This window comes from Lysobacter sp. 2RAF19 (assembly GCF_052115395.1).
Lineage (GTDB): Bacteria > Pseudomonadota > Gammaproteobacteria > Xanthomonadales > Xanthomonadaceae > Noviluteimonas.
Window position 1 is genome coordinate 114479 of the sequence record NZ_JBFRGO010000002.1, and the last position, 113414, is coordinate 227892.

Annotated in this window: 104 protein-coding genes and 1 tRNA gene (2 of these 105 running past the window's edge); 54 read left to right on the top strand and 51 right to left on the bottom strand. The window is 67.8% G+C overall.

Annotated elements, in window-relative coordinates:
- The 3 genes in view from ntrC to AB4059_RS07345 are tightly spaced (at most 16 nt apart) and all read left to right on the top strand, a layout consistent with a single transcriptional unit that may run on beyond the window.
- Positions 1–1214, top strand: the 3' portion of a protein-coding gene (ntrC, locus tag AB4059_RS07335; protein ID WP_498978076.1) for a nitrogen regulation protein NR(I). It extends 202 nt beyond the left edge of the window; 1214 of the gene's 1416 nt are visible here — the last part of the coding sequence; its start codon lies beyond the left edge, outside the window; its stop codon occupies positions 1212–1214.
- Positions 1215–1230: 16 nt separating this feature from the next.
- Positions 1231–1782, top strand: a complete 552-nt coding sequence (locus tag AB4059_RS07340; RefSeq protein ID WP_498978078.1) for a superoxide dismutase family protein — start codon at positions 1231–1233, stop codon at positions 1780–1782.
- A complete protein-coding gene (locus AB4059_RS07345; protein WP_498978080.1) occupies positions 1779–2276 on the top strand; it encodes a GNAT family N-acetyltransferase in 498 nt (165 codons plus the stop codon). The genes AB4059_RS07340 and AB4059_RS07345 overlap by 4 nt, the downstream gene beginning before the upstream one ends.
- 4 nt (positions 2277–2280) lie before the next feature.
- On the opposite strand, the gene AB4059_RS07350 is transcribed toward AB4059_RS07345, so the two are convergent.
- On the bottom strand, positions 2281–3168 hold the full coding sequence (locus AB4059_RS07350) for a hypothetical protein (protein ID WP_498978082.1): 888 nt from the start codon (positions 3166–3168) through the stop codon (positions 2281–2283).
- 106 nt (positions 3169–3274) lie between these two features.
- On the opposite strand from AB4059_RS07350, the gene AB4059_RS07355 reads away from it, so the two are divergent.
- Positions 3275–4552 (top strand): acetyl-CoA C-acetyltransferase, encoded by a 1278-nt coding sequence (locus AB4059_RS07355; RefSeq protein WP_498978084.1) that lies wholly within the window; start codon positions 3275–3277, stop codon positions 4550–4552.
- 9 nt (positions 4553–4561) lie between these two features.
- Here the strand turns inward: AB4059_RS07355 and AB4059_RS07360 are convergent, their stop codons facing one another.
- Positions 4562–5836 carry a TCR/Tet family MFS transporter gene (locus tag AB4059_RS07360; RefSeq protein ID WP_498978086.1) on the bottom strand — a complete coding sequence of 425 codons (1275 nt, stop codon included), beginning with the start codon at positions 5834–5836 and terminating at the stop codon, positions 4562–4564.
- A 154-nt stretch (positions 5837–5990) separates the two neighbouring features.
- Between AB4059_RS07360 and AB4059_RS07365 the strand changes: the two genes are divergently transcribed.
- From AB4059_RS07365 to AB4059_RS07375, 3 genes are read left to right on the top strand one after another with little or no spacing between them, the layout of a single operon-like run.
- Positions 5991–7694, top strand: coding sequence for a toll/interleukin-1 receptor domain-containing protein (locus tag AB4059_RS07365; RefSeq protein ID WP_498978088.1), 1704 nt, complete (start codon positions 5991–5993; stop codon positions 7692–7694).
- Positions 7691–8119: a hypothetical protein gene (locus AB4059_RS07370; RefSeq protein WP_498978090.1), complete on the top strand. Its 429-nt coding sequence runs from the start codon at positions 7691–7693 to the stop codon at positions 8117–8119. Before AB4059_RS07365 ends, AB4059_RS07370 begins: the two co-directional genes overlap by 4 nt.
- A 23-nt stretch (positions 8120–8142) precedes the next feature.
- Entirely contained in the window at positions 8143–8562 is a 420-nt protein-coding gene (locus tag AB4059_RS07375) for a hypothetical protein (protein ID WP_498978092.1), read from the top strand.
- A gap of 3 nt (positions 8563–8565) precedes the next feature.
- On the opposite strand, the gene AB4059_RS07380 is transcribed toward AB4059_RS07375, so the two are convergent.
- The 7 genes from AB4059_RS07380 to recC form a co-directional block, all read right to left on the bottom strand.
- Positions 8566–9579 (bottom strand): NAD(P)/FAD-dependent oxidoreductase, encoded by a 1014-nt coding sequence (locus AB4059_RS07380; RefSeq protein ID WP_498978094.1) that lies wholly within the window; start codon positions 9577–9579, stop codon positions 8566–8568.
- Positions 9512–10111: a GTP cyclohydrolase I FolE gene (gene folE, locus AB4059_RS07385; RefSeq protein ID WP_498978095.1), complete on the bottom strand. Its 600-nt coding sequence runs from the start codon at positions 10109–10111 to the stop codon at positions 9512–9514. Before folE ends, AB4059_RS07380 begins: the two co-directional genes overlap by 68 nt.
- A 46-nt stretch (positions 10112–10157) precedes the next feature.
- Complete coding sequence (locus tag AB4059_RS07390; RefSeq protein WP_498959290.1) at positions 10158–10628, bottom strand: hypothetical protein; 471 nt, start codon at positions 10626–10628, stop codon at positions 10158–10160.
- A 172-nt stretch (positions 10629–10800) separates the two neighbouring features.
- Entirely contained in the window at positions 10801–11262 is a 462-nt protein-coding gene (locus AB4059_RS07395) for a hypothetical protein (protein WP_498959291.1), read from the bottom strand.
- 164 nt (positions 11263–11426) lie between these two features.
- A complete protein-coding gene (gene recD, locus AB4059_RS07400; protein WP_498978097.1) occupies positions 11427–13181 on the bottom strand; it encodes an exodeoxyribonuclease V subunit alpha in 1755 nt (584 codons plus the stop codon).
- Positions 13178–16681: a UvrD-helicase domain-containing protein gene (locus AB4059_RS07405; RefSeq protein ID WP_498978099.1), complete on the bottom strand. Its 3504-nt coding sequence runs from the start codon at positions 16679–16681 to the stop codon at positions 13178–13180. The genes recD and AB4059_RS07405 overlap by 4 nt, the downstream gene beginning before the upstream one ends.
- Positions 16678–20028, bottom strand: a complete 3351-nt coding sequence (recC, locus tag AB4059_RS07410; protein WP_498978102.1) for an exodeoxyribonuclease V subunit gamma — start codon at positions 20026–20028, stop codon at positions 16678–16680. The genes AB4059_RS07405 and recC overlap by 4 nt, the downstream gene beginning before the upstream one ends.
- 218 nt (positions 20029–20246) lie before the next feature.
- On the opposite strand from recC, the gene AB4059_RS07415 reads away from it, so the two are divergent.
- Genes AB4059_RS07415 through AB4059_RS07440 form a run of 6 tightly spaced genes read left to right on the top strand, consistent with a single transcriptional unit; the run spans position 20247 to position 24396 of the window.
- Positions 20247–21008 (top strand): ABC transporter ATP-binding protein, encoded by a 762-nt coding sequence (locus AB4059_RS07415; RefSeq protein WP_498979031.1) that lies wholly within the window; start codon positions 20247–20249, stop codon positions 21006–21008.
- On the top strand, positions 21008–21760 hold the full coding sequence (locus tag AB4059_RS07420; RefSeq protein WP_498978104.1) for an MlaE family lipid ABC transporter permease subunit: 753 nt from the start codon (positions 21008–21010) through the stop codon (positions 21758–21760). Before AB4059_RS07415 ends, AB4059_RS07420 begins: the two co-directional genes overlap by 1 nt.
- A 5-nt stretch (positions 21761–21765) precedes the next feature.
- Positions 21766–22287: an outer membrane lipid asymmetry maintenance protein MlaD gene (gene mlaD, locus AB4059_RS07425; protein ID WP_498978106.1), complete on the top strand. Its 522-nt coding sequence runs from the start codon at positions 21766–21768 to the stop codon at positions 22285–22287.
- A complete protein-coding gene (locus AB4059_RS07430; RefSeq protein ID WP_498978108.1) occupies positions 22284–22988 on the top strand; it encodes an MlaC/ttg2D family ABC transporter substrate-binding protein in 705 nt (234 codons plus the stop codon). The genes mlaD and AB4059_RS07430 overlap by 4 nt, the downstream gene beginning before the upstream one ends.
- A 4-nt stretch (positions 22989–22992) precedes the next feature.
- The gene (locus AB4059_RS07435) at positions 22993–23304 is read left to right on the top strand and encodes an STAS domain-containing protein (RefSeq protein WP_498978110.1); all 312 of its coding nucleotides are present in this window, start codon (positions 22993–22995) and stop codon (positions 23302–23304) included.
- 60 nt (positions 23305–23364) lie between these two features.
- On the top strand, positions 23365–24396 hold the full coding sequence (locus tag AB4059_RS07440) for an MlaA family lipoprotein (protein WP_498978112.1): 1032 nt from the start codon (positions 23365–23367) through the stop codon (positions 24394–24396).
- Here the strand turns inward: AB4059_RS07440 and AB4059_RS07445 are convergent.
- Both AB4059_RS07445 and AB4059_RS07450 read right to left on the bottom strand, forming a co-directional pair.
- Positions 24374–25639, bottom strand: a complete 1266-nt coding sequence (locus AB4059_RS07445) for a DNA recombination protein RmuC (RefSeq protein WP_498978113.1) — start codon at positions 25637–25639, stop codon at positions 24374–24376. The genes AB4059_RS07440 and AB4059_RS07445 overlap by 23 nt on opposite strands.
- Before the next feature lie 63 nt (positions 25640–25702).
- Positions 25703–26875: a class I SAM-dependent rRNA methyltransferase gene (locus tag AB4059_RS07450; RefSeq protein ID WP_498978115.1), complete on the bottom strand. Its 1173-nt coding sequence runs from the start codon at positions 26873–26875 to the stop codon at positions 25703–25705.
- Between the two features lie 60 nt (positions 26876–26935).
- Here AB4059_RS07450 and AB4059_RS07455 point away from each other — a divergent pair, with 60 nt between their 5' ends.
- Positions 26936–27604, top strand: a complete 669-nt coding sequence (locus tag AB4059_RS07455) for a rhomboid family intramembrane serine protease (protein ID WP_498978118.1) — start codon at positions 26936–26938, stop codon at positions 27602–27604.
- Here AB4059_RS07455 and AB4059_RS07460 read toward each other — a convergent pair.
- Positions 27553–28767: a hypothetical protein gene (locus tag AB4059_RS07460; protein WP_498978120.1), complete on the bottom strand. Its 1215-nt coding sequence runs from the start codon at positions 28765–28767 to the stop codon at positions 27553–27555. The genes AB4059_RS07455 and AB4059_RS07460 overlap by 52 nt on opposite strands.
- Positions 28768–28961: 194 nt before the next feature.
- Here AB4059_RS07460 and phhA point away from each other — a divergent pair, with 194 nt between their 5' ends.
- Positions 28962–29873, top strand: a complete 912-nt coding sequence (gene phhA / locus AB4059_RS07465; protein ID WP_498978122.1) for a phenylalanine 4-monooxygenase — start codon at positions 28962–28964, stop codon at positions 29871–29873.
- Here the strand turns inward: phhA and AB4059_RS07470 are convergent.
- The 8 genes from AB4059_RS07470 to bioB form a co-directional block, all read right to left on the bottom strand.
- Complete coding sequence (locus AB4059_RS07470) at positions 29870–30550, bottom strand: helix-turn-helix transcriptional regulator (protein ID WP_498978125.1); 681 nt, start codon at positions 30548–30550, stop codon at positions 29870–29872. The genes phhA and AB4059_RS07470 overlap by 4 nt on opposite strands.
- 15 nt (positions 30551–30565) lie before the next feature.
- Positions 30566–31342: an NIPSNAP family protein gene (locus AB4059_RS07475; RefSeq protein WP_498978127.1), complete on the bottom strand. Its 777-nt coding sequence runs from the start codon at positions 31340–31342 to the stop codon at positions 30566–30568.
- Between the two features lie 69 nt (positions 31343–31411).
- Positions 31412–32278 (bottom strand): hypothetical protein, encoded by an 867-nt coding sequence (locus AB4059_RS07480; protein ID WP_498978129.1) that lies wholly within the window; start codon positions 32276–32278, stop codon positions 31412–31414.
- Between the two features lie 64 nt (positions 32279–32342).
- Complete coding sequence (gene bioC, locus AB4059_RS07485) at positions 32343–33242, bottom strand: malonyl-ACP O-methyltransferase BioC (protein WP_498978131.1); 900 nt, start codon at positions 33240–33242, stop codon at positions 32343–32345.
- Positions 33239–34000, bottom strand: coding sequence for a pimeloyl-ACP methyl ester esterase BioH (bioH, locus tag AB4059_RS07490; RefSeq protein ID WP_498979032.1), 762 nt, complete (start codon positions 33998–34000; stop codon positions 33239–33241). The genes bioC and bioH overlap by 4 nt, the downstream gene beginning before the upstream one ends.
- Before the next feature lie 2 nt (positions 34001–34002).
- On the bottom strand, positions 34003–34995 hold the full coding sequence (locus AB4059_RS07495) for a multidrug resistance efflux transporter family protein (protein WP_498978133.1): 993 nt from the start codon (positions 34993–34995) through the stop codon (positions 34003–34005).
- Complete coding sequence (bioF, locus tag AB4059_RS07500) at positions 34992–36209, bottom strand: 8-amino-7-oxononanoate synthase (protein ID WP_498978135.1); 1218 nt, start codon at positions 36207–36209, stop codon at positions 34992–34994. The genes AB4059_RS07495 and bioF overlap by 4 nt, the downstream gene beginning before the upstream one ends.
- A 3-nt stretch (positions 36210–36212) precedes the next feature.
- Positions 36213–37238 (bottom strand): biotin synthase BioB, encoded by a 1026-nt coding sequence (gene bioB, locus AB4059_RS07505; RefSeq protein WP_498978137.1) that lies wholly within the window; start codon positions 37236–37238, stop codon positions 36213–36215.
- Positions 37239–37287: 49 nt separating this feature from the next.
- Here bioB and AB4059_RS07510 point away from each other — a divergent pair, with 49 nt between their 5' ends.
- The gene (locus tag AB4059_RS07510) at positions 37288–38037 is read left to right on the top strand and encodes a ComF family protein (protein WP_498978139.1); all 750 of its coding nucleotides are present in this window, start codon (positions 37288–37290) and stop codon (positions 38035–38037) included.
- Positions 38038–38041: 4 nt separating this feature from the next.
- Here AB4059_RS07510 and ubiA read toward each other — a convergent pair whose 3' ends face one another.
- Positions 38042–38956 carry a 4-hydroxybenzoate octaprenyltransferase gene (ubiA, locus tag AB4059_RS07515; RefSeq protein ID WP_498978141.1) on the bottom strand — a complete coding sequence of 305 codons (915 nt, stop codon included), beginning with the start codon at positions 38954–38956 and terminating at the stop codon, positions 38042–38044.
- 63 nt (positions 38957–39019) lie between these two features.
- Between ubiA and AB4059_RS07520 the strand changes: the two genes are divergently transcribed.
- The 4 genes from AB4059_RS07520 (at position 39020) to zapE (ending at position 41608) form a co-directional block, all read left to right on the top strand.
- Positions 39020–39096 (top strand) — tRNA-Arg (locus AB4059_RS07520).
- Between the two features lie 115 nt (positions 39097–39211).
- Positions 39212–39727, top strand: a complete 516-nt coding sequence (locus AB4059_RS07525; RefSeq protein ID WP_498978143.1) for a c-type cytochrome — start codon at positions 39212–39214, stop codon at positions 39725–39727.
- Positions 39728–39830: 103 nt separating this feature from the next.
- Complete coding sequence (locus tag AB4059_RS07530) at positions 39831–40514, top strand: alpha/beta hydrolase (protein WP_498978145.1); 684 nt, start codon at positions 39831–39833, stop codon at positions 40512–40514.
- Positions 40511–41608 carry a cell division protein ZapE gene (gene zapE, locus AB4059_RS07535; protein ID WP_498978147.1) on the top strand — a complete coding sequence of 366 codons (1098 nt, stop codon included), beginning with the start codon at positions 40511–40513 and terminating at the stop codon, positions 41606–41608. Before AB4059_RS07530 ends, zapE begins: the two co-directional genes overlap by 4 nt.
- On the opposite strand, the gene AB4059_RS07540 is transcribed toward zapE, so the two are convergent.
- Positions 41605–42945, bottom strand: coding sequence for an APC family permease (locus AB4059_RS07540; RefSeq protein WP_498978149.1), 1341 nt, complete (start codon positions 42943–42945; stop codon positions 41605–41607). The two genes, zapE and AB4059_RS07540, sit on opposite strands and share 4 nt — an antisense overlap.
- 76 nt (positions 42946–43021) lie before the next feature.
- On the opposite strand from AB4059_RS07540, the gene queF reads away from it, so the two are divergent.
- The 4 genes from queF to AB4059_RS07560 all read left to right on the top strand — a co-directional run bounded on the left by queF (position 43022) and on the right by AB4059_RS07560 (position 47168).
- Complete coding sequence (gene queF / locus AB4059_RS07545) at positions 43022–43837, top strand: NADPH-dependent 7-cyano-7-deazaguanine reductase QueF (RefSeq protein WP_498978151.1); 816 nt, start codon at positions 43022–43024, stop codon at positions 43835–43837.
- Between the two features lie 80 nt (positions 43838–43917).
- Positions 43918–44250 (top strand): LysM peptidoglycan-binding domain-containing protein, encoded by a 333-nt coding sequence (locus AB4059_RS07550; RefSeq protein ID WP_498978153.1) that lies wholly within the window; start codon positions 43918–43920, stop codon positions 44248–44250.
- Between the two features lie 39 nt (positions 44251–44289).
- Positions 44290–44796, top strand: coding sequence for a hypothetical protein (locus AB4059_RS07555; protein ID WP_498978155.1), 507 nt, complete (start codon positions 44290–44292; stop codon positions 44794–44796).
- A gap of 143 nt (positions 44797–44939) precedes the next feature.
- The gene (locus tag AB4059_RS07560) at positions 44940–47168 is read left to right on the top strand and encodes an NADP-dependent isocitrate dehydrogenase (protein WP_498978157.1); all 2229 of its coding nucleotides are present in this window, start codon (positions 44940–44942) and stop codon (positions 47166–47168) included.
- Between the two features lie 51 nt (positions 47169–47219).
- Here AB4059_RS07560 and AB4059_RS07565 read toward each other — a convergent pair whose 3' ends face one another.
- On the bottom strand, positions 47220–47450 hold the full coding sequence (locus AB4059_RS07565) for a hypothetical protein (RefSeq protein WP_498978159.1): 231 nt from the start codon (positions 47448–47450) through the stop codon (positions 47220–47222).
- 106 nt (positions 47451–47556) lie between these two features.
- Here AB4059_RS07565 and AB4059_RS07570 point away from each other — a divergent pair, with 106 nt between their 5' ends.
- From AB4059_RS07570 to AB4059_RS07585, 4 genes are all read left to right on the top strand, one after another.
- A complete protein-coding gene (locus AB4059_RS07570; protein WP_498978161.1) occupies positions 47557–48459 on the top strand; it encodes a LysR substrate-binding domain-containing protein in 903 nt (300 codons plus the stop codon).
- Positions 48460–48546: 87 nt separating this feature from the next.
- Positions 48547–49431, top strand: coding sequence for a class I SAM-dependent methyltransferase (locus tag AB4059_RS07575; RefSeq protein WP_498979033.1), 885 nt, complete (start codon positions 48547–48549; stop codon positions 49429–49431).
- Between the two features lie 34 nt (positions 49432–49465).
- Positions 49466–50008 carry a pseudouridine synthase gene (locus tag AB4059_RS07580; protein WP_498978163.1) on the top strand — a complete coding sequence of 181 codons (543 nt, stop codon included), beginning with the start codon at positions 49466–49468 and terminating at the stop codon, positions 50006–50008.
- A 121-nt stretch (positions 50009–50129) separates the two neighbouring features.
- Entirely contained in the window at positions 50130–51245 is a 1116-nt protein-coding gene (locus AB4059_RS07585) for a hybrid sensor histidine kinase/response regulator (protein ID WP_498978165.1), read from the top strand.
- 4 nt (positions 51246–51249) lie between these two features.
- Here AB4059_RS07585 and AB4059_RS07590 read toward each other — a convergent pair whose 3' ends face one another.
- Complete coding sequence (locus AB4059_RS07590; protein WP_498978167.1) at positions 51250–51612, bottom strand: hypothetical protein; 363 nt, start codon at positions 51610–51612, stop codon at positions 51250–51252.
- 84 nt (positions 51613–51696) lie between these two features.
- Positions 51697–54186, bottom strand: a complete 2490-nt coding sequence (gene hrpB / locus AB4059_RS07595; RefSeq protein ID WP_498978169.1) for an ATP-dependent helicase HrpB — start codon at positions 54184–54186, stop codon at positions 51697–51699.
- Between the two features lie 37 nt (positions 54187–54223).
- On the opposite strand from hrpB, the gene AB4059_RS07600 reads away from it, so the two are divergent.
- Positions 54224–55018 carry a TatD family hydrolase gene (locus AB4059_RS07600; RefSeq protein WP_498978171.1) on the top strand — a complete coding sequence of 265 codons (795 nt, stop codon included), beginning with the start codon at positions 54224–54226 and terminating at the stop codon, positions 55016–55018.
- Here the strand turns inward: AB4059_RS07600 and AB4059_RS07605 are convergent.
- The gene (locus tag AB4059_RS07605; RefSeq protein WP_498978173.1) at positions 55015–55821 is read right to left on the bottom strand and encodes an ABC transporter permease; all 807 of its coding nucleotides are present in this window, start codon (positions 55819–55821) and stop codon (positions 55015–55017) included. The two genes, AB4059_RS07600 and AB4059_RS07605, sit on opposite strands and share 4 nt — an antisense overlap.
- On the bottom strand, positions 55818–56753 hold the full coding sequence (locus AB4059_RS07610) for an ABC transporter ATP-binding protein (protein ID WP_498979034.1): 936 nt from the start codon (positions 56751–56753) through the stop codon (positions 55818–55820). Before AB4059_RS07610 ends, AB4059_RS07605 begins: the two co-directional genes overlap by 4 nt.
- Before the next feature lie 139 nt (positions 56754–56892).
- Between AB4059_RS07610 and AB4059_RS07615 the strand changes: the two genes are divergently transcribed.
- The 4 genes from AB4059_RS07615 (at position 56893) to AB4059_RS07630 (ending at position 61240) form a co-directional block, all read left to right on the top strand.
- On the top strand, positions 56893–57660 hold the full coding sequence (locus tag AB4059_RS07615) for a ferredoxin--NADP reductase (RefSeq protein WP_498978175.1): 768 nt from the start codon (positions 56893–56895) through the stop codon (positions 57658–57660).
- Between the two features lie 81 nt (positions 57661–57741).
- Positions 57742–59310, top strand: a complete 1569-nt coding sequence (locus tag AB4059_RS07620) for an alpha/beta hydrolase (RefSeq protein WP_498978177.1) — start codon at positions 57742–57744, stop codon at positions 59308–59310.
- On the top strand, positions 59310–60065 hold the full coding sequence (locus AB4059_RS07625; RefSeq protein WP_498978179.1) for an ABC transporter ATP-binding protein: 756 nt from the start codon (positions 59310–59312) through the stop codon (positions 60063–60065). Before AB4059_RS07620 ends, AB4059_RS07625 begins: the two co-directional genes overlap by 1 nt.
- A complete protein-coding gene (locus tag AB4059_RS07630) occupies positions 60062–61240 on the top strand; it encodes an ABC transporter permease (protein WP_498978181.1) in 1179 nt (392 codons plus the stop codon). Before AB4059_RS07625 ends, AB4059_RS07630 begins: the two co-directional genes overlap by 4 nt.
- Before the next feature lie 93 nt (positions 61241–61333).
- Here the strand turns inward: AB4059_RS07630 and AB4059_RS07635 are convergent, their stop codons facing one another.
- The 5 genes from AB4059_RS07635 to rpmH all read right to left on the bottom strand — a co-directional run bounded on the left by AB4059_RS07635 (position 61334) and on the right by rpmH (position 66213).
- Positions 61334–62320 carry an energy transducer TonB gene (locus AB4059_RS07635; RefSeq protein ID WP_498978183.1) on the bottom strand — a complete coding sequence of 329 codons (987 nt, stop codon included), beginning with the start codon at positions 62318–62320 and terminating at the stop codon, positions 61334–61336.
- A 157-nt stretch (positions 62321–62477) separates the two neighbouring features.
- On the bottom strand, positions 62478–63818 hold the full coding sequence (mnmE, locus tag AB4059_RS07640; RefSeq protein WP_498978185.1) for a tRNA uridine-5-carboxymethylaminomethyl(34) synthesis GTPase MnmE: 1341 nt from the start codon (positions 63816–63818) through the stop codon (positions 62478–62480).
- Entirely contained in the window at positions 63815–65530 is a 1716-nt protein-coding gene (yidC, locus tag AB4059_RS07645; RefSeq protein ID WP_498978187.1) for a membrane protein insertase YidC, read from the bottom strand. The genes mnmE and yidC overlap by 4 nt, the downstream gene beginning before the upstream one ends.
- 54 nt (positions 65531–65584) lie before the next feature.
- A complete protein-coding gene (gene rnpA / locus AB4059_RS07650) occupies positions 65585–65992 on the bottom strand; it encodes a ribonuclease P protein component (RefSeq protein ID WP_498978189.1) in 408 nt (135 codons plus the stop codon).
- A gap of 80 nt (positions 65993–66072) precedes the next feature.
- On the bottom strand, positions 66073–66213 hold the full coding sequence (gene rpmH / locus AB4059_RS07655; protein ID WP_156640208.1) for a 50S ribosomal protein L34: 141 nt from the start codon (positions 66211–66213) through the stop codon (positions 66073–66075).
- A 216-nt stretch (positions 66214–66429) separates the two neighbouring features.
- Between rpmH and dnaA the strand changes: the two genes are divergently transcribed.
- The 10 genes from dnaA to AB4059_RS07705 all read left to right on the top strand — a co-directional run bounded on the left by dnaA (position 66430) and on the right by AB4059_RS07705 (position 77552).
- Entirely contained in the window at positions 66430–67752 is a 1323-nt protein-coding gene (dnaA, locus tag AB4059_RS07660) for a chromosomal replication initiator protein DnaA (protein ID WP_498978191.1), read from the top strand.
- A gap of 226 nt (positions 67753–67978) precedes the next feature.
- On the top strand, positions 67979–69079 hold the full coding sequence (gene dnaN / locus AB4059_RS07665; protein WP_498959343.1) for a DNA polymerase III subunit beta: 1101 nt from the start codon (positions 67979–67981) through the stop codon (positions 69077–69079).
- 73 nt (positions 69080–69152) lie between these two features.
- On the top strand, positions 69153–70247 hold the full coding sequence (gene recF / locus AB4059_RS07670) for a DNA replication/repair protein RecF (protein ID WP_498978193.1): 1095 nt from the start codon (positions 69153–69155) through the stop codon (positions 70245–70247).
- Between the two features lie 100 nt (positions 70248–70347).
- The gene (gene gyrB / locus AB4059_RS07675; protein WP_498978195.1) at positions 70348–72813 is read left to right on the top strand and encodes a DNA topoisomerase (ATP-hydrolyzing) subunit B; all 2466 of its coding nucleotides are present in this window, start codon (positions 70348–70350) and stop codon (positions 72811–72813) included.
- A gap of 159 nt (positions 72814–72972) precedes the next feature.
- Entirely contained in the window at positions 72973–73794 is an 822-nt protein-coding gene (locus AB4059_RS07680; protein WP_498978197.1) for a M48 family metallopeptidase, read from the top strand.
- A 115-nt stretch (positions 73795–73909) separates the two neighbouring features.
- A complete protein-coding gene (locus AB4059_RS07685; RefSeq protein WP_498978199.1) occupies positions 73910–75037 on the top strand; it encodes a tetratricopeptide repeat protein in 1128 nt (375 codons plus the stop codon).
- Between the two features lie 150 nt (positions 75038–75187).
- Positions 75188–75841 (top strand): energy transducer TonB family protein, encoded by a 654-nt coding sequence (locus tag AB4059_RS07690; protein WP_498959348.1) that lies wholly within the window; start codon positions 75188–75190, stop codon positions 75839–75841.
- A gap of 50 nt (positions 75842–75891) precedes the next feature.
- Complete coding sequence (locus tag AB4059_RS07695; RefSeq protein ID WP_498959349.1) at positions 75892–76662, top strand: MotA/TolQ/ExbB proton channel family protein; 771 nt, start codon at positions 75892–75894, stop codon at positions 76660–76662.
- A gap of 27 nt (positions 76663–76689) precedes the next feature.
- The gene (locus tag AB4059_RS07700) at positions 76690–77112 is read left to right on the top strand and encodes an ExbD/TolR family protein (protein WP_498959350.1); all 423 of its coding nucleotides are present in this window, start codon (positions 76690–76692) and stop codon (positions 77110–77112) included.
- A 20-nt stretch (positions 77113–77132) separates the two neighbouring features.
- The gene (locus tag AB4059_RS07705; RefSeq protein WP_498978201.1) at positions 77133–77552 is read left to right on the top strand and encodes an ExbD/TolR family protein; all 420 of its coding nucleotides are present in this window, start codon (positions 77133–77135) and stop codon (positions 77550–77552) included.
- An 86-nt stretch (positions 77553–77638) separates the two neighbouring features.
- Here the strand turns inward: AB4059_RS07705 and AB4059_RS07710 are convergent, their stop codons facing one another.
- The 3 genes from AB4059_RS07710 to cls are packed head-to-tail and all read right to left on the bottom strand — an operon-like array spanning position 77639 to position 80188.
- A complete protein-coding gene (locus AB4059_RS07710) occupies positions 77639–78397 on the bottom strand; it encodes a pyridoxine 5'-phosphate synthase (protein ID WP_498978203.1) in 759 nt (252 codons plus the stop codon).
- Between the two features lie 28 nt (positions 78398–78425).
- Positions 78426–78695, bottom strand: coding sequence for a hypothetical protein (locus AB4059_RS07715; protein ID WP_498978205.1), 270 nt, complete (start codon positions 78693–78695; stop codon positions 78426–78428).
- Positions 78696–78754: 59 nt separating this feature from the next.
- Positions 78755–80188 carry a cardiolipin synthase gene (gene cls, locus AB4059_RS07720; protein ID WP_498978207.1) on the bottom strand — a complete coding sequence of 478 codons (1434 nt, stop codon included), beginning with the start codon at positions 80186–80188 and terminating at the stop codon, positions 78755–78757.
- Between the two features lie 38 nt (positions 80189–80226).
- Between cls and AB4059_RS07725 the strand changes: the two genes are divergently transcribed.
- The 3 genes from AB4059_RS07725 to AB4059_RS07735 all read left to right on the top strand — a co-directional run bounded on the left by AB4059_RS07725 (position 80227) and on the right by AB4059_RS07735 (position 82596).
- On the top strand, positions 80227–81360 hold the full coding sequence (locus AB4059_RS07725; RefSeq protein WP_498979035.1) for a PA0069 family radical SAM protein: 1134 nt from the start codon (positions 80227–80229) through the stop codon (positions 81358–81360).
- 79 nt (positions 81361–81439) lie between these two features.
- A complete protein-coding gene (locus AB4059_RS07730; protein ID WP_498978211.1) occupies positions 81440–82201 on the top strand; it encodes a sensor histidine kinase in 762 nt (253 codons plus the stop codon).
- Positions 82198–82596 (top strand): response regulator, encoded by a 399-nt coding sequence (locus AB4059_RS07735; RefSeq protein ID WP_498978214.1) that lies wholly within the window; start codon positions 82198–82200, stop codon positions 82594–82596. Before AB4059_RS07730 ends, AB4059_RS07735 begins: the two co-directional genes overlap by 4 nt.
- 4 nt (positions 82597–82600) lie before the next feature.
- Here the strand turns inward: AB4059_RS07735 and AB4059_RS07740 are convergent, their stop codons facing one another.
- The 4 genes from AB4059_RS07740 to AB4059_RS07755 are packed head-to-tail and all read right to left on the bottom strand — an operon-like array spanning position 82601 to position 86585.
- Positions 82601–83644 (bottom strand): class 1 fructose-bisphosphatase, encoded by a 1044-nt coding sequence (locus AB4059_RS07740; RefSeq protein ID WP_498978216.1) that lies wholly within the window; start codon positions 83642–83644, stop codon positions 82601–82603.
- A gap of 51 nt (positions 83645–83695) precedes the next feature.
- On the bottom strand, positions 83696–85171 hold the full coding sequence (locus tag AB4059_RS07745; RefSeq protein ID WP_498978218.1) for a glycosyltransferase family 39 protein: 1476 nt from the start codon (positions 85169–85171) through the stop codon (positions 83696–83698).
- A complete protein-coding gene (locus AB4059_RS07750; protein WP_498978220.1) occupies positions 85171–85605 on the bottom strand; it encodes a ketosteroid isomerase-related protein in 435 nt (144 codons plus the stop codon). The genes AB4059_RS07745 and AB4059_RS07750 overlap by 1 nt, the downstream gene beginning before the upstream one ends.
- The gene (locus tag AB4059_RS07755) at positions 85602–86585 is read right to left on the bottom strand and encodes a threonine ammonia-lyase (protein ID WP_498978222.1); all 984 of its coding nucleotides are present in this window, start codon (positions 86583–86585) and stop codon (positions 85602–85604) included. The genes AB4059_RS07750 and AB4059_RS07755 overlap by 4 nt, the downstream gene beginning before the upstream one ends.
- A 114-nt stretch (positions 86586–86699) precedes the next feature.
- Here AB4059_RS07755 and AB4059_RS07760 point away from each other — a divergent pair, with 114 nt between their 5' ends.
- The 4 genes from AB4059_RS07760 (at position 86700) to AB4059_RS07775 (ending at position 93731) form a co-directional block, all read left to right on the top strand.
- A complete protein-coding gene (locus AB4059_RS07760) occupies positions 86700–87350 on the top strand; it encodes a hypothetical protein (protein WP_498978224.1) in 651 nt (216 codons plus the stop codon).
- Positions 87351–87789: 439 nt separating this feature from the next.
- On the top strand, positions 87790–89676 hold the full coding sequence (mnmG, locus tag AB4059_RS07765; RefSeq protein WP_498979036.1) for a tRNA uridine-5-carboxymethylaminomethyl(34) synthesis enzyme MnmG: 1887 nt from the start codon (positions 87790–87792) through the stop codon (positions 89674–89676).
- Between the two features lie 48 nt (positions 89677–89724).
- Positions 89725–91038 (top strand): hypothetical protein, encoded by a 1314-nt coding sequence (locus AB4059_RS07770; RefSeq protein ID WP_498978226.1) that lies wholly within the window; start codon positions 89725–89727, stop codon positions 91036–91038.
- A 437-nt stretch (positions 91039–91475) separates the two neighbouring features.
- On the top strand, positions 91476–93731 hold the full coding sequence (locus AB4059_RS07775; RefSeq protein ID WP_498978227.1) for a M4 family metallopeptidase: 2256 nt from the start codon (positions 91476–91478) through the stop codon (positions 93729–93731).
- 95 nt (positions 93732–93826) lie between these two features.
- Here AB4059_RS07775 and AB4059_RS07780 read toward each other — a convergent pair whose 3' ends face one another.
- The 8 genes from AB4059_RS07780 to glyQ form a co-directional block, all read right to left on the bottom strand.
- Positions 93827–94963 carry a CblD like pilus biogenesis initiator family protein gene (locus AB4059_RS07780; RefSeq protein WP_498978229.1) on the bottom strand — a complete coding sequence of 379 codons (1137 nt, stop codon included), beginning with the start codon at positions 94961–94963 and terminating at the stop codon, positions 93827–93829.
- Positions 94963–97644: a TcfC E-set like domain-containing protein gene (locus AB4059_RS07785; protein ID WP_498978231.1), complete on the bottom strand. Its 2682-nt coding sequence runs from the start codon at positions 97642–97644 to the stop codon at positions 94963–94965. The genes AB4059_RS07780 and AB4059_RS07785 overlap by 1 nt, the downstream gene beginning before the upstream one ends.
- Before the next feature lie 66 nt (positions 97645–97710).
- Positions 97711–98205, bottom strand: a complete 495-nt coding sequence (locus AB4059_RS07790; protein WP_498978233.1) for a CS1 type fimbrial major subunit — start codon at positions 98203–98205, stop codon at positions 97711–97713.
- Between the two features lie 114 nt (positions 98206–98319).
- Entirely contained in the window at positions 98320–99063 is a 744-nt protein-coding gene (locus AB4059_RS07795; protein WP_498978235.1) for a fimbrial protein, read from the bottom strand.
- Between the two features lie 130 nt (positions 99064–99193).
- Entirely contained in the window at positions 99194–103006 is a 3813-nt protein-coding gene (locus AB4059_RS07800) for a translocation/assembly module TamB domain-containing protein (protein ID WP_498978237.1), read from the bottom strand.
- A gap of 5 nt (positions 103007–103011) precedes the next feature.
- Positions 103012–104796, bottom strand: coding sequence for an autotransporter assembly complex protein TamA (locus tag AB4059_RS07805; RefSeq protein WP_498978239.1), 1785 nt, complete (start codon positions 104794–104796; stop codon positions 103012–103014).
- Between the two features lie 30 nt (positions 104797–104826).
- Complete coding sequence (glyS, locus tag AB4059_RS07810) at positions 104827–106902, bottom strand: glycine--tRNA ligase subunit beta (protein ID WP_498978241.1); 2076 nt, start codon at positions 106900–106902, stop codon at positions 104827–104829.
- Positions 106902–107837: a glycine--tRNA ligase subunit alpha gene (glyQ, locus tag AB4059_RS07815; protein ID WP_498978243.1), complete on the bottom strand. Its 936-nt coding sequence runs from the start codon at positions 107835–107837 to the stop codon at positions 106902–106904. Before glyQ ends, glyS begins: the two co-directional genes overlap by 1 nt.
- 103 nt (positions 107838–107940) lie before the next feature.
- Here glyQ and AB4059_RS07820 point away from each other — a divergent pair, with 103 nt between their 5' ends.
- Positions 107941–108669 carry a glutamine amidotransferase gene (locus tag AB4059_RS07820; RefSeq protein WP_498959375.1) on the top strand — a complete coding sequence of 243 codons (729 nt, stop codon included), beginning with the start codon at positions 107941–107943 and terminating at the stop codon, positions 108667–108669.
- 44 nt (positions 108670–108713) lie between these two features.
- Positions 108714–109625, top strand: a complete 912-nt coding sequence (locus AB4059_RS07825; RefSeq protein ID WP_498978245.1) for a BPSS1780 family membrane protein — start codon at positions 108714–108716, stop codon at positions 109623–109625.
- Between the two features lie 15 nt (positions 109626–109640).
- Here AB4059_RS07825 and tatC read toward each other — a convergent pair whose 3' ends face one another.
- The 4 genes from tatC to AB4059_RS07845 all read right to left on the bottom strand — a co-directional run bounded on the left by tatC (position 109641) and on the right by AB4059_RS07845 (position 112151).
- A complete protein-coding gene (tatC, locus tag AB4059_RS07830) occupies positions 109641–110402 on the bottom strand; it encodes a twin-arginine translocase subunit TatC (protein ID WP_498978247.1) in 762 nt (253 codons plus the stop codon).
- Positions 110389–110913 carry a Sec-independent protein translocase protein TatB gene (tatB, locus tag AB4059_RS07835; RefSeq protein ID WP_498978249.1) on the bottom strand — a complete coding sequence of 175 codons (525 nt, stop codon included), beginning with the start codon at positions 110911–110913 and terminating at the stop codon, positions 110389–110391. The genes tatC and tatB overlap by 14 nt, the downstream gene beginning before the upstream one ends.
- 8 nt (positions 110914–110921) lie before the next feature.
- On the bottom strand, positions 110922–111176 hold the full coding sequence (gene tatA / locus AB4059_RS07840; protein WP_498978252.1) for a Sec-independent protein translocase subunit TatA: 255 nt from the start codon (positions 111174–111176) through the stop codon (positions 110922–110924).
- 105 nt (positions 111177–111281) lie between these two features.
- The gene (locus AB4059_RS07845; RefSeq protein WP_498978254.1) at positions 111282–112151 is read right to left on the bottom strand and encodes a lipid-binding SYLF domain-containing protein; all 870 of its coding nucleotides are present in this window, start codon (positions 112149–112151) and stop codon (positions 111282–111284) included.
- Positions 112152–112283: 132 nt separating this feature from the next.
- Here AB4059_RS07845 and hemH point away from each other — a divergent pair, with 132 nt between their 5' ends.
- Both hemH and AB4059_RS07855 read left to right on the top strand, forming a co-directional pair.
- Positions 112284–113255, top strand: a complete 972-nt coding sequence (hemH, locus tag AB4059_RS07850) for a ferrochelatase (RefSeq protein WP_498978256.1) — start codon at positions 112284–112286, stop codon at positions 113253–113255.
- Positions 113252–113414, top strand: partial view of an alpha/beta fold hydrolase gene (locus tag AB4059_RS07855; protein WP_498978258.1) — the 5' portion only. The gene runs 713 nt beyond the window's last position; 163 of the gene's 876 nt are visible here — the first part of the coding sequence; the start codon lies at positions 113252–113254; the stop codon falls past the right edge of the window. Before hemH ends, AB4059_RS07855 begins: the two co-directional genes overlap by 4 nt.

A 113414-nucleotide genomic window follows, 5' to 3' on the forward strand; every position in this document is an offset into this window, starting at 1 on the left:
GGCTTGCACTGCTCGAGAAGTTGAAGACCGCCGCACCGCAATTGCCGGTCATCGTGATGAGCGCCTATACCGACATCGCCAGCACCGCGGGCGCCTTCCGCGGCGGCGCATACGAATTCCTGTCCAAGCCTTTCGACCTGGACGCGGCGGTGGAAATCGCGGCCCGCGCACTGCCGGCGGCGAACGTGCATGCGACGGCGCTCGCGCCCACGAGCGCGCCCAACCAGGAACTCATCGGCGACACGCCCGCGATGCGCGCGTTGTTCCGCAGCATCGGTCGCCTGGCGCAAGCGCCGTTGTCGGTGCTGATCACGGGCGAGACGGGCACGGGCAAGGAGCTCGTCGCGCGCGCGTTGCATCGCGAATCGCCGCGCGCGCATCGGCCTTTCGTTGCACTGAACACCGCTGCGATTCCGTCCGAACTGCTCGAGAGCGAACTGTTCGGCCATGAAGCCGGCGCCTTCACCGGCGCGCAGAAGCGTCATGTCGGGCGTTTCGAACAAGCCGACGGCGGCACGCTGTTCCTCGATGAAATCGGCGACATGCCGCTGCCGTTGCAGACGCGCCTGTTGCGCGTGCTCGCCGAAGGGGAGTTCTTCCGCGTGGGCGGTCGCGAATTGATCCGCGTCGACGTGCGCGTGATCGCCGCCACGCACCAGCAACTCGAACGTCTCGTCGCCGAAGGCAAGTTCCGCGCGGACCTGTTGCATCGCCTGGATGTGGTGCGCCTGCATCTGCCGCCCTTGCGCGATCGCCGCGAAGACGTACCGGCACTCGCCGAACGTTTCCTCGCCGCGGCCGCGCGCAAACTCGGCGCACCGGCCAAGCGCTTCGCGAAGCCGGCGCTCGACCGCCTGCGCAAATACGATTGGCCCGGCAACGTGCGCGAACTCGAGAATGTGTGCTGGCGCCTGGCGGCGCTCGCGCCCGGCGACACGATCGGTACGGCAGAGCTCGACATGGCCTTCGCACACGCGGTGCCGGAGACGGCGCACGACGAGGATTGGGAAGCAGCGCTCGCGCGCTGGGCACGCGAACGGCTGACATCGGGCGCGGCCGATCTGCACGCCGATGCGCGCGAACGTTTCGAGCGCATCCTGTTCGACGCCGCGCTCGAACATACCCACGGCCATCGCGGCGAGGCCGCCCAACGGCTTGGACTCGGACGTAACACGCTCACCCGCAAGCTCGGCCCCGGCCGCAAGCGGCACTGACCAAGGAGGACTTCGTATGCGCCACGCCATCGCCATCGTCGCCACGCTCACGCTCGCCGCCTGCGCGAGCGCGCCGAAACCCGCGCCGACGCCGCCGCCTTCCCTCAGTACGGCGAAGGAAGGCCGCGCCAATCTCGCCCCGGCCTCGGGCAGCCTCGTCAGCGGCCGCGTCACCCTCGTGCCCATGGGCGACGGCGTGCATCTCACCGGCACGGTCGGCGGGTTCCTGCCCAACAGCGTCCACGCGATCCACGTGCACGAGAAGGGCGATTGCACCGCGGCCGACGCAAGCTCGGCGGGCGGGCATTTCAATCCCGCGGGCCAACCGCATGGCCGCGCCAATACGCCGACGCACCACGCGGGCGACATGGACAACATCGCGGCCAATGCACAGGGCCAGGTGAATCTCGACATCCATTTGGCGGGCGTGACGCTCGGCGGTGGCGCGGCGAACGACATCGCCGATCGTGCGCTGGTCGTGCATGCGGCGGCGGACGATTACACCTCGCAACCGGCGGGCAACGCCGGCGCGCGCGTCGCGTGCGCGGTCATCAAGATCGTGCAATGACGCACGCCTTCCGGATTCGTCCCGCGCATGCGGCGGACGCCGAGCTGATCGCCGAGTGGAATGCGGCGATGGCGATGGAGACCGAAGGCAAGAAGCTCGATGCGGCGACGGTGCGCGCCGGCGTCGCCGCGGGCATCGCCGATCCGCGCAAGTCGCGGTACTTCGTCGCGATGGAAGATGCGACGTTCGCCGGTGCGGAAACCATCGGCGTTCCCGTCGGCACCCTGATGCTCACCACCGAGTGGAGCGACTGGCGCAACGGCGACTGGTGGTGGATCCAGAGCGTCTACGTGCCGACGCAACACCGCCGCAAAGGCGTGTTTTCGGCGCTGTATCGCCATGTGGAGACCCTGGCGAAGCAGACGCAGGGCGTCGTCGGGTTGCGCCTGTTCGTCGAGCGCGACAACGCCAATGCCCAGCGCACCTACGAAGCGCTGGGCATGGTGGACGAAGGCTACCGGTTGTATTTCGCGCGCACCGACGGCGGCGCGTAAGACCTCAGAGTTCTTCGTGCGCGTCGTGTTGCGCATCGCAATACACGAACGTCACCGGGATGCCGTGCGCTTGCAGGACCGCCGCGAACTGGCGCTGCCGCGCCTGGAAGAATTCGAACGCGCGCTCGAGCTTGTCGCATTGGCCTTCGGTCGCATGCGCTTCTTCCGGCGCGTAACGTTCGCGCCAGGCTTGCGGCGTGAACATCGCGATGCGCGCTTCGCGCTGCGTGTAGTGCACGACGGGCTCGGGCCCGTTGTCGAGCCATTCTTCCGCATCGGGCGCGAGCAGCGCGGCTTCGAGGATCGGCCACAGCGGTGCAAGACCCGCGTGTTCGTATTGCATCGCCATCATCGCGGCGAGGTCGTGCAGCGTGAGGTAGCGCGCATGTTCGACCTTCAGGCCGAAGGCCTCCTGTGCGAGCAACGCGGTCGCAGCGCCGGCCATGCCGCGCTCCATCAGGTCGCGTTCGAACAGATCGCCGACGCGCGTGGCGATATCCGCATCGCCTCCGAGGACGAAAGGCACCAGGCGCAGCGGGCCGCCGGCGTATTCGTCCTGCGGCGTCAGCGCGCCGGGCAGGGCGTCGGCGTGCGCACCGAAGGCGATCACGCGGCCGGCGGCGTCGCCGGGCGCGCGCGCGGCGAGCTGGTCGAGTTCGCGATGCAGGGGCCAACCGGGCCGCAGCAACTCGACCACGTCGTAGTGCGCACCCACGGTCACCAATTGCAGGGCATCGGCCCCGTCGGCGAAGCCCGACAGATCCTGCGCCATCTTCTGCGCGAGCGCGCCGGCATCGGCCTGGGCCAGCGCGCTGCGCTGCGCATCCGAGCCGGGCGCGAGTTCCAGCGCGAGGGCGCCGAGCAATTGGAGGTCGGGCGTTGCGTTGTTCATCTGTCGGCCGGGAACGTGGATTGGCCCCGCTGGTGGCGGGGTTTACACTGCAACGCATTATGCCCGGGCGGTTCTCGCGGCGGGCTGTGATCGACGAGGTCATCCGATGCTGCACGGCCGTCCCGTCGCCATCCTCGGCGGCGTCCGCATCCCCTTCTGCAAGCAGAACACGGCGTATGCCGATGTGGGCAACCTCGGCATGTCCGTGCGAACGCTCGGCGCCCTGGTCGAGAAGTTCGGCCTTCACGGACAGCAACTGGGTGAAGTCGCGCTCGGCGCGGTCATCAAGCATTCCAGCGACTGGAACCTCGGCCGCGAAGCGGCGCTGTCCTCGGGCCTCTCGCCGCTGACGCCCGGCATCACGCTGCAGCGCGCGTGCGGGACCTCGCTCGACACCATCGTGCACATCGCCAACAAGATTTCCACGGGCCAGATCGAAGTGGGCATCGGCGGCGGTTCGGATACGACCTCCGACGTGCCGATCGTCTACGGCCAGCGGCTGCGTCGCCGCCTGCTCGCCGCCGCGATGGCGAAGACGCCGAAGGAAAAGCTGGCCGCCTTCAGGGGCTTCCACTTCCGCGAGCTCAAACCCGATTTCCCCGGTGTCGCCGAACCGCGCACGGGCAAGTCGATGGGCGAGCACACCGAAGACATGGCCAAGCAGTGGAACATCTCGCGCGACTCGCAGGACGAGCTCGCGGTGGCTTCGCACCACAAGCTCGCCGCGGCCTACGAACGCGGGTTCTTTGACGACCTGGTCGTGAGTTTCCGCGGCGTGTCGCGCGACAACATCCTGCGCGCCGATACATCGATCGAAAAGCTGGCCACGCTCAAGCCCGCCTTCGACAAGACCTCCGGCCGCGGCACGCTGACCGCCGGTAATTCGACGCCGCTCACCGACGGCGCCGCCGCGTGCCTGGTCGCCAGCGACGAATGGGCCGCCGCACACAACCTCGAAGTGCTGTGCCACCTGCGCGACGCGCACGTGGCCGCGGTCGACTTCGTGCACGGCGAAGGCCTGCTGATGGCGCCGACCATCGCGGTGCCGGAGATGCTCAAGCGCAATGGCCTGACGCTGCAGGACTTCGACTTCTACGAAATCCACGAAGCCTTCGCCGCGCAGGTGCTGTGCACCTTGCGGGCGTGGGAGAGCGAAGAGTATTGCCGCACGCGCCTGGGCCTGGAAGCGCCGATGGGGCGCATCGACCCGGCGAAGATCAATCCGAACGGGTCGTCGCTTGCCGCGGGGCATCCGTTCGCGGCCACCGGCGCACGCATCGTGGCCACCGCCGCGAAGGAATTGAAGGAGCGCGGCGGCGGGCGGTGCCTGGTGTCGATCTGCACCGCCGGTGGCATGGGCGTCGTCGCGATCCTCGAACGCTGATCACGCGCGTCAGGTCGCCGCTTCGGGATTGACGTCATCGCGCGCAGTGCGCGGCGCCGCGTGCGTCTTCGCATAGCGCCACGCCACCAACCCCGCGCACGCGAGCAACACACCGGCCAGCAGGAAGGGCGCGCCCGGCAACTTCGCCGGCGCATGCGGCCCGATGAACCACGCGAACACCGAGGTGTAGATCACCGGCGCGACGATGCCCGCCAGGCTCGCCAGGCTCGTCAACGCACCCTGCACGCGCCCCTGCACTTCGGGCCCGACTTCGCGCGTCACCATCGCCTGCGTGGAAGGCATTGCCAGCGCCCACAACGACATGATCGGCAAGCCCATCAGGAACACCGCACCGGTCGGCGCGAAGCCATAGATGGAGAAGCCGACCACGCCGCACGACAGGCCGAGCAACAACGCGCGCCGCTCGCCGATCGCACCGACGACTTTCTTCACCAGCACCGCATTGACGATCACGCTCAGCACGCCGACGGCGCCGAGCACCCAACCCACGTCGCCCGAGCCCCAGCCGTACGCGAAGTCGGCGAAGAGCACGAACACGCTCGGATACACGTAGTGCGCGAAGTTGATGAGGAACACCACCATCGCAAGGCCCCAGATCCCGCGATATTGCCGCAGCAGCTTGAGCGAGCCGACGGGATTGGCGTGCGACCAGTCGATGCGCTTGGTGCGCCGCTCGACCGGCAGCGATTCGGGCAACACGAACAGGCCGTAGACGAAGTTCAACAGCGCCAGGCCCGCGGCGAACCAGAAGGGCAGGCGCACATTCACTTCGCCCAGGTGTCCGCCGATCGCCGGACCGATGATGAAACCCAGGCCGAAGGCCGCGCCGATCATGCCGTAGGCCTGCGCGCGCTTCGACGGTTCGGTGACGTCGGCGATGTACGCATTCGCGGTGGTGAAGCTTGCCGAGAACATCGCCGAGACCACGCGACCCACGAGCAACCACGGCAGCGTCTGCGCGACGGCCATGAAGATGAAATCCACGCCGAGCCCGAGGCACGAGAGCAGGATCACCGGCCGCCGGCCGAAGCGATCCGACATCGCGCCCTGCACGGGCGCGGAGACGAACTGGATCGCGGCGAACAGGAAACCGAACACGCCGACCCAGTACGCCGCATGCACGGTGTCGCCGCCGACGAAGTCCATCAACAGGTGCGGCAGCACCGGAATGATGAGGCCGAAGGCGAGGATGTCGATCAGGACGGTGACGAAGATGAAAGCGAGCGCGGCCTTGCGCGCGCCGGGAGCGTCGGTTGCGGTCACTGGGGGGTTCGCTGGCGGAACGACGACGTGCAGTCTAGCCCGACATGCCCCTGCCTGATCAGTGACCGTTTGTCGCATGGGTGTCCGGGATTCACGGGGCGGGGCGTTCCCACAACGTCCCCCAATGCGCCCCGCTTTTCGGGGCCCGGTATTCGTGCGCTACCGCGCGTTCCTCAGCTACAGCCACAACGACGCCCATTGGGCGCGTTGGCTGCTGCGTCGCCTGGAGTCGTATCGCGTGCCCGGCCGGTTGGTGGGAACGCACGGTCGAGCAGGTGCGATTCCGGCGAAATTGGGCGCGGTGTTCCGCGATCGCGACGAGTTGCCGACCGCGGGCGATCTCAGCAGTACGATCCGCGAAGCTCTGTCCGAATCCGATGCGCTGGTGGTGATCTGCTCGCCGGCGGCGGCGCGATCGCAGTGGGTGGATGCGGAAGTACGCGCATTCATGGCGCAGGAGCGGAGCGACCGCATCTTCTGTTTCATCGTCGAGGGCGATCCGGCCGTCGACAACTGTTTCCCGCCCGCCACGATCGAGGAAGGGCGCATCCCACTGGCGGCCGATGCGCGGCCCGAGGGCGATGGCAAGGATCGCGCGTTCCTCAAGCTCGTCGCGGGCATCCTGGGCGTGGGTTACGACGCGCTGGTGCAGCGCGAGGCGCAGCGGCGCAACCGTCGTTTGGCCTTCGTCACCGCCGCCGCGTTGGCCGGGATGGCGATCACTTCGGGACTGGCCATCACCGCGCACGTCGCGCGCAACGATGCACAGCGGCGGCAGGCGCAGGCCGAAGACCTGCTCGGCTTCATGCTCGGCGACCTGCGCAAGAAACTCACCACCGTCGGCCGCCTGGACCTGATGCGCACCGTCGACGACAAGGCGACGACCTACTTCGCCGAACTCGATCCGCGCGACCTCAACGATCGCGCACTCGAAGAACAGGCGCGTTCGCTCACCGGCATCGGCCAGGTGCGGCTGACGGAGGGCAACCACGTCGAAGCGATGCGCGCCTTCCGCCAGGCCTATGCGCGCACGACGGCGCTCGCCGCGCGCGACACGTCCAACGGCCAGCGCCTGTTCGACCGCGCGCAAGCCGAATACTGGATCGGCAACGTCGCCTACGTGCAGGGCAACCTCGACGAAGCGCAACGCTGGCTCACGCGTTATCGCGACAGTGCGCTGCAGTTGTCGGCGATGGATCGCAACAACTTCGCCTGGCAGAAGGAAGCCGCCTACGGCTACCACAACCTCGCCGTGCTGCTGGAGGAACGCAAGCAACACGAAGCGGCCGAGCACGCGATGAAACGCGAACTCGAGTTGTTCCGCGGCTGGGTAAAGCAGCGCCCGAACGACACGCAGACGCGTTCGGAGGAAGGGATCGTCGTGTCGTGGCTGGGCACGAATGCGGAGCAGCAGAAGCGCTACGACGAGGCCGAGACCTGGTACGCCAACCTCTTGTCGAACAGCGAAACCTTGCGCAAGCAGGAACCCGACAACGCCGCATGGCGGAAGGATTGGGTGGACGCGCAGTTGCTGCTGGCGCAGGTCCGTTTCAAGCGCGGCGATTTCGCCGGCGCACGCATGGCGACGGAAGCCGCCAATCGCGAATCCGACGCGCTGGTGAAACACGACCCGGCCAATCGCGTGTGGCTCAGCCAACAAGGCATCGGGCGTTACTGGCGCGCGCAACTGGTCGGCGTGACGCAGCCGCGCGACGCGATGCCGATCGCTTCGGAAGCCGAGCGCATGTTCGCGGCGATCGTCGCCGTCGAACCGAAGAACGAGCGCGTCGTCACCTGGCTGGACAAGACGCGCACCCTGCAGTCCCAACTCTCCAAACCGACGGTGGCAGTGCGATGAACGACAGACAGGAAGCAAGACTGGAAGTGATGCGTGGCGATCCGCCCGACGGCGACTGGCGTGCGACGACGGCGATCCACAAAGACGCGAAGGAACCCTATTCCTATCGCTTCGATGGCGGCAAGAAGGGCCGCGGGCACCTCAACGCCCAGGTGGGCGACGGGAAGCAGCTGTACTCGGTGAAGTTGAAGCAAACCGACCGCTCCCAATCCAAATCCAAATACGACATCCACAGCGTCACCTTCTCCGGCGACGACAACGCGCAGTTGAAATGGGTGAAAAAGGATAGCAGCGACAACCACGCGACCATCTCCAACGAGAACGAATACGCCATGCAGGCGTATTACCTCGTCGTGGTGCAACGCGACGACGGATTCCTGATCGATTGCGACCCGATGATTTCCAACGACCCCCGCCACGTTTGACCCCCACCCGACGGAGCAGCGACATGCCCAGCGAAAACGTGAACCTCAAGGTGCAACCCGGCAGCAACAACGGCAATGGCTGGGTCACGGTCACCGCACCGAACACGCAGATGCAGTACAGCTTCAAGTACACCGGCGGGAACCAGGACAACGGCGGCCTGAAGACGAGCGTCGGCGCCGGCACCGCGACGATCAACGTCAGCCTCAACGGCAACAACCGCTACAGCGTCAACGGCGTGACCTTCAGCGGCGACATCACGCCGCCGCAATTGAGCAGTTCCTACACGACCGACAACGCGGCGGTCACCGATCTGAACACCGCGGCATTGAACGCCGACTATTGCGTCCTGGTGCTCGACAGCACCAACGGTTCGGTCATTCCCTGCGATCCGATGATCTCCAACGATCCCCGGATGGCGGTGCCGCGCATCCAGCATTCCTGAAGTTCACGGCGACGGCAGGTCCGCTGCCGTCGCCGGTTGTGCCTCGGGGTCTTCGCGGAAGTTGGGCGGCAGGCGGTTGTGGATCGCCGTGGCCGCGATCGCGGCATGGCCGACCGCGACGCTGATCTGGTTCAACACACTGACGATGTCGCCGATGGCGTACAGGCCGTCGACGTTGGTTTGTTGCCGCTCGTCCACGTGCAATTCGCCGTTCTCGTCGACCGCTGCGCCCAGCGCGGTCGCAAGGTCGGATTGTGCTTTGGCGCCGAGGATCGGATAGACGGTGTCGAAGCGATGCACGCTGTCGTCTTCGAGGCGGAAGACACAACAGCGGCCATCGTGTTCGAGCGACTTGGCGACCGGCAGGACGGTCACGCCTGCCTCGCGTGCGCGCGCCGCACTTTCCGCGCTGGGCTCGCCGGGCTCGGAACGCACGGCAGCGACGTTGCGCGAGAACGTGCGCAGGAAAACCGCATGCGCGATCGCCGCGTCGACCGGCGCGTACACCGCGATGTGATCGTCGCTGGCTTCGTAGGCATCGCAGACCGCGCACATGCGCACGACGTTGCGCGCGATCGCATCCTCCAGCCCCGGCATCGCGGGCATCGCATCGACGATACCGGTCGCGATCAACACGTAGGTCGCGCGCCAGCGCCTGCCGTCCTGCGCGGTGGCGAGGAATCCATCGCCGTCGCGTTCGAGCCTGGCGATGCACCCATCGACGATGTCGGCGCCGTAACCGGTCGCCTGCGCGCGCAGCTTGGTCAGCAGTTCGGTGCCCGAAACCCCGAAGGGAAACCCGGGACAGTTGTGGCTCTTCGGGATCCAGCGCGCGCGGCTCTTGCCGGCATCGACCACGATCGCGCGCCGATGGAAGCGCGCGAGGTAAGTCGCCGCCACCAGGCCGGCGGGGCCGGCACCGACGATCAGGCAGTCGAGCGCCGGCGCCTCAGCGGTGGGCGCTGCTGCCGACGGAGATGAACTGGAGGAACTCGCCGCGGGTGCGTGCGTCTTCACGGAAGGTCCCGAGCATGGTCGAGGTGACCATGCTGACACCACGCTTGTGGACGCCGCGCGTGGTCATGCATTCGTGCGCGGCCTCCACCACTACGCCCACGCCCAGCGGATGCAGCGCGCGCTGGATGCAGCCGGCGATCTGCGCCGTCATCTTTTCCTGGACCTGGAAGCGGCGCGCATAGGCTTCGACCACGCGCGCGAGCTTGCTGATGCCCACGACCTTGCCCGAAGGCAGGTAGCCCACGTGCGCGCGGCCGATGATCGGCGCCATGTGGTGCTCGCAGTGGCTCTCGAACTGGATGTCGCGCAGCACGATGAGTTCGTCGTAGCCCTCGACTTCCTCGAAGGTGCGCTGCAGGTAATCGTCGGGATCCAGCGCGTAACCGCTGAACCAGTCCTCGTAGGCCTTGACCACGCGCTTGGGCGTGTCGAGCAGGCCTTCGCGCGCCGGGTCGTCGCCGGACCAGCGCAGCAGGGTGCGCACGGCCTCTTCGGCCTGCGCGCGGGAAACGGAATTGCGTTCGTCGCTCATCGGGGGGCGGCCCTGCTGTCCTGCGGGGGGGCCGCCATGGTACCGGCTAGCGGGGCGGCGGCATGTGCTCGGCCTTGCCGAGCGCTTCCTGCATCGAGCGCCATGCGTGTTCGACCGCCGGGCGCGCCTCGAGCCACGCCATGCGCGACCCGAAGTGCGCATTGGACTCCCAGGCCCCCTGCAGGATCGATTCGGATTCCTGGAAGGTCTCTTCGCCGTAGCGTTCGTAGGTTTCCAGGCCGTAGCGGTAGGCCGGCGCGTAGTCGTGCCAGGTATATCCGGCGCGGTAGTACGGCATCGACTGGTAGATCTGTTCGAAGTGGCCCAGGTTCTCGCGCCGGTCGCGCGCCTCGGCGATGCGGTCGCCCGCGGTGGCGCCCAGGGCCACGCCGACGATGCCGCCGACCGCCATGCCCGGCGGGCCCGCGACCACGGCGCCCAGCGCCGCGCCCGCCGCACCGCCCGCGAGGGCTGCGCCGGAGGTACCGACCACGTGGTCCTTTCGGAGAATGCTCATGGGCGCGCTCCATGTGTCGAGCTTCGAAAACTAGGCGCGGATGCGTTCAAGGCCGGTGAAGTCATCCAAAAAGCAAAGGCCGCACGTGGCGGCCTTTGCGTCCGGGTTCCCCCGGCTCGTCTTGCGGCGCGTTCGCACCGCGAGTCCTTGCTAGCGAGAATGCTGCAAGCGATCAGCGACCGTCGCGGTCGGCGTCGCCCGGCATGGCGCGTTCGACGTAATGCCAACCGTCGCGCACCGCACCCTTCGCTTCAGCCCAAGCCAGGCGCGAATTCGCCTTGCCCGATTCCCAGCCGCGCTGCAGGTCGGGTTCGACGTCGTCGAACTTCTGCCCGCGGTACTGGCCGTAGGTATCGTAGCCGTACTTGTAAGCCGGCTCGTAATCGGACCAGTCGCCGCTCTTGTTGTAGTAAGCGGTGTCGCGGTACGAGGTCTTCCAATGGTCGTTGTAAGCGGTCGGGTTGACGGCTTCGGCGATCGAACCGCCGGCCTTCGCACCGAGCACGCCACCGGCGATCGCGCCGACCACGGTACCGACCGGGCCAGCTGCCGAACCCACGGCCGCACCCGTGACGGCGCCCGTCACTGCACCCGTGCCTTCACCGATGCTGTGGTCCTTTTTGATGTCGCTCATTGTGCTTTTGCTCCTGACTCGTGGGGGACGCTCGCGCTTTGATCGCGAGGTGCGCAAGTTAGGAACTGCGTGGTGCAGCGACAGTGAAGGCAATGGCGTTTTTGTTGAACGCAAGGCAACGCACGCGCGCTGGCGTGTTCAGAAATTCGTGCGCAACGAAATCGTCACGCCTCGCGCAATCGCCGCGCCAATCCCGACACGCGTTGCGCGCGCACCGACAGCGCTTCGCGCAGGACGGTTTCCGAAGCGCACAGGTGCAGCGCGTCGCGCGCACGCGTGATCGCGGTGTAAACGAGTTCGCGCGACAGCGTGCGTGCGAACTGGCGCGGCAGTTGCAACCAGACCGTGTCGAACTCCGAGCCCTGCGCCTTGTGCACGGTCATCGCGAACGCACCGGCATGCGCGGGCAGCGCCGCCGGATGGAACGGCCGCAAGCCTGCCGCAGTGCGGAACCACACGACGCTCCCGTCTTCGCCGCGCAGGCACAGGCCCAGGTCGCCGTTGAACAGGCCATGCCGATAACTGTTTTCCGTCACCGCCACCAGGCGCCCGTGGAAATACGGATCGCGCTGCGCGCCGGCCAGCGCTTCTTCGATGCGTGCATTCAGCGCGATCGCACCCTGCGCACCGTTGCGCAAGGCCGTGAGCAAGCGCGCACGCTGGGCGATGTCGAGCGCATGTTCGATCTGATCCGGTGCGTCCGCATCGACGGCGCCGAGCGCACGCCACGGTGCGAGCAAGGTGTCGCGCAACTGCGGCGCGAGCGGGTCGATCGCCGCTTCGTGGAAGTGGACGTTGCGCAAGGTGCCACCGCGCAGCAATGCGAGGGTTTGCTCCGCATCGCCCTCGCGTACGGCGGCGGCGAGCGGTGCGAGGTCGAACGCATCGACCTGGCGATAGGTGCGCTGCAACGCGACGCGCAAGCCCTGGAAGTGGCGCGGCGTGGCAATCGGCGCGGCCAGTGCTTCGAGCGTGGTGTCGCTTGCGGCCTCGACGGTGGTCGCGGCATCGGCGATGGCGGCGAGCACGTCGCCGGCTTCCACCGACGGCAACTGATCGCGATCGCCGAGCAGCACAAGGCGGGCGCCTTCGGGCACGGCTTCGACGAGTTTGCACATCAGCGGCAGATCGACCATCGAGGCTTCGTCGACGACGATGATCTCGTGCGGCAACGGCAGGTCGCGGCCATGACGGAACTGCGGGCGGTCGGGAATCGCGCCGAGCAGGCGATGCAGCGTCGAAGCGTCGGCGGGCAGCGCATCGCACAGCGCGGGGTCGAGGCCGGCTTCGCGCAAGGCATCGACGGCGAAGCGAAGGCTCTGCGCCATGCGGTCGGCGGCGCGGCCGGTTGGCGCAGCCAATGCGATGCGCAACGTGCGGCCCTCGCGCTGCGCCTGCGCGACGGCGAGCAACAGCATGCGCGCGATCGTGGTCGTCTTGCCCGTGCCCGGGCCACCGGTGACGAGCAGCAAGGGATGGCGCAATGCGAGTGCGGCCGCGCGGGCCTGGTGTGCGTCGCGTGCATCTGCGGGGAACAAGCGTTCGAAGACCGGCGCGAGCGCAGCGATGTCGTCGGCGTCGATCGTCGCCGCGGCGATGCGGCGCAATCCATCGGCGAGCCGGCGTTCGTATTCGCGGTAACGGCGCAGGTAAAGCAGATCGCCTTCGAGCACGAGCGGCAGGCCCGGATCGGCCACCGCATCGGCGGCGGGACGTGCGACCCAACGCGACACGGAGAGCGCATCGCGCAGGCCCGCATCGCCTTCCAGATCGAGCGCAGCGTGCCCCTGCGCGATCGCGAATGCAGCGCGCGCGGCGGCATCGATCACGCGCGGATCGGCGTCGGGCTCGCGGCGCGCCAACGTCTGCGCGAAGGCGAGGTCGAAGGCGCGCGGCAGGTCGTCGCGTTGCGCGCTCATGCGGTGCCTCCGAGCAAATCGTCGACGGCGTGGATCAGCGCGGGCGACAAGTCGGGAACCGCGATGCCGCGTTGCGGATCGGCCGCATCGAGCCCGCGACAGAACAGATAGCGCACGCCACCGAAGGCCGCCGTCGCCGCTTCACGACTGCCCAGGCGCATGCGCAACCAGCGATGCACGGCCACGGCATAGAGCAGGGCCTGCAGATCGTATTCGCTCGAAGCCATGGCTTGCGCCAGCGTTGCTGCGTCCCATCCCGGCAGGCGATTGGATTTGTAGTCGATGACATACACAAGGCCATCGACGCGATAGGTCAAGTCGATCTTGCCGGTCATCAGGCCGCTGAGTTTCGGCCACGCGCCGAAATCGCGACGCCCCACGGCGATTCCGTGTTGCTGCAACAAGGAGAGCAATGCAGGCGCGTCCGCGTCGGCGAGGGTGAAATGGAATTCGAGCTCCGCGATGCGCGCGCTGGCCGGCACGTCGCACAAGCGCACGCCCTCGGGCAACGGCGCGGTGAGCGTGCGCGCGATCAGCGGCGCGAGCTCGCGCACACCGGCGTCGAAATCGCTCTCCGGGTAATCCTGGGAACGCAGGGCATCGCACAGGAATGCGCGTTGCTCGGCGGGCATCGCCTCCGGATCGCTCCACGCGGCGAAGTCCACGTGCTCGAGCGCGTGGTGCAAGGCGTTGCCGAAGCGCGTGCCGGAGAAACGCAGCAGGGCGGGGTCGACGGTCTCGAAGACGGCGAGCGGGCGTTCGTCGTCGGCCGGCGATTCCTCGGCGAGCGCCTGCGCGCCGTGTGCGTGCTGGCGATGCAATTGGGAGAAGCTGTGGATCCACCAGTCGCGGCGCAGGCGGCGATGCGGCGTGCGCGGCGCGGGGATGGCGTCGGGCACGGCGGGGCGCAGGCGCGTATCGTCGGTCGTGTCTTCCGGCGCGCGCACGTCGATGTTGCCGTCGATCAGATCGGCGCGGGGCAGCACGCCGCCGAACAGGCGATGCAGCGAGGATTGCGCATTGGACGCGAGCGGCCCGGTCGTGAGCCACATCGCATCGCGTGCGCGCGTCAGGCCGACGTACAACAGGCGCATGTCCTCGGCGGCGTCTTCGCGCTTCGCGGCCTGGTTCGCGTCGTCCCACGACGGTGCGCCGGAATGACGTTCGCGGGTCTTCCACTGGCGCACGCGTTGGCCGCTGTCATCGTGATATTGCACGACGCGCGCCTTCCCGCCATTGACGCGACCGATGCCGGCGAAGGGCAGGAAGACCAGCGGGAATTCCAGGCCCTTGCTCTTGTGCAGCGTGAGGATCTGCACGCGGCTGGCGTCGGACTCCAGGTTGGGCCACTGCGTTTCGTCCTCGCGGTCGGCATGCGCGATGGCGGCGCGCAACCAATCGACCTGGCCTTGCGGGCCGAGGCGATGCGCGCGGACTTCCTGCAATTGCTCGGACAGCTGCAACAGATGCGTGATGCGCCGTTCGCCATCGGCGAAGGCGAGCATGCGTGCCGCCTCACGCGCGACGACATCGGCCAGCATCGGCTGCGGGCCATGCGATTCCCAGCGCAGGCGCCAGTCGGCGAGATCCTGCTGCCAACGACGACGCGCGTCGCCATCGGCCTCGCGCGCTTGCAATGCAGCGGCGTCGTAACCGAACAGTGGCGTGGCAAGCACGGCGCGCAGGCGCCGCTCGTCGCCGGGCGTCGACAAGGCAAGCAGCAACGCGAGCAACTGTTGCGCCTCCTCGGTTTCGTAAAGGCTGCCGCGGCCGGCGCTGACGGCGGGCACGCCGAGATGCGTCAATGCATCGCGGATCGCGATGCCTTCGCGATGGCTGCGCACGAGGACGGCGCAATCGCGCGGTTCGATCGGCCGCTGTGCATCCCCATCGCGCCGTGTGGCGCGGCCTTCGCGGGCGCGCACGAGCAGGTCGCGGATCGCGCGGGCGCAACTGCGCGCGGCGCCGTCGATCGATTCCTGCGCAGTCCACTTGCCGCCGACCTTCGCGGGAAGTTCCTGCACGATGATCGCCGGCGCGGGCGCACCATCGACAAGGAAGTCGGAGTCGGAGGCGCGACCGCCGGCTTGCGTCGGCGCGAAGGCGATGCCGTCGCCGAGCAAATCGGCCGGCGCGGCATCGAACACCGCGTTCACCGCTTCGAGCACGCAGGGCCGCGAACGGAAATTGCGATCGAGCGGCGCGGCGAGCGCTGCGGTCGAGCGCGCGTCCAGGTAGGTTTGCACATCGCCGCCGCGGAAGCGGTAGATCGCCTGCTTCGGATCGCCGACGAGCAGCAGGCCGCCTTCGCCGAACAGGCGCGAGAAGATCGTCCACTGGCGCGCGTCGGTGTCCTGGAATTCGTCGACGAGCACGAGCGGGAACTGCGCGCGCAGGGCCTCGACCAAGGCCGCTGCGACGTCCGGGGTTTCCAAAGCGGCGAACACCGCATCGACGAGGTCGTCGAAGTCGCGCACGTTCGCGTCGCGCTTGATCGCCTGGTCCTGGCGACGCGCATCGGCGCGCAGGGCGTGCAGCAGGAACAGATCCACGCCTTCGCTCGCGCAGACGAAGGCTTGCACCGCATCGCCGATGGACAGCTGCGGCGCCATCGCCTGCTTGGTCGGCGGGCAGCACTTCACCAGGCCCGTCGGCGTGAGCGAGGCGAGGTCTTCGTGCGGGTGCGGCGCGGCGTCGGATTGCGCGGCGAACCATTGCCAGATCGCTTCGAACGGCAAGGCTTCCTTGCCCGACTTGAGGATGCGCTTGGTCGCGGCCAGGCGCAGGGCTTCGAGGTCCTGGTCGCCGTGCAAGCGGAATTGTTCGCGCAGGTGGCGCCATGCGGCGTCGCGGCGCGCGATCGCATCGCCCGACGGCGGCGGCGGAAGCAGCGGCTCCAGCGGCAACAGATCGCGCAATGCCTTGGCCAGATCGTCGACATCTCCGAAAGTGCGCTGCAGGAAGTCGGCGCCTTCGGCGCTGCGCGAGTGCGTGCGCCAGAGCACGACGGCCAGGCGATCGCGTTGCGCGGCGTTGCCCGGCTCGATGTCGGTGCGCAATAGCGGTTGGCCGGCCAGCAGCGCGTGTTCGGCGAGCAGGCGTTGGCAGAAACCGTGGATGGTGGTGATCGCGGCGAGGTCGAGATCGCGTACGGCGCGCTGCAGGCGCAAGCGAAGCGCGGGCAGCGGTTCGTCGCGCAAGGCATCGCGCAACAGTTGGCGCAGGAGTCGGGTTTCTGCGTCGTCGCTTGCGGTATCGGCCTCGTCGCGCCATTCGAGGGCGAGTTGCGCGGCGCGCTGCAGGCGCAGGCGCACGCGTTCGTGCAATTCCTGCGTCGCGGCGACGGTGTAGGTGACCGCGAGGATCTGCGGCACCTGCAGGCGCTGCGCAATCACCGCGCGCGCGAACAGCCCCGCGAGCGCATACGTCTTGCCGGTGCCCGCGCTGGCTTCGACCAGGCTGCGCGCATCCAGCGGCGTGTCGAAGACGGTGGCGCTCATGCGTACGCCTCCGGGTCGAGCGGCGTTGCATCGGCCAATGCACTGAACAGCGAGACGGACAGCAACTTGAAACGGGTCAGCGACTGTTCGTCTTCATCGAAGAACGGGTCGCGACCGCGCAAGGCCACGCGCGTGGCGGGGGAGGCTTCCGCGCGGCCGGCGCCATCGAACTGCGTGCCGGTCCAGGTTTCGCGTGCGGACTTGGTCGCGGCCGCGATCGCCGCGTCGTCGTATCGGCCATCGAGTTTGCGCACGAAGCAGTGGCCGCTTTTCGGCAGGAACACTTGCGGGGCGCGCAACGCGGCGTCGTGCCAGCCGAAGAACGAGTCGAGCGCGGCGGCGGCGCGTTTGGGCGTCGGCGGCTTGCGCTCGACCCAGGCCGGCGGCGATTCCTTGTTCTCGCGCGCCAGTTCGAAGAACTTGATGCCGGCGACCGCGGCGCACAGGCGCTCCAGCCCGTGCCGCACGGCGTGTCCCCCATGCAGGCCGTCGGGCCGCAACACCACGCGCAACACGCCCGGCCGATGCACGCCGTCGAAGGTTCCGCGCAAGGCGCCGGCGCTGGATTCATGCGCGAAGGGCACGCGCGTCGCGCGATCGCCGAAGCCCTTGTCGAGCGCCATCTGCGCGAAGGGCGCGATCTCCTCGAGCAGATCGGCCACTTGCCCGCGACCGTCCGCACCGGGCGCGATCAGCGCGCGCGCAAGCAGGCGCGCGTGCAGGGCGTGCGCGTCGGGCCGGCCGCTCGCGCGCATCCAGGCATCAAACACCGCATGCCGCAGCGCGTATTGGCCGAGCGCATCGGGCGCGCCAAGCGGCTCGTGCTCCGCCAGCGGCGCTTCGTCTTCCGGGAGGCGCAGCTGCAAGCCTTCCTGCAGGTACACCGCGTGCGGCCGCATCATCGAACGGCGCAGGCGATCGAGCGACAGCGCGCCGCGCTCGTTCTCCGATGGCGGCAACCACAGGGTGGGCGGCGCGAACACGGGCGTGTCGTCGACGCCTGCGGTTTCTTCGGAGGCCGCGCGCCAGCGTGCGTCGTAGCTGAAACGGCGCGGTTCCACCGTCCCGCCCGCGTGCGCGGCGCCGAAAGCCGCGGGTGCGAATGGTTGCAACGCATGGCGAACGACGAGGGATTCGCGCACGTGTTCGGCATCGCCTGCGTGGTACGCGGCCGCGGCATCGAGCAGTTCGGCGACGAGCGTCGAAGGTTCGCGCCGGCTGTTGTCGCGCGGGTCCATGCCGCACCAGCTGAGCGACAACACGCGACCGGCCGATGCGAACAGCTGCAGGAACAGATAGCGGTCGGCATCGCGCCGCGAGGGGTCGCCCTTGCGGCGATCGGCCGTGCCGAGCGCGTTGGCGATGCGATTGATCGGGTCGCGGCCTTCGCGCGCGGGGAAGGCCTCCGCATCCATGCCGAGCAGGCAGGTGACGCGGAAGGGGATCAGGCGCATCGGCACCATGCGGCCGAAGCAGATTCCGCCGGAAAGGAAGGGCGCACGCGCATCGGCCTGGCCGAGTTCGTCGCGCAATTGTTCGAGGACCACGACGTGTTCGACCGGCGTGTCGTAGTGCGCACGCGCCGCGCCGTCGGCGAAGCGCCCGATGGCGTCACGCAGGCGACGCAGGATGGCTGCATCGCTGCTGTCGCGCGCTGGCGCGAAGGCCTCGTCGAGCAAGCGGTGCAGCACCGTCGCCCAGGCCGCGGGCGGATGCGGGCCGGCGAGACGGCTGCGCATCTCACGCAGCATCGCGACGCAGCGCAGCAGCGCATCGAGTGCTTCGGCGGCCTGGCCTTCGAGCTCCGGCCATGGCGCGACGCCTGCGATGTCTTCGTCCTCGCCGCTCGCATAGCCCAACAGCAAGCGGTCGATCGCGAATTCGATGGTGAACGCGTCGCCGTCGGCGCCGTGGCGCGCGCGATCGGCAGCGTCGAGGCCCCAGCGCGCGCCGGCATTTTCGAGCCAATCCTGCACGCGCATGCGGTCGGCATCTTCCAGGCCGAAGCGCGCGGCGATCGCGGGCACGGCGAGCAGGTCGAGCAGATCGGCGAGCGAGGGCGCGTGCAGCGGCAGTTCCAGCAATCGCAGGAAGGCTTCGGCCACGGGCGCGGTCGCCAGCGGACTGGTGTCGGCAATCGTGTACGGCAACTCGCGCGGCGTGCCGAGTGCGCCGCCGAACACCGCTTCGATATGTGGCGCGTACGCATCGACATCCGGCGCGAGCACGGCGATGTCGCGCGGCTGCAGGTCCGGTTGTTCTTCGAGCAGCGCGCGCAGTTGATCGTGCAGCACCTGCACTTCGCGCAGGCGCGTATGGCAGGCGTGGAATTGGAGGCTCGCGTCGCGCACGTCGACGCGCGGCCGCGGCCATGCGGCCTCGTCGCTGTCGTGCAGCGGCGCGCGGTTGTCGAGCAGGTCGGCCTGCATGCGGCCGAGCAGCGTGTCGCGCGGGGGTTCGACGAAAGGCGCGAGATCGAACGATGGCGTGGCGATCTCGCCGCCGACGAGCATCGCGACGAAATCGCGCCCCGCTTGTCCCCACGCGGCGAGCAACGGATTGGGCGGCGTGTCGTTCGCGCCGAGGTAGGCCTCGTCGGTGGTCGGCGTGTACGCGGACCAGCGCTGGAGGTCGCCCCAGAATCCGCGGGCGGGCGAATGGAGGAAGAAATGTTGCGTGCCCGCGCGCGCCTGGCTGGCGATCACCTGCAACACATCAGGCGAAACGTTCTGGCACGCGAAGACGAACAGGCGCGGCGGAAGGCCTTGCGGCGCTTCGGGGCCCTCGGGGCCGAAACGCGCGAGGAAGTCGCCGATGCGCCGCGCGCGATGCGCCTTGTCGCGGGCGATCGCGCGCCACAGCGTCGCTTCCCAATCGTCCTTCGGCGCGCGGCGCTCCCAGGCGAGCAGCCAGTCGCGGCGCCAGGCCTGGTACTTCTCGAAGGTTTCGGCGAGCGCGTTGGCCAGCGACCAGGTCTTGCGCGGGTCGGCGTGCGCGAGGAAGCGTTCCAGGGCCGGCGGCGGATGGCGTTGCAGTTCGCGCAAGGCGTGCCAGCGCAGGGCGTCGGGCTCGAGGCGGTCGGCATCGGGCGCGGGACCGAGGTTGGCGTCCAGCGCGAGGTCGACGTATTCGCCGGGGGTGAGGAAGCGCAGGTTCGCGCAGATCCCGGTCTGTTCGGCCAGCGCCTGCTGCAACCAGCGGCGCATGGAAAATTGCGGGACCAGGACGATGTCCGGCCGCAGCCAGTCGCCGTCGGCGGGCACGCGCGCGACTTCCACGGCGAGCACCCCGGCGAGCACGTCGAGCGCGTTGCCGTGGTAGAGGCGGAAGTCGGGGCGTCCTTGCATGAGGCGCCATGATGCCGGAGGGCGTCGCAATCTCCGAGATTGCACGATCGGCACTGCCGCCCGGCGCCAGCTTTGACACAATGCGCGGCCGTGCCCGATGCATGCGCACGCCCGCTGGGCCGCCATTCAGCGCCCGGTAGCGAAGCTGCGCCGCCTTTCGCCTATTTAGAAAGACACCCACCCGCGTGAACACGACCCCAGACCAGCCCGCCGTGCGCATGTCCGGCCTCCGCCTCGAACGCGGCGGGCGGGTGGTGCTGCGCGAGATCGACCTCGCGGTGCCGCGCGGCAGCGTCACGGCCGTGCTCGGGCCGTCGGGCAGCGGCAAGTCCACGCTGCTGGCCGCGCTCACCGGTGAACTCGTGCCGGCCGCCGGCCACGTCGAGGTGTTCGGCGAAGAAGTCCCGCGTGCGCAGAAGGCCCTGCTGACGATGCGCAAGCGCGTCGGCGTGTTGTTGCAGGGCAATGGCCTGCTGACCGATCTGACGGTCGCCGAAAACGTCGCACTGCCGCTGCGCACGCACACCGACCTGCCCGATGCGGTGATCCGCCGCCTGGTCGAGATGAAGCTGCATGGCGTGGGCCTGCGCGCCGCGGCCGACCTGTTCCCGCGCGAACTCTCCGGCGGCATGGCGCGTCGCGTGGCCCTGGCCCGCGCGCTCGCGCTGGATCCGCCGCTGATGGTCTACGACGAACCGCTGACGGGCCTGGATCCCATCGCGAGCGGCGTGGTCATGAGCCTGGTCCGTCGCCTGAACGACACGCTCGGCCTGACCAGCATCGTCGTCACGCACCACGTCCACGAGACGATGCCCATCGCCGACCACGCGATCGTGATCGCCAACGGCGGCATCGTGTTTTCGGGGACGCCGGCCGAACTGGCCGACTCGCGCGATCCGCTCGTGCGCCAGTTCCTGGAAGGGCAGCCCGACGGCCCCATTCCCTTCGACACCACGGCGCGCGCGCCGGAGGCCGCCTGATGCCCTTCGTCGCCGCCACGCGCGCCCTCGGCGCCGCGGGCCTGTTTTCCCTGTCGGTCCTGCGCGCGTCGAAGCCGACCCGCGATTTCTTCGCCGAGCTCACGAAAGAGATTTACAAGATCGGCGCGCGCTCCCTGCCGATCGTGGCCGCCGGCGGTGCGTTCGTGGGCCTGTCGGTGACGCTGCTCGGCTATCGCGCGCTGGAAACCTACGGCGCCACCGGCCAGGTGAGCGCGCTGTTGGGGTTGGGCCTGTATCGTGAATTGGGCCCGGTGCTGACGGCATTGCTGTTCGTCGGGCGCGCGGGTTCGTCGATCGCCGCCGAACTGGGCCTGATGCGCGCGACCGACCAGATCACCGCGCTGGGCCTGATGGCGATCGATCCGGTGGCCAAGACCGTCGCCCCGCGCTTCTGGGCCGCGGTGCTGTGCGTGCCGCTGCTCACCGGCTTCTTCATCAGCCTGGCGATCGCGGCCGGTTACTTCGAAGCCGTGCACGTGATCGGCATCGACGGCGGCACGTTCTGGCAGACGATGAAGGACAGCGTGGATTTCCACGACGACTTCCTCGTCGCTTTCATCAAGGCCGCGATCTTCGGCGGCGTGTCCGCGCTCGTGGCCTCGTACGTGGGCTTCCACGCCGAGCCGACCATCGAAGGCACGTCGGTGGCCACCACGCGCGCGGTGGTCAACGCCTCGCTGCTGGTGCTGATGTTCAATTTCGTCCTTTCCGCCCTGCTGTTCAGGAGTTGAAGACCATGCGTGGTCCCCGTCTCGAATTCGCGGTCGGCGCGTTCCTGCTGCTTGCCCTCGCGAGCCTGCTGGTCCTCGCGATCGCCTCGACCAACAACAAGTGGGGCTTCGGCGGGGATACCTACCCGCTCAAGGCGCGCTTCGCCACGATCGGCCAGTTGCGCGTCGCAGCGCCGGTGAAGATCGGCGGCGTGGTCGTCGGCTCGGTGTCGGACATCGGGCTGGATCCGCAGCGTTTCGATTCGGTCGTGACGCTGTCGATCGACGGCCGCTACAAGGACCTGCCGGCCGATACGTCCGCGGGCATTTTCACCAGCGGCCTGCTGGGCGAGGCCTACGTCGGCCTGTCGCCCGGCGGCGATGTCGAAACCCTGAAGCCCGGGGACGAGATCGCCTTGACGCAGTCGGCCGTCGACCTCATGCAGTTGGTCGGCAAGTACATGTTCTCCGGCGGCGACAAGCCCGCCGGTGCCGCGGCCCCCGCCGCTGCATCCACTTCCGCCACCCCCACGGAAACCACCCCATGAAGCGAACCCAGACTGCCGTCCGCGTGTCCCAGCGCGGCCTGCTCCGCCAAGCGCTCGCCGCCTCCGCCCTCGCTGTCGCGCTCGCCGCCGCGGGGCCGTCGATCGTGCACGCGCAAGCCGCCGCCAAGCCGGCCGCCGCGCCCACCACGCAGGGCCAGCCGAGCCAACTGGTGCTCACCAATGCCACGCGCATCGTCGCCACGTTGGAAAAGCGCCGCGACGAGTTCATGAAGGATCGCGCCGCGCTCGACAAGTTCGTCAGCACCGAATTCACCCAGATGTTCGATCGCGATTACGCCGGTCGCCTGGTGCTCGGCCGCCACGGCCGCGGTGCGTCGGATGCCGACGTCAAGCTGTTCTCCGACGCGCTGTCCGACAGCCTGATGGCGCGCTACGGCTCGGCGCTGCTGGCCTTCGACAAGGGCCTGAAGATCCGCGTGAAGAGCGAAACCCCGTTGCGCGGCGGCGCGATGGTGCGCGTGTCCAGCGAGTTCGTCCGTGCCAACGGCCAGGCCACGCCCGTCGATTACCTGATGCACAAGAACGGCGCGAACTGGCAGGTCTTCGACGTGATGGTCGAAGGCGTGTCCTTCGTGCAGACCTTCCGCACGCAGTTCGACGGCCCGCTGCAGACCAAGGGCATCAAGCAGGTCGCCGCCGACCTGCGCGCCGGCAAGCTGCAGGCGCAGGCGTCGCAGTAAGCCGATGAACGACGCCCGCCGCGATCCCGCATCCCCGCTCGCCGTCGCCCGCGACGGCGACGCGCTCGTCTTCACCGGCGCGCTGGTCCGCGCTTCGGTGGCGGCGGCGTGGTCGCAGGTCCACAAGGCGATCGCGGGCGTGCGCCGCATCGACCTGCGCGGCGTGACCCTGGTCGACAGCGCCGGCGTGGCGCTGCTCGCCGAGCTCGCCGCGCGCGCGGGCACCGGCGTGGCCATCGAAGGCAGCCCGCCGGGCCTGGGCGAGCTCCGCGCCGCCTACCGGCTGGATGGGTCGCTGGGCTTCGCCAGCGCCTGATCCGCATTCAGGACGCATCGTCCCGAACGCCACGCACTTTCCCCATTTACACTTTCCGGCATGGATCGCCCCCTCGTTTCGATTTCCGCGCTGCTCGCCGGCGCCCTGCTCGCGCTCGGTGCGCCGGTGGCGTTCGCGCAGGATGCCGTTCTCCCGGCACCGGTTGAGACCCGCGCCGCACCGGTCGATGTCCCCATGCCGGCGACGACGGCTGCGCCAATCGCCGTCGAGGTCCCCGCGGCATCGACCTCCGCCGCACCCGTCGCAGTCGACGTGCCCGCCGCATCGACGAGCGCCGAACCGCAATCCACCGAAGCCCCGACGGCCGCCGAAGAAGACTTCGTGTCGATCTACGGCGACGGCGCGCTGCCCACCGCCGCGGAACTCCCGAAGGCCTACGACCCGTGGGAGCCCTTCAACCGCAAGATGCACACCTTCAACAACGCGATCGACCGCGTCATCGCGAAGCCGTTGGCGAAGGCGTACGTGAAAGTCATTCCGCGCCCGGTGCGCCTGGGCGTCAGCAACTTCTTCTCCAATCTCTACCAGCCGCTCAGCGCGCTCAACAGCCTGCTGCAAGGCAAGCCGAAACAGGCGGGCCAGGCGATCGGCCGCTTCGCGCTGAACGTCACGCTGGGCCTGGGCGGCATTTTCGACCCGGCCTCGGACGCGAAACTCCCGCGCATCAGCGAGGACTTCGGCCAGACGCTCGGCGTGTGGGGATGGAAGCAATCGCGTTATGTCGAGCTGCCCCTGTTCGGGCCGCGTACGGTGCGCGACATCTTCGGCATGGCGGGCGATGCACCGTTCGGCCTGCTGCACGGCGTGGAAGACGACAAGCTCCGCATCTTCGTGCAGGGGCTGCAGCTGGTGGACGTGCGTACGCAGTTGCTCGCGGTGGATGCGATGCGCGAAGGCGCCGCGGATGATTACGCGCTCGTGCGCGACGCCTGGCTGCAACGCCGCGATTACCAGATCTTCGGCGACCGCAACATCGACGAAGACAGCTCGCTGCCCGATTACCTGCGCGAGGACAACAACCCGACCGTGCCGATGGACGCCATCCCGGTCACGCCGATGGGTGGCGGCTGAGGGCTGCGTCTTCGAGGTCCTCCGGCTCCAGGTCGGCCGGTAGTTTCTTCTTTCCCTTGACGCCCATTTCCGCGAGCCGGCGCGCGCGCGGAATCACGGCCTGCGGCGATTCCTCGAGGCGGTTGCGCGCGGCGCGATAGGCCTTCTGCGCGTTTTCCAGTTCGGCGCCCACCGAGGTGAAGTCGGCCAGGAAGGCGATCACCGAATCCAGCAGGTGCCCGCCGGTCTCGCTGATCTTCATCGCCTGCTTCTGCAGCTTGTCGCGCGTCCACAGGCGGTCGGCGACGCGGAGCATCGCCATCAGCGTGTTGGGCGAGGCGAACACGACGCCTTTTTCGAAGGCATCGGTCTGCAGGCGGTCGTCGAAGCCCAGCGCGGCGGAAAGTGCGCCTTCGATCGGCACGAATGCGATGGTGACGGCCAGCGCCGTGTCGCCCACCGCCGCCGGATAGTTGCGCTCGGCCAGGTCGCGCACGTGCTGGCGCAGCGCGGTGGCGTGGCGACGCATCGCCTCGGCCTGCACTTCCGGCACGTCGGCGTTGACCGCTTCCTGCCACGCGACCAGGTTGACCTTGCTGTCGACGACGATGCGGCGGTCGTCGGGCAGGCGCACGATCACGTCGGGGCGCAGGCGGCGGCCCTCGGCGTCGGTGCTCGATTGCTGGCGATCGAAGTGCACGCCTTCTTCCAGGCCGGAGGAACGCAGCACGTTTTCGAGCATGAGCTCGCCCCAGTCGCCGCGGATCTTCGAATTGCCCTTCAGCGCGCGGGTGAGCGAATCGGCCTTCGCGGCCATGTCCTGGTTGAGCGTCTTGAGTTCCTGCACGGCGCCGAGAAGCGACGCGCGCTCCTTCGCTTCGTCGCCGTAGACGGTGTCCACGCGCTTGCGGAACTCGCCCAGTTGGTCGGCGAAGGGCTTGAGCAGCAACTCGATGTCCGACTTCGACTGGCCGGTGGCCTGGCGCACGTTGTGTTCGAACTGCTGGCCGCGTTCCTGGAAGGCCTTGCCGGCCAGTTCGGTGAAGCGCGCGGAGAGTTGTTCCTGCGCGGCGCGCACGAAGCCTTCGGTTTCCGCGCGTGCACGGCGGGCTTCATCGGCCTCGGCGCGGGCGCGCTCGACGGCGATCGCGTCCTCGCGGCTGCGTTCGCGGAAGGCGTCGATTTCCTTCCGGCGCAACGCGAATCCGATCGACAGCCCCGCCGCCAGCGCCAGGACGCAGCTCAGGATCAGGGTGGCGGACATGGGCGTTCTCCGGTCGGGCGTGTGCAGTGTATGCGCTGCTTGTTTCTCAGCACCTGCGACGACTCAATCCAGCACGCGGCAAAAGACGGCCTTCAAATAGCGCGATTCCTGCGCCTGCGCAAGGAACGGATGGTCGGGACCCGCGCCGGAAACCTTCAACACCTGCACCGTGCGCCCGGCGTAGAACGCCGCGCGGCGCAGCATGTCGAGGAACTGCTCTTCGCTCACCAGGCCCGTGCACGAGAAGGTGGCGAACAACCCGCCCGGCTTCACCACGCCGAGCGCGAGCTTGTTCATGTCGAGGTATTTCTTGAGCGCGGGGATCACCTGCTCGCGATCGCGCGTCATCTTGGCCGGATCCAGGATCACCACGTCGTAGCGCTCGCCGTTGTTGGAGGCATCGCGCAGCCACGGGAAGATGTCGGCCTGCACGAAGCGCGGGCGCACGTTGTTCAGTTTCGCGTTGCCCTTGGCGATTTCGATGACGTCGTTGTCGATGTCGATGCCGACCACTTCGGCCGCGCCGCGCGCCGCCGCGTACACCGCGAAGCCGCCGGTGTTGCAGCACAAATCGAGCACGCGCTGGCCTTCGCACAGATGCGAGAGCCACTCGCGGTTGTCGCGCTGGTCGGCGAAGAAACCGGTCTTGTGCGCGCCCGCGGGGTCGGCGCGGAACTTGATGCCGTACTCGGTGATGATCGCCGGCTTGGCAGGTTCGGTGCCACGGAAGTCGAAGGACTCCTGCTTTTGCACGTGTTCGTCGGCGAAGGCGTGGAAGCGGCAACCGGGGAAATGTTCGCGCAGCGCGTCGTAGATCCACTCGCGATGGCGGTACATGCCGGCGCTGAAGAATTCGACGACGAGCAGGTCGGCGTAACGGTCGACGACCAGTCCGCTCAGGCCGTCGCCTTCCGAATGCACCACGCGCCAGGCGTCGCTCACCTTGTCGAGCTGCAGGACCTCGCGGCGCAGATGCACGGCCTGCCCGATCTTGCGCGCGAACCAGCCCGCGTCGACTTCGACGGACGGGTCGGACTCGAGAATGCGCACCGCGATGCGCGAGTGGCCGTTGTAGAAGCCGCGGCCGATCCAGTCGCCTTCCACGCCGACCACGTCGACGATGCTGCCCGGCTTGGGCCGGACCGCGGGTTTTTCGACGAGTTTCTGGAAAATCCAGGGATGCGAGGACCGCCAGGCATTGCGCAGGCGGACGGTAGTGGGGGCGAGTGCGTCCATCCGCCGCATTTTACGCGCCACGCCCTTGTCCCGGCTGGATTCGACGCCATCCCTCGTTCCATGCACCTGCCCACCGACGCGCTGCCCGACGATCTTCACGCCCAACGGCTGCGCGACAAGCGCCGCATCCAGCGCGCGGTGCAGTGGACGCTGGCCGCCGCCTTCGCACTGTGCGTGATCTATGCCTTCCAAGGGTTCCTGCCCGTCGATGCGCTCGCGGTGACGCCGGGCACCGCGGCCGGCTGGCTCGGCGTGCTCACCGCGCCCCTGCTGCATGGTTCGCCCGATCACCTGCTGTCGAACGTGGCCGCGCTGCTGCTCCTGGGCGCGCTCGCCGGCAGCGTGTATCCACGCGCGACGGTGCGCGCGGTGCCGCTGGCGTGGGTCGGTTCGGGCGTGGCGGCGTGGTGCCTGGGCGAAACCGGTTCGCATCATCTCGGCGCGAGTGGGGTGTTGCAGGGCCTGGCCTACCTGGTCGCGACGCTCGGTTTGTTGCGGCGCGATCGTGCGTCCGTCGCGGCGGCGATGATCGCGTTCGTGTTCTCCGGCGGCATGCTCGTGACCGTGCTGCCGCACGATCCGACGATTTCCTGGCAATCGCATTTGGGCGGCGCGATCGGCGGCATCGCTGCGGCGATCGCGTTCCGCCACGCCGATCCGCCCGCGCCGCGGCAGCGTTACAGCTGGGAAGACGAGCCCGAAGAGGGCGATTCGTCCAGCTCGATGTAACCCGACGGCACCAGCGCGGTGGCGAGCATCACCGCGTTGATGTCCTCGTGCGCTCGCCACTGTGGATCGTCGCTGCGTTCGATTTCGCACCAGGTATCGCAGATCGTGCGCGCGAGCGGCACCTGCGCGACGAGCTGGTCGAGCGCCTTGCGCAAGGTCGGCTGCGCATCGAGCGATGCCGCATCCCGTTCCAACACACTCCACAACCGCGTGACCGCCTGCAGGCCGATCGCCAGGCCGAGTTCGCGAAACGCGAGGCGATGGGCGAGCGGGCGTGCGAAGGGTTGCGTCGCCAGATACCGCGAAAGCCCGCTCGCGGCGGCGCCCGTCACCAGACCGAGCAGGGGATTGTCGCCGGGCCGCACGCGCAGCAATTGCGCGAGGCGATACGCGTCGACGAGCAAGCCACCGATGCCGAGCGGATCGTCGCTGAGCAGGTTCGTGCCGGCGACGATCGCGGCCATCTCACGCAATTCGACATCCAGGTCGGGCCCATAACCGACGCGCGCCGCGGGGCGATGCGCACGCAATTGCAGATCCGTGATCAGACCATCGAGCGGATCGTGCTGGCCCATCGCGGTCACCAGCGGCGCGGACAGATCGATGCGCATCTTCCAGTACATGCGCATCGGCGCGCCGGCCGCGGGCGCGTAGGTGAACGCGCGATGCGCGGTCTGTGCGAGTTCGCGCGCCCAGCGGCCCGCATCGGCCTGGCCGGTGCGGCGCGAGAATTGATCGAGCGCGTGCATCCAGCGCGTCAGGTAGTGGAAGTACTGGCCATCGCGTTCCCATTCCAGCTCGGCGTCGAGCAACGCGTCGGGCGGGCGTTCGCCCAACGGTTTGCCGATGCGCAGTCCGCCGCGCGTGGGATGTTCGATCGCGGTCATGTCGTCCATGCCGCCGATCCAGCCGGTGCGCGCATCGTCGGGGCGATGGCGGCCGAGGATCGAATGCACCTGTTCGATAAGGCGCTCCGCGCAATCGACCTGATCGAGCGCGAGGAAATTGCAGACGGCGAATGCATCGGTCCACAGATAGCGCTGCGGTGGCGCCTGGCCGATCACGCCGGTGCGCTCGGCGAACTCGCGCATGAGCGCAGCGGCCGTGCGATGCGCCTGATCGGTGCCGGGGACGATGGGTTTTCGTGCCGATAGCGGGGCCATGCGCCGATGATCGCGTCGCGTTCGCTGCCGTTTCGTGAAATGCGTCGTTCAGTTTCCCGAACCGGTCGCGCTTCGACCTGACGCCGGTTTGACGGCCCCCTTCACGGGATTTTCGCGCCGGGATCATCCTTCCGGCCCGAGGATCGGCCCAAGATCGCAACCGCCTTGCGTGCTGCAGGGCTAGCATGGGGCCCATGAATACGACCGCTTCGCCGACGTCGGCCAGTCCGAACCGCATCGAGCACCAGCTCACCGACAAGGGCTACGTGCCGGTGTACACGACGGCCGTGGTCGAACAACCGTGGTCGAGTTACACCGAAAGCGACCACGCGGTGTGGGCGACGCTGTTCGAACGCCAGCAGCAAGTGCTGGTCGGCCGCGCGAGCGACGAGTTCCTGCGCAACCAGCGCGCGATGGGCATGACGCCCGACCGCATCCCGAAGTTCGACGACCTCAACGCGGTGCTGCGCAAGACCACCGGTTGGGAACTCATCGGCGTCGAAGGCCTGTTGCCCGAGCTCACCTTCTTCGAGCACCTGGCCAATCGCCGCTTCCCGGTGACCTGGTGGATCCGCAAGCCCGAGCAACTGGATTACCTCAGCGAACCCGACCTGTTCCATGACCTGTTCGGCCACGTGCCGCTGCTCATGAACCCGGTGTTCGCCGATTACATGGAAGCCTACGGCCGCGGCGGCGTGAAAGCGCACGGCATCGGCCCCGAAGCGCTGGTCAACCTCACGCGCCTGTACTGGTACACGGTGGAATTCGGGCTGATCAAGCAGGACGACGGGCTGCGCATCTACGGCAGCGGCATCGTCAGTTCGAAGGGCGAGTCGATCCATTGCCTGGAGAGCGCGGCGCCCAACCGCATCGGCTTCGACCTCGAGCGCATCATGCGCACGCGCTATCGCATCGACACCTACCAGAAGACCTACTTCGTCATCGACAGCTACGAGCAGTTGATGGAAGCCACGCGGCCGGACTTCACGCCGATCTACGCGCGCCTTGCGAAGGAAGACTCCTACCCGGCGGGCGACGTGCAGCAGGGCGACGCGGTGTTCAACAAAGGCACCGGCGAAGGCTGGCTCAACGACGGCGACGTCTAAGCGCCGCCCACGCGGCGCAAATACGCTTCGAGCCCACGCGCGGCATCGTCCGCGAAGATCTCGCCGGTTTCGGCGATCGCGTCGATGCGGTCGGGACGAAAGCTGCGGAAATCGGCGCGCAGGCGGCACCACGCACCGATCGTCCAACTGCCGCCCCAGAAGGCCAGGCACAACGGTTCGATTTCGCGCGCGCTGGTTTGCCCATCCTGGTCGCGATAATCCAGTCGCAACACGTTGCGCGCTTCGATCGCCGCGTGCAGGCGATCGATCAATCCGCTCGACTCCATGCGCGCGACTTCCGGCGCGAAGATGCGGCTGCGTTCGCTGCGCGCGTGCAACTCGGGCGGGAGTACGGCTTCGATTTTCAGCAGCGCAGCTTTGGCCGAAGCACCGAGCCGCGTGCCGCCGAATGCGCGCACGAACCGCGTGCCGACCACCAGGGCTTCGAGCTCGTCGGCGTTGAACATCAGCGGCGGAATGTCCGCGCCCTTGCGCAGCACGTACCCCACGCCCGCTTCGCCTTCGATCGGCACGCCGGACAGCTGCAGGTCGGCGACGTCGCGATACACCGTGCGCAGCGAAACCCCGAGCGATTCGGCGAGCGCGTGCGCGGGCACCGCGGCGCGTCGGCCGCGGAGCGCGTTGACCAGGAGGAAGAGGCGATCGGCGCGACGCATGCGCGCATGATCGCCTCAGCGGAGGCGGGAACGCGAGGTCGGCGCCAAGCGCAGCACCTGCGGCGGGCCCAGCAGCCGGCGCGCGAGCGAGACGGCGATGGCACGCCAACCCGGCGCGGCGACCAGGGCTTCGCGATAACGCGCGTAAGCCGCCGGGTCTTCGAAGCGCGCGAACCACGCGAACACGTGCTCACCTTCGCGCACGGGCAAGCGCGGCCAGGTGTTGGGCGCCGACTCGGTGGCGAAGCTCGCGATCACGCGCGCGCCCGCGGCCGACACCGCCGGATGCAGGTCGGCGGCGAAGAATTCGAGGAAGTCCATGTCGACCGGCGCATCGAACGCATAGATCGTGGCGACGATCAGGCCGCCGCGGTCGGGCGCGTGCGCCACGTGCGGCATCGACACGTCGAGTGCGAAACCGGAGGCGGGCGCGACGGGCTTGAGCAGCAGCACGTCGTCCGAATCGATCATCGTCGCGTTGGCCGCGTCGCGATGCGCCTGCCAGGCCGGGCCGGTGTAGAAAGCCTCGAGCGATGCGCGGCGCTGCGCCATGTCCGGAAAGCCACGCAACCAGACGAAACGCTCCGGCGCGTCGAGATCGCGGAACTGGCCGAGCACACGGATGCCGGTGGCTTCCTGCGTGTCGAGGAATTCGCGTTCGAACAGGGCGATCAGCACATCGCGCTGGCCGGGGTGGAGCGTGTACTGGCGCAGTTCGACGACGGGCGAGCAGGTGGTTTCGATGCGCGATGCGACTTCGGGCGCTTCGACTTCAGGCAGATCGACGATCACGGCGGCGCTCCATGCGGGGAAGGCCGACAGCGTGCGCGTGGGCTACTGACACCCTGCTGTCAGCAGGCTTCACTCCGCCGGCGGCGGCTGCGGCCAGTCGCCCGCTTCCCCGAGTTCGCGCAGGTCGGCGGGGTCCACGCCGGTCGTGGTTTCGCCCGCGCGCACGGTGACGACCTTCAATTCGTGCGAGCACGGCGTGTCGTCGACGTGGCGGCTGTCGCGGCTCTCGCCGACGAAGGGCGCATCGCACTCGCTGTAACCCACGCGCGTGTCGTGCTCGTCGACCGGGATGGCGAGGACGAGGTAATCGCCGCGCTGCAGCTCGAGTTTGTAGGCGCGCTGGCCGCGGGCGGTCTGCGTGCAGATGGGCATGCCTTCGGCGAGTTCGAAGGCGCACACGCGCATCGCGCTGTCGTCGTCGCCGCCACGCAGGACCTTGCCGCTGATCGCGCCCTTGGCGAGCGCGCCGTCGCGCATCGCGCACTCGACCGTCGTGTCGCCAAGGTCGGTCCCCGGCGACAACGCGCCGCTGCCGGCAGGCATCGCATTTCGCAGGGCTTCGGGAGGTGCGGGGAGGACGATCGGCGTGAGGTCTTCGTTCGGCGTGCCGATGACGAACCAGGCGATGTCGGCGCCGCCGACCTTCAGCGAGGGCAGGATCGCGCAACGGTTCGGTGCGCCCGGCGAGGCCGCATCGCAGGCGACGCCTTCGATCGACACCAGGGCCGCGCGCTGCTCTTCGGGCGAGCGCGCGAGGAACGCGCGGTCGCGACAGGTGAGGATGTTGGTCAGCGCGGACCGGCGCGGGTCCACCGCCGCTTCGGCCGCGACGTTGCGCGTTGCCTGCGGCGCGACGACGCCCGGCGCCGAGGGCTCCCGGCCGCCGCACCCGCCCAGCACCAGCGCAAGACCAATGATCGCCGACGTCTTCCGCATGATGAGCCTGCTCCTGAAGCGCGCAACATTAACGGCAGTTGCGTGAACGGCACCACCGCGCGGCTCAGCGGGGGCGGCGGCGCACGGGAATCGATGAGATCGGAACCGAGGTGACTTCGAACCCGCCCTCACGGATCGGTGCGCCCGGCGGCGGTGCCCAGGCCATCGCCGTGATGACCTCCCAGGTGGCCGGAAGGGTGCCGTCTTCCCGCCGGAAGGCGTCGTAGGCCTGCGCGGCCGCGGCGAAACGCGCGCGCCCCGTCAGTGTGTGGCGGCGGGTCTGCAGTGCGTTGGTCGCGCCGATCGCGCGTTGCTCGCGCATCAGGGAGGCCAGGTCGTCGTAGCGCGTGGTGTAGACATCGCGATCGAGCACGGGGTTCTTGAAGCCCGCGTGCACCAGGGCATCGCCGAACTGCGCGATGGTGGCGAAAGGCGAGACATGCGGCGTGGCATCTGCGTGCGAGAACGCATCGCGCAATTCCTGCAGCGTCTCGGGGCCGAAGGTCGACACCAACAGCAGTCCGCCGGGCTTCAACACGCGGCGGAAGCCCGCGAACGCGGCAGGCAGGTCCTCGACCCACTGCACGCACAGGTTGGAGAACAGCACGTCGACACTGCCTTCGACGAAGGGCAGGGCGCGCACGTCCGCATTGACGCGATCGAACGGCCGCCACCAGCCACTGCGCTTGCCGGCTTCGCGCAGCATCGGCAGGGCCAGGTCGACGGCGACGATGCGCGCTTTCGGCCACCGCTTGCGCATCGCCGCGCTCGCGCGGCCGGGGCCGGCGCCGAGATCGAGCACGACGTCGGGCTTCGGCAATTCGAGTTTTGGATCGTCGAGATAATCCAGCGATTCGAGCAGGCGCGATTCCACTTCGTGCTGCAGGCGCGCGGCGGCGTCGTAGCTCGCGGCCGATCGCGAGAACGCGCGGCGGACGTGGCGTTTGTCGAACAGGCTGCTCATGCGCCGAGGAAATCCGAAAGATGCGCGGCGACGACGTCGGCATGCGTGAGGAACGGTGCGTGGCCGGCGTGATCGACGACGTGGACCTGCGCGGGCCCTTGTGCGAGCGCGGCACTGTCGCGCATCGCACGCGCGTCGACGAGTCGGTCGCGGCGCCCGGCGAGCCAGAGACTGGGCGATGCCAAGCGCGGCATTGCGTCACGGAGGTCGACGGTCTTCAGCAGGTCCAGGCCATCGGCGAGCACATGCGCCGACGGTTCGCCGCGCGCGAACAATTCATCGCGCAGCGCGCGCAACTCGTCCTTCGCGTGATCCGAACCGAAGGCTTCGAGCGCGACGAAGCGATCGAGCGTGGCGCGGTAATCGTTGCGCAGGCCGGTGGCGAAGTCGCGAAAGATTTCGGGCGAGACGCCGTAACGCCAGTCGTCGCTGCGCACGAAACGGGCGCTGGCGCAAAGCAGCGCGGCGGCGGTGGCGTGGTGCGGGCGTTCGATGGCCGCATGCAGCGCGAACAAGCCGCCGAGCGACCAACCGCACCACGGCGCGGGGGGAACGTGCGCGGCGATGGCCTCCACGCAGGGATCCAGCGCCAGCGGAATGTCGCAATCGCGCGACAGGCCGTGGCCCGGCAGATCGACGACGTGCAACGTGTAGCGTTCGCGCAGCCGTGCGACGAGCGGCGCGAACACGCCGCCATGCATCGCCCATCCGTGCAGCAGCACCAGCGGCGGGCCCTTGCCGACGACCTCGACATGCAGGCTCATGCGTGCGGTTCCTCCGCCAGCACGACGGGCGTCTTCTTCGGGCGCGAAACGAGCCACGCGAACAAGCCGATGCCCGCGACGACCAGGCACGCTCCCCACGATGCGATGCCGCGCGGCCAACGCTCGCCGAGGAACGAGGTGCCGAGCACCATCGCGAACAACAGTTCCGCCGCCTGCATCGCTTCGGCGGCGCCAAGGGCCGCGGGCTGGTCGCGCACCATGCCGGTGGCCTGGAAGAACAGGATCGTCGCGATGATGCCCGCACCGAGCGCGACACCGGTGGCGAGCCCCACTTGCGAAACCGTGGGCGCGCCCACGTGCTGGAACGCGAACGCGGCGACGATCAGCCATGCCGGTTGGCTCGCGAGTGTCATGCCGAAGACGCGTTGCGTCGCGTTGAGGTGTTCGCCCGTGCGTTCCAGGTGCAGCAGCAGGAGGCGGTTGCCGATCGGGTACAACGTCGCCGAGACCAGCACGCACGCCAGTGCGATCCACGCCGCACGATCGAGCCGGCCTTCGGCATACCCCACCTGCAGCAACACCACGCCCGCGAGGATCAGGCCGCCGACGCCGAGCGCCGCCTTCGGCACCTTGCGCCGCGCGTCGCGATACAGCAGCGGCGCGCACAACATCCCGGCGACCACCGTGAACTGGAAGCTGCCCGCGATCAGCCACGAGGGCCCGCTCGCCGCCGCGTAGGACAGGAACAGGTAGAAGGCGACGAAGCCGGTCATGCTGCACGTCAGCCACGCGACCGGATGCGCGCGCATCGCACGCCACACCGGCGCGATGCCGCCCTGCCAGGGCATCAGCGGCAGCAGCAACGGCAAGGTGATGAGGTAGCGCAGGCACGCGATCCACAACCAATGGCCGCCGCCGCTCGCCGACGCGCGATTGAGCACGTAGGTCAGGGTGAAGAACAGCGCCGAGAGCAACGCGACGCCGATGGCCGCGAATGCGCGGCGCCCGTCGTGCGCGCCGTGGGTCATGCTTGGGCGGCGAGCGGTTGCGCGTCGTTTCCGAAGCCGTGGCCGACCGCATCGCGCGACCACGCGAGCGCATCGAGCAACGCGTCGATCTCCTGCGGCGAATGCAGCGCCGAGAGCGTGACGCGCAGGCGCGACTTGCCGTCCGGCACGGTCGGCGGACGGATCGCGGAGACCCAGAAACCCTGCGCCTCCAGGGCCTGCGCGAAGGCCAGCGCATGCGCTTCATCGCCGCACATCACCGGCTGGATCGGCGAATGCGAGGGCAACAGTTCGAAGCCGTGCTTCGCCGCGCCCGCGCGGAAGCGCGCGATCGAGGCGACCAGTTTTTCGCGACGCCACTGGTCGCGACGCGCGAGCTTCACCGCGGCGAGCGATGCCGCAGCCTGCGCCGGCGGCAACGCGGTGGTGTAGATGTACGGACGCGCGGTTTCTTCCAGGTGCGCGATCAGGTCGGCGTCGCCGACCACCGCCGCGCCGTAACTGCCGAGCGCCTTGCCGAGCGTGACCAGCTGCAGGGGCACTGCGTCGACGCCCAGGCGCGCGGCCGCCACCGTGCCGCGCCCTTCGGGGCCGAGCACGCCGACGCCGTGCGCATCGTCGACATAGAACAGGGCGTGCTGCACGCGTGCGATGACCGCGAGTTCGCGCATCGGCGCGACATCGCCATCCATGCTGAAGACGCCGTCGGTGGCGAGCATCGCCGCGCCCTCGGGCACGCTGCGCAACTGGCGCAACGCGCCTTCGGCATCCAGGTGCGGATAGCGGCGGAGCTTGCAGCCCGAGACGCGCGCGGCGTCGATCAGGCTCGCGTGGTTGAGGCGATCCTGCACGCAGACATCCTCGTCGCCGAGGAAGGCCTGCACGACGGCCAGGTTCGCCAGATACCCGCTGCCGAACAGCAGGGCGCGCGGCGCGCCCAGCCAGGTGGCCAGTTCGCGTTCGAGTGCATCGTGCGTGGCGTGGTGGCCGCAGACCAGGTGCGAGGCGACACCGCCCGCACCGTCGCGCGCAGCCGCATCCTGCATCGCATTGACCACCGCGAACTGCTGCGCGAGGCCGAGGTAATCATTGCTGCAGAAGCCGGTGAGCCAATGCCCGTCGACTTCGAAGCGGACGCCGTCGCGCCGGGTGACGCTGCGCCGAACGCGCGTGCGCGCCTGCGCCTCGCGCTGGGCGCGGGCGGCGGCGACGCGTTCGTGCAAGCGCGGGCGCATGGGTCAGGCGGCCTGCCCGGTAATGGCGGCGTGGACGGTGGTGCTGCAGTCTGACGCCACTTCGGCGGCCGCAACGTGCATGGGTCGCAGTCCAAGGCGTTCGAACAACCGTTGGTCGTGCTCGGTGTCCGGGTTGCCGGTGGTCAGCAGCTTCTCGCCGTAGAAGATCGAGTTGGCGCCGGCCGCGAAGCACAGGGCCTGCAGCTCGTCGCTCATCGTCTCGCGGCCGGCCGAGAGGCGGACCATCGAGCGCGGCATGAGGATCCGGGCGACGGCGATCGTGCGGACGAATTCGAACGGATCCAACACCGCGGTCCCGGCCAGCGGCGTGCCCGCGACCTGCACGAGGCGATTGATCGGCACCGAATCGGGGTGTGCGGGAAGCGTGGCCAGCGTGTGCAGCAGGCCGGCGCGCTGTTCGCGCGATTCGCCCATGCCGACGATGCCGCCGCAACAGGTCTTCATGCCCGCGTCGCGCACGTGCGACAGCGTGTCCAGCCGATCCTGAAGCTCGCGCGTGTGGATGATTTCACCGTAGAAGTCCGGCGCGGTGTCGATGTTGTGGTTGTAGTAGTCCAGGCCGGCGTCGCGCAGGGCGTTGGCCTGGTCGCCGGTGAGCATGCCCAGCGTCGCGCAGGTCTCCAGGCCGAGCGCCTTCACCTCGCGAATCATCGCGGCGACCTTCGGGATGTCGCGGTCCTTCGGCGAACGCCACGCGGCGCCCATGCAGAAGCGCGAGGCGCCGGCATCGCGCGCCTGGCGAGCCTTGGCGACCACGTCTTCGGTGCTCATCAGCTTCGTGGCTTCCACGCCCGTGTGGTAGCGCGCGGCCTGCGGGCAATAGCCGCAATCTTCGGGGCAGCCGCCGGTCTTCACGGACAACAGCGTGGAGACCTGGACTTCCGTCGGGTCGAAATGTTCGCGATGGACCGTGCCGGCGCGATGCAGCAGCTCGGTGAAGGGCAGCGCGAACAGCGCGAGGACTTCGTCGCGGGACCAATCGGTGCGCACTTGGCTGACAGCAGGCATGGGAGTTTCCCGACAGCAATGGCAATACAGGCCGGGCAGTCTGGAAACCATGTCAGTCGCTGTCAACCAACTCCCGGTGCCGCAGGTTGACGGGCTCCGCGCCCGCCTCGGGTTCTGGCTGCGCAACGATGCCAGCCGCCTGCTCTGGCCCAGCCGGTGCCTGGCCTGCCGCGCGCCCGGCATCGCAGGGATGGATCTGTGCGCCGCATGCGAGCGCGCCTTGCCGCGGATGCCGGCCGCTTGCCTGCGGTGCGCACTGCCGCTTCCGGTCTCGGGCAGGTGCGGGGCGTGTCGCCGGCGCCCGCCACCGCTGCAGGAGGTCCGCGCGGCCTGCCTCTACGCGGCGCCGGTCGATCGGCTGCTGCCGCGCTTCAAGTTCCATGACGATCTCGCCGCGGGCCGCCTGCTCTCGCAACTGATGGCGGAGGCCTTCGCCGGGCTGCCACGGCCCGATGCGCTGCTCGCCGTTCCGCTGCATACCGGGCGCCTGCGTTCGCGTGGCTACGACCAGGCGCTGGAACTCGCGCGGCCGCTGTCGCGGGCGCTGCAGGTCCCGCTGCTCGCCGGCGTCCTGGCGCGCACGCGGGCGACGGCCCCGCAAACCGAACGCGCGGCCGCGGCGCGGCGGCGCAATGTACGGCGCGCCTTTGCGGTGCGGAGCGACGCGGCCATTCCCGCGCATGTCGTGCTGGTCGACGACGTCATGACCACCGGCGCCACGCTCCACGCGGCCGCCGAAGCCTTGCTGCGCGCCGGTGCGCATCGCGTCGATGCGTGGGTGTGCGCGCGCGTGCCATGAGGACTTAGTGGTGAGAGGCCTGCCAATACGCGACGGCGATCCCGGCGAACACGCTCATGCCCACCCACTGGTTGTGCAGGAAGGCGCGGAAACAAGCGTCGCGTTCGCGATGTCTTGCGATGACGAATTGATACGCGACCAACGCACCAGCGACCCCCAGGCCGATCCAGTACGCCATCCCCAGCCCCGCCTGCCGGCCCACCAGCCACAGCGCGAAGAACGTCGCCGCAAACAACACGCCCTGCGCGATCAGGTCCATCTCGCCGAACAGGATGGCGGTGGACTTCGCGCCCGCACGCAGGTCGTCGTCGCGGTCGACCATCGCATACCAGGTGTCGTAGGCCGTGGCCCACAGGATGTTCGCGCCGTAGAGCACCCAGGCGATCGGCGGCACTTCGCCGCGCACCGCCGCGAAGGCCATCGGGATGCCCCATCCGAAGGCCAGCCCCAGGTAAACCTGCGGCAGGTAGGTGTAGCGCTTGAGGTAGGGATAGCTGGCGGCGAGCAGGACGCCGACGGCGCTCATCCAGATCGTGAGCCGATTCATCGTCAGCACCAGCGCGAAAGCGGCCAACATCAGCACGGCGAATACGAGCAACGCCTCGCGCCCGCGCACCTTGCCCGATGCGAGCGGGCGGTCGCGCGTGCGTTCGACCTGCGGGTCGAGCCAGCGGTCGGCGTAGTCGTTGATCACGCAGCCCCCCGAGCGCGTGAGCCACACGCCCAGGGTGAAGACGATCAGGGTCCACAACGGCGGAATGCCTTCGGCGGCGACCCACAGGCCCCACCATGTCGGCCACAACAGCAGCAGCCAGCCGATCGGCCGGTCGCCGCGCACCAGCTTCCAGTATTGCCCCAGGCGCTCGCGCCAAAGCGGCACCGGCGGCGGGATCGGCACGTAGTCGCGTTCGTAGCTCATGGTCCTGTCGCCTGTGTGCGAGAATGCGCGCCCCCCGGCCCCCGTGGGGTGTTCCATCGCGATGCGCCCGTAGCTCAGCCGGATAGAGTAGTGGCTTCCGAAGCCATTGGTCGGGGGTTCGAATCCCTCCGGGCGCGCCATTTTTTTCGTCCCCGCGGGGTCGTCGGCGCCCGTGGCTCGCGCCCGCCGTGCCCTTCTGGAATAATCCCCGGCTCTTTGTTGGCTTTTGCGCGGCAACGCGCCCCTGGACGGATCGTGCGCAACTACGACCTCGACTTCCTCAAGAAATTCTCGATGGTGCTCGGCATCCTGGCCGCGCTCACCCTCTCCCTGATCCTGTTCGCGCATCACCTGCAGGGCACGCTGGTGCCCGAGCAGGATCCGGCGGTGGCCAAGCGCACGCTGGCCCGCATCGCGCCTGCCGGCGCGGTGTACGCCGGGCAGACCGGTGCGGCGGCGCAAGCCGCGGCCGTCGCTGCCGCTGCCGCGAAGGCCTCCTCGCAAGTCGCCTACGGCGGCACGAAGGACGGCGCGACGATCTTCGGCAACCTCTGCACCGGCTGCCACACCTCCGGTGCCGGCGGCGCCCCGACCCTGACGGCGGCCGGCATCGGCGCGCGCGCCAGCAAGGGCAAGGACACGCTGTACAAGCACGCGATCGAAGGCTTCACCGGCACCGCCGGCCACATGCCCCCGAAGGGCGGCAACCCGGCGCTGTCCGACGACCAGGTCAAGGCCACGGTCGACTGGATGCTCGCGAACGTGAAGTAACACCGGTCCTGCGAACGCAGCACTCTGCAGAACGCCGCCCCCGGGCGGCGTTTTTCTTTCCGGCTTCCCGCGGCGACAACCCGCCCTGCGGCATCATTCGCGCATGACCGCCCCCATCCCCCCCGGCGTCGCCCCCGCCGACCATGCCTTCACCATCGACGGCCCGGCCGGCGCGATCGAAGCCGCCTGCGACGACCCCGAAGACGGCGCCCTGCAGCTGCCCATCATCGCCGTGCTCTGCCACCCGCTCCCGACCGAGGGCGGCACGATGCACAACAAGGTGGTGACGATGGCGGCGCGCGCGCTGCGCGAATGCGGCGCCAAGACCATTCGATTCAACTTCCGCGGCACGGGCCAGTCGGCGGGCACCTTCGACGAAGGCCAGGGCGAATCCGACGACCTGCGCGCAGTCGTTGCGTACGCGCGCGAGAAATTCCCGTCGCACACGCTGTGGCTCGGCGGCTTCAGCTTCGGTGCGTACGTCTCCTACAAGTGCGCGCACGCACTGCAACCGGGCCTGTTGTTGTCGATCGCGCCGCCGGTGGGCCGCAACTGGCGCTTCGACGACATCCCGCATCCCAACTGCCCGTGGATCGTGATCCAGGGCGAAGAGGACGAAATCGTCGACGCGCAGGCGGTGAAGGCCTGGGTCGCGACGCTGCAGCCGCAGCCCGAATTCGTCTCGATGCCCGACACCAGCCACTTCTTCCACCGCAAGCTCATGGACCTGCGCGGCGCGATCAAATCCGCCGTGCGCCCGTGGTTGCCGGACCCGGCGAACGGATGAGCACGCACCCGAATCCGTCGGCGGCCTACGCCGCCGGCGTCGCGCGCGGCGAATGGGAGGACGATGTGGCACAGCATGCGGCGCTGCGCGAACTCGACCGATTGCACGATGCATTGCGCGCACCCGTCGCCAACGGCGGCCTGCTCTCGCGCCTGTTCGGGAGCGACGCACCGGAAGCGCCGCGTGGCCTCTATCTCTGGGGCGGCGTGGGCCGCGGCAAGACCTTCCTGATCGATCTGTTCTACGACGGCCTGCCGATCGCCGAAAAGCGCCGCACGCATTTCCACCGCTTCATGCGCGAAGTCCACGAAGGCCTGCGCGCACATGCGGGCGAACGCGATCCGCTGGCAGCGATCGCGAAACAATGGCGCGCCACCTTGCGCGTGATCGTGCTCGATGAATTCTTCGTCAGCGACATCGGCGACGCGATGTTGCTCGCGCGCCTGCTCGAACGCCTGTTCGCCGAAGGTGTCGTGCTCGTGACCAGTTCGAACGCCGCGCCCGTCGACCTGTACAAGGACGGCCTGCAACGTGCGCGTTTCCTGCCCGCGATCCAGTTGATCCAGGACCATTGCGCGGCGGTGTTCCTCGACAGCCCGCAGGATTACCGACTGCGCGCGCTGACGCGTTCACCGGTCTATCGCGCGCCGCTGGATGCGCAGTCCGACGCCTGGTTGCACGAACGCTGGGAGACGCTGAGCCATGCGTGCCCGCGCGAGGACGAGCCCTTCGTCGTCGACGGTCGCACAATCGCCGCGCGGGGGCGCGTCGAAGGCATGGGGTGGTTCGATTTCGCCGCGCTGTGCGAAGGACCGCGCGGGACGTCGGACTACATCGAAATCGCGCGCGAATGCCACACGCTGCTGCTGGGCGGCATCCCGAAATTTTCCGCGACGAACGACGATGCCGCGCGCCGCTTCGTCAACCTGGTCGACGAGTTGTACGACCGCCACGTCAACCTGGTCTGCACCGCCGATGCGCTGCCGATGGATCTGTACGCGGGCGACCGGCTGGTCGCCGCGTTCGAACGCACGGCCTCGCGACTGGTGGAAATGCAGTCCGCCGACTACCTGGCGCAGGAGCACCGCGCCTAGGCAGTGCGTCGGCGATTGAAGTGCAAGCCCGCGTAGATGGCCACCAATACCGCGAGCGCGACACCGATCGCCGTGAGTTCCTTCTGCGTCAGCGTGAACACCACCAGCACCATCGACGCGATGGCGATCAGCGGAATGACCGGGCCGCCCGGCAACACGAAGGGCGTGTCGCCGCGTTCGCGCAGATCCTTGCGCTGCGCCCACCACGCCGCGATGCTCACCAGGCCGTACACCAGGCAGATCGCGCCGCCGGAAATCAGGGCGAGCGTGTCGAAGCTGCCGGCGATCGCCAGGATCCACGCCGGCACCGCGTGCGCGATCAGCGCGTTCATCGGTACGCGGTGCGTCGCGGTCACGCGGCCGAACATGCGCGGCAGGTAGCCGTCGCGGCCGAGCGCGTACACCAGGCGCGAGGTACCGAGCAGGTTGCCCATCATGAAGCCGGTCATCGAAATGCAGGCGGTGATCAGCAGCAGGACGCGCGCCGGCGTCCACAACGCACCTGCGGTATCGGCCACGGGCACCTTGCTCGCGCCCAGCGCCGTCGTCCCGAGCACGCCCTGCCCGACGATCTGCAGGCCGAGATAGAGCAGCACGACGAGCAGGATCGCGGCGACCGTCGCGCGCGGCACGTTGCGCGAGGGATCGCGCAATTCGCCCGAGGGCACCAGCGCGGTTTCCATCCCAGAGTAGGCGAACATCACCAGCGCCATCGATGCACCGAGCGCGGTCCACGACGGCACGGCGCCGACGGCGAAACTCACCTGGCTCCAATCGACGAACCAGATGCCGATCGCGGCCAGCAGGAACAGGGGCGTGAGCTTGAGCGTCGCCAGCGCGACGATCGCGCGCGCGCCCAACTTCACACCGAAAGCATTCAACGCGAACAGCGCGGCATAGACGCCCGTGATCAACAGCGCGCGCGGCACAGGCCCGGCGAGTGCGGGCACGAGGTTGGCGACCTGTTCGGACAGCGCCGCGGCGACGCCCGCGCTGGAGGTGATGTTGCTGATCCACATCAGCGCGCCCGCGATGAAGCCGGCGAACTGGCCGAAGGCCGCGGTCAGGTAGGTATACGGCCCGCCCGTGGCGGACACGCGGCTGCCGACGGCCGCGAAACACAAGGCGATCGGGATGATGGCCAGCGCACCGGCGATCAGCGCGATGGGCGCGGCGATGCCCACTTGCGTCGACAACGCGGCCGGCATACGGAAGATGCCGCCGCCGATGATCACGTTGATGACCGCCGCGGTGAGCGCGAAGGTACCGACGGCGCGGATGAGTGCGGCCTCGCCCTGGACGGCGCCGAGCGCGGGTTGCTGCGAACGCTGGTCCATCGTGGAACTCCCCTGGTGACGGCCGAGCGTCGCACAGGACACGCGCCGAGCGCGAGCCCCCTCGTAGAATGCGCGCATGACGTCCCAAGAATTGCCGCTCGGCCGCCCGGTCGACTACCCGCGCCATTACGACCCCGGCCTGCTGTTCCCCATCGCGCGCGCGCTGGGGCGCACCGCGCTGTCGCTGCCCGCGACGGGCGCGCTGCCCTTCGCCGGCCACGACCGCTGGCACGCCTATGAACTGTCGTGGCTCGATGCGCGGGGCAAGCCGATCGTGCGGACGGCGACGTTCACGGTGCCCGCCGATTCACCGAACCTGATCGAATCCAAGTCGCTGAAGCTCTACCTGAATTCGTACAACGCAACGCGCTTCGACAGCGACGCAGACGTGCGCGAGCGCATCGCGGCCGACCTGGCGCAAGTCGCCGGTGCGCCGGTCGACGTGCGGTTCGGCTTGCCGCCGATGGTGGGCGACGAAGACGACGTGATCGACCTGGACACACTCGAAGTCGACATCGACGATTACGGCCCGCCGAACGCGGCGTATCTGGCGTGCATGGGCGAAGTCGTCGAGGCGCGCGTGCGTTGCGCGCTGCTGAAATCCAATTGCCCGGTGACCGGCCAACCGGACTGGGCCGAGGTGCGCATCGATTACCGCGGCCCGCGCATCGAGGGCGAAGGCCTGCTGCGTTACCTGATCAGCTTCCGCGACCACGCCGAATTCCACGAGCAGTGCGTCGAACGCATCTACACCGACCTCATCGGGCGTTGCCGCCCGGAACGTTTGTCGGTCGAAGCGCTCTACACGCGCCGCGGCGGCCTGGACATCAATCCCTGGCGCGGCACGCCGGGTTTGTCGCCGCCGCCGGCGGTGCGTGCGTTGCGCCAATGAAGCCGTGAGGCTGCTTTAACGACGGCCGTGCTTCCCTGCCTCGTCCCCGGCCGCTCCCGTCGCCGGGGGGAGCACTGTCCATGACCAACGAAAAGAAGCCCGACTTCAGCGGCGTGCAGGGCACCGTCCGCGGCACCGAAGGCGTGGTGCCGGAAAAGCCCGATTTCAGCGGCGTCCAGGGCACCGTGCGTGGCGAAGGCCTCGCGCCCGAAGGCACGAGTTACACCGTGCAGAAGGGCGACACGCTTTCGCACATCGCCAAGGAACACTACGGCCGCGCGAGCAAGTGGAAGGCGATCTTCGATGCCAACCGCGACCAGCTCGACGACCCCGACCGCATCCAGCCCGGCCAGGTCCTCCAGATCCCGGCGATCGACACCGACGGCGACGGCCAGGCCAACGCGCCGCACTGAATCCCAAAGGCAATGCAACGCCCCAGCAAGGAGCTCCCCATGAATCGCAATCGCGTCCTGCTTCCGCTCGCCGCCGCCCTGCTTGCCACCCTCGCGCTGGCCGGCTGCAAGAAGAAAGAAGCCTACGAAACGCCGACCACCTCCACGCCACCCCCCGCCGCCACGATGCCGGCGCCGGCACCCGCGCCGATGCCCTCGGTCGCCGCCGCGAGCGTGACCTCGGTCGATCTCGGCAAGGCCGCCGGCACCGACATGAAGATCACCGCGCCGATGAGCAGCTTCGGCACGAAGGACAAGATCATCGCCGCGGTCGCCACGCACGTCGCCGATGCCGCCGCCACCGTGCCGGCGAAGGTCGGCGCGAAGTGGACGCATGTGGACAGCAGCCAGACGGTCAACGAAGAAGCCCGCGACGTCCAGCTCAAGGGCGACCAGACCTGGGATTTCGAGATCACCAACAGCAACCCGTGGCCGACCGGCAAGTACCGCGTGGAAGTGATGCTCGACGGTAAGGTCGTGCAGTCGCGCGACTTCGACGTGAAGTAAGCGGCCGCAACGTTTCGAGAACGGGCGCGGCCTTGCGGTCGCGCCCTTCTTTTTGCCCGCAGTAGCCCCCGCGCGCAGGAACCGCGAAAATGGTCGACCCGGCGCCGCCGTCCGCGCCGCCTCCTCCTTTTCCGAGCGCGCGCATGTCGACTCCGCCGAAGATCCTCTACACCCTCACCGACGAAGCGCCGTTCCTGGCGACGCAGTCGTTCCTGCCCATCGTCGAGGCGTTCACCAAGCCGGCCGGCATCGCGGTGGAAACGCGCGACATCTCGCTGGCCGCGCGCATCGTTTCGCAATTCGGCGACATGCTCGACGCCGCGCACCGGATGCCAGACGACCTCGCCGAACTCGGCGCACTCGCCACCACGCCCGAAGCCAACATCATCAAGCTGCCGAACGTCAGCGCTTCGGTGCCGCAGCTCAAGGCCGCGATCAAGGAATTGCAGCAGCAGGGTTACGCGCTGCCGAACTATCCCGACGAACCGAAGGACGCGCGCGAAACCGACATCAAGGCGCGCTACGACCGCGCCAAGGGCAGCGCGGTGAATCCGGTGTTGCGCGAAGGCAACTCCGATCGCCGCGCGCCGCTGTCGGTCAAGCAGTACGCGCGCAAGCATCCGCATCGCATGGGCGCATGGGCGAAGGATTCGAAGACGCACGTCGCGCACATGGACGGCGGCGATTTCTACGGCAGCGAGCAGTCGGCCACGATGGCCGACGCCTCGACGCTGAAGATCGAATTCATCGGCAACGATGGCGCGACGCAGGTGCTCAAGCCATCGGTGAAGGTGCTGGCCGGCGAGATCGTCGATGGCGCGGTGATGAACGTGAAGGCGCTCTCGCGCTTCGTCGATGCGCAGATCGAGGATGCGAAGGCGCAGGGCGTGCTGTTCTCGCTGCACCTGAAGGCCACGATGATGAAGGTCTCCGACCCCATCATGTTCGGCGTGGTCGTCGAGCGTTTCTATCGCGACGTGCTGGCGCGCCATGAAGACGCACTGCTGCAGGCCGGCTTCGAAGCGAACAACGGCATCGGCGATCTGTATGCGCACCTGGCGTCGATGCCCGCCGACCTGCGCGCGACGATCGAAGCCGACATCGCGGCCGAATACGCCGCGCGCCCGGGCGTGGCGATGGTCAATTCCGACAAGGGCATCACCAACCTGCACGTGCCGAGCGACGTCATCGTCGACGCGTCGATGCCCGCGATGATCCGCGACTCCGGCCGCATGTGGAACGCGAAGGGCGAATTGCAGGACACCAAGGCGCTGATCCCCGACCGCTGCTACGCGGGCATCTACCAGGTGGTCATCGACGATTGCAAAGCCAACGGCGCGTTCGATCCGGCCACGATGGGCAGCGTGCCCAATGTCGGCCTGATGGCGCAGAAGGCCGAGGAATACGGTTCGCACGACAAGACCTTCCACCTCGAACACGACGGCCTCGTGCGCGTGACCGATGGCAACGGCAAGGTGGTGCTCGAACACAAGGTCGAAGCCGGCGACATCTGGCGCATGTGCCAGACCAAGGACGCGCCGATCCGCGACTGGGTGAAGCTCGCGGTTTCGCGCGCGCGCCTGTCGCATACGCCGGCCGTGTTCTGGCTCGACGAAAAGCGCGCGCACGATGCGCAGGTCCTGAAGAAGGTCGCGGTGTATCTGAAGGAACAGGACACCAATGGCCTGGACATCCGCGTGCTCGCGCCGGTCGAGGCGATGCTGTTCTCGCTCGCGCGCATCCGCCGCGGCGAAGACACGATTTCGGTTACCGGCAACGTGTTGCGCGATTACCTGACCGACCTGTTCCCGATCATGGAGCTGGGCACGTCGGCGAAGATGCTTTCGATCGTGCCGCTGATGGCCGGCGGTGGTTTGTTCGAAACCGGTGCGGGCGGTTCGGCGCCCAAGCACGTGCAGCAGTTCGTCGCCGAGGATTACCTGCGCTGGGATTCGCTGGGCGAATTCCTCGCGCTGGCCGCCTCGCTGGAACATCTTGCCGAGCGCTATTCCAATCCGCAGGCGCAGGTGCTGGCCGATGCGCTGGATGCGGCGAACGCGAAATTCCTCGACGAGAACAAGTCGCCGGGCCGAAAGCTCGGCACGCTCGACAATCGCGGCAGCCACTTCTACCTGGCGATGTACTGGGCGCAGGCGCTGGCGGCGCAGGACGCCGATGCGGGCCTGAAGGCGAAGTTCGCGCCGGTGGCGAAGGCGCTGACGGAGAACGAAGCGAAGATCGTCGAAGAGCTCAACGCGGTGCAGGGCAAGCCCGTCGACATCGGCGGGTATTACCACCCCGACCTGGCGAAACTCGCCACGGCCATGCGGCCGAGTGCGACCTTGAATGCCGCCTTGGCGCAGCTGCGCTGACCGACCGCGCGAAAAACGGCCCCCCTCCCGATGGGAGAGGGGCCTTCGGGATCAGCAGTGGGAGATGCCGATCTTTTCCGGCGAGACCAGCGCGTCGTTCGCCTGGTGCGGATCGATCGGATCGTGGCCGCCGAGCAGCAGGAACGATTCGAACCAGCGCGAGCGGTGCGTGTCGGCCTGGCGCGGGCGCAGGCCGCTGACTTCGTCCTCGACGGGGCCGTCCACCAGATGGCCCTGGAGCGAAAGCAGATCCTTGTAGATGCGGGTGGTTTGCAGACCCATGACCGTGCTCCGTGATTGAGTGGAATGAAAGATAGGCGCATGATCTGGCGCTGAAAATCGCAAGTTTCGACAACTTGCCTTCGATTTCATTCAAGTCGGAGCCGCCGTGAGCAAGCCGCCGCTGCACGCCCTCCAGGGCTTCGTCGCCACCGCGCGCCTGGGCAATCTGTCGCGCGCGGCGGAGTCGATGCACCTGACCATCAGCGCGCTGAGCCACCAGATCCGCGGGCTCGAGGAGCGCCTCGGGCAGCGTTTGTTCGTGCGCAATCCGCGCGGCGTGACGCTGACGGCCGACGGGCAGCGGCTCTTCGATCGCGTCGCCGGCCACCTGGATGCCATCGATCACGCGCTGCGCCCCTTCGGCATGCGGCGCGACGACGTGCTCACCCTCACGCTGATGCCGTCGTTCGCGACGAGCTGGCTGGTGCCGCGCCTGCCGCGTTTCGTCGCCGCGCATCCGCAGTTGGAGATCCACCTGCAGTCGACGATCAACGTGGTGGATTTCGAACGCGACACCGAACTGGATGCCGGGCTGCGCTATGGCCCCGGGCATTGGCCGGGGCTGGAAGCGGTGCACCTGTTCGACGACTGGCTCACGCCGATGGCGAGCCCGGCACTGATCGAACGCCTCGGTCGCCCGACGCTCGAAACGCTGGGCGAGTTCCCCCTGCTCGGCGCGCCCGGCGGGCGCTGGACCGAATGGTTCAAGCGGTTCGGCGGGCAGGTGCCCAAGCGCTATGTCGCGAACTTCGACGACTCCGAGACGCTGCACCGCGCCGCGGTCGAAGGCATGGGCATCGTGCTCGGGCGGCTGACGCTGGCCTGGCCGCTGATCGATGCCGGCCGCCTCACCCAATTGTTCGACGAACGGCTCAAGGCGGATTTCAGCCACTACCTGGTATTCCCGCCGCGCTCGGGCTCGCATGGCGGGCTCGCGCAGTTCCGCGCGTGGGTCCTCGACGAGGCGGCCCGCTACATCGCCACCCAGGACGGCGCCGCGCAAACGTGAGGCAAGCGGCGTTACCCTGACGCCCCCTCAGACGGAGTCGCCTCGATGGATCGCAAGCTCGCCGTTCGCCCCCTTGTTGCCTGCCTGATGCTCTCCCTGCTCGCCGCGTGTGCATCGACGAACAGCGGCGACAACGCCGCGGCGACCGCCGACGCAGCCGCCACATCGGCCGACAACGGTTCGGCCTCCGCCGCCGCGTCGTCCTCGATGGTGAGCAACGCGACGGGCGCCGCGCTCGACACCGTGATCGCCGGCGATTGGCGCACGCCGAAGTGGGTCGCGCGCGACCCTTATCGCCATCCAAAGGAAACGCTCTCCTTCTTCCTGCTCAAGCCCGACCAGACGGTCATCGAAATCACGCCGGGCGGTGGTTGGTGGACCGAACTTCTCGCGCCTTACCTGCGCGACAACGGCAAGTACGTCGCCGCCGTGTGGGACGACGGGATCACCGGTCAGCCGAGCTACCGCTACGACCTCAACAAGCAGTTGCGCGCGAAGATCGCGGGCAACGCCGCGTTGTACGACAAGACCGAAGTGCGTCTGTTCGACGCGAAGAAGCCTGATTTCGGCCCGGCGAACTCGGCCGACGTCGTGCTCACCTTCCGCAATGCCCACAACTGGGTGGAAGACGGCAACGCCGCCGATTACTTCCGCGCCTTCTACACCGTTCTCAAGCCGGGCGGCACGCTGGGCTTCGAAGACCATCGCGCCAAGCCGGGCACCGACCTGCAGAAGCAGATCAAGACCGGTTACCTCACCGAGGAACTGGTGAAGAAGTACGCGCAGGACGCGGGCTTCGTGCTCGACGGCGAAAGCGAGGTCAACGCGAATCCCAAGGACACCACCGATCACCCGAACGGTGTGTGGACGCTGCCGCCGACCAACCAGCACGACAAGGCCGACGATGCGAAGTACCAGGCGATCGGCGAAAGCGATCGCATGACGCTGCGCTTCAAGAAGCCGGCGGGTTGATCCGAAACGGCCGAGCGGCAGGCTGTCGATCGACATGACACTGATTGCGTTCAACAAGCCCTTCGGGGTCTTGTCGCAATTCACCGATCGCAGCGTGCCGCCTCGGCCGACGTTGGCCGGGTTCGGCCTGCCGCCCGATGTCTACGCGGCCGGCCGGCTCGATGCCGACTCCGAAGGCTTGCTGTTGCTGACCGACGATGGCGCACTCGCGCATCGCCTGAGCGACCCGCGGCACAAGCAGGCCAAGACGTACTGGGCGCAGGTCGAAGGCGTGCCCGACGAAGCGGCGCTCGAACGCTTGCGCGTGGGCGTCGCGTTGAACGATGGCATGACGCTGCCGGCGCAGGTCCGCGTCATCGCGCCGCCCGCGCTCTGGCCGCGCGATCCGCCGGTGCGTTTCCGCAAGACGGTGCCCGATGCCTGGATCGAACTGGCGATCACCGAAGGTCGCAATCGCCAGGTCCGCCGGATGACCGCTGCTGTTGGCCTTCCCACGTTACGTCTGGTCAGGGTGGGGATCGGAAACCATCGGGTCGAGGGGCTCGAGCCGGGTGCGTGGAAGGAAGTCGGGGGCTGAACTGTTCAGCTCGCAAGCGGCTGTTTTGGGAGCGACCGCACGGACTTTCTGATAAGTTCCCTCTCCCGTTCAGGTTTCGCAACGAGACGGATCTCGTTCCCAACCTGGCTGAAGGATGCGCATGCCAGAGTCGACTCCCCCAACCGCTGGCCGGATCCTGGTCGTCGACGACCAACCTGCCAACTTGCGCGTCGTCAGCACGCTGTTGTCGCGCAACGGTTATGACGTCGTGCCGGCGGGCACCGGTCCCGAAGCGCTCGAACATGCGCTCGAAGCCACGCCCGACCTGGTGCTCCTCGACATGCTCATGCCGGGGATGGACGGGTTCCAGTTGCTCGCGCAGATGCGGCACCACCCGTCGCTGCAGGACATGCCGGTGATCTTCCTCACCGCCGCGCAGGATCGCGAACTGTTGCTGCGCGCCTTCGACAGCGGCGCGGTCGACTACGTCACCAAGCCCTTCATCCCCGAAGAACTGCTTGCGCGCGTGAGTGCGCACGTGGCGCTGAAGCAGGCGCGCGATCGCCTGGAACGCGTGGCGCGCGAACGCCAGGAGCTGGTGAACCTCGTCGCGCACGATCTCAAGAATCCGCTGAGCAGCGTGCTGTTCGCCAGCGACATCCTCATGCAGGACGGCTGCCGCCCCGAGCGCATTCCGCGTTACCTGCAGATGATCCACGAGAGCGCGCACGACGCGATCGGTTACATCCGCCGCTATCTCGAAGGCCAGGAACGCATCGCGGCTGCCAGCGGTGGCGAAGCGCACACGCATCCGGCTGCGTTGCAGGAAACGATCGAATGGTTGGCGCAGCGCTACGAGTTGCAACTCGAAAGCCGCGGCATGCACCTGAAGGTGTTGGTGCCCGATCCCTGCGGTACCGTGGCGATCGATCGGCGCGTTCTGCGCCAGGTCGCGGAGAACCTGATCACCAACGCGATGAAGTACGCCGCCGAGGGCAATGAACTCGCGCTGGAAGTCGCCAAGTCGAGCAACGCCGGTTACTGGCAGTTGCGCGTACTCGATCGCGGTGGCGGCGTGCCGCCGGACAAGCGTCGCGATCTGTTCAAGCCCTTCATGCGTTTGAGCGGGCGCGAAGACGGCTTGTCGAGCGGGCTGGGCTTGTCGCTCGCGCGACAGATCATCGTCAATGCCGGCGGCGATCTCTGGTACGAGGATCGAGACGGCGGCGGGGCGGTGTTCGTGATCGAACTGCCCGCCGCGCTCGTCCTCGACTGACGCCTTATTCCGACGTGGCCTGCGTGGCGCGCGTGCTCTTGCGCGCGGTGCGCTTGGTCGCACGCTTGGCCGGCACGCGGCGCGCGGTGCCTTCGATCGCCTCGCGGTCTTCGCCGTTCTGCGCTTGCTTGGCCTTCTTGCGGGCCAGGTACCACAGCGCACCGGCACCGACGACGGTCGCGACCGTGACGATGGGATAGCGGCGCACGAATTTCATCGCGACCTTTCCGCCGGTCTTCACCGCACCGATCTTGACGCCGGCATCGAGCCACTGGCCCGCGCGTGGCACGAACTCCATCACTTCGCCGCCCAGCTTGCCGGCGAGGTCCATCGCGCGTTCGGGCAGTGCGATCAGCTTGGTGTTCATCGTGCGGGCTCCCGTGGAACGGTTCGTAGGCTCGGCAGTCTCCGGCGCCTTGCGTTGAGCGTATGTGATCGCGGGCCGGCGCGTTCAGGTGCCGCGCGGCTTGGCGCGATGCGTCGCGGTGGCCGACCACGGATCGTCGGGCCAGGGATGGCGCGGATACCGGCCTTTCATTTCCTTGCGTACGTCGGGATAGGTGCGTTCCCAGAAGCCCTTGAGGTCCTGCGTGACCTGCAGCGGCCGGCCGCCGGGCGAAAGCAGGTGCAAGGTGAGCGGTATGCGGCCCTCGACGATGCGCGGCGTTTCGGCCAGGCCGAACAGTTCCTGCAGTTTCACCGCGAGCACGGGCGGCCGCACGCCGTCGTGGTCGTCGACGGCGTACTCGATGCGCCGCTCCATGCCCGAGGGAACGGTGATGCGCGTGGGCGCGAGCGCATCGATGCGGCGGCGCAGGTTCCAGTCGACGGTCTGATGCAAGGCATCGCCAAGCTCGGCCGCATCAAGCGCATCCAGCCGCGTCTTGCCTTCGAACGCGGGGCGCAGCCAGGCATCGAGCGTGTCGAGAAGCGCAGCGTCCGACAAATCGGGAAAGCCTTCGTCCGGCGCCCATTCGCGCAAGGCGCGGACGCGCGCGCGCCATTGCTGCAGCGTTTCGCTCCACGGCAGTGCATCGAGGCCGAGATCGCGCACGGCGTCGGTGAGGGCGCGCGCGGCTTGCGCGGGATCGACGCGGCCTGCGGGTTTGGATTCGAGCACGATCCCGTCGAACCGGCGCTCGCGTTGCGCGACGAGCGCGCGGCGTGCCGCGTCCCAGCGCACGGTGTCTTCTTCGACGAAGCGTTTCGGGAAATCGCGCTGCAACGCAACTTCGTCGACGGGTGCGCCACGCAGCAGCAACGCGTCCTTCGCCTCATAGCGCAATTCGCTTGCGACGATCCACGGTTCGCCGAACAGTGCGCTGTCGTCGAACAGGGTGGCCATGCGGCCGTTCGCAAGTTGGTAGCGCCGCGGCTGCGTCGGATGTTGGTGCGCGATGCGATCGGGGAAGGCGTGCGCGAGCAGGTCGCCGAGGCGATGCGCGTCGATCGAACGCGGCGGTTGCGCGTCGACTTTCAATCGACGACGCCATTGTTTCGCGGCGGCATCGAGCGCCGCGAAGCCCGCGCGACTCCCGCCCGGATCGTGGCCGCTGCGGAAGGCAGCGAGCGCGCGCCAACGTTCGGCGAGTGCGTCGCTGCGCGTACGCAGCGGATCGCGCGCTTCGATCAGTGCCGCGAGATCGCAGGCGAGTGCGCGGTCTTCGTCTCTCGTCGGCGCGATGAGCATCGCCGCCAGGCGCGGATGCGTGCCGAGTGCAAGCATGCGGCGGCCGAGGGGCGTGATCGCGTCGCCGTCGAGCGCGCCCAGGCGACGCAACAGATCGCGCGCGGCACCGAGTGCGCCGGCGGGCGGTGCATCGACGAACGCGAGCGCGTCGCTGCCCCATGCGGCCAGTTCGAGCGCGAGCCCCGCCAGTTCGACCTGTGCGATCTCGGGGAGGCGTTGCGGTTCCAGGCGCTGCGATTGCGGCCAGAGGCGATACGCCCAACCTTCGGCGACGCGGCCCGCGCGGCCCGCACGCTGGTCGGCGGAGGCTTGCGCGATCGCGACGACGTCGAGCCGCGCGAAGCCCGAGTTCGGGTCGTAGCGCGGTTCGCGCGCCAGGCCGCTGTCGATCACGATGCGCACGCCGGGCAGCGTGACGCTGGATTCGGCGACGTTGGTGGACAGCACGATGCGCCGACGTTCGCCGGGCGCCAGCACGCGCGCTTGTTGTTCGACGGGCAATTCGCCGTGCAGGGCGAGCACTTCGATGTCGCGCAAGGCCTCGCTCCCCGAGATCGCCGCATCGACCTGTGCGATCTCGCGGTGTCCCGGCAGGAAGACGAGGACATCGCCGGGATGTTGCGCGACGGCCTGTTCGATCGCGCGACGCGTTTGCGGCACGAGCGCTTCGTCGCGACGCGCGGGGAAATGCGCGATGTCGACGGGATACGCACGGCCTGCACTGGAAAGACGCGGCGCATCGAGGAAGCGCGCGAGGCGTTCGCCGTCGAGCGTCGCCGACATCACGACGATGCGCAGGTCTTCGCGCAATCCCGACTGCACGTCGAGCGCCAATGCGAGCCCGAGATCGCCGGCGAGGTGGCGCTCGTGGAATTCGTCGAACAGCAGTGCGCCGACGCCTTCGAGCATCGGATCGTCCTGCAGCATCCGCGTGAGGATGCCTTCGGTGACGACTTCCACGCGCGTGCGGGCGGAGATCCTGCTTTCGAAGCGGATGCGGTAGCCGATGGTTTCGCCCGGCGCTTCGCCCAGTTGCTTCGCCATGAACCCGGCGGCGGCGCGAGCGGCGACGCGGCGCGGTTCAAGCATCACGATCCTGCGGCCCTCGAGCCAGGGCGCATCGAGCAGCGCGAGCGGCACCTGCGTGGTCTTGCCCGCACCCGGCGGTGCTTCGAGCACGAGCCGTGGATGCGCGGCCAGGCTCGCGCGGATTTCCGGCAGCAACGGGGTGATGGGGAAGTCGGCGCGCACGCGGGAAGTCTACGGTGCCGGCCGGTAAACTGCGGCCATGCTCATCGACATCGGCGCCAACCTGACCCACGACAGCTTCGACCACGACCGCGACGCCGTGCTGCAACGCGCGCGCGATGCCGGGGTGGGGCGGATGATCGTCACCGGCGCGAGCCGCGCGCATTCGCCCAGGGCGGCCGAACTCGCGCGTGCGCATCCGGGCGAGCTGTTCGCCACCGCGGGCGTGCATCCGCACCACGCGACCGAATACACCACCGAGTGCGATGCGGAAATGCGCGCGTTGCAGGCGCTGCCCGAAGTGGTCGCCGTCGGCGAGTGCGGGCTGGATTACTTCCGCGATTTCTCACCGCGCCCGGCGCAACGGCGCGCGTTCGAAATGCAGTTGCAGATCGCGGTGGACACCGGCAAGCCGGTGTTCCTGCACCAGCGCGACGCGCATGGGGACTTCATGGCGATCATGAAGCAGTTCGACGGCAGGCTCGGGCCGAGCGTGGTGCATTGCTTCACCGGCACGCGCGAGGAATTGTTCGATTACCTGGACCAGGACTGGTCCATCGGCATCACCGGCTGGCTGTGCGACGAACGCCGCGGCCTGCACCTGCGCGAGCTGGTGAAGAGCATCCCCGCCCACCGCCTGATGATCGAAACCGACGCGCCCTACCTGCTGCCGCGCACGGTAAAACCGCAGCCTTCGCACCGGCGCAACGAGCCGATGTACCTGGCGCACATCGTCGAGGAACTCGCGCGCGACCGTGGTGAAGCGGTGGCGGTTGTCGCGGCCACCACGACGGCCGCTGCGAACGCGTTCTTCCGCTTGCCGCCTGCGCCCTAGCTGCGCAGGCCCACGCCGCGCTTGAGCAGCCACAGGCCGATCGCCGTCAGCACGACCACGAAGCCGAGCATCAGCGAATACGCGACCCACACCGGCACGTCGCTCACGCCGAGCAGCCCGTAGCGGAATGCGTTGACCATGTAGAAGACGGGGTTGAGATGCGTGGCGGTCTCGGCCCACGCCGGCAGCAGCTTCACCGAATAGAACACGCCGCCCAGGTACGTCAGCGGGGTGAGGATGAAGGTGGGGACGATCGCGATGTCGTCGAACTTCTTCGCGTACACCGCGTTGACGAAGCCGGCGAGGGAGAAGATCGTCGCGCCGAGGAGCACGGTGGTCAGCGTCACGAACGGATGGTGCATGCGCACCGGCGTGAAGAACATCGAGATGCACAGCACGATCACGCCGACCAGCAAGCCGCGCAACACCGCGCCGGCGACGTAGCCGCCGAGGATCACGTAGTTGGGCATCGGGCTGACCAGCAACTCTTCGACGTGGCGGCCGAATTTCGCGCCGAAGAACGAAGAGGAGATGTTGCCGTAGCTGTTCTGGATGACGCTCATCATGACCAGGCCCGGCACGATGAACTCCATGTACTTCAGGCCGTCCATCGGGCCCACGCGCGAACCGATCAGGCCGCCGAAGATCAGGAAGTACAGCGTCATCGTGATCGCCGGCGGCACCAGCGTCTGCGCCCAGATGCGCAGGATGCGCGTGACTTCGCGGCGCACGATGGTGCCGAGCGCGACCCAGTTGCGGCGCGCGTTGGAGGTGGGCGCTTGCGTGGCGACGATGGTGTTCACTTGGTGTCCTTCGACGTCAGGCGCACGAACAATTCTTCGAGGCGGTTGGACTTGGTGCGCATCGAACGCACGCGGATGCCCGCATCGTTGAGCGCGGCGAAGACGCGGTTGAGGTCCATCGCGCGCGGCATTTCCAGATCGATGGTGTGGTCGTCCACGCGCGCCAGCAGGGTGCCCGCGATCTCCGGCAGTTCCGTCGGCACGCTGCCGTCGATGTCGAACAGGAAGCCTTCGACGTCGAGCTTGGCCAGCAGCGACTTCATCGGGCCTTGTTCGACGATGACGCCCTTGTCGATGATCGCCAGGTGTCGGCAGAGATTCTCGGCTTCCTCGAGGTAATGCGTGGTGAGGATGATCGTCGTGCCCGAGGCGTTGATTTCGCGCAGCGTCTTCCACATGCCGCGGCGGATCTCGATGTCGACGCCGGCGGTGGGCTCGTCGAGGATCAACAGGCGCGGGCGCACCATCATCGCGCGCGAGATCATCAGGCGGCGCTTCATGCCGCCCGAGAGCGTGCGCGACATCACCTGCGCCTTGTCCCACAACTGCGCGCGCTTGAGTTCCTCTTCGGCGCGCACCATCGCCACCTCGCGCGGGATCCCGTAGAACCCGGCGTAGTTGCACAGGATGTCGAAGGGCTTCTCGAAGAGGTTGAAGTTGATTTCCTGCGGCACCAGGCCGACCAGGCGCATCGCTTCGCTGCGGTTGCGCGCGATGTCGACGCCGAAGATCTCCACTTCGCCCGCGGTCTTGTTGACCAGCGAGCTGACGATGCCGATCAGCGTGGACTTGCCGGCGCCGTTGGGGCCGAGCAGGGCGAAGAAATCGCCAGGGCGGACGTCCAGCGAGACGCCCTTGAGGGCTTGCACGCCGGTGTCGTAAGTCTTGCGAAGCTCGCGGACGCTGAGGGCGGGCACGGTGGCTTGGGACATTGCGTCGGGGGACATCAAGAAGGCCGCCGGAGCGTGAAGGAAGGAGGGCCGCGCCGCAGGCGCCGCGGCGAAGCCGGTAGTATAGGCGGCCCCGTGTCGCGCCCGGCGCCACGGTCTGTTGCACAAAGAATCCCACGCCTTGGCCATCATCCACTTCCCGCTCAAGCTCACCGCGCGCCGCATGCTGGCGCCGACGGTCGCGCACCTGTCCTTCGTCCGCGAGGACGGGCAACCCCTGGACTTCATCCCGGGCCAGTTCGTCCAAGTGCACTTCCATTACGCCGACGGCACGGGGACCAAGCGCAGCTATTCGCTGGCCACCATCCACGACCACGCGCTCGGCGCGGGCGAGGCGGTGGAGATCGCGGTCAGCTACGTGGCCGGCGGTGCGGCGACGGCCTTGTTCGAAGGCCTCGAGATCGGGGGCACGGTCGATGCCAGCGGCCCCTATGGCCGCTTCTGCCTGATGCCCGCAGACGCCAACCAGCGTTACCTGCTGATCGGCACGGGCACCGGCGTCACGCCCTATCGCGCGATGCTGCCGCAGATCGAACAGCTCATCGCGCAGCGCGGCATCAAGGTGGTCCTGCTGTTCGGCGCGCGCACGCCGGTGGAGCTGTTGTACGGCGAGGAGTTCCGCGCCTTCGCCGGCAAGCATCCTGAACACTTCCGCTTCGTGCCCTGTTTCTCGCGCGAGCTGCCCGCGGCCGATTCGCCGCAGGCCCACGCCGACGTGCGCCACGGCTACGTGCAGCAGTTCCTGCAGGAATTCGCGCCCGACGCAGGCACCGACATCGCCTACCTGTGCGGCAATCCGAACATGGTCGATGCCTGCTTCGAGACGCTGAAGGCCGCCGGCCTGCCGGTGCCGCAGATCCGCCGCGAGAAGTACGTCAGCAGCAAGTAGCGCCCCGCGCCATCGGTCACGTTCCGCCCCGGGCGGCGTCCTGTCACCATGGATGCCAATCGAGGGGAGGGAAACGCGCCGATGTCTCGCAAGACCCGCACGCTGATCATCATTGCCGTGGCCGCCGGTTTTCTCGGCTACCGCGCATGGCAACAACACAAGCCCGACAAACCCGAAGGCCCGCGCAAGCCGGTCGCCGCCGAACCTGCGCCCGCGCGCAAGCTGGGTCGCATCGCCTTCAAGCCCTGCACGCTGTCGCCGCCGATGGGCGGGCAGAGCGTGGAAGCGCAGTGCGGCACCTTGTCGGTCGCGGAAAATCCGGCGCAACCCAAGGGCCGCCGCATCGCGCTCAACATCGCGTGGATCCCCGCCGATGAATCGGGCAACCACGATCCCGATCCGGTGTTCCTCATCGCAGGCGGCCCCGGCCAATCGGCGACGGAAAGTTTCCCGGGGATGATCCCGGCGTTCCATGACGCGTCGAAGAATCGCGACCTGCTCATGGTCGACCAACGCGGCACGGGCAAGTCGAACCCCTTGCTGTGCAAGCCCGACGACGAGGACAAAGCCGCGCCCGATACCGTCGATACCAGCGCGGCCGACGCCGACGAATCGCCGGAAGCCTCGCGTGCGATGGCCGTGAAGTGTCGCGACCAACTCGCGCGCAAGGCCGACCTGCGCTTCTACACGACGACCGACGCAACGCGCGACCTGGACGCCGTGCGCGAAGCGATCGGCGCGCAGAAGATCAACCTGATGGGCGTGTCCTACGGCACGCGCGTCGCGCAGCAGTACGCGATGCATTATCCGCAGCACACGCGCACGATCGTGCTCGATTCGGTCGCGCCCAACGCGATCTATCTCGGCAACGATTTCGCGCGCAACCTGGAGTCCGCGCTCGACCTGCAATTCGGTCAATGCGCGAAGACGCCCGGCTGCACCAAGGCGCTCGGCGATCCGCGCGAACGCCTCAACGCGCTGATGACGAAGCTGCGTGCCGAAGCGCCGCTGGTGAAATACCGCGACGCCGCCACAGGCGAGATGAAGGAAGAACGTTTGCGCCCGGGCCACGTGGCGGGCCTGGCGCGCATGTATGCCTACGTGCCGATCGCCTCCTCGATCCTGCCCTTGCTGCTGCACGAAGCCGACCAGGGCCGTTACGAAAACCTGATGTCGCTGTCGAAGATGCTCGGCGGTTCGATGGCCGACGCGATGGCCTACGGCATGCAGTTGTCGGTGGTGTGTTCGGAAGATGCGGCCGGGTTGCGCGTGGATGATGCGATGGCCTCTTCGCTGCTCGGCAATTCGCTGGTCGACCTGATGCAGGCGCAGTGTTCGGTGTGGCCGCGCGGCGCGGTGCCGAAGGATTTCCACGCGCCCTTGTCCACCGACGTGCCGGCGTTGTTGTTGTCGGGCGAGCTGGATCCGGTCACGCCGCCGTCCTACGCCGCGCAAGTGGTGAAGACCTTGCCGAAGGGCCGCGCGCTCGTGTTGCGCGGCCAGGGCCACAACGTGATCGCCGCCGGTTGCATGCCGAAGTTGTGGGCGCAGTTCCTCGAGACGGCGGATGCGAAGAAGCTCGACGCCACGTGCCTGGACACGCTCACGTATACGCCGCCGTTCACCTCGTTCAATGGATGGGAGCCGTAATGATCGTCGCCGAACATCTCCGCAAGACCTTCCCCGGGAAAGGGAAGGACAAGGCGCCGGTCGTCGCCGTCGACGACGTGGGCTTCGAAGCGCGCGACGGTGAAATCACCGGCCTGCTCGGCCCCAATGGCGCGGGCAAGACCACGACGCTGCGCATGCTCTACACGCTGATGCGGCCGGAGAGCGGGCGCGTGTTGGTCGACGGCAAGGATGTCGCCGCCGATGCCGACGCCGCACGCCGAGCGCTGGGCGTATTGCCCGATGCGCGCGGCGTGTACAAGCGCCTCACCGTGCGCGAGAACATCCGCTACTTCGGCGAGTTGCACGGCCTGGATGCGGCGACGATCGACACGCGCATCCGCGCGTTGTCGACGGCGCTGCAGATGGACGACTTCCTCGACCGGATGACCGAAGGCTTTTCGCAGGGCCAGCGCACGAAGACCGCGATCGCGCGGGCGCTCGTGCACGACCCGCGCAACGTCATCCTGGACGAGCCGACCAACGGACTCGACGTGATGACCACCCGCGGATTGCGCGACTTCCTGCGGCACCTGCGCGGTGAAGGGCGTTGCGTGATCTTCTCCAGCCACATCATGCAGGAGGTCGCCGCGCTGTGCGATCGCATCGTCGTGATCGCGCACGGGCGCGTGGTCGCGCAAGGCACGGCGGATGAATTGCGCGCGCAGACCAACGAACCCAACCTCGAGGACGCCTTCGTGCGATTGATCGGATCGGAAGAGGGGCTGCACGCATGAAATCGATGCAATCCATCCGCACGATCCTGATGAAGGAACTGCGGGAATTCGTCCGCGACAAGCGGACGTTGATGCTGGCGCTGGTGCTCGGCCCGCTGATCTCGCCGGCGATCATGCTCGGCATCCTGACGCTGGCCGAGTCGCGCGCGAAGAGCCAGGTCGAGAAGCCGCTCGATGTCGCGATGGTCGGCGTGGAGCACGCGCCGAACATGGTGAAGTGGCTCGCGGGCCAGGGCATCCGCCGCAAGGCCTTCGAAGGCGATCTCGATACCGCGATCCGCACGCAGGCCGAAGACGTGTACCTGCGCATCGGCCCGGAATTCGAAAAGCAGTGGCACGAAGGATCGCCGGCATTGGTGGAAATCGTGCACGACGGCACGCGGCAGGATTCGGAAATTCCCGTGCGTCGCATCGAAGCCGCGCTCACGTTGTACGGACAGCAGGTCGGCGCGTTGCGTTTGCTCGCGCGCGGCATGAACCCGAGTGTCGCCGCGCCGCTCGCCGTCGCGCACAAGGATCTGTCGACGCCCGAAGCGCGGCGCGGCATGGTGATGGCGTTCCTGCCTTACCTGCTGATCCTCGGTGCGTTCCTCGGCGGTGCGTACCTGATCATCGACACGACCGCGGGCGAACGCGAACGCCAGTCGCTCGAACCCTTGCTCGCGACGCCGGCGCATCGCGGCGCGGTGGTGACGGGCAAGATCCTGGCCGCGTGCGTGGTGGGTGGGACGTCGCTGCTGCTGACGCTGATCGCGTTCAAGGTCGGCGCGGCGTTTTCGCCCGGCATCGGACGCAACATGGACGTGAGCATGCCGGCGATCGCGAAGATGCTGCTGCTGCTGGTGCCGATGTTGTTCATCGGGACGTCGCTGCTGACCTTCATCGCGGCGGGCGCGAAATCGGTGAAGGAAGCGCAGAGTTACATGAGCATGCTGATGTTGCTGCCGATGATCCCGACCATCGCGTTGATGGTGAGCCCGGTGAAGAACCAGTTGTGGATGTTCGCCGTGCCCTTCCTCGCGCAGAACCAGGCGCTGATGAAAGTGGTGCGTGGCGAGCCGATGGAGCCGATGCAGTGGATGGTGTACCTGGTCGCCGGGTTCGGGCTGGCGCTGGTGTTGTGGTTCGCTGCGACGCAACGCTACAAGCAGGAGAAACTTGCCATCTCCGCCTGAACCCCTCCCCGGCCCTCCCCTGGAGTCGCAGGGGAGGGAGCACAACAAAAAAGCCCGGCGATTGCCGGGCTTTTCTTTGCCGCGAAGAAGCGATCAGCCGCCGGGGCGGAAGTTGATCGTGCGCGTCGTGGTGACCGGCGCATCGATGGGCGCGAACTTCCAGCGCTTCACCGCTGCAAGCGCCTCGCGATCGAACACGCGCGGCGGGGTGGCGTCGACGACGCGCGCAGCGGTGACCGTGCCGTCGGTACCGACGGTGATCTCCAGGCGGACTTCACCGCTCTGGTTGCGACGCGCGGCTTCGGCCGGGTAACGCGGCGCCGGCGTGGACACCGCGCGCAGGCCACCACCACCACCGGCCGGTGCGGCTGCGGTCTGTGCGGGCGCCTGCGCCGGTGCGCTGGCGGCCGCGGCCTTCTGCTGCGCTTCCTTCGCGGCGGCGGCTTCGCGATCGGCCGCAGCCTTCTTGTCGGCTTCGGCCTGCGCGGCCTGCTGCGCGGCGAGCTGCTGGGCCGCCTGTTGCTGCGCGGCCTGCTGCTGCGCCAGGCGGGTCTTCTCGAGTTCGGCCTGGCGCTTGGCGTCTTCCTCGGTCTTGACCTTGTCCTGTTCGGCGCGGGCGGCGACGGCCTGCTGCTGCTGCGCGATGGTCTGCTTCAGGCGCGGCAGGGCCGGCGCGGTGGCGTCGGTCTTTTCCATCAGCGCGTAGAGGCGCTGGGATTCGGCGAAGTCTTCGCGCTGGATGCTCTGCTCGGTCGCGATGAGCGCGTAGGGCATCAGGTCGGTCAGTGCGCTGGCCACCGCCGGATCGCTCGGGGCCTTGTCGCGCAGCGCGAGGTAGTACTCCATCGCGTTGTTGCCGGCCGGCGCGTACAAGCGCTGGTCGCGGAGCGCGGCGCTGGCCGATTCGCGCAGCTGGTCGGCGCTCATCGCGGCGACGGCTTCGGAAACGGCGGCGACCGGCTTCGCGGCGGCGGCGGCAGCCGCGGTGGCGCTGGTTGCGGTGCCTGCGGTCGTGGGACCTTCGGACTTGTTGCAGGCGGCGAGGGCGACGCCCATCGCGACCAGCACGAAAAGATGCATCCGCGTCACGCGCGGTTGCGGATTGGAACTTGCGTACATAACGGAACCACTCCCCTGGTTGTGCCCCCTGGCGGGCACGTGTGCTAAGGACGCGACAGAGGCGGGCTTTTGTCAAGGTCCCGTGACGGAAATCGCACGCTTAACAGGCCAGCGAAGGCTACTTGCCGATGCAGAAGCTGCTGAAGATGTGGCCGAGCAGGGCGTCGGGCGCCACGCGCCCCGTGATTTCGCCGAGGGCGTCGTGCGCGGCGCGGAGGGATTCGGCGGCCAGGTCCAAGGCTTCCCGGGCGAGCTGACCGCGCGCGTCTTCCACGTGGAGCGCCGCACGTGCCAGGGCGTCGACGTGGCGGGCCCGGGCGGTGAAGGTGCCTTCTGCCGCGTCGGCGGCGTCGGCCCCGGAGAGGTGGCGCAGGCGCGCATGCAGGGTGTCGAGCCCCTGGCCGGTGCGCGCGGAAACGAAGACGGTGTCGTCGGTGCCTTCGAACGCGGTATCCAGCAAGTCGGCCTTGTTGTGGATCCAGAGGCGACTGGGGACATCGTCGATCGCATCGGCGACGGCGGCGCGACCGCGCTCGGGCTCGCGCGCATCGAGGACGACGATCGCCAGGTCCGCCCGCCGCAACTCTTCGCGTGCGCGACGCATGCCTTCGCGTTCGATCGCATCGCCGCCTTCGCGCAGCCCCGCGGTGTCGACCAGGGTGAGTTCGGCACCGTCGAGTCGGACGGTTTCGTGCAACAGATCGCGCGTGGTGCCGGCGATGTCGGTGACGATCGCGCGCTCGCTGCCGGCCAGGGCGTTGAGCAGCGAACTCTTGCCGGCGTTCGGCGGGCCGACGATCACCGCGTGCAATCCGTCGCGCAGCTTGCGGCCGCGTTCGGCATCGACGAGCAGTCGTGCGATCTGCGACGCGGCGCGTTCGAGGCCTGCGCGGACTTGTTCGCCGCCAAGGGTGTCGAGCGATTCGTCGGCGAAGTCGATGGCCGCTTCGACGTGCACGCGCAGGTGGAGCAATTCGGTGGCTACGGCATCGACGCGCTCGGAGAACACGCCATCCAGTGCGCGGCGCGCAGCGCGTGCGGCGCGGGTGTCGGCGGCGGCGATCAGGTCGGCGACCGCTTCGGCCTGCGCGAGATCGAGTTTGCCGTTGAGGAAGGCGCGTTCGGAGAATTCGCCGGGGCGGGCGTCGCGGGCACCGAGCGCGCGACATGCAGCGACGATCCGCTGCAGCACGACCGGACTGCCATGCACCTGCAGTTCGACGACATGCTCGCCGGTGAAACTCGCCGGCGCCGCGAAGTACAGGGCGATGCCGTCGTCCAGCAATTCACCATCGGCGCGGATGCGCACGTAGTGCGCGTGGCGCGGCACCAGTGCGGCGCCGCACAGGGTTTCGGCGATCGCACGACTGCGCGCGCCCGACAACCGCACCATCCCGACGCCACCGGCACCGGGCGCGGTGGCAATGGCGACGATGGTGTCGGTGTCGTGGTCGGTCACGCCTTGGCGGGACTCGTCGTGGCCGCGTCGCGCTTGAGCATCCACCACTGCTGCAGCAGGCCGAGCGCGCCGTTGGTCACCCAGTACAGAACCAGGCCGGCCGGGAAGAAGATCATCGTCACGCCGATCACCAGCGGCATCAGCTGCATCATCTTCTGCTGCGTCGGATCCATGCCCGCGGTCGGCGCGAGGCGCTGCGTGCCCCACATGATCGCGACGTTGATGATCGGCAACACGAAGAAGGGATCGCGCGCGGAAAGATTGTCGATCCACAGCGCCCACGGCGCGTGGCGAAGTTCGACCGATTCGGAAAGCATCCAATACAGCGCCAGGAAGATCGGCATCTGGATGAGCAGCGGCAGGCAGCCCGTCGCCGGATTCACCTTCTCCTTCTTGTACAACTCCATCGTCGCCATCTGCAGCTTCTGGCGGTCGTCGCCGTAGCGCTCCTTCAACTGCTGCATGCGCGGCTGCAACTTGCGCATCTTCGCCATCGACTGGAATTGCTTGGCGGCGATCGGGAACAGCAGTGCGCGGATCAGGATCACCAGGCCGACGATCGACCAACCCCAGTTGCCGATGACCGAATGGATCGCCGAGAGCACGACGAACAGCCAGCCGGCGAGCGTGGCCATGATCGAGAAGCGCGAGAAATCCACCGCGCGCGTCAGGCCCGGCACGTTCTGCGCTTCGATCGCGCTCACCAACTTCGGACCCACCCACAGACGTGCATGCGTTTCCGCGGTCTGGCCGGGCGCGACGTTGACGCCGGGGCCGAGCGCGCGCACGACGTAATGCGTGATGCCGCCTTCCTGCGTGGTGGTGAGCGTGAATTTCGACTTGTCCTGGTCGCCCGGGATCCACGCCGTGAAGAAGTAATGCTGCAGCAGCGCGATCCAGCCGCCGGTCGCGTCCTTGTCGAGCGTGCCGTCGTCGACGAAGTCCTGGTACTTGCGGCGCTCGTACTTGTCGCCGGGCGTGTACCAGGTGGCGCCGTGGAAGGCGAAGGCTTCGGGATTGGTGTAACCGGTCTTCTGCGGCGGCGGGTTGCGCACGAGTTGGCGGTAGACGTAGCCCTGCCAGTTCGCGGCGCCGTGGTTGACCACTTCATCGCGCACTTCGATGGCGTAGCCGCCGCGCGGGAAGGTGTAGGTGCGGCGGATGGTCACGCCGTTCGGACCGGTCCAGGTGAAGGGAACGGCAATCGAATTCTGTCCCGCGGCGAGCGTGAAGTTGCGCGTGGCGCCTTCGGGCACGAACGCAGCCAGATGGTCGGGCGCGGGGCCCGAGCTGCTGACCCAACCGCTCTGCGCTTCGTAGAAGCGCGCCGGGTCGGCGTCGAACAGCGTGACGTTGCCGGTGTCCTCGGACTTGGCCTCGCTCGGGAACTTCAACAGTTCGGCGTTGCGCACGTTGCCGCCGTCGAGCGTGATCTTCAGCGTGTCGGTGGTGACGGTAACCGCGTCACTCGACTGCGCGCGCGCCGTGGCCGTCGTCGGCACGCCGGCTTGTGCAGGTGCGCTCGGCACGCCGGCCGCCGCGGCGGTGGGCGCGCTCGGCACGGCACCGGGCACCACGCCGTTGGCGGAAGCGGTTTGCGTCACGGCCGGCGGCGTTTGCAGCGCGGCGGTGTGCTCCTTGTTCCACTCCATCCAGAGCAGCGTCGCCACCAGGATCCAGGCGATAACGAGGAAGACGCGGGTCTGGTTCATTCAGGAGGGCTCGGGCGGCAGGATGCGCGCGCAGCGAATGCAGCGCGCGAAAGTTCAAGGGGATGGGGGCGGATCGCCCGGCAGGCAAGCGGCGGGCATTGTGCCGCCGGCAGACGAGGGGGGCAACGCGCCGGCGCGACGGAAGAGCGAGATCATTGCCGCGCGGAGTGCTTTCCCGTCGCTTGTTCGCGCTGCGGCGCGCAGCACCAGCACGTAATCGCCAGCGGCGAGCTGAAGTCGAAGTGTGCGGAATTCGGCGCGGAGCACGCGCTTGATGCGATTGCGGCCGACGGCGCGCGGATCGACCTTGCGCGACACGGCAAGCCCCAGGCGCGCAGGCGCGGTGCCGCCGAGCCAGTGCAGGCTCATGAGGGGATCTGCGTTGCGTCGACCATCGGCGAACACCCGGTCGAACTCGGCCCGCTGGCGGACGCGGGCACTGCGGGGCAGGCCGGCGTCCATGGGGTCGGTTCGCGCGTGATCGGTTGTCGTCAGGTCTGGCGTTGCCGCCAAGTCCGGCACGGCCACGAAGGCCGGGCGGGTCAGACGGTCAGGCGACGACGGCCCTTGGCGCGACGACGTGCGAGGACCTTGCGGCCGTCGGCGGTCTTCATGCGGGCACGGAAGCCGTGGTCGCGCTTGCGCTTCAAATTGCTGGGCTGGTAGGTGCGCTTGGTGGCCATGATGCGGCTCGCGTGCGGTTTTTGCGGACAAGACCCGAAAGTCTAGCGGGGCAATGCAGTGATGGTCAACTCAAATCACGATTGCAGACGGGCGGCGCGGTTTACGTTGGCGCATCCGGGTGCCGGTGGTAGTCTGCCTTTCTCCCACTTATCCACAGCATCGTGCGGGTTGCCCCCGCTCGCGTGCTGGCTTGTCGACGGACACCGTAACGCGCGATGGAAGCCTGGCCCCGCTGTCTCGAACGCCTCGAAGCCGAATATCCGGCTGAAGACGTCCATACCTGGCTCAAGCCCTTGCAGGCCCGCCTCCGCGACGATGGACTGGTCCTCTACGCGCCCAATGCCTTCGTGATGGAAGAGGTGCGCGCGCGCTATCTCGACCGCATCCGCGAGCTGGTCGCACATTACGCGGGCAGCGCCGATGTCAGCCTGGAAATCGGAGCGTTGCGTCGCGATCCGCCGCCCTCGTCGGCACCTTCGATGCCCGCGCGCGCGCCGGCGCCGATCGAGCCGTTCCAGGGCAACCTCGACACGCATTACACCTTCGACAACTTCGTCGAAGGCCGCAGCAACCAGCTCGGGCGCGCCGCCGCATGGCAGGCCGCGCTCAAGCCCGGCGATCGTTCGCACAATCCGCTGTTGTTGTACGGCGGCACGGGCCTGGGCAAGACGCACCTGATGTTCGCCGCCGGCAACGCGATGCGCGAAAGCAATCCGCGGATGCGCGTGATGTACCTGCGCAGCGAGCAGTTCTTCAGCGCGATGATGAAGGCGCTGCAGGACAAGACGATGGACGCCTTCAAACGGCAGTTCCAACAGGTCGACGCGCTGCTGATCGACGACATCCAGTTCTTCGCCGGCAAGGACCGCACGCAGGAGGAGTTCTTCCACACCTTCAACGCGCTGTTCGACGGCAAGCAGCAGATCATCCTGACCTGCGATCGCTATCCGCGCGAAGTCGAGGGCCTGGAGCCGCGGCTGAAATCGCGCCTGGCGTGGGGCTTGTCGGTGGCCATCGAACCGCCGGATTTCGAAACGCGCGCGCAGATCGTGTTGTCCAAGGCGCGCGAGCGCGGGGCGAACCTGCCCGAAGACGTGGCCTTCCTGATCGCCAAGAAGATGCGCTCCAACGTGCGCGACCTCGAAGGCGCGCTCAACACGCTGTCGGCGCGCGCCAACTTCACCGGCCGCGCGATCACGCCGGAGTTCGCGCAGGAGACGCTGCGCGATCTGTTGCGCGCGCAGCAGCAGGCGATCGGCATCCCCAACATCCAGAAGACCGTGGCAGACTACTACGGCCTGCAGGTCAAGGATTTGTTGTCGAAACGGCGGACGCGTTCGCTCGCTCGCCCGCGCCAGGTGGCAATGGCGCTGGCCAAGGAGCTGACCGAACACAGCCTGCCCGAGATCGGCGACGCGTTCGCCGGTCGCGACCACACGACCGTCCTGCACGGCTGCCGGCAGGTCAGGACGCTGATGGAGACCGACGGCAAGCTGCGGGAAGATTGGGACAAGCTCATCCGCAAACTCAGTGAATGAGTCGGGGGCAAGTTGTGGATAAGGCGTCACCCAACCAGGGGGCAGCAGTTTTATCCACAACTTTTCCCGGGGCCGGCGCCCGGTTTGTACACGCTTTGCTCACGTCGATAAACGTTTCAGGATCAATCAGTTAAGCCTGCAATACCCAGATTTTTGCGACACCAAGCACCACCACTCTTTTGATTTATCCATCCTTCCAGAGCTTGGACCCGGGGAACCAGACCGCATGCGTTTCAGCCTGCAACGCGAAGTCTTCCTGAAGCCGTTGGCGCAAGTCGTCAATGTCGTCGAACGTCGCCAGACCCTCCCGGTCCTCGCCAACCTGCTGGTGCAGGTGCGCGCAGGGCAGCTGTCGCTGACCGGCACGGACCTGGAAGTGGAAATGGTCGCGCGCCATGCCGTCGACGACGCGCAGGACGGCGAGACGACGATCCCGGCCCGCAAATTGTTCGAGATCGTCCGTGCCCTGCCCGATGGCAGTAAGGTCACCGTCTCGCAGTCCGGCGACAAGGTCACGGTGTCTGCGGGTCGCAGCCGGTTCACCCTGGCGAGCCTGCCGGCCAACGACTTCCCGTCGGTCGACGAAGTCGAAGCCACCGAACGCGTGCGCGTGCCGGAAGCCGGCCTCAAGGAATTGATCGAGCGCACTGCATTCGCGATGGCGCAGCAGGATGTCCGTTATTACCTCAACGGCTTGCTGTTCGACCTGCGCGACAAGACGCTGCGCTGCGTGGCCACCGACGGCCACCGCCTTGCGCTGTGCGAAGCCCCGCTCGATGGCGGCGCCCAGGCCAAGCGCCAGATCATCGTGCCGCGCAAGGGCGTGCAGGAGCTGCAGCGCCTGCTGGAAGGCGGCGATCGCGAGCTCGAACTCGAAGTCGGCCGCAACCACATCCGCGTCAAGCGCGACGATGTGACTTTCACCAGCAAGCTCATCGACGGTCGGTTCCCTGACTACGAGGCCGTGATTCCGATCGGCGCCGACCGCGAGGTCAAGGTGGACCGCGAAGTCCTGCGTGCCGCCTTGCAGCGCGCCGCGATCCTTTCGAACGAGAAGTACCGCGGTGTCCGCGTCGAGGTCTCGCCCGGCCAGCTGCGCATCAACGCGCACAACCCCGAGCAGGAAGAAGCGCAGGAAGAAATCGAAGCCGATACCCGCGTCGACGGCCTGGCGATCGGCTTCAACGTGAATTACCTGTTGGATGCTCTCTCCGCCCTGCGCGACGAGCACGTCATCCTCCAGCTGCGCGACGCCAACTCCTCCGCACTCGTTCGCGAGGCCGGGAGTGAGAAGTGCCGCCATGTGGTGATGCCGCTTCGCCTGTGATCCGGCCTCTGTTCCACGTGGAACGCGCAAGAACGCCCGGCCTGGTCCGGGCGTTCTGCTTTGGGGCCTGTTGATGCGAATCACCCGGTTGGACATCAGTGGGCTGCGGCGCTTTGAGACGGTCTCGTTCGCGCCCGACCCGGCGCTCAACCTGCTGACCGGCCCCAATGGCGCCGGCAAGACCTCGGTCCTGGAGGCCATGCACCTCATGGCCTACGGGCGGAGCTTTCGTGGCCGGGTTCGTGACGGCCTCATCCGCCAGGGCGCCCCTGCCCTCGAGGTCTTCGTGGAGTGGGAGGAAACCGGTGGCCGCACTCGCAAAGCGGGTCTACGGCACACCGGGGCCACCTGGCAGGGCCGCTTGGATGGCGCGGACGTCGCACATCTCGGCGAGCTCTGCGCCGCACTGGCGGTTGTGACCTTCGAGCCCGGCAGCCACGAGCTGGTGACCGGTGGTGCGGAGAACCGCCGCCGCCTTCTGGATTGGGGTCTGTTCCACGTGGAACCGGACTTCCTTCGCGTGTGGCGCCGCTATACACGTGCCCTGAAGCAGCGGAACGCCCTGCTCAAAGCCGGGGCCCGTACGGCAGAGCTCGACGGGTGGGAACACGAGCTGGCCGAGAGTGGCGAAGCCATCACGCGCAGCCGCGAAACCTACCTCGGCCAGTGGCAGCCCCGTTTCGCTGGCGAGGGAGCCACGCTGGCGCCGGCCTTGGGGATCGAACACCTCACGCTTCAGCCCGGTTGGCGGCGTGATGAGGTCAGCCTGTCCGACGCCCTCCTGCTCGCCCGCCAGCGCGACCTCGCCATGGGCTTCACCAGCGTGGGCCCGCACCGCGCGGACTGGCGGATCGGATTCACGGGGATCCCGGGCCGCGATGCGTTGTCCCGCGGACAAGCCAAGCTCACTGCCCTTGCGCTTCTCCTGTCGCAGGCGCGGCTCCACGCAGGCCTGGCGGGCGACTGGCCGGTCATCGCGCTCGATGACCTGGCGTCCGAACTCGATCGCACGCACCAGGCCCGCGTCGTCGACGACCTTGTGGCCACGGGCGCGCAAGTCTTCGTGACTGGCACCGATGCGCCGGAGGCTCTGCTGGCGCACACAGGGCGCCTGCTGCGCGTGCACGTCGAGGAAGGCCGGCTCCACCCTGAAGGACAGCACGGCTGACGCACGTGCAGCGGGCGGCCGCTGCGTGCGTTTTGATACACTGTGCATCCATAGCTAATGTGTCTCGACGCGCGTGCGCGTCGCGGGAGCCCCGAGCCGAATGTCGCAGCAAGAACACGCCGAGGGCGCAGAGCCCACCGTCCAGAACAACACCTACGATTCCAGCAAGATCACCGTCCTGCGCGGCCTGGAGGCCGTTCGCAAGCGTCCCGGCATGTACATCGGCGACGTGCACGACGGCACCGGCCTGCACCACATGGTGTTCGAGGTCGTCGACAACTCGATCGACGAAGCCCTCGCCGGCCACGCGAACGAAGTCTCCGTCATCCTGCACCAGGACGGCTCGGTCTCGGTGGGCGACAACGGTCGCGGCATCCCGGTGGACATCCACAAGGAAGAGGGCATTTCCGCCGCGGAAGTGATCCTCACCGTGCTCCACGCGGGCGGCAAGTTCGACGACAACAGCTACAAGGTTTCCGGCGGCCTGCACGGCGTGGGCGTTTCGGTCGTCAATGCGCTGTCCGAGCATCTCTGGCTCGATATCTGGCGCGATGGCCACCACTACCAGCAGGAGTATTCGCTCGGCGAATCCCTGTATCCGTTGAAGCAACTCGAAACCTCGCCCAAGCGCGGCACGCTGCTGCGCTTCAAGCCGGCACGCGAGATCTTCACCGACGTCGAATTCCACTACGACATCCTGGCCAAGCGCCTGCGCGAGTTGTCGTTCCTCAACTCCGGCGTGCGCATCACGCTGACCGACCTGCGCGTGCAGGAAGACGGCAGCGAGGGCAAGCGCGACGTCTTCGAATACGAAGGTGGCATTCGTTCGTTCGTCGAACACCTGGCGCAACTCAAGACGCCGCTGCATCCGAACGTGATTTCCGTGTCGGGCGAAATGAACGGCATCACGGTGGACGTCGCCCTGCAGTGGACCGACTCCTACCAGGAAACGATGTTCTGCTTCACCAACAACATTCCGCAGAAGGATGGCGGCACGCACCTGATCGGCTTCCGCGCGGCGCTGACGCGCACGCTGTCGAACTACATCGAGCAGAGCGGCATCGCCAAGCAGGCCAAGATCACGCTGTCCGGCGACGACATGCGCGAAGGCATGATCGCGGTGCTGTCGGTGAAGGTGCCCGACCCGAGCTTCTCCTCGCAGACCAAGGAAAAGCTGGTCTCGTCGGAGGTTCGCCCGGTCGTTGAGAGCACGTTCGGTACACGTTTGGAGGAGTTCCTGCAGGAACACCCCCACGAGGCCCGCGCCATCGCCTCCAAGATCGTCGACGCCGCACGCGCTCGCGAAGCCGCGCGCAAGGCCCGCGACCTCACCCGCCGCAAGGGCGCGCTCGATATCGCCGGCCTGCCGGGCAAGCTGGCCGACTGCCAGGAGAAGGACCCGGCGAAATCCGAACTGTTCATCGTCGAGGGCGACTCGGCGGGCGGCTCGGCGAAGCAGGGCCGCAACCGCAAGACGCAGGCGATCCTCCCGCTCAAGGGCAAGATCCTCAACGTGGAACGCGCGCGCTTCGACCGCATGCTCGGCAGCGCGGAAGTCGGCACGCTGATCACCGCGCTCGGCACGGGCATCGGCAAGGACGAATACAACCCGGACAAGCTGCGTTACCACCGCATCATCCTGATGACCGACGCCGACGTGGACGGCTCGCACATCCGCACGCTGTTGCTGACGTTCTTCTACCGGCAGATGCCGGAGCTGATCGAGCGCGGCCACATCTACATCGGCCTGCCGCCGCTGTACAAGATCAAGCAGGGCAAGAACGAGTTGTACCTGAAGGACGACGCAGCGCTCGATGTGTACCTCGCGAACAACGCCGTCGAAGGTGCGTCGCTGATTCCCGCCGACGGCGAACCGGCGATCGAAAGCAACAACCTCGAGAAGCTGTTGCTCGCCTACGCTTCGGCGCGCGATGCGATCGCACGCAACGCGCATCGCTACGATCCGGTGCTGCTCGAAGCGCTGGTCGACTTCGTTCCGCTCGATGCCGCGCACGCCAACGAGGCGACCGCGCAGCAGTTCAGCGCGCTCGAACAGCGCCTCAACCAGAAGGGCCTGGGCAAGCCGCGCTATCGCCTCGAGCTGCACACGGCCACCGAATCGCGCCCCGCCGCGATCGCCGTGCACCGCACGCACATGGGCGAGGAGATCGTGCAGATCCTGCCGATCGCCGCATTCGAAACCGGCGAGCTGCGCGCGGTGCGCGAAGTCGCGCAACTGCTGCACGGCCTGGTGCGCGAGGGTGCGCAAATCGTTCGTGGCAATCGCGCGCAGCCGATCGCGCGCTTCGCCGATGCGCACGCCTGGTTGATGGAAGAAGCGAAGAAGGGCCGCCAGATCCAGCGCTTCAAGGGCCTGGGCGAAATGAATCCCGAGCAGCTGTGGGAAACCACGGTCAATCCGGAAACGCGTCGCCTGCTGCAGGTGCGCATCGAGGACGCGGTCGCCGCCGACCAGATCTTCGCCACGCTCATGGGCGACGTCGTCGAACCCCGCCGCGAGTTCATCGAAGAGAACGCGCTCAAGGTCGCCAACCTCGACGTCTGACCTGCGCGTTTCGCGCAACATGGCCTTCAGGCGGGCGCAACGCCCGCCGAAAATGACCGGCGGGCGAACGGCCGGTGTGATCCGTTTCACGGTTTGACACCGAATTCAGGACTTCTGCCCTATACGGGTTTGGAACCTGAATTCGGAAAATCGCCGCCCATGCTCCGACACCTCCGCCCCGCCGCCCTGGCCCTCGCCATCGCGGCCACTGTTGCCGCCTGCGCCACGACGACCTCTCCCACCGGCCGTACGCAGGTGGTGGGCGGCGTCTCGCAACAGGAGCTCAACCAACTCGGCGCGCAAGCCTTCGCCGAGGTGAAACAACAGAAACGGCTGAGTACCGATGCGCACCAGACGCGCGAAGTGCAATGCATCGTCGGCGCGATCACGCGCCAACTGCCGCCGAATTGGCAGAGCGGTTGGGAGACCGCGGTGTTCGTGGATCCCGAGCCCAACGCCTTCGCGCTGCCCGGCGGCAAGGTCGGCGTTTACAGCGGCATCTTCAAGGTCGCCAACACGCAGGACGAACTGGCGGGTGTCATCGCGCACGAAATCGGACACGTGATTTCGCGCCACCACGAAGAACGCATCACGCGGCAGATGGGCGCGCAGGGCGCGGTCGAATTGCTCGGTGCGTTGCTCGGTTCGCGTTATGGCGCGGGCGCGCAAAGCGCGGCGGTGCAGGGCGGCAGCGTGCTCGCGCAAACCGGTTTCCTGCTGCCGGGTTCGCGCGAACAGGAATCCGAAGCCGACGTCGTGGGCCAGCAATTGATGGCGCAGGCCGGCTTCGACCCGCGCGGCGCCGTGCAGTTGTGGACCAACATGATCCAGGCCACCCAGAACAGCGGCCGCCCGCCGCAGTGGCTCTCCACGCACCCCAATCCCGAAAGCCGCATCCGCGAACTCCAGCAGCGCGCAGCGTCGCTCGTGCCGGTTTACGACCAGGCTCGCGCCGCCGGGCGTCGGCCGGCCTGCGGGTGAACCCATCGACAATCCACCATCCCGCCCCCGCTACACATAACGGCCTTTCTGCTAGCGTGAGCGCCCCCCGGGCATCCCGCCCAAGACCCTCCCGATCCCATTCGAGGTTCCCCCGATGAACGCGTCCCCCAAGCTCCGCCCGCTCGCAATCGCGTTGTGCACCCTCGTCGCCGTCGCGGCGGTCGCACCCGCATTCGCGCAGGCACAGGATTACGGTCACTCGTCGATGCGCGACGAGCGCGCCAAGCGCCAGAAGGAACTCGGCAAGACGAAGGACGAGGGCAAGGCGGCCGAAGAGCAGATGTGGCCGAACGCCACGCGCAAGTCGCCGGAGGGAGAAGCCAAGGGCAAGAACCTCAAGGCGCTGCAGGAAATCCAGGCGCTCTACCAGAAGCAGGACTACGCCGGCGCCATGGCGAAAGCCGATGCCTTCGCCGCGACGAGCGGGCTGAATGCGTACGAGCAGTCCTTCGCCTACCAGCTCGCCGGTGCATCGGCTTCGGAGCTGAAGAACGACGCGAAGTCCGCCGAATACTTCAAGAAGGCCGTCGACGCCAACGGCCTGGACAACAACAACCACTACACCGCGATGTACAACCTCATCGCGACGTACTACTCCACGGGCAAGTACGCCGAATCGCTGGCGCTGCTCGACAAGTTCCTCGCCGAAACCAAGTCCGACAAGCCCGAGTACCAGCAGTTGCGCGCGCAGTTGCTCGCCAACACCGGCCATGGCGGCGAAGCGGCGAAGACCTTCGAGGACCAGCTGGCGAAGAACCCCAACGACAAGCGCGCGTTGCTGAACGCGGTGTCGGCCTACCAGGCGGCAGGCGACGACGCGAAGGCGACCAAGCTGCTGGAAGAGGGCTACAACAAGGGCATGCTCACCGAAGCGAAGGAACTGCAGGTGCTGTACGCCAACTACCTCAACGCCGAGCGCTTCAAGGATGCGCAGAAAGTGATCGAGGACGGCGCGGCCAAGGGCATCCTCAAGGAAGGCCCGGACCTGGCGACCGCCTATTCGCTGCTCGGCCAGAACGCGTATTACAACGGCAGCGACGCCGACGCCCTGAAGTTCTATTCCAAGGCAGCCCCCATGGCGAAGGACGGCGAGGCCTACCTCAACGAGGCCAAGATCCTGCGTGCGCAGGGCAAGACGGCCGATGCCAAGGCCGCTGCCCAGAAGGCGTTGGACAAGGGCTTGAAGAAGCCGCAGGAAGCGAAGGAAATCCTCGCCGACTGACGACATCACATACCGAGCCCGCGGCATTGGTGTACCGCCGCGGAATTGATATATGCTTGGAAATTCCCGCGGCCGCTTCAGCTTCGTAAGCGGCCAGCATTGCAATCCGGCGCGAAAAAGGCGTCGGGCCCTGACCCCAGAGCCTCGCGCATGACGGAAACACTGCCGCATCCCGACAGCCACGCACGCCAGCCGTTGAACTGGCCGCGCATCGTCGGCATCTCTTTCGTGATCGCCCTGCATGTCGCGGCGCTGATGCTGCTGCTCATGCCGGTGGCGCCCCCGGGCGCCCAGGTGGAAGAAGAAGAAGTGACCCTGGTCAACTTCATCAAGCCGCCGCCGCCGCCCCCGCCGCCGCCGCCGCCGCCGCCGGAACCGCCGAAGCAGATCGTGCTCAAGCCGCAGACCGTGCCCAAGCCGAGCCCGCTCCCGCCGCCGCCGGAAGAACCGCCGGTCGTGTTCGACGAGCCCTCGCCGGTCGACGTCCAGGCGCCGCCGCCGGCACCGCCCGCGCCGCCCGTCGGCCCGCAGGGTCCGGCACGCGATCCCAACGACCTTCGTGCCAACGTCTGCTTCCAGCCTCCGCTGGGCCCGGTCGCCGCTGCCGTCGGTCGCGCGCGCATCACCGGCTCGATGAAGTTGCAGCTGACGTACGGTGCGGACGGTACGGTCAGCGATGTCCAGGTCGCACAGTCGAGCCGCGACCGCAACGTGGACCGTGCCGCGCAGAGCTGGGCGCGTCGCATCAAGATGTGTCCGGGCCAGCCGGGTTCGGGCATCTTGCCGATGGAACTCAAGCAGTAACTTTTTTCTTCCCTTAGTACTCCATTCTTTCCAGACAGAAGGTAAGCGTCATGCTGCAGGAAACCACCAACGCCGTTGCCGCGACCGGGAGCAACGCCGACGCGCTCAAGCAGATGGGCGTCGACCACCTGGCACGCGAAATGCTGAGCAACCCGGGCGACTACGTCGTCCAGCTCGTTGTCGCCACCACCCTGATCATCATGTCCGCGATGTCGTGGTACTGGATCGTGATCAACCTGATCAAGAACGTCCGCATCCGCGGCAGCGCCGACCGCGTCGTCTCCACGTTCTGGGAAACCCCGAACGCGCAGGACGCGATCCGCTTCATGGAAGAGCAGAACAAGGCCGAGCCGTTCTCCAAGATCGCGCTCGACGCCGCGCAGGCCGCCGCGCACCACCAGCGTCACGAAGGCTCGCGCCTGGTCGAGTCGCTGAACCGCTCGGAGTTCGTGGACCGTGCCCTGCGCCAGGGCGTGACCCGCGAATCCTCGCGCCTCGAGAACGGCCTGACCGTGCTCGCCACCGTCGGTTCGACCGCGCCGTTCGTCGGCCTGCTCGGTACCGTGTGGGGCATCTACGGCGCGCTGATCAAGATCGGTGCCACCGGCCAGGCGTCGATCGACGCGGTCGCCGGCCCGGTGGGTGAAGCGCTGATCATGACCGCCGTCGGTCTGTTCGTCGCCATCCCGGCGGTGCTCGCCTACAACTTCTTCGTGCGCCTCAACCGCGTCACGAACAGCAAGTTCGACACCTTCGCGCACGACCTGCACGACTTCTTCGCCACGGGTGCGCGCGTCGGCGAAATGCCGGCCAAGCGCTGATCAGTCGAATCTTGACGGAGTTCCCCCATGGCCTTCAGTTCCGGTAACGAAAGCGGCGGCCCGATGGCCGAGATCAACGTGACGCCGCTCGTCGACGTCATGTTGGTGCTGCTGATCATCTTCATGATCACGGCGCCGCTCATGTCCCACAAGGTGAAGGTGGAGCTGCCGAAGGCGAACCTCGACAAGATCGAAGAGCCCAAGTTGATCGTGCAGCCGATCACCATCACGGTGAGCGATGCCGGCAACCTGTACTGGAACGACCAGCCCATCACCAAGGACCAGATCGAGAGCCGTCTCTCGGTCGAAGCCCAGAAGACGCCGCAGCCGGCCATCAACGTGCGCGGCGATCGGACGACCAAGTACCGGATCGTCCAGCAGGTGGTGCAGGTCGCCCAGAACCAGGGCATGCGCAAGGTCGGCTTCGTGGCCGAGAAAGAACGGCCCTGAGCCTTTAGGAGAACAGAACCATGGCTTTCAGTTCCGGTGGCGGTAGCGGCCCGATGGCCGACATCAACGTCACGCCGCTCGTCGACGTGATGCTGGTGCTCCTCATCATCTTCATGGTGACGGCGCCGACGCTCTCCTATCCGATCGACATCGACCTTCCGCAGAAGTCGCTCAACCCGCCGCCGCAGACCAAGGAACCGCCGGAGCCGATCAAGCTCCGCATCGACGCCTCGGGCCAGGTCTACTGGAACGAGTCGCCGCAGCCGGTCTCGGCGCTCAAGGGCCTGATGCTCGTCGAAGTCAATCGCGATCCGACCAACCAGCCCCAGCTTGAAATCGACACGAGCCCGGACGCCGATTACGGCGTGCTGGCCAAGGTCCTCGCCAGCGCGAAGAACGCCGGCATGATCAAGATCGGTTTCGTGCAGCCGCAGGGCTGACGCAACACAGAATCAAGCACGACGCACTGTCTGTCGACGCCGCCTCCGGGCGGCGTCTTTTTTTGCGCGCGATTGTTTGGCCGCACTCAACCGCCGTGCGCGATCGCCTCGAGATAGCGCTTCACCGTCGCATCCAGCCCGCGATACAGCGCATCGCCGATCAGCGCATGGCCGATCGAGACTTCGAGCACCTGCGGCACGCCGCGCAGGAACGCCGGCAGGTTCGCTTCGTTCAAGTCATGGCCCGCGTTGACGCCGAGCCCCACCGCCTGCGCGCGCCGTGCCGTCTGTGCGCACAGCGCAATCGCCGCGCCCGCATCGCCCTGCGCGAACGCTTCGGCATATGGCCCGGTGTACAACTCGATGCGTTGCGCGCCGACCTCCGCGGCGCGCTCGACATCCGCGCATCCGGCGTCGACGAACAAACTCACGCGGCAGTCGAGCGCGTGCAACTCCGCGATGCGTTCGCGCAATTCGCCCAGGTCGCCGGAGAAGTCGAACCCATGGTCCGAGGTGATCTGCGCATCCGAATCCGGCACCAGCGTGGCCTGCGCCGGGCGCGTTTGCGCGCACAACGCGGCGAAGCCCGGATAGCCCGCGCGCGGCGGTGCGAACGGATTGCCTTCGAGATTGAATTCCACGCCACGCGAACGCGTCAGCACTGAAAGCGCGTAAACGTCTTCGGCACGAATGTGCCGCGCATCGGGCCGCGGATGCACCGTGATGCCATGCGCGCCCGCATCCAGGCAGGTACTGGCCGCCTGCACGACATCGGGTTCCGTGCCGCCGCGCGAATTGCGCAGCACCGCGATCTTGTTGACGTTGACGCTGAGGAAGGTGGCCATGCGCCCGCCTATCGCGCGATCTGCGCGGTCACGGCGCCGGCGGTTCGCCGGATTGCTGCTGTTGCGCGGCGAGCTTGCGCGCTTCGGCCTGCTCGCGCAGGCGGCGCAATTCGACCGGATCGATCATCGCCATCTCGTCGCGCGCACGTGCGCCGGCCCGCGCCGAATACAGCCCGAGCACCCATCCCAGGGAGAACAGCAACGCCAGCAACAGGCACACGGCCATCAACCACGCGAGCGTGGTGTGCAACGCGACCGCGAAGGCGGCGGCCGCCAACCCGAGCAACAACCAATGCATCGTCGACTCCCGCGTTCCTGGATCGTGCTTGCGCCGAAGTGTACGACGAACCCGGCGGGTCAAAGCAGCGGCGAAAGCAACCGCGCCACCGCCTCGGGCAGGCGCACCGTCCAGAGCGGTCGGGGCCGATCTTCGCGGACGCGCGGGGAGTGCGCCAGGTCGCCCTCGATCACCCGCTCCAGCTCGCCGGCCAGGCGGGCGTCGTGGCAGACCACGGCCACCTCGAAGTTCAGGCGGAAGCTCCGGTAGTCGAAGTTCGCGCTGCCGATGCTGACCAAGTGCCCATCGACCAGCAGCGCCTTGCTGTGCAGCATCCGCGGCCCGTACTCGTACACGCGCACGCCCGCGGCGAGCAGTTGGTCGAAGTAGGAGCGCGCCGCCAGCGTGACGATCATCGAATCGCTGACCCGCGGCACCAGCAACCGCACGTCCAGCCCGCCGAGCGCCGCCGAGGTCAACGCCATCAACGCCGCTTCGCCGGGCACGAAGTAGGGCGTGGTCAACCACACGCGCCGCTGGGCCGAATGGATCGCCGCGACGAACATGCGGTGGATGGCTTCCCAATCCGAATCCGGCCCCGACGCGATCGCCTGCACCGCATACGACCCGGGTTCCGATTCCTCGGGCGCGGGCGGCAACACCGGCGGATGCTCCGTCGCGTACGCCCAATCCTCGACGAACAACACCTGCAGCGAGCGCGCGATGCGGCCCTCGAGGCGCAGGTGCAGGTCGCGATACGCATCCGGCCGCAGCGTTTCGTCTTCCTCGTCGGTGACGTTGATGCCGCCGGTGTATGCGATGTGCCCGTCGATCACCGCGATCTTGCGGTGCGTGCGCAGGTTCAACCACGGGCGCCGCCAGATGCGTCCGAAGTGCATCGGATGGAACCACGCGACCAAGCCGCCGGCTTCAGCCAGCGGCGCGAAGAACTTGCGCGGCGTCTTCGACGATCCGACCGCATCGACCAGCAGGCGCACGCGCACGCCGGCGCGCGCGCGTTCGATCAATGCATCGCGCACCTTCGTCCCCGTGCGGTCGGGCAGGAAGATGTAGTACTCGATGTCGATCGAATCGCGGGCCTGCGCGATGTCGGCAAGCAGCGCGGTGTACTTCGCGTGCCCGTCGACGATCATGCGCACTTCGCGCGCGGTCGACGGCGGCAGGCCCGTGGTCGCCATGCCCAGGCGCGAGAGCTCGCGCGCGATCAGGTCGTCGGCCGCCGAGGGCGGCAGCATCGGCGCCTTGCTGCGCGCGCGGCGCAGGCGGTGCCGCGTGATCCGCTGCGGGCCGAAATAGTTGTAGACCAGAAAGCCGATGTACGGCAGCAAGGCCAGGCCGAGCAGCCAGCTGACCGTGGCCACCGGTTCGCGCTTCTGCAGCACGATCCAGCCCCCGAGGCCCACGAGGTAGACCACGTAGAGCACGGTCATGTAGATCCGGACATTGTGGATGTCCGACACGGCGTGCCAGGCGGCTTGCAAGGCCTCGATCATCGACTCTCCAGACCTTTGGATTCAGGTTCCGTAGCACCCTGTGCGACGCCGGAGCGTACCCTAGCGGGGTGGAAGACGCGCGCAAGGCAACGACACCGATCAAGGGCCGCGGCGCCGCCTCGCGCGTGACGGGGCGGTTCGAAAAGACCGTGCGCCAGGGCGAGGACGACGGCTGGGGTTCGGTCTACGACACCAGCCTGGATGGCACGGATGCGCCGACGCCGCACCCCGACACGCAGGTCACCGAAGAACGCGCGCGCACCATCCTCACGCGCAACCAGTCGCCCGACGTCGGCTTCAATCTCTCGCTCAATCCGTATCGCGGCTGCGAGCACGGGTGCGTCTATTGTTTCGCGCGCCCCTCGCACGCGTATCTCGACCTCTCGCCGGGCCTGGATTTCGAAACGCGCCTGTACGCGAAGACCAACGCCGTCGAGCGCCTGCGCGAAGAACTCGCCAAACCCGGCTACGTGCCCGAACCGCTGATGCTGGGCATCAACACCGATGCCTACCAACCCATCGAACGCCAATACCGCATCACGCGCGGGATCCTCGAGCTGCTCGCCGAGACGAAGCATCCGGTGAGCTTCGTGACCAAGGGTGGGTTGATCGAACGCGACGTCGACCTGCTCGCGCAGATGGCGAAAGACAATCTCGTCACCGCGCATTTCTCGATCACCACCCTCGACAACCGCCTGGCCGCGCGCATGGAGCCGCGCGCCACCGCGCCGCACGGAAAACTGCGCGCCATGCGCACGCTGGCCGATGCCGGCGTCCCGGTCGGCGTGATGGTCGCGCCGGTGATCCCGATGATCACCGACCACGAACTCGAACACATCCTCCAGGCGGCGAAGGACCACGGCGCCCGATCGGCCGGCTACACGCTCCTGCGCTTGCCGCATGAATTGAAAGACGTGTGGCGCGAATGGCTCGAACTGCACTATCCCGATCGCGCCAGGCACGTCATGAGCCTGATCCAGCAGATGCGCGGCGGCAAGGATTACGACAGCCGATTCGGCACGCGCATGCGCGGCGAAGGTCCCTTCGCGCAATTGTTGCAGCAGCGTTTCAGGAAGGCCCATTCGCGCCTGGGGTTCGGGGATCTGCCGGCATCGGACGCGAGCAAATTCACGCCGCCGCGCAAGCCTTCCCCGCAAGCCGAACTGTTCTGATCCATTTCGTGACGTGAAGGCGCGCAAGCCGCGGCCGGTTGCGTACACTGCAGCCAACGTCGCAGCAGGTTCCCCCGCCGTGCACGACATCGACGCTCTACAAGCGGAATACGCCGCGCTGCGCCAGGACCAGGGCGTGCTCGCGCTCGGCCTGTCGCACGAGATGCGCTCGCCGCTGCGCGCCATCGACAGCTTCGCCTACCTGCTCGAACAAGGCAGTGCACAGGCGCTCGACGACACCGGCCGCGACCACCTGCGGCGCATCCGCGAAGCGAGCGCCCGCATGGGCCGCCTGCTCGCGCGCTTGCAGACTTATCTCCAGGCGGGCAGCGCATCGCTGCACGACGCCGCGGTCGACCTGACGCTGCTCGCCGAGTGGTGCGTCGGCGAATTGCGCGATGCAGCGCCCGATCGCGAAGCGCAGGTCGTCATCGCCCCCGACATGCACGCGCGCGGCGACGAACGTCTGCTGAAAACCGCGATCGCCGAATTGCTGCACAACGCGTGGGTGCATGCGGACAAGGACCGCCCCGTGCGCATCGAAGTCGATGCGCAACACAATCCGCAAGGTACGACGCTACGCATCCGCGATCACGGTCTCGGCTTCGATCCTGCACTGGCGACGCGCCTGGGCGACCCCTTCCAGCGCCTGGCGCCCGACGTGCATCCCGAAGGCTGCGGGCTCGGCCTGGCCATCGCGCGTCGCATCGCGCAACGCCATGGCGGCACCGTGCGTGTCGAAGGCCGCATCGGCGAGGGAGCGACGGCGTATCTGTTTCTGCCGCACGACCTGCCGCATGACCTGCCGCACGATCAGCCACACGCCGCGGAGGCGCGATGACGCTCGCGCCGGTGCTGCTGATCGAAGACAACCTCGACGATGTCGAACTCACGCGCCTTGCGTTCATCGAAGCGGGCATCGCGCATCCGCTCGTCGTCGCGCGCGATGGCGCGCTGGCGCTCGACTGGCTCGATGCGCACCGCCAGGCGCTGCCGTCGCTGATCCTGCTCGACCTCAACCTGCCCAAGCTCGACGGCCGCGAAGTCGTGCAGGCGATCCGCGCCGACCCCGCGCTGCGCCACCTGCCGGTCGTCGCCCTGAGCAGCAGCGGCGAACCGAACGACATCGACGCCACCTACGCGTGCGGCGCCGACAGTTACCTGCAGAAGCCCGTCGACTTCGTGCGCTTCATCGACGACGTGCGCCGCCTGCGCACGCAGTGGCTCGAACGCTAGCGCCTTACGCGGCGGTCTTCGCCTTCGCGTCGTGCGAGAGGTGGTATTCGGTGGCCTTCGCCACTTCCTCGCGTGAGCCCAGGAACACCGGCACGCGCTGGTGCAATTCCGTCGGCACCAGGTCGAGGATGCGCGTGCGGCCGTTGGTCGCGGCGCCGCCGGCCTGCTCGATGAGATAGCTCATCGGATTGGCTTCGTACATCAGGCGCAGCTTGCCGACCTTCGTCGGGTCCTTCTTGTCCCACGGGTAGATGAAGATGCCGCCGCGGGTGAGGATGCGATGCACGTCGGCCACCATGCTCGCGATCCAGCGCATGTTGAAGTTCTTGCCGCGCGGGCCGGTCTCGCCCGCGAGCAGGTCGCGCACGTAGTCCTGCATCGGCGCTTCCCAGTGACGCTGGTTCGACATGTTGATCGCGAATTCCTTCGTCGCCGGCGGCACCGTCATGTCGCGCTGCGTGAGCACGAAAGAGCCCATTTCGCGATCCAGCGTGAAGGCGTGCGTGCCGTGGCCGATCGACAGCACGAGCATCGTGCTCGGCCCATAGATGCAATAACCGGCGGCGACCTGCGTGGTCCCCGGTTGCAGGAAGTGCGCATCTTCCGCGAGCGTCACGCCTTCAGGGCAGCGCAGCACCGAGAAGATCGTGCCGACCGACACGTTGACGTCGATGTTGCTGCTGCCGTCGAGGGGATCGAACAGCAGCAGGTAGTTGCCGCGCGGATAAACGTCGGGAATCGGCTGGCAGTGGTCCATCTCTTCCGACGCGCACGCGGCGAGATGGCCGCCCCACGCATTGGCTTCGAGCAACACGTCGTTGGCGATGACGTCGAGCTTCTTCTGCGCCTCGCCCTGGATGTTGCCGCTGCCCGCTTCACCGAGCACGCCACCGAGCGCGCCCTTGCCGACGGACACCGAGATCGACTTGCACGCGCGGGCGACGACTTCGATCAGCAGCCGCAGGTCGGCGTTGATGCGGCCGGCGCGCTCTTCCTCGATGAGGTGGCGCGTGAGGGAAATGGAGCCGTTCTTGTCGAAGTCGGACATGGCGGGGCGTCGTCGGGCGGCGGGAAGACGCCCATTGTCGCCCACCCGGCCTCAGCGGCGAACCACGCGGAAGAACATCCGGCCCTGCCAGGGCGTGCCCAGGGGCGTGGCCTCATAACCGGCCGCGCGGATGCGGGCCAGGACCTTGGGAAAGGTGCCGGCCTTGCAGATCCACAGCGCGCCCGACTCATGCTCGGCCAGTTCCTCTTCGAGCAACTCGTCGTAGACCCGGTCGAACTTCGATTGCGGCAGCGGATACAGCGAAATCTTCTCGATGTGCGTCGACAACCCGAGCTCCAGGTGCAGCCCGTAGCGCGTCATGTCCTCGACGAAGACCACCTCGGTGACCGGTTGGCCGGCCGCGCGCTGGCGGATCTGATCCGCCCATTCCGACGCGTCCTTGTGCGTGCGCCAGAAGCCCGCGCCGATCTGCATCGCGAGCACCAGCGCCACCCACGCGGCGATCCACGGCCAGCGCGGCAATGCGCGGCCTTCGCGATGCCGCTGCAGCCCGACCAGCAAGGCCAGCGGCGTGAACAGGGGAAGCAGGTACAGCGGCATCCGCGAGCGTGCCAGGCAGAACACGACCAGCGGCAGCGCGATCCACAACACGAGCAGCAACCACGGCGCGTCGGCGGCGCGCTGCGTTCCGCTGCGCCACCAGCCCCGCACGTCCGACGGCAGGCGCCTGGCCCAACGCAGCAATGCCGGCGTCCACGGCAAGGTGCCGAACAACAGCGTCGGCACGTACACGACGAGGAAACCGTACCACTCGCCATGGCGCGAGAAATCGTCGCTCGCCACGCGCGCGATCACTTCGCTGCCGAGGAAATGTTGCAGCAGCCCCGGATGTTGGCGCACGACCGCCAGATACCAGGGCAGCGCCACCAACGGGAACAACAACGCAGACCATCCGAACACGCGCGGGCGCTGCTTCCCGGGAAGCATCCAGTCGAACGCGACCACCGCGAGCAGCGGCAGCAAGGTCGGCGGCCCCTTCGTCAAAAACGCCAGCGCGAACCCGATCCAGATCGTCGCGATCCACCACCGCCGCCGCGTATCGCCGAAGCGCGCCTCCACGAACCCGTGCATCGCGATCGTCGAGAACGCGGTGAGGAGGTAGTCGGTGGTGATGTATTGCGATGCGCCGATCGTGAGCAGCATCGTTGCGTAGGCCAACGCCGCCGTCGCTTCGCTGCCCGGCGACAGGCGCCGCCCCATGCGCCACACCAGCCACACGCACAGCAGGTAGGCCAGCGCACCGGGAAGGCGCGCGGCCCAGGGATTCGTACCGAAGACGGCGACGCTCGAGGCGATCGCCCAATAGGTCATCGGCGGCTTGGTCCAATGCCCGATTTCTTCGTTGCGACGCGGGTTGAGCCAGTCGCCGCTGTCGAGCATGTTGAGCCCGACGTTCGTGTAACGGCCTTCATCCGGATCCCACGTGCCGCGATGCCCGAGGAACAGCAGCGACAGGCAGACGGCGATGATGGCGACCCACGTGGCGGGCTTTCGCAGGATGTCCATCAGGCCTGTGCGACTTGGGAAAACCATTCCTGCAGATTGTAGTGGTCGCTCACCCGGCAGATGCGACCCTCCCGGAATGCGAAGAACGCGGCACCGGGCATGCGGTATTTCTGATTTTGCGCCGGCGGCATGCCGATGTCGTCGGCGACGTATTCGCCATCGACGACGTATTCGGCCGCGCCATGCAGGCCGTCGGCCGAAGCCAGGAGCACGAAGTCGTGCAGCCGCTCGTGGTAGCAGAGCTCCATGCGCTGCAGGAATTCGCGGAACGCCGGCTTGCCCACTTCGCGCGGCCCCTGGTTGAGGTCGTGCACGACATCGTCGGTGAGCAGCGCGACGACGCCGTCGGGGTCCGGGCGGTTGAGCGCTTCGTAATAGGCGCGCAAGGTGGCGAGCGCGCGCGCCTGCGGTGTCGCCGGTTCGGCGCCGCTCACGCGCGGCCCTTCGCGAACAGCGTGGCGATGGCGTCGAGGTCGACGTTGCCGCCGGAAAGGATCGCGCCCACGCGCAGGCCGGCGAACCGTTCGCGATGACGCAGCAAGGCCGCGAGCACGGTCGCCGAGGAAGGCTCGATGACCTGCTTCATGCGCGAGAACAGCAGGCGCATCGCCTCGATCGTGTCGGCGTCGTCGACGACGAGCGTTTCCACGTCGTGCGCACGCAGCAGCTCGAAATTCGGTTCACCGAGCGTGCCGCGCAAGCCATCGCAAATCGTGTCGGGCACGAAGTCCGTCACGCGATGGCCCTGCGCGAGCGATGCGGCGGTTTCCGCCGCGCCCGCCGGCTCGGCGAGGAAAACGCGTGCGTGGGGCAGGGTCGCCGCGACGGCGAGCGCCGTACCCGACGCCAGGCCACCACCGCCGACCGGCACGATCACCGCATCGAGCGCGCCGTCGCATTGATTCATCAGTTCGAGTGCAGCGGTGCCCTGGCCGGCAATGACGCGCGCATCGGTATAGGGATGCACCAGTTGCGCGCCGGTGTCGCGTTGCAGTTGCGCGCACGCGGCTTCGCGCGCGGCGATGGTCGCCGCGCAGTGGTGCAGGGTTGCGCCGTAGGCTTCGATCGCGGCGAGCTTGGATTTCACCGCGCCCTCGGGCACGACGACGTGGCAGGCGATGCCGCGCGTGCGCGCCGCAAGCGCGAGCGCCGCACCGTGGTTGCCGGAAGAATGCGTGACCACGCCGCGCGCGGCCTGTTCGTCGGTCATCGACCACACCGCGTTGCACGCGCCGCGGAACTTGAACGCACCGGCGCGTTGCAGGTGTTCGGCCTTGAAGGCCACCGACGTGCCGACCAGCGCGTCGATGGCGCGGGAGCGGAGCACCGGAGTGGCGTGGGCGTGGGGCGCGATGCGCGCGGCGGCGGCGAGGACGTCGCCGAAGGCCGGCAGGAGTTGGACGGGTGGATTCATGCCGGCATGCTAAACGTTGCACTGACGGTTCAGGGAGTACAACGTGGAACCGGAAAGATTAAGCAGCAATTCAACGCCGCGGGCGGAATCTCGTGGCATCCACAGGGGATGACCATGTCCACGCAGCGATTGCTCCTGCTCGCCGCCGCCGTCCTACTCGGCGGTTGCGCGACGGGCTACACCTATCACCAGAACGGCGAAGGCGATTACTACTCCGGCGAGCCGTACACCGATTACCACTACGTGCCGTCGGCCGGCTGGTATGGCGGTTACCCCGGCGCGTATTACGGGCCATATCCGGGTTGGGGTGGCGGCTTCGGCTACTGGGGCGGTTATCCCGGCTACTACGGTGGGTATTACGGCGGCTACTACGGCGGTTATCGCGGTGGCGATCGCGGGCCGTACAGGCCGCACCATCCCCACAATCCGCCGCCGCCGCCGCCGAGCACGGGCGGTGGCGGTGAGCCCCGCGAATTGCGCAGCCACCGCCAGGTCGAATGGGCCGGACCGCGCGGCGGCAACCCGCCGGTGATGCCGCCGCGCGTGCATCGCAACGATGTCGTCGAAGAGGGCATGCCGGCCGCACCGGTTTCCCGCCCGATGCCCCTGCGCACGCCGCCGCCGTCACCGTCGCCGTCCCTGCGGCCGCCACCGCCGCCGCGACCGATGTCGCCGTCGCCCAGCCCGACGTTCACCCCGACGATCCGCCACGAGCGCGCCGCCGAACGAGCGCGCATTAAAAGTGGGTCGGGCGACACGCCTTGAGGTGTTGCGCTCGGCCGGACGGGGGCGCACAGTAGGCCGCGAGTGACGAGTTGCGTCGCTTTGCGACACAACTCGCGGCAGGCCCGACCATGTCGACGCCCCTCGGGGAACCCACGGATCCCCCCTGTTCCGCACCTCGCGGGGCGTCGGCCACCCTTGCAGATCGCCACCAGGCGATGCGCGGCCCCTAGCGGGCCCCAATCCCGGCAAATCGCGGACATAAAAAAGGGGCCGAACGTCCCCCGACATTCGGCCCCTGCGCTCCCCCGGCGTGTACTCGCCAGCCCCTGTTCCAATCCGGCAGCGCTTGGTGCGCCTGCCACCCCGGGTGCAGTGATAGATGTCGCAGGAAGCGTGCCAAGCATGCCTTCGCGTCATTCAGGTCCCCGAACGGCACGCAAGTAAAATGCGCAGCCTGTCCGCGACACCCTTGTCCACCATGTCCGATTTCTTCCGCCACGACGTCATCGTCATCGGCGGTGGCCACGCCGGCACCGAAGCCGCGCTCGCCGCCGCGCGCACGGGTGCGCGCACGTTGCTGCTCACGCACAACGTCGAAACCGTGGGCGCGATGAGTTGCAACCCGGCGATCGGCGGCATCGGCAAAGGCCACTTGGTCAAGGAAATCGACGCACTCGGCGGTGCGATGGCGCGCGCGGCCGATGCCGCGGGCATCCAGTGGCGCACGCTGAATGCGTCCAAGGGCCCGGCGGTGCGGGCGACGCGTTGCCAGGCCGATCGCGCACTGTATCGCGCCGCGATCCGCCGGATGGTCGAAGCGCAACCCAACCTGGTCGTGTTCCAGGCCGCGGTCGACGACCTGGTCATCGAAGGCGACACCGTGCGCGGTGCGATCACGCAGACCGGCCTGCGCTTCGAAGCGCCCGCTGTCGTGTTGACCGCGGGCACCTTCCTCGCCGGCAAGATCCACGTCGGCCAGACGCAATACGCCGCCGGCCGCGCCGGCGATCCGCCCGCGACAACGCTCGCCGCGCGCCTGCGCGAGCGTCCCTTCGTCGTCGATCGCCTGAAGACCGGCACGCCGCCGCGCATCGACGGCCGCACACTCGACTACAGCGTGATGGAAGAACAGCCCGGCGACGACCCGCGCCCGGTGATGTCCTTCATCGGCTCGCGCGAGGACCATCCGCGCCAGGTCTCGTGCTGGATCACGCACACCAGCGAACGCACGCACGAGATCATCCGCGGCGCGCTGGATCGCTCGCCGCTGTACACCGGCCAGATCGAAGGCATCGGCCCGCGCTATTGCCCGTCCATCGAAGACAAGGTGGTGCGCTTCGCCGAGAAGGCTTCGCACCAGATCTTCGTCGAACCCGAAGGGCTCGATGTCACCGAGATCTATCCCAACGGTATCTCGACGTCGCTGCCCTTCGACGTGCAGCTGCAACTCGTGCGTTCGATCCGCGGCTTCGAGCAGGCGCACATCACGCGTGCCGGTTACGCCATCGAATACGACTTCTTCGATCCGCGCGGCCTGAAAGCCTCGCTGGAAACCAAGGCCGTCGCTGGCCTGTTCTTCGCCGGCCAGATCAACGGCACCACCGGCTACGAAGAAGCCGCCGCGCAAGGCTTGCTCGCCGGCCTCAACGCCGCGCGCTTCGTGCAACAGCGCGATGCCTGGTCGCCGCGCCGCGACGAGGCCTATCTCGGCGTGCTCGTCGACGACCTGATCACGCACGGCACGAACGAGCCGTACCGCATGTTCACCTCGCGCGCCGAATACCGCCTGCAGCTGCGCGAAGACAACGCCGACCTGCGGCTGACGCCCATCGGGCGCGAACTGGGCCTGGTCGACGATGCGCGCTTCTCGCGCTTCGACGCCAAGCGCGAAGCGATCGCGAAGGAAGAAGATCGCCTGCGCGCCGCGTGGGCGTCGCCGAACAACGCGCTCGGCCGCGAACTCGAAGCAACGCTCGGCGTGGCACTCACGCGCGAGGCCAACGCGCTCGACCTGATGAAGCGCCCGGAACTGGACTACGCCAAGCTCATGCAATTGCCCGCGCTCGGCCCCGGCGTGGTGGATGCGAAGGTCGCCGAGCAGGTCGAGATCGGGGTGAAGTACGCCGGCTACCTCGACCGCCAGCGCGACGAGATCGCGCGCCAGCAGCGTCACGAAACCACGGCGATCCCGGCCGCCTTCGACTACGCGGCCGTGCGCGGGCTGTCGGCCGAAGTGCAGCAGAAGCTCGCGCGCGTGCGACCGGAAACCATCGGCCAGGCCCAGCGCATCCCGGGCATGACGCCGGCGGCGATTTCGCTGCTGCTCGTGCACCTGGCGCGGTCGCGCGGCACGCGCGTGGCCTGACACAACCGGCACACGCGCACGTGCGCGCGGCGGGAGTACGCTCCGCGCATGAACACGACCCCCCGCCTGCTCTCCCTCGCACTGATCGCCGCGCTTGCGGCCTGTTCGCGTTCGCCCGCGCCCGAAGCAAAGACGCCCGCGACGGCCACCGACGCGAACGCCCAATCCGCACTGATCGTCAACCAATGGGCATTGCCGACGCCCGACGGCGCCGCGCAACCGGATCTCTCCGTCGGTCCCGACGGCCGCCTGCTCCTCAGCTGGATTCGCAGGCAGGGCGATCGCAACGCCCTCCAATACGCCGCGTATCTCGGCGACGACAGCTGGGAATCGGCGCCGAAGACCATCGCCGTCGGCCGCACGCTCACCGCGAACTGGGCGAACACGCCGCACATCCTGATGACCGAGGATCGCGCGCTGTGGGCGCACTGGCTGCAGACGCCCGCCGATGGAAAATCGCCGCACGCCTCCGACATCGTGCTCTCGCGTTCGCCCGACAACGGCGTGCATTGGGCGCCGCCGGTGGCGGTCAACGACGATGCGACCGGTACCGAACACGGCTTCGTCTCGATGTGGGCCGCAGACCAGGACGCGATCGGCATCGCCTGGCTCGACGGTCGCAGGACCGCAGGCGCGACGCACACGCACGACGCCAACATGCCGGCGCACGACCACGACGAAGGCGCGGCAGGCGAGATGACCGTCCGCGGCGCGCGTTTCGACGGTGGGCTCCAGCGGAGCAACGACGCCGAGATCGACGCCTCGACCTGCGATTGCTGCGGCACCGACGCGGTGCTGACCGACACCGGCCCGCTGCTGGTCTACCGCGATCGCACGAAGGACGAAATCCGCGACATCTCCGCCACGCATCTGCGCGTCGGCAAGTGGGATGCGCCCAAGCCCGTGTTTGCCGACGGTTGGAAGATGTCGGGTTGCCCGCTCAACGGCCCGTCCGTGGGCGCGTGGGGCCCCGCGGTCGCGGTCGCCTGGTACACCGCGCCCAACGACAAGCCGGTGTTGCGCCTGGCGCGCAGCAAGGACAGTGGCAACACCTTCGATGCGCCGATCGACGTGGACCAGGGCGCGACCCTGCAGGGCCGCGTGGACGTGGCGAAGGACGGCGATTCGACCTGGCTGGTCTGGCTCCGCGAAGACGCGAAAGGCCAGACCGTGCAGCTCGCGCGCTATCCCAACCAGGGCGGCGCGCCGGAAAAGACCGAGCTCGCCATCCTCACCGGACGCGGTCGCGGAACCGGCTTCCCCAAGATCGCCGTGCGCAACGGCGTGGCCTTCGTCGTGTGGACCGACATCGTCGACGGCCGCCCGCATCTGGCCGGCGCGAAGGTCGCACCACGCGGTTGAGCCCTCTGCAGCCGCGCGCAAGAAAAGTGTGATCCGCGCCCCACAGTGACACTTTTTGCGCATAGCCCTGCTGCAGCGCACAAACAGGCGCGTGGAGGCCACGTGAAGCCGCAAGCGGCGCTATTGCGCCGCAGCGTGCAAAAAACCCTGCAAAAAGCGCGGCATAGCGCCGCCCTACTGCCGCGTTGCGGAAAGCTTCCGTTCAGGTAGGCCTGATCCCGAAACCGTTTTCGTTTTGACGTACCCGCCGCACGCCCCTAGCGTCCGACGACCGCTCTGCGCACAACAAACAAAAGCGACGGGTGGTGGTCCGAGCGACGCATGTCCACTGCAGGGGTGGACAAACGACAGGGGCCGGATTGCAACAACTGCAAGGAACGCAGGCCGCGGGAGCCATCGCGGTCATTAATTCAATCCACTTTCGGGGGTACCACTTCGTGAATCGCAATCACCGCCTGGCAGCACTCGCGGCTGCCACCACCCTCGCGCTCACCGCGCAGGGTGCGATCGCTGCACAACGCACCGACCTGCATCGCCTCAACGTCACCCAGGTCAACGCGCAGAACAAGCTCGTCTCCGCTCGCGCGGGCATCGCTCTGCAGGCGCGCGAGCGCCATGCCGAAATGCTCAACATGGACGCCAACTCGAACCTGCGCGAGTTGCGCACGAGCATCGACAAGGACGGCACCCGCCACACGCGCTACCAGCAGACCTTCCGCGGCATCCCCGTGTGGGGCGAGCACGTGGTGGTCAGCGAAGGCAAGGACGGTAACGTCCGCAACATCTTCGGCCGCATGGTCAACGGCCTGGCCGGTGAACTGCCCGCCGTGGCCGCCAAGCTCACGCCGGCCAACGCCCTGGCGCTCGGCAAGAGCGCGGGCCTCGGTAATCGCCTCGGCTTCATGCGCATCGAGAACGCCAAGTCCGAGCTGTCGATCTTCGTCGACGACAACGACCGCGCGCACCTGGCCTACGTCGTGTCGTACTTCGCCGACACCGCCGGCGGTGGTTCGCCGACGCGCCCGTTCGTCATCGTCGATGCGAACAGCGGCCGCGTGCTGAAGCAGTGGGACGGCCTGACGCATGCGCTCGTGGGCACGGGCCCCGGCGGCAACGCCAAGACCGGCCAGTACGAATACACCGGCACCACCGGCCTGCATCCGTACCTCGACGTCGCGCAGAGCGGCACGACGTGCACGATGAACAACGCCAACGTCAAGTCGGTGAACCTCAACGGCAGCACCGGCGCCAGCACGACGGCGTACACCTACACCTGCCCGCGCAACACCTACAAGACCATCAACGGTGCGTACTCGCCGATCAACGACGCCCACTTCTTCGGCGGCGTGATCCAGAACATGTACAACACCTACACCGGCACCAACGCGCTGACGTTCCAGCTGATCATGCGCGTGCACTACGGCACCAACTACGAGAACGCCTTCTGGAACGGCTCGTACATGTCCTTCGGCGACGGCGCCAGCACGTTCTATCCGCTGGTCAACGCCGACGTCTCGGGCCACGAGGTCTCGCACGGTTACACCGAGCAGCATTCCAACCTGACCTACTCCGGCCAGTCCGGCGGCATGAACGAAGCCTTCTCCGACATGGGCGGCGAAGCGACCGAGTACTTCTGGAAGGGCACGAACGACTTCGACGTCGGCCGTGAAATCTTCAAGTCGCCCACCGGTGCGCTGCGTTACATGTGCAACCCGCCGGCCGACGGTGGCTCGATCGACAACGCCTCGCAGTACACCTCGGGCCTGGACGTGCATTACAGCTCCGGCGTGTACAACAAGGCCTTCTGCACCCTGGCCAAGACGACGGGTTGGGACACGGTGAAGGCGTTCAAGACCTTCGCGCGCGCCAACGCCCTGTACTGGACCCCGAGCAGCACCTTCAACTCGGGCGCGTGCGGCGTCGAAACCGCGGCGCAGGACCTGGGCTACAACAAGGCCGACGTCACCGCGGCGTTCACCGTCGTGGGCGTCTCGTGCTCGGGCGGCGGCGGTGGCGGCGGTACGCCGACGCCGATGACCAAGGGCGTGGCGATCACCGGCATCGGTGCGAGCACCGGGACCGACAAGGTCTACACCCTGGTCGTTCCGGCCGGTGCGTCGAACCTGACGTTCACCAGCTCGGGCGGCACGGGCGATGCGGACATGTACGTCAACCTCGGCTCCACGCCGACGGACACCACGTACCTGTGCCGTCCGTACAAGTCGGGCAACGCCGAAACCTGCACGTTCGCCGCGCCCACGGCGGGCACGTACTACGTGCGCCTGAAGGCCTACGCGACGTTCTCGGGCGTCACGCTGCTCGGTGACTACTCGACCGGTGGCGGTGGTTCGACGCAGACCTACGCCAACGACACGGACTTCGCGATCCTCGACAACACGACGATCAACAGCCCGGTCGCGGTTTCCGGTCGCAGCGGCAACGCACCGTCCAACGCGCAGGTCGCCGTCAACATCACGCACACCTACCGGGGCGACCTGAAGGTGGACCTGGTGGCGCCGGATGGCAGCGTCTATGTGCTGAGCAATCGTTCCGGCGGCAGCGCCGACAACATCATCCAGACCTTCACCGTGAACCTCGCGACCGAAGCGCTGAACGGCACGTGGAACCTCCGCGTGAACGACAACGCCGCGGGCGACACCGGCACGCTGAACTCCTGGAGCGTGACGTTCTGATCGAACGCACGTAACCACTCCGCGATCTTCCCCAAGGGGATCGCCTGGACCCCGGTCGGCAACGACCGGGGTTGTTTATTGGCGCGAGCGCAGCGTCACGGTGCGGTCGTGGAAGCGGAGAACTCCACGCGCAGCACGCCGCTGTAGTGGCCGGCGCGTTTGTCGGCGCTGGTGAATTCCGGCGTGCGCAAGGTCAGGGGCCATGGGGTGCAGATCACAGGCACCGGAATGTTTGGGAGAAACACCTGGCGACGCTCGGCGTCGGGGATGTTGGCGAACACGCGATCCTGCCCGGATTGATACTGCGTCGAGCCAAATGGCCGCGTCATCGAGCGCACTTCGTATTCGATGCGGTTCTGACCAGCCGCACCCTGCGGCGAAGGGTGTCGCACGAAGAAGCGACCGGCCTCGTCGGCGCCCGTCGATGACGGATCGATCATGCGGACTGTGTAGCGGTTGCTGTTGGCATTGAAGCCGTCATAGAGGCAAGCGTCCACCGTACGCTCGCCGGAAGTGCGCGCGCCGCCGACGGAGGGCAGGGATCGGAGATTCAGATCGACGCGCGGTGTTGCCGATCCGAACTCGGGCAGGAACACCTGCATGTTCTGGTTGTCGGTGACATTGATGGTGATCGCGGCGGTGAAGTTGGCAATCTGCGCGCCTTCCCAGTGGGTGAGGCGCAAGTGGAGATTGGCTTTCCACACACCACCAGTCGGCAGACGTGCAAGTTCAGCCGGCGTTACGTAGGCCGTTATTCGTCTCTCGTCGTTCCTGGTATTAACCAGGTAGCTGGGCCACCGGCAGAAGTAGGAGACCGCAGCGTGGATGCGGCCTCGGTTGTTTTCGGACGCGCAATTCTCGAACCAATACCTGAGGGTGAAGGCCTCGACATTGAGTACGAAAGACATCCCCGATTGCGCTTCGGTGAAGCGCAAAGGAATCGTCGAAGTGCCGTCGTTGCTTGATAGCGAAGGGTTCGTAGGGCAGGCGCCTTGGTCCGGGTTGGAGGCGGACCAACATGTCCAAGAGTTCCGTCCCCACTTGATGGGATCTCCAGGATCGCGGCCACCCGTAGCCCCTAGCCAGAAATTGAGATTCGACCCGCCTGCGGACCCGCGCGTCATGCTCCTGGAGACCGCGACGTGGTTGTCCGCAGGCACGATGACCTGGGCTGACGCCGAGGCCGCGCAACCAACGGCGATGAGCAACAACGCAAGCAAGCAACGACGCATCACGGTTCCCCTTTCTCGATGTTCGCCTGCAAATTCGCCACGCGGCGCAACGCCCACCGCTTGAACCGCTCACCGTCGCGCAATTCGACCGGCAACTCGTCGACATTGCCCACGCGACACTGCGTCGTTCCCAGGCGCTGCACGGCGGCGGTCGCGTCGGGTGTCGCGACTTCGCAGACATGCAGTTGCAGCGGATCGAGCGCGAAGATGCGTTCGGGGTGGCCATCGAATTCCGCGATGAAACTGCCGTCCTCGCCCGTCTGGCCAGTCGGCGACTCCAGCAGCAGGACATGCGACAGCGGTTCGGCGCGCTCGTCGACCAGGCGGCCGACGTAGGTCATCGTCAACGTGGCTTCGATCGATTGCACGCCGAGCTTGCCCGGCGTCAGGAACCAGTCGCGGCGGCCCGCGCCGGAGACGATCGTGCCGAGGCTGTGTCGCGAGCCATCGCCGTCCGCGATATGCGTGCGTGCGACGGCATAACCTTCCATCGGCAACAACATCGAATCGCCGAAGCCAAGCTGCACGTCGCCCGCCGATGCGCCCGCCACCTTCGCCGCGATGCTGCCTTCGGGATAACGGCGCGCGGAATCGTTGACGCGCACGACGACGGCGGCGCCCGGTGTTCCGCCCGGCGCACCTGCGCCGAGGAACAGGCCATCGCGCGAGACGGCGATCGACCCGGTGTGGTTCGCGGTCCACGCGACGTTGGATCCGGTTTGCGTGTCGTAATGGAACGCCGATGCACCGGCGGTGCCGTAGCGCCCATCGATGCGGCCGTCGACGCCGGCTTCCCAGCGCGAGTCCGTGTCGGCCGCGGCCGAGACGGTCAACTCGCGTCGCGAAGCGCCGTCCCAACGATGCGTCTGAGACGCGCGCAACTGTGCACCGTCGTCGCCCTTGCGTGCGGACTGCGCGTCCACCGACGCCGACTGATGCACGGACGCACGCGTGGCTTGCGGCGCATTGCGATGGCGCGAGAACGTCAGCGATGCATGCACGCCGTCGTCGGTGGCACCGCTGGCTTCGCGGCGGTACGCACCCATGCGTAAGGAAATGAAACCGCCCTGTACCGAGAACGCGCGCGAGAACGTCGCATCGAAGCCCTCGTTACGCTGGCGGTTCATGCCCGAATCCAGGAGCGGCGATTGCGGGTCGTGCCACGGCGCATCGAACTGATCGGCGCCGCCGTAGGTGTAGCCGGCCGTCAGCGCGCCGCCGCCGAGCGGCACCGACACCGTCGAGGTCAAGGAGGACTGGCAGCCACGCGGCGCGGGCCAGTCTTCCACCACGCGGCAGTCTTTCGCGCGCATCGCCTGGCGATACAGATTCCACGCGACCGTGCGCCCGACGCTCAATTGCTGCAGGTCGCCGCGCGTACCGTCGCTGCCGATCAGGGCGCCGGCGGACACCGTCCACGCACCGAGGCCTGTCGCCACGCGCCAATCCAGGCGCGTCTCGTTGTACGCGCGCCCGGAATTGAACACCGTCGTCGCATTGCTCAGGCTCGCGCCACGCATCGTGGGCAGGCGCACACCGAACTGCCCGACATCGCGCGACTTCGAATCGCCGGGGACGTCAACGACGCGACCGCCCTGCGCGAACCACTGCCACTGATCGGAACCGAGACCTTCACCGCCCGTGCGGCTGAACGCAACCGTTTCGCTGCGCGTCTCGCGGCCGTTCTCGATCACGCGCAGGGTGACCGGATAACTGCCGACGGGAAAGGTACGCGTGTCGATCGCCTGCATGCCCGCGTCGAGGTAGGACGTCGAGAGCAACTGCGACCCGCGGAACGCATCCACGCGCGCGCGCTGGGACAACACGATCGAGACCGGCGTGCCTTGCCCGGCTTGTTCCTGGTCGATCCACGCCAGCGTGGTGCCCGCGCGCACGCCGTCGATGCGGCCCAGGGGCATCAACGCAAGCTGGAAGCTGCCGCCCAGGGGGCTGGCGAGCCCGTGCATGTCCATGCGACCGGCCTGCACGTAGTGCGACCGATCGAAGTCGTGGCGGTAATACGCATCGTCGAACGCGAAGCGGCTTTCGCTCGCGTCTTCGCGGCGGTTGTGCGCGTACTGCCACTCGAAACCGATATGTCCGCGCTGGCCCATGCCCAGCGCACCAATGCCGTTCGCGCTGAAAGCGCGGTAGTCGGCGTTGTCCGAATAATTGAACCCGTGCCGATGCACGAGTGCGTTCACGGCGGGCGTCGGCGCCACCCAGCGCGAGCGACGCGCCGATGCGCTCGGCAGCCAGGCCGGATTCGCGAAGAGTTCCACCACGCCCTTCGATTCATCGAAGATGGCGGCGACCTGTTCGGTCGCGATATACCCGCATTGCGTCTCGACGACGGCCGCATCGCCGCAGGCCAGATGTCGGTTCGCGGGCATCTGCGTGTTCAGCGCAACGAGCAGCGATTCGGCGGACGCCGTGACGCCGGCGTCGACCATGTTCTGCGCCAAACGCGACGCATCTTCGAAGTGCAGGCTGTCGGGCCGCACCAGCACCGGATGCAGGCCGAGCGACGTGCCCGCGATGCGCACTTCGAGGCGTTCGACCTGGCCGTCGACCAGGCTCTCGAAACCGGCCGGCACGTCCGAATGCGTCAGCATGCCCGCCGTTGCTTGGTCGGCGAGGCAGGTCGAGATCGCGAGTGAGAGCAGGAGGCGACGAGGCACGGGCGACTTCCGATTGGGAATGAAGTGACGCGGGGCACGCGATGCGTGCCCCGTCGTCGATGCGCATTACGGGTTCGGCGTGACCACGACGCCGACGACGCCCTGGTACGTGCCCGCGTGCGTGATCGCACCCGGCGTCGCCTGCGAGATGCGCAGCATCTGCGCGACCGAACCGGCGGTGATGTCGCCACCCGGGAACAGGTTGGCTTCGGTCAGCACGATGGCCGTGGTGGTCACCGCGGTGCCGCCGAACGTCACGGCCAGCGGAATCGCCGGCGCGGCGGCGTTGGTGTTGTTGATCAGCGACGGCGCGGCGGCCAGGCGGACCGACATGTCGCTGGCGGCGTTGGTGAAGATGCGGGTGTTGACCTCGGTCGCCTGCAGGCCGTTGCCCGGCAGGTAGGCCATCGTCATGCTGGTCGGCAGCGGCGTGCCGTCGGCCTGCAGCAGTTCCACCGCCGGGTCGACGCTGGCGACGACCGTGATGTCCTTCTGCACGGCGGCGGCGGAGAACGAAACGAGGGCCAGCGCGAGGGCCGGCACGAGCTTGATGAGCTTCATGCGTTGATTTCCTTGATTGCTTGAGTGGAGCCCGAGGACACGCTGCATGCGGCCGGTTCGGGAAACTTCGGGCGGATGCCCGACGGGTTTGCGGCGCGCGATGCGCACCGCGTGTCAGGGCTGAAGCGCGAGCAGCTTTGGCGTTTCGTCCTGACTGGTCTGGTAGCGCAGGACCAGATGGCCCGCGCCCTGGATATCCGGCATCTCGATGCCGTGTGTGGGATAGACGCTGCGGTTGACATCGACCCAGCGACAGTTGCGTTCGCTGTCGACAGTGGGGCAGCGACCGATCTTCAATGCGCCGATGCGCAGCGTCCCGGTGTTCTGCATCCGCTTGCCATCGTCGACCAAGCGCGCGGCGATGCGACCGTTGTCGGGCAACACGCGAACCAGTGCGCCCCAGACTAGGTTGACGCCGAGTTTCGTCGACACGTCGGCGGTATTGGCTTCTTCGAGCGTGCTGTCGGACGGTGCATCGACCGGCTCGAAATAGACGCGATACGCCTTCTCTTCCTGCGGCGCGACCGGCGCGATGAGGCGGACGGTCCGCGTGGAGGCCGGCGCCAGGACCAGGCGCTGCGGCGACACGACGAGCGCATCGTCGGCCGACAGCGTGTTCTCGCGTTCATCGCGCGTCGCCGGCGCGACGATCTCCGCGACGCGAACTTTCACGTATTGCACCTGATCGCTCTTCGAATGCAATTCGATCTGGCCGATGCCTTCGTGCTCGGGCCCGATGTGCGTCGTCATCGGATAAACGATGACGTTGGCCGAGGCGAACGCACTCCAGACGAGGAGTGTCGAGGCGACGATTGCCTGCCCGCAGCGCAGACGTTGTTGGAAGAACCTGGGCGACATGGGAATGGTGGTCCGGGAAAGCGTCGCGCACTATCCGGCACCGCCCCGAGCCGCATAATGAGACGTTAACGCGCCGAGATTCGGACGCGTCCTTCCCTCAGGCCGGAAACATCGCGATAAACATCCGCGCCTACTTCTCCTTGCGCCAGTTCAAGGATCCGCGGTTCTCCACCGCGCTCGACTCGATCTGGATATCGAAGCCCTTGCGCAGCAAATACTTCAACGTGAGCACCTGTCCGGTGCCCAGCAGCGACACGCCGTAGCCGACGTACAACTTCGGCGAGAGATATTTGCCCACGCCGAACACGTTGCCGCCAAGCGCGCGCGAATCCATCACGCCGGCGTCGTCGAAGCCCAGGCGCGTGGCGAGTTGCGACGCCAGCAATCCACCGCCCGCCGACAACGCGGCCGAGGCCGCATCGAGCTGCCGCCCTTCCTCGCTGCTCGCACTGCTGAGCGGGCGCCCGAGCGCGAGATAGGAGAGCGCCTCGGATTCATCCATCGCCGGGTCCGCCCACACTTGCGCCTGCGGCGACGTCGCATGGCCGCGCACCTGGATACCGGCGGTAACATCACCGACGACGCGCTCGGCGCGCACGTCGAGTAGCGGATCGACGATCGGCGCATTGCTCCAGATCAATTCGCCCTGCGACACCGTCAATTTCTGCCCATAGGCCTTGTAGTTGCCCGCGACTTCGAGCGTGCCGTTGCCGATCATTTCGCGGCCCGGGCGCTGGCGCACGCGCAACTGTCCTTGCAACGTGCCGTCCAGGCCGAAGCCGTTGAGCGCGACCGCGCCTTCGGGCAGCACGAGCGTGAGGTCGAGCGACAGCGGGGATTCCACGGTGCGCTTGGGGTCGACAGGGTCGAGGACGACCACGTCCGGCGAACGCGTCGCACCGCCCTCCAGGCCTTCGAGCGCGATGCGCGCTTCCTGCACCGTCACCGTGCCCGTGACTTCGAGCGGCTGCTTCGCCGCATATCGCACCGCGACGTTCGGCGCGATCACCGCGTGCAGGTCGCGCGTATCGGCCGCGAGCACCTTGTCGCCGGTGACGTTGAGGACGAGCGGCGTGTCGTCGCCGCGCCAACCCAGCGACCCATCCACGCGCAGCGTGCCTTCGCCGGAGCGGATCGTGCCGGCGATGCGCGCCGAGCCGTCCTGCAACGCCTCCATCCGCACATCGCCATCGACCAGTTCGAGCGCGAGCGACGGGACCTCCGTGCGGAAGTTCGACAAATGCGCGTTGCCGCCGAGCGCGGGCTGCGCGCGCGTTCCGCCCAGTGCGATGTTCCCCTCGAGCAGGCCGGTCGGCTCGACGATGTCCGGCGACAACAACTCCATCCACGTCAGCGAATCGGTGCGCAGGCTCACCTGGCCCGACAGCGGCGCGAAGTCGTCCCAGCCGGTCGCGATGCGTGCGTCGACGCGGCCGTCCTCGTTGAACGTCGTGCCAAGCGTGGCGGAGATGCGCTGCGGATCGAACAGCGCTTCGAACTGCAGTCCCTTGTACGACAACAAGTCGCGACGCGACCGTTCACTGTTGCGCATCCCGCCGTCGGCCGACGTCACGCGCACGTTGCCGCGCCACGCGTTGCCGACCGGCTGCAGATGCCCGACCAATTGCAGGTCGCCGTGCAACAACCACGGGCGGTCGTCGTCGCGCGGAGGCAGCCACGGCGTCGCGAGTTCGAGCGGGAGGCGATCGGCGCGCACGTCCAGGCCTCGTCGCGGCCAATCGGCGCTGGCGCACAGGGCGCCGCCGCCTTGCGTGGAGAGGCACGTGTTCGAAAGCGTGCCGTTGTTGCCGTCCCAACGCCACGTCGTCGGATGATCGAGCGCCCACGGCGTCCCCTTCATCGGTGACAGGCGCAGCGTCGACAAGGTGCCGCCCCATTGCGCGCCGCGCCTGGTCGCGTTGCCCGAGAGCGTCGCGCCGCCGTAGGCGGTGTCCGCCGTCGCGTCGAGCGACAGATGCTCCATCGCACCGCGCGCATCGACGACCAGGCGCGAAACCGCCAGGCCCGCTTCGACATCGTGCGCTTCCACATGCAGCGCACCACTGCCATTGCGCCACGGCAGTTTGCCGTTCGCGCGCAGCGAGGCCGCGCGGTAATCGCCCCAGTGCAGTGCGTCGCCGGTGAGGTCGGCTTCGATGTCGGGCGTCGCGCGCGGACCGCGCAACGAGGCCGTGCCGCGCAGCACGCCGCCCGCGCCGGGCAGCAGATCGTCCAGGCGGAGCGGTTCGAAGCGCGCATCGACCGACAAGCTCGCACCGATGCGCCCCTTCGCCGATGCGCGGCTCCCGCCGAGCGACAAGGCCACATCGCCTTCGACATCGCTGCCATGCAACGCCACTTTCGCACGCGCATCGAGCGCGCGACCGCGCAAGGTACCGCGCAACGCTGGGGCATCCAGCGTCGCGTCGAAGCCCTGGCCATCGCTGCGCGCATTGCCTTTCGTCGTCAGCTTGCCTTCGACGCGGCCGGGGAAGGACGGCACGAAATACCCCGGATCGAAGCCCGCCAGCGACGCATCGAGTTGCCACGCCAACGCAGGCGACCAATGCACGTCGCCTTTCGCATCGAGCGTGCCGCTGGGCATGCGCGCCTGCATTGCATTGATGACCGCGTGCACGGTGTCGCCGCGCGCGTTGAAGCGCAGCGTCGCGCGCTGGCCTTCGCGCAGGAACCGGCCTTCGCCTTGCGCCGCCCACGTGTCCGGCTTGCCCGCGATCCCGAAATCCGCATCGGCGACGACCGCCGGCGCATCGGCCGTTCCACCCCAGCGCAAGCCACGCGCGTTGATGGCGAAGCGCAGCTTCTGGTGATCCGGATCGCGCAGGTCCGCGTAACCCTGCAATCGCGTGCGGCCATCGAGCGCGTCGATCACGAGCGGTTCGACCGTCAGCACCTTGTCGTCGAGACGCACCTTCGAGGGTTGGATGACCGCGCGCAGGTCGCCCTGCCGCACCGATCCCTGGATCGTGGCGCTGCCGCCCAGCCCATCGGCGCGCAGTTCGACCGCGAGTGGCGTGTCGCTCGGTTCGCCGCCGCGCAGCAGCGACAGATCGAGCACCGGGGCCGTCGCACGCAGGTGCCAACGCGGATCCGGTTCGCCACGCAGCGAGAAGGTCGCCTGCGCCGGTGCAGGCAAGCGCCCTGCGATCGCGACATCGAGCCTGGCGACATCGCCGCGCGCGACGATCCCGAAACGCGGGGCCGTGCGCCCGCGTTGCGCCGGCAATACGGCCGTCGCGAGGAAATCGGTGCGATAGCGATCGCGCGGCACGTAATCGCCGTGCACCGCGAAGCGGCCCAGATCGGTGTCGGCCTGCAGATGTTCGACGTGCAGCAAACCATGCGATGCACGCAATCCGCCGCTGGCCGAGCGGATCGCAATCATCGGCGCGCCCGATTGCGTGACGCGCAGTCCTTCGATGCGGATCGTGTCGGCCTGCAAGGCGAGCGGCGGCTCGATCTTCGGCAGCGATTCGGGCCAACGCGGGAATTGGAAAGGTTCGTCGCTTTTGGGGATCTCGAGCGTCGCGCCGCGCACGTCGAGTGCATCCAGGCGCAGCGTGCGGCCGAGCAGCGGGCGAATCGCCGGATCGACATGCACGGTCTTCGCGGTGAAGGTGATGCGCTTGGTCGGTTGCGCGGGATCGGACGCGTAATCGAATCGCACGCCATGCATCGTCAGCGGCCCCGATACCGGCCCTTCCGCGCTGTCCCAGGTCAGCGTCGCGCCCGCAGGCAAGCGCGCAACGACCTGCGCGAGCAACACGTCGCGCCCGCCGACCGTCGTCAGCAACCAGTACGCCAACGCGAACACGAGCACACCGAGCGCGAGCGCGCCGAGCGCCGAGCGGATCGCCACCTTGCGCGCCAACGCACGTCGCGCCGCCGCGCGTTCGGCGCGCTGTTCCGGCGTGAGCGGCACGCCCCTCACAGGTCCGCACCGATGTTGAGCGACACGGTCCAGCCTGCTTCATCGCCCGTCAGCCCGCGCGCGACGTCCACGCGCACGGGGCCGACCGGCGAGCGCCAACGCGCACCGATGCCCACACCGTAGTGCAGGTTCGGCGTGCTGCCATCGTAGGCGTCGCCGAAATCGACGAAGGCCGCGCCGCCCCATTCGCGCAGGAAATAGCGTTCGAACTCGACGCTGCCGGTGACCACGTTCTTCGCGCCTTCGGCGTAATCGCCGTTGCGCGGACCGATTTCGCGCCAGCCATAACCGCGCACGCTGCGGTCGCCGCCCGCGAAGTAACGCAGGCTCAAGGGAATCTGGAATAGCGCGTCGGTGAACGTGTGCCCGTACTCGCCGCGCAGCAACAGTCGATTGTCCGGACCGAAGCCGCGGATCCAGCGCGCCGTCGTGTGCAGTTGCAGGAACGTCGCATCCGAACCGAAGCCTTCGATGCCGCCGCGCACGGTCGCGGTGCCTGCGATCGCACGTCGCGGATACAGGCGATCGTCGGCGTCCACGTATTCGGCGGTGAGCGCCGGATACAGCAGCGAGGCGTACTGGTAAGGCACCTGCGGATCGAGCGGATTCCCGGAAGGGAAGCGCCAGCGCTCGCGCAGGGCGTGCAGCGAGACAGTGGCCGTCAGATAGCGATTGATCTCGCCGCTGCGGCTGCCGACCAGTTCGAGGCGGCGCGTATCGGCGAAATCGGTTTGCTCGTCGGCCAGTTGCAGGCTCGCGGTATACCAACCATCGAGCCAGAGGAAGGCTGGAACGCGATATTGCAGCGTCGCCGTCTTCTTGCGTTGCGCGTAATCGAGCTGCGCCAGCGCCTTGTGCCCGCGATCGTTGACGTAGCGCCGCTCCAGGCCCAAGCGCACGCCCGCACCGCTGTCGGTGCCGTAGCTCACGCCCGCGGTATAGACATCGCGCTTGGCCGGCACGAGCGTGACGACGACGGGCACCTGGCCATCGACGGCCTTTTCCGGTTGCGGTTCGATCTCGATGCGCGAGAAGTAATCGAGCGAGGTGAGCGATTTGCGCAGGCGTTCCAGTCGGCCCTGGTGGTAGTACTCGCCTTCGTTCCAGTAGACCAGCTTGCCGAGCAGGCTGTCGCGCACGATGCGTTTGGGCGTCTGCGTGAAGGTGACCTTCCCCATGTCGTACCGGATGCCGCTGTTCCAGCGCAGCGAGACATCGGCCGCAAGGTCGGCGCGCGTGACCTCCACCTTGCGCGCCGTGAAATCGGCATCGAAATACCCGCGCTCGGCCAGGCGGCGCGTCACCCGCGCCTTCGACGCTTCATAGATCGCGTGATCCAAGACCTCGCCCTGGGTGGGCTTGAAGGCGTCGATTTCCTGTTTGAGGTATCGGTCGCCCGCCCCTTCGCCGTCGATGCCGACATCGAAATTGCGCACGCGCACCGGATCGCCGAGTTGCACGTCGATGGTGACCGTGACCGGCGCATCGGGCACGCGCGTGCGGTCGACCTTGATCGTCGGCGCGTAGTAACCGAAGGGTTCCAGCGCCTCGCGCGTCTGCGCCTCGGCCTCGCGCACCAGGTAGGACATGCGACGGCCCGACACATCGCGCCCGATCGAATCGACCAGCGACAGCGAGCGCTTCACGTTTTCGGTCATCACCGGGTCGAGGCCGCGCACCTGCACGTCCGCCACCTTGGCGGCGAACGCAGGCGCCGCGCTCGCCAGGAGCGCGGAGAGGCAGATCCATTGGAAGACCGGGCGGGGGGAGACCGGGACCATGCGGCCGAGCATACCCGGCCGGGGGAGGGCTTATGTCGAGAGGTGTTCGATCGCCGCCACGCTGCCGAGGCGATCGGCGAGCCGCTTCAGCAACGCCAGGCGGTTGTTGCGCACGGCGACGTCGTCGACATTCACCATCACCTGGTCGAAAAACGCATCCACCTGCGGACGCAGGCGCGCAAGGCGGCCGAGGACGGCGACGTAATCGCGCGCCTTCAGCGAAGCGTCGGTTTCGCCGACGGCCGCATCGACGGCTTCGCCCAGGTCGCGTTCGGCACCGTCGGTGAAGCGTGTGGCGTCGATCGCCGACGGCACGTCGCCTTCGGCCTTCTTCAGGATGTTGCGAATGCGCTTGTTCGCGGCGGCCAGCGCTTCGGCTTCCGGCAACACCGCGAATGCGCCGATCGCCTGCAGGCGACGGTCGAAGTCGAGCAGCGACACCGGGCGCAGGGCCGCGACGGATTCGAACTGCTGCGGCGGCACGCCCTTGTCGGCGTAGTACGCGCGCAGGCGATCGATGATGAAGTCGTACAACTCATCGTTCGTGGTCTGTGCGCCGAGCGCACCGAGTTGGCCGCGCGCCGCTTCGATCAGGCGCGGCAAATCCAGGTCGATGTCGCGCTCGATGATCGTGCGCGCCAGGCCCAGCGCATTGCGGCGCAGCGCGAAGGCGTCCTTGTTGCCGGTGGGCTTCAAACCCGCGGCGAAACCACCGGCGAGCGTATCCAGGCGTTCGGCGACCGCCAGCACCTGGCCGATCGGCGAAGGCGCGACCGCATCGCCCGCGAAGCGTGGCATGTACGACTCGTCGATCGCGTCGGCGACCTCCGACGGCTCGCCTTCCACGGCGGCGTAATAGCGGCCGGCGATGCCCTGCAGCTCCGGGAATTCGTTGACCAGGCGCGATTGCAGGTCGGCCTTCGACAGCTCGGCCGCGCGGCGCGCGGGCGCCGGTTCCAGGAACAATTCGCGCGCGATGGTTTCGGCAAGCTGCGCCACGCGCCGGGCCTTGTCGGCCAGCGTGCCGAGCTTGGCCTGGTAGGTCACGTTGGCCAGGCCTTCGCGCATCGACGAAAGACCCTGCTTCATGTCTTCCACGAAGAAGAACTTCGCGTCGGCGAAGCGCGGGCGGATGACGCGCTCGTAGCCCTTGCGGACTTCGGCGACATCCTTGGACACGATGTTGGCCACGCCGACGAAGGCGGGCGTCAACTTGCCCTGCGCATCCAGCACGGGGAAGAATTTCTGGTTGTCTTCCATCGTCGCGATGAGCGCTTCCTGCGGCACGGCGAGGAAGTCGGCGTCGAAGCTGCCCACGACCGCGCTCGGCCATTCGACCAGGCACGTCACCTGCGCAAGATTGTCGTCGGCCACGCGCGCAACGCCGCCAGCCTGCGTGGCCGCGGCTTGCACTTCGCGCACGATGGTTTCGCGGCGCTCGTCGGGATCGACCAGCACCTTCGCACCGCGCAATGCGTCGACGTAATCGCCCGGCGCATGGATCCACACCGGCTTGTCGTGCATGAAACGGTGGCCGCGCGAATTGCGCCCCGCGCGCACGCCGAGCACTTCGCCTTCGATGACTTCGGCGCCGAGCAACAACACGAGCCAATGCACCGGACGCGCGAACGCGTGTTCGTGCGCGCCCCAGCGCATCGGCTTGGGGATCGGCATCGCGGCGATCGCTTCGCGCACGAGTTCGGGGAGCAGGGTCGCGGTCTTCGCGCCCGGCTTCACGGCGCGATGGACGAAACGTTCGCCCTTCGCATCGCTCGTGCGTTCCAGCGTCGTCCATTCCACGCCGGCCTTCTGCGCGAAACCTTGCAGCGCGCGCGTGGGCTGGCCGTCGGCATCGAGCGCCACGTTGAGATACGGACCGAGCACTTCGCTGCGCTGCTCGTCCTGTTCGACCGACACGCCCGGCAACACGACCGCAAGGCGGCGCGGGGAATACAGCGGCTTGGCGCCATTGCGATCCAGCGCGATGCCACGGCGCACGAGCCCGTCGATGACGTTGTCGAAGAAGGCCTGCGCCAGGCCGGGGAGCGCCTTGACGGGCAATTCCTCGGTACCCAGTTCGACCAGCAGCGGTTCCATCGCGGCCATCAGACGGTCTCCGCCGGCTTCAAAGGAGAAACCTTGAGGCCCGGGAACCCGAGCTTCTCGCGCTGCGCGAAATACGCTTCGGCCACGGCCTGGGAGAGTTTGCGCACGCGCAGGATGTAACGCTGGCGTTCGGTCACGCCGATCGCGCGGCGCGCGTCGAGCAGGTTGAATGCATGCGAGGCCTTGCAGACCTGGTCGTAGGCCGGCAGCGGCAGGTTGAGTTCGACCAGCTTCATCGCTTCGGCTTCGCACGCGTCGAAGCGATGGAACAGTTCGGCGACGTCGGCGTGTTCGAAGTTGTAGGCCGACTGCTCGACTTCGTTCTGGTGGTAGACGTCGCGGTAATACACCGGCCCTTGCGGCCCCACCGTCCAGACCAGGTCGAACACGTTGTCGACGTTCTGCAGGTACATCGCCAGCCGCTCCAGGCCGTAGGTGATCTCACCGAGCACCGGGCGGCATTCCAGGCCGCCGGCCTGCTGGAAATAGGTGAACTGCGTGACTTCCATGCCGTTGAGCCAGACTTCCCAGCCCAGGCCCCACGCGCCGAGCGTCGGCGATTCCCAGTTGTCTTCGACGAAGCGCAGGTCGTGGACCAGCGGATCCAGCCCGAGCGCCACCAGCGAGCCCAGATAGAGCTCCTGGATGTTGTCGGGGTTGGGCTTCATCGCCACCTGGTACTGGTAGTAGCGCTGCAGCCGGTTGGGGTTTTCGCCATAGCGGCCGTCGGCGGGACGGCGGCAGGGTTGCACGTAGGCGGCGTTCCACGGCTCCGGGCCGAGCGCGCGCAGGAAGGTCGCCGGGTGGAAGGTGCCCGCGCCGACCTCCAGGTCGAGCGGCTGGACCAGGACGCAGCCCTGCGCCGCCCAATACGCGTTGAGGCGCAGGATCAATTCCTGGAAGGTGATCGGGGCCGGCTTGCCGTTCTGCTGCATGGTGCGCGGACGTGGTGGCGTAAAAGCGGGCTAGTATAGGTGCGCGCGCCGACGCCTCGGCGCAAAGCTGCATTTCCCGGTCGTTTTGCTGCAAACCCCAGCCTTGAACAGCCCCTTCCTGATCCTCGAAACCGGCCAGCCCGTCGCCTCGATGCGTCGGCATGGCACCTTCCCCCACTGGATTCGCGTCGCGGCCGGCCTGGCGCGGGACGAGGCCGTGGTGGCGAACGTCGAGGCAGGCGATCCGCTGCCCTCGACCGATGGTTTCGCGGGCGTGATCGTCACCGGGTCGGGCGCGATGGTCACCGACAAGCACGCATGGAGCGAGCGCAGCGCGGCCTGGTTGCGCGAAGCCGCGCACGAGGGCGTGCCGTTGTTCGGCATTTGCTACGGCCACCAGCTGATCGCGCATGCGCTCGGCGGCGAGGTCGGCTACAACCCGTCGGGCCGCGAGATGGGCACGATCGGGCTGGAGCTGCATCCGCCGGCCGAGGAAGACCCGTTGTTCCGCGGCCTTCCGGCGCAATTCCCCGCGCAGGCCACGCACCTGCAGAGCGTGCTGCGCGCGCCGGCCGATGCGCTGGTGCTCGCGCGCTCGCCGCTGGATGATTGCCACGCCTTCCGCTGGCGCGAACATGTCTGGGGCGTGCAGTTCCATCCCGAATTCAGCGGCACGCACATGCGCGGTTACGTGCGTGCGCGCCACGATGCACTCGCGCGCGAAGGCCATTGCGCGAAGCAGGTGAGCCGCAACGTGTCGGCCGCGCCGCATGCACGCCGCGTGCTGCGCCGGTTCGTGCGCCACGCGCGCCACCTGCGGCACGTGCCCTGATCCATCCCCCCATCTGCTGCGGCCCCCACCGCGACGGAGTTTCGATGCAAGTCCGCAAGATCCCCGTTTCGCAGGGTTTGGCGTGGTTTCGCGCCGCGATCGACCTCGGCGCGCGCAACCCCAAGGCCGTGTTCGGCGCCGCATTGCTGTTCATGGCGACCTTGTACGTCTTCGCGGCGGTGATGATCGCCGTGATCGTCGCCGTGCGCGGCGACGCCAGTGCCGAACCCAACCTCGCGCTGATGGCGGTGCTGTTCGTGCCCTTGTTCATCGGCCTGATGGTGCTGGTGCCGATCCTGCTCGGCGGGATGATGCATGTGATCCGCGAAGCCGAAGCCGGCCGGCCGGTACGCGCACGCGACCTGTTCGCCCCGTTCCGTTCGCCGCGCCTGCGCGCGCTGGCGTTGCTCGGGTTGTTGCAGATCGTGCTGGCGATCCTCGGCGGGCTGGTGTTCATCACGCTGGCCGGGCCGACCTATTGGCAGGAATACCTGGGCGCCGTGCGCGGCGCGATGGGCGGGGCGACGCCGGTGATGCCGCAGCCCGCGCATCCGGGGCTGCTCGCGTTGGCGCAGTTGGCGTTCAATTACTTCACCTACACGGTGATGTTGTTCGCCGTGCCGCTGGTGTTGTTCTCCAACGTCGGGATCGTGGAAGCCGTGCGCGATGCGCTGCGCGCGTCGGTGCGCAACGTGGGCGCCAACCTGGTGGCCGCCGGCCTGTTCGCCGCCGGCACGCTGGTCGCGGCCATCGTGGTTTTTCTGATTTCCACGCTGTTGGGCTGGATCGGCGGCCTGGTGCATCCCGCCTTCGGCGCGCTGCTGGCGGCCGTGCCGCTGCTCGCCTTCGCCGCGGCGATGCTGGTGATGCTGGCGGGCGGTGCGTACATCGCGTGGCGCGACACGTTCGATGGCCCGCAGACGCCGCAGGTGCCCTTCAACGGCATCGAAGCCTGAGGCTCAGGCCTCCGCTCAGGCCTCCGGCGTTTCTTCCGTCTCGGCGGTCTTCTTCGGCGCCACGAAGCGCGAGGCGAGGATGCCGGCTTCGTACAGCGCCATCATCGGGATCGCGAGCATCAACTGCGAAACCACGTCCGGCGGCGTGATCACCGCCGCCACGATGAAGATGCCGACCACCGCGTAGCCGCGCCAGGAACTCAGTTGCTTCGGCGTCACCCAGCCGAGCAACACAAGGATGACCAGCGCGACGGGCAATTCGAAGCTCGCGCCGAAGGCCAGGAACAACACCAGCACGAAGTCGATGTACTTGCCCAGGTCCGGCGCCATCTGCACCGACTCGGGCGTGAACTTCGTCAGGAAGTGGAAGACCGCGGGCAGCACGAGGAAGTAGGCGAACGCGCAGCCGGCGTAGAACAACAACACCGCCGATGCGAGCAGGGGCGCTGCGAGTCTTTTTTCGCGCTTGTACAACCCCGGCGCGACGAAGGCCCACGCCTGGTAGAGCAACCACGGCGCGGAGATGAACACCGCGGTGAAGAAGGCGAGCTTCACCGGCACGAAGAAACCGCCGGCGGGGTCGATCGCGATCATGCGCTGGCCCGAAGGCAACTGGCTGATCAGCGGAAAGGCGATCTTGTCGTAGAGCTGCGAGGCGAAGGGCATCAGGCAGCCGAAGACCAGCAACAGCCCGGCCAGCGCCCACATCAGGCGCGAGCGGAGTTCGATCAGGTGATCGATGAGGCGGGCCGGTACGGAGGAATCAGCGTCCTGCATGGTGTTCGTCGGCGTCCTTCGGGTGCGGCGGGCTCGGCTCGGCGGGAACCGGCTCGCCGTCGTCGTCGTCGCTCGGGATCGGTGGTTCCCAATCCATCGCGCTCGCCGATTCCATCGAACGGTTTTCGTGTTCGTCCTCGTGGAGGGCCGGAACGGGCGTTTGCTGCGTCGCCTCTTCCTCGGCCGAGCCGGCGCCCGGCTCCAGGCCCGCGGTCGCGGCCGTGGCCACGTCGTTGAATTCCTTCTGCATGCGATCGCGGATCGACGTGGCGCCCGAACGCAATTGTTCTTCGGCTTGGCGCAGCGACTCGCGCGTTTCCTGGAGACTGCGCTTGAGCTCGTCGGCGGCGAGGTCCTGTTCGAACTCCGACTTCACCGAATGCCACTGCGCGCGCGCCTTCGCCACCCAGAAGCCGGCGAAGCGCGCGGCTTTAGGCAGTTTCTCGGGGCCGAGCACGATCAGCGCGACCACCGCGATGAGGAAGATTTCGCTGAAACCGACGTCGAACATCGCGCGCCTCAGCGCGGCGGATCGTTACGCTGCTCTCGCTCGCGGCGTTCCTGGTCGGCGCGTTCGCGGTCGCGCAAATCCTGTTCTTCGCGCGTGGCGTCGGGCAGGCGCGCGGCGGGCTTGTCGTCGTCGGCCATGCCTTTCTTGAAGCCCTTGACCGCTTCACCGACATCCTTGCCGACGTTACCGAGCCGCTTGGTGCCGAACACCAGGACCACGATCACCAGCACGATCAGCCAATGCCAGATGCTGAAACCGCCCATGTGCAGTGCCTTCGGGGGGAAAGAGACGACAGGATAACGCAGCCGATGTGAGAAGCGCCCGAAGATGAACGGGCGAGCGAAGGGTTCCGACGCGCGGAGGGCCCGTCAGGGGCTCGGCGGCAACGATTCCGTACGCGCCGGCGCATCCTGGTCCGGCACGACCGGCGAGCTGCCGCCAGTGACCACCGTGGTCTCCACGACCGTCGGCGGGGGCGTCGCCGTCGCACCCACCGGCGCCGCGCTGGCGACCGGCGTTCCGGTGCCGCGATTGCTGCGCGCGAGTGCGGTGGCTTCTTCCAACTGATCGCGCACCTTGACCAGGTCGGCCGACGGCAGCGCCGTCGAACGGCCTTCGAAAATCATGCGCGGCGTGCTGCCGCTGCCATAGGCGGCCTGGTTGGCCGCATCGTCGATCGACAACACCGCACCGTCGAGCGCGACGCCGGCGAACAAGCCGCGCGCACGCGACCACGACCAGATCTCTGCCTTGAACTGGCCATCGGTCGCCGTCGCCGCATTGCGGCCCACGGGGCCGGCCGCGACCGCCGCATCGGCGCCGAGGGTGAACTTGCCGTTGACGATCGAATCCACGCCGCGGTCGCTGCGGAAGACCAGCACCACGTCGGAAGACTGCACGCCCGCCTGGAAACCGATGCTGCCGCCGGTGAGCGTGACGAAGCTGGGGCTGGACCACGTGCCGTCGGGCAGCTTCACCGCCATCAGGCCGTGGCCGCGGCGCCCGCCGATGACCAGGCCGGCCTTGATGGTGTCGGGGACGATGACGATCGCCTTGGCTTCGTCGAGCAGCTTGTCGGGGATCGCGTTCTCGGGAATGGCCTGGATGTCGGTGATCACGCGCAGCGCGTTGCGGGCGCGTTCGTCCTCGCGCACGCCGGCGAAGGCCGACTGCACGCTCGCGGCGAGCAGGAGCGAAGACACGGCGATGGTCAGGGCATGGCGGGTCTTGCGGGACATGGGGAACTCCACGAGCGGGGGCGGGGGCGACGCAATCGAAACCAAGGACCACAACGGCCAGCGACGGTTCAGTCTCCGCGCGCGGCGATGAATCGCGAGCGAACCGGCGCGCGTGCATGACATCCTATGCGCATGCCCGACGTCCGTCCCCCCCTCGCGGCCGACACCGCACTGGTCCTGGTCAACCTCGGTACGCCCGATGCGCCGACGCCCGGTGCAGTGCGTGCTTACCTCTCGGAGTTCCTGATGGATCCGCGCGTGGTGCAGATCCCGCGCCTGATCTGGTGGCCGCTGCTGCACCTGGTGATCCTGCCCCTGCGCAGCCGACGCGTCGCGCACAAGTACGCCGAGATCTGGATGGCCGACGGTTCGCCGCTGGCCGTGTACACGCGTCGCCTGGCCGCCGCCGTGCAGGCGCGCATGCCGGGGACGCGCGTGGTGCATGCGATGCGCTACGGACAGCCCGCGGTGGAAGACGTGCTCGCGGGATTGCAACGCGAAGGCGTCTCGCGCGCCGTGGTCCTCCCGCTGTATCCGCAGTACTCGACGACGACCACCGCCTCGGTTGCCGACGCGGTGCGCCGGTCCGGCGGTGTGTCGGTGCAGATGATCGACGAGTATCACCTCGACGCCGGTTGGATCCAGGCCGTCGCCGATTCGATCAGCGCGCATTGGGAGGCGCACGGCCGGGGCGAACGCCTGGTGTTCTCCTTCCATGGCCTGCCGCAACGCGTCGTCGACAATGGCGATCCGTATGCCGTGCAATGCGCCGCCAGCGTCGCGGCGATCGCCGGCGTGCTCGGCCTGCACGCGGACGACTACGTGCTGACCTTCCAGTCGCGCTTCGGCAAGGAGCGCTGGCTGGAACCGGCGACGATCACGACGCTCGAATCGCTCGCGCGCAACGGCGTGCGGCGCGTGGATGTCGTGTGCCCCGGTTTCGCGGTCGATTGCCTGGAGACGCTGGAGGAGATCGCGGAAACCAACGCCGCCGCCTTCCGCGCCGCGGGCGGCGAGGCCTTCGCTTACATCCCTTGCCTCAACGACGCGCCGGCGCACGCTGACGCACTCGCGGCGCTCGCCGAAAAGGCGCTGCGCGCATGAGTTCCGCAGCGGCGTTGCGCGAAGTCGCCATCGAAACTCCGTACGGCCGATTGACGGCATTGCGCGGTGGCGGCGGCACGCCCGTGCTCGCGCTGCATGGTTGGCTCGACAACGCGGCGAGCTTCGTGCCGTTGTCCGCGCATCTGCAACACATCGACC

Bases quoted from the DNA above. Each gene is read 5' to 3' on its own strand.
- AB4059_RS07780 (WP_498978229.1), bottom strand. From the start codon at position 94,963: ATGCGTCGTTGCTTGCTTGCGTTGTTGCTCATCGCCGTTGGTTGCGCG.
- AB4059_RS07405 (WP_498978099.1), bottom strand. From the start codon at position 16,681: ATGAGCGCCACCGTCTTCGACACGCCGCTGGATGCGCGCAGCCTGGTC.
- glyQ (WP_498978243.1), bottom strand. From the start codon at position 107,837: ATGCAGCAGAACGGCAAGCCGGCCCCGATCACCTTCCAGGAATTGATC.
- AB4059_RS07435 (WP_498978110.1), top strand. From the start codon at position 22,993: ATGAACGACGCCCGCCGCGATCCCGCATCCCCGCTCGCCGTCGCCCGC.
- bioB (WP_498978137.1), bottom strand. From the start codon at position 37,238: ATGCCTGCTGTCAGCCAAGTGCGCACCGATTGGTCCCGCGACGAAGTC.
- AB4059_RS07565 (WP_498978159.1), bottom strand. From the start codon at position 47,450: ATGGGTCTGCAAACCACCCGCATCTACAAGGATCTGCTTTCGCTCCAG.
- AB4059_RS07705 (WP_498978201.1), top strand. From the start codon at position 77,133: ATGGCTTTCAGTTCCGGTGGCGGTAGCGGCCCGATGGCCGACATCAAC.
- AB4059_RS07600 (WP_498978171.1), top strand. From the start codon at position 54,224: ATGCTCATCGACATCGGCGCCAACCTGACCCACGACAGCTTCGACCAC.
- AB4059_RS07745 (WP_498978218.1), bottom strand. From the start codon at position 85,171: ATGGACATCCTGCGAAAGCCCGCCACGTGGGTCGCCATCATCGCCGTC.
- AB4059_RS07610 (WP_498979034.1), bottom strand. From the start codon at position 56,753: ATGTCCCAAGCCACCGTGCCCGCCCTCAGCGTCCGCGAGCTTCGCAAG.
- folE (WP_498978095.1), bottom strand. From the start codon at position 10,111: ATGAGCGACGAACGCAATTCCGTTTCCCGCGCGCAGGCCGAAGAGGCC.
- AB4059_RS07770 (WP_498978226.1), top strand. From the start codon at position 89,725: ATGAACACGACCCCCCGCCTGCTCTCCCTCGCACTGATCGCCGCGCTT.
- AB4059_RS07620 (WP_498978177.1), top strand. From the start codon at position 57,742: ATGTCTCGCAAGACCCGCACGCTGATCATCATTGCCGTGGCCGCCGGT.
- AB4059_RS07585 (WP_498978165.1), top strand. From the start codon at position 50,130: ATGCCAGAGTCGACTCCCCCAACCGCTGGCCGGATCCTGGTCGTCGAC.
- AB4059_RS07395 (WP_498959291.1), bottom strand. From the start codon at position 11,262: ATGAGCGACATCAAAAAGGACCACAGCATCGGTGAAGGCACGGGTGCA.
- AB4059_RS07450 (WP_498978115.1), bottom strand. From the start codon at position 26,875: ATGGACGCACTCGCCCCCACTACCGTCCGCCTGCGCAATGCCTGGCGG.
- recD (WP_498978097.1), bottom strand. From the start codon at position 13,181: ATGAGCGCGCAACGCGACGACCTGCCGCGCGCCTTCGACCTCGCCTTC.
- AB4059_RS07715 (WP_498978205.1), bottom strand. From the start codon at position 78,695: ATGCATTGGTTGTTGCTCGGGTTGGCGGCCGCCGCCTTCGCGGTCGCG.
- AB4059_RS07540 (WP_498978149.1), bottom strand. From the start codon at position 42,945: ATGGACCAGCGTTCGCAGCAACCCGCGCTCGGCGCCGTCCAGGGCGAG.
- AB4059_RS07530 (WP_498978145.1), top strand. From the start codon at position 39,831: ATGACCGCCCCCATCCCCCCCGGCGTCGCCCCCGCCGACCATGCCTTC.
- AB4059_RS07805 (WP_498978239.1), bottom strand. From the start codon at position 104,796: ATGGTCCCGGTCTCCCCCCGCCCGGTCTTCCAATGGATCTGCCTCTCC.
- AB4059_RS07630 (WP_498978181.1), top strand. From the start codon at position 60,062: ATGAAATCGATGCAATCCATCCGCACGATCCTGATGAAGGAACTGCGG.
- dnaN (WP_498959343.1), top strand. From the start codon at position 67,979: ATGCGTTTCAGCCTGCAACGCGAAGTCTTCCTGAAGCCGTTGGCGCAA.
- AB4059_RS07555 (WP_498978155.1), top strand. From the start codon at position 44,290: ATGAATCGCAATCGCGTCCTGCTTCCGCTCGCCGCCGCCCTGCTTGCC.
- zapE (WP_498978147.1), top strand. From the start codon at position 40,511: ATGAGCACGCACCCGAATCCGTCGGCGGCCTACGCCGCCGGCGTCGCG.
- AB4059_RS07760 (WP_498978224.1), top strand. From the start codon at position 86,700: ATGTCCACGCAGCGATTGCTCCTGCTCGCCGCCGCCGTCCTACTCGGC.
- rnpA (WP_498978189.1), bottom strand. From the start codon at position 65,992: ATGGACGCCGGCCTGCCCCGCAGTGCCCGCGTCCGCCAGCGGGCCGAG.
- AB4059_RS07550 (WP_498978153.1), top strand. From the start codon at position 43,918: ATGACCAACGAAAAGAAGCCCGACTTCAGCGGCGTGCAGGGCACCGTC.
- AB4059_RS07625 (WP_498978179.1), top strand. From the start codon at position 59,310: ATGATCGTCGCCGAACATCTCCGCAAGACCTTCCCCGGGAAAGGGAAG.
- AB4059_RS07735 (WP_498978214.1), top strand. From the start codon at position 82,198: ATGACGCTCGCGCCGGTGCTGCTGATCGAAGACAACCTCGACGATGTC.
- AB4059_RS07740 (WP_498978216.1), bottom strand. From the start codon at position 83,644: ATGTCCGACTTCGACAAGAACGGCTCCATTTCCCTCACGCGCCACCTC.
- AB4059_RS07790 (WP_498978233.1), bottom strand. From the start codon at position 98,205: ATGAAGCTCATCAAGCTCGTGCCGGCCCTCGCGCTGGCCCTCGTTTCG.
- AB4059_RS07680 (WP_498978197.1), top strand. From the start codon at position 72,973: ATGCTCCGACACCTCCGCCCCGCCGCCCTGGCCCTCGCCATCGCGGCC.
- tatA (WP_498978252.1), bottom strand. From the start codon at position 111,176: ATGGGCGGTTTCAGCATCTGGCATTGGCTGATCGTGCTGGTGATCGTG.
- tatC (WP_498978247.1), bottom strand. From the start codon at position 110,402: ATGCAGGACGCTGATTCCTCCGTACCGGCCCGCCTCATCGATCACCTG.
- AB4059_RS07795 (WP_498978235.1), bottom strand. From the start codon at position 99,063: ATGTCGCCCAGGTTCTTCCAACAACGTCTGCGCTGCGGGCAGGCAATC.
- AB4059_RS07685 (WP_498978199.1), top strand. From the start codon at position 73,910: ATGAACGCGTCCCCCAAGCTCCGCCCGCTCGCAATCGCGTTGTGCACC.
- AB4059_RS07580 (WP_498978163.1), top strand. From the start codon at position 49,466: ATGACACTGATTGCGTTCAACAAGCCCTTCGGGGTCTTGTCGCAATTC.
- AB4059_RS07560 (WP_498978157.1), top strand. From the start codon at position 44,940: ATGTCGACTCCGCCGAAGATCCTCTACACCCTCACCGACGAAGCGCCG.
- AB4059_RS07825 (WP_498978245.1), top strand. From the start codon at position 108,714: ATGCAAGTCCGCAAGATCCCCGTTTCGCAGGGTTTGGCGTGGTTTCGC.
- AB4059_RS07340 (WP_498978078.1), top strand. From the start codon at position 1,231: ATGCGCCACGCCATCGCCATCGTCGCCACGCTCACGCTCGCCGCCTGC.
- bioC (WP_498978131.1), bottom strand. From the start codon at position 33,242: ATGAGCAGCCTGTTCGACAAACGCCACGTCCGCCGCGCGTTCTCGCGA.
- AB4059_RS07480 (WP_498978129.1), bottom strand. From the start codon at position 32,278: ATGCGGAAGACGTCGGCGATCATTGGTCTTGCGCTGGTGCTGGGCGGG.
- AB4059_RS07695 (WP_498959349.1), top strand. From the start codon at position 75,892: ATGCTGCAGGAAACCACCAACGCCGTTGCCGCGACCGGGAGCAACGCC.
- recC (WP_498978102.1), bottom strand. From the start codon at position 20,028: ATGCAAGGACGCCCCGACTTCCGCCTCTACCACGGCAACGCGCTCGAC.
- mlaD (WP_498978106.1), top strand. From the start codon at position 21,766: ATGCGTGGTCCCCGTCTCGAATTCGCGGTCGGCGCGTTCCTGCTGCTT.
- AB4059_RS07420 (WP_498978104.1), top strand. From the start codon at position 21,008: ATGCCCTTCGTCGCCGCCACGCGCGCCCTCGGCGCCGCGGGCCTGTTT.
- AB4059_RS07710 (WP_498978203.1), bottom strand. From the start codon at position 78,397: ATGGCCACCTTCCTCAGCGTCAACGTCAACAAGATCGCGGTGCTGCGC.
- glyS (WP_498978241.1), bottom strand. From the start codon at position 106,902: ATGGCCGCGATGGAACCGCTGCTGGTCGAACTGGGTACCGAGGAATTG.
- ubiA (WP_498978141.1), bottom strand. From the start codon at position 38,956: ATGAGCTACGAACGCGACTACGTGCCGATCCCGCCGCCGGTGCCGCTT.
- AB4059_RS07445 (WP_498978113.1), bottom strand. From the start codon at position 25,639: ATGTCCGCCACCCTGATCCTGAGCTGCGTCCTGGCGCTGGCGGCGGGG.
- queF (WP_498978151.1), top strand. From the start codon at position 43,022: ATGACGTCCCAAGAATTGCCGCTCGGCCGCCCGGTCGACTACCCGCGC.
- AB4059_RS07755 (WP_498978222.1), bottom strand. From the start codon at position 86,585: ATGAATCCACCCGTCCAACTCCTGCCGGCCTTCGGCGACGTCCTCGCC.
- dnaA (WP_498978191.1), top strand. From the start codon at position 66,430: ATGGAAGCCTGGCCCCGCTGTCTCGAACGCCTCGAAGCCGAATATCCG.
- yidC (WP_498978187.1), bottom strand. From the start codon at position 65,530: ATGAACCAGACCCGCGTCTTCCTCGTTATCGCCTGGATCCTGGTGGCG.
- AB4059_RS07590 (WP_498978167.1), bottom strand. From the start codon at position 51,612: ATGAACACCAAGCTGATCGCACTGCCCGAACGCGCGATGGACCTCGCC.
- AB4059_RS07845 (WP_498978254.1), bottom strand. From the start codon at position 112,151: ATGTCCCGCAAGACCCGCCATGCCCTGACCATCGCCGTGTCTTCGCTC.
- AB4059_RS07345 (WP_498978080.1), top strand. From the start codon at position 1,779: ATGACGCACGCCTTCCGGATTCGTCCCGCGCATGCGGCGGACGCCGAG.
- bioF (WP_498978135.1), bottom strand. From the start codon at position 36,209: ATGCGCCCGCGCTTGCACGAACGCGTCGCCGCCGCCCGCGCCCAGCGC.
- AB4059_RS07510 (WP_498978139.1), top strand. From the start codon at position 37,288: ATGTCAGTCGCTGTCAACCAACTCCCGGTGCCGCAGGTTGACGGGCTC.
- hemH (WP_498978256.1), top strand. From the start codon at position 112,284: ATGCCCGACGTCCGTCCCCCCCTCGCGGCCGACACCGCACTGGTCCTG.
- AB4059_RS07460 (WP_498978120.1), bottom strand. From the start codon at position 28,767: ATGGCCCCGCTATCGGCACGAAAACCCATCGTCCCCGGCACCGATCAG.
- AB4059_RS07635 (WP_498978183.1), bottom strand. From the start codon at position 62,320: ATGCATCTTTTCGTGCTGGTCGCGATGGGCGTCGCCCTCGCCGCCTGC.
- cls (WP_498978207.1), bottom strand. From the start codon at position 80,188: ATGATCGAGGCCTTGCAAGCCGCCTGGCACGCCGTGTCGGACATCCAC.
- mnmG (WP_498979036.1), top strand. From the start codon at position 87,790: ATGTCCGATTTCTTCCGCCACGACGTCATCGTCATCGGCGGTGGCCAC.
- recF (WP_498978193.1), top strand. From the start codon at position 69,153: ATGCGAATCACCCGGTTGGACATCAGTGGGCTGCGGCGCTTTGAGACG.
- tatB (WP_498978249.1), bottom strand. From the start codon at position 110,913: ATGTTCGACGTCGGTTTCAGCGAAATCTTCCTCATCGCGGTGGTCGCG.
- AB4059_RS07390 (WP_498959290.1), bottom strand. From the start codon at position 10,628: ATGAGCATTCTCCGAAAGGACCACGTGGTCGGTACCTCCGGCGCAGCC.
- phhA (WP_498978122.1), top strand. From the start codon at position 28,962: ATGAATACGACCGCTTCGCCGACGTCGGCCAGTCCGAACCGCATCGAG.
- AB4059_RS07350 (WP_498978082.1), bottom strand. From the start codon at position 3,168: ATGAACAACGCAACGCCCGACCTCCAATTGCTCGGCGCCCTCGCGCTG.
- AB4059_RS07355 (WP_498978084.1), top strand. From the start codon at position 3,275: ATGCTGCACGGCCGTCCCGTCGCCATCCTCGGCGGCGTCCGCATCCCC.
- AB4059_RS07455 (WP_498978118.1), top strand. From the start codon at position 26,936: ATGCACCTGCCCACCGACGCGCTGCCCGACGATCTTCACGCCCAACGG.
- AB4059_RS07375 (WP_498978092.1), top strand. From the start codon at position 8,143: ATGCCCAGCGAAAACGTGAACCTCAAGGTGCAACCCGGCAGCAACAAC.
- AB4059_RS07440 (WP_498978112.1), top strand. From the start codon at position 23,365: ATGGATCGCCCCCTCGTTTCGATTTCCGCGCTGCTCGCCGGCGCCCTG.
- AB4059_RS07370 (WP_498978090.1), top strand. From the start codon at position 7,691: ATGAACGACAGACAGGAAGCAAGACTGGAAGTGATGCGTGGCGATCCG.
- AB4059_RS07690 (WP_498959348.1), top strand. From the start codon at position 75,188: ATGACGGAAACACTGCCGCATCCCGACAGCCACGCACGCCAGCCGTTG.
- AB4059_RS07470 (WP_498978125.1), bottom strand. From the start codon at position 30,550: ATGCGTCGCGCCGATCGCCTCTTCCTCCTGGTCAACGCGCTCCGCGGC.
- AB4059_RS07415 (WP_498979031.1), top strand. From the start codon at position 20,247: ATGTCCGGCCTCCGCCTCGAACGCGGCGGGCGGGTGGTGCTGCGCGAG.
- AB4059_RS07700 (WP_498959350.1), top strand. From the start codon at position 76,690: ATGGCCTTCAGTTCCGGTAACGAAAGCGGCGGCCCGATGGCCGAGATC.
- AB4059_RS07430 (WP_498978108.1), top strand. From the start codon at position 22,284: ATGAAGCGAACCCAGACTGCCGTCCGCGTGTCCCAGCGCGGCCTGCTC.
- AB4059_RS07575 (WP_498979033.1), top strand. From the start codon at position 48,547: ATGCTCTCCCTGCTCGCCGCGTGTGCATCGACGAACAGCGGCGACAAC.
- gyrB (WP_498978195.1), top strand. From the start codon at position 70,348: ATGTCGCAGCAAGAACACGCCGAGGGCGCAGAGCCCACCGTCCAGAAC.
- rpmH (WP_156640208.1), bottom strand. From the start codon at position 66,213: ATGGCCACCAAGCGCACCTACCAGCCCAGCAATTTGAAGCGCAAGCGC.
- AB4059_RS07495 (WP_498978133.1), bottom strand. From the start codon at position 34,995: ATGACCCACGGCGCGCACGACGGGCGCCGCGCATTCGCGGCCATCGGC.